The sequence below is a fragment of the Acinetobacter sp. D009 genome (assembly GCF_038562025.1).
Lineage (GTDB): Bacteria > Pseudomonadota > Gammaproteobacteria > Pseudomonadales > Moraxellaceae > Acinetobacter > Acinetobacter pittii.
This window is the reverse complement of the sequence record NZ_CP151886.1, coordinates 3,052,803-3,168,145: the sequence shown is the minus strand read 5'-3', so window position 1 is coordinate 3,168,145 and position 115,343 is coordinate 3,052,803. Positions and strand designations below refer to the sequence as shown.

The following is a 115,343-nucleotide window of genomic DNA, read 5'->3' as shown; positions in this document are numbered from 1 at the left end:
GCTTATCTGATACCTGTTCAAGCGTATCTTGTTCTTTCTGTAACTGCTTCACAAGTGGCTCAAACATATTCTGGTTGTTTGCATTGAGTTTCATCAATGTCTTATGTGCATCCAGAACTGTTCTTAGCATTGCATTATGAGTGATCTGTTCATCAGTTAGCGTTAATGTGCAAACGTTAGGATCGCCACAGTAATTCAAAATGACAAAAACCTGCCCTAGCCCCATACTGTTGGCTAAGGTTGTGATATCTGGATTGGTAGATAGCATCACAGCTTGAATATGATGAGTTTGTTTAAGCTTTAAACCTAGCTTAGCCAGGATGCCTAACACCGTACTATCAATAAATGTTGTTTGGGTTAAATCAACGATTGCACCAACAACATTCTCTTGCTGTTCAATTCTGTTTAAAAGTTTGTCTAGACTTATACAAGAATGGGCTCGCACTTCACCAATAAGTTTGAAAATATGCGTTCCATTTAAACTTGCATATTCAACATGACCTGTTGACATATAAATGCCATTTTCAGAGAAGGATAGAAAAATTATCACATAGTGCCATCGCAGACTCAAGAGTCCTTAAGTCGTATATTATGTAATTAATTGATTCGTAAATTAATTCATTCGACAGAGACTGAAGATGGCAATGTCATCAGCCACATGATCGGGTGCTTGGAATGATTGATTTTGCAAATGATGAACCAATTGTTGGAATTGATCATTTAACCCACCATCAAAAGGTTCAAGGGCTCCATCTGAGCAAACAATGAAGCGTGCTTGGTGATTTAATGTGCAAACATGCTCTTCAACTTCGAGTTCATCAGTCAAGCCTAATGGGAAGCTACTTGTTGTTAGAATTTTGGGAGCTTGATTAGGTTCAAAAATGATAGGAGGAGGGTAGTGTCCAGCACTTGACCAGCGAAGCGTATGTGTTTCAAGGTTTAAAATACCCACCACAATTGTAATGTGTTTTTCAATATTTTCTTGAACCAACATTCCATTTAATTTTTTTATTAATTGTCTTGGTGTTTTAGAGCGGCCATGGAAAGCTGCCATCCAAGATGTTAATAAGCTGCTAGTTACGCCATGCCCTGAAACATCGGCAAGATAGAATAAAACTTCCTTATCATTTAATTTCCAGTAGTCATACCAATCACCAGAAAGATAAGCTGAAGGCTGAAAGAAAGTTTCGACTTGATAATTTAATAAATCAATTGGATTAGGCAATAGTCTTTTTTGTAGTTCAGCAGCTGAAGGTAAATCACGACTATCTTGGTTGCGTTTATATTGAGCATCGATTCTTGATAATGCTTTATTTAAATCATTAGGTAGTTGATTCCATACCCAACCTGCAAGAGCACCCGCTTCCCAAGCTTGAGCTAAAGCGCTACCTTCATGTTCAAAAGCAATGACAATCGTTGGTAAATTCCATTTATATGTCAGGAAATCTTGTACATCTGCTATTGCAATGATGGTTGGATCATATAAATCTAAATCATCTATGTTAATGACTTGTAAGCCTGGCAGTTTATCCAAAGCTTGCTCTAAATAAGGGATAGAGCGTGTCGGTTTAATAAAATACATAGAAGAGATGGTAGTCCTTTTATATGATCACTTTATTCATCATAGAGTATGTATGATCAAAATCAAGGTATTGCCGAACTCTTAATCTAAGCAATACCTTGATTTCATCTTTTAAGGGTTTTGATTCTCATCTGGTGTGTCTTCTGAATCATCATCAATGAAAGATACATCAGCTGAGTCGCCCTTTTTCTCTGCAATTTGGAATGCTTTACGTTGCAGATATAAATCTCGAATCATGGCGTATTGATCACCTTGTAAGGTCTGATCTAGATCCAGATATTGAGCGCGTGTATCAACTGCTTGTAACATATTACTTGACCAATAAAGACCATCTTGATCATCCATAACATATTTCTGTGGACGTGCTTGGGCGTCTACTGCTAAACCAAAACCATCACGTAAGGTACTTGGACCGAAAAAAGGCAACATCAGGAATGGGCCAGAAGGAACACCATAGTAACCGAGAGTTACACCAAAATTCTCTTCTTCAGTCGGTAAACCTAAACGGCTGGCAGGGTCAGCTAAACCAAGAGTGGTTAACGTATTAATTGTAAAGCGACCTAGGGTTTTTGCCGCACGGCCAGGGCGGCCTTGAATAAGCTGGTTAACAGCATTCCAAGGTTCTCCAAGATTTTTGCGGAACTGACGATAAGAACCACGTACATCTTCTGGAGTCTTTTCTCTATATTGCACAGCAACTGGACGTAAAAAATTTCGGTCCAACATGTCGTTAAATGAGTAAATTGGACGATTTAATGACTGTAATGGATCTTTTACAGGATCTGGTTGTGCTGCATTCGCATTAATTTTTAAATCTTTAACTTTAATATTTTTTAAATCTTTAATAATTTGTGAGCGCGTATGAGTCGGTGCTGTTTCTTCTAATGAGCTAGCATCAGAAGATTCGCTTATAGTATTTTCTTGAGCATATAAAGAGGTACAAACACCTACAGATAATAAGCTTAGTAAAATTAAATTAGAATAATTCATATAATTCCTTAACCGCCAGCCAGGCTAATACTTAAATGTGCAGTTGGGTGGAGATATGTTTTAATACAAAATTGATAACCTATTATCAATGTAAAATTGATCAAATAATATAGATAAAATGCTAAAAAGCTTAAAAAGTATCCAGTTGATGATATTGATTTAAAAAAAGGGTTGCAAAGGGATCTTAATCATCTATAATGCACATCCATCGGCGGTGATGCAGATAGAAACTTGTTGAAAAACAGTTACTTGTGATTAAGTTGATTGCTTTAAGTGATGAATTTGATGGTAAGTTGGTTTTGAGAATGAGTTTTAAAAATATCGAAATTACCTGTTGACTTTTAAGAGATTAAGAGTAATATAGCCGACCTAGCTTGCTGGTGACGAACCAGGAAGAAGATCATTAAGAGAATTGAAGAACAACTTGTGTGGATTTTTACTGGTTGATTAATCGAAATAATTTTCATTGATTGATTGGTTTAAATTACTCGAAGTTTATTTGAGCGAAATTTAAGTCAGTAATTGATGAGCCAGAATTGGTACCTTGTCTTTAAATAAGGTACAAAATGATTTTAACTGAAGAGTTTGATCATGGCTCAGATTGAACGCTGGCGGCAGGCTTAACACATGCAAGTCGAGCGGAGAGAGGTAGCTTGCTACTGATCTTAGCGGCGGACGGGTGAGTAATGCTTAGGAATCTGCCTATTAGTGGGGGACAACATTTCGAAAGGAATGCTAATACCGCATACGTCCTACGGGAGAAAGCAGGGGATCTTCGGACCTTGCGCTAATAGATGAGCCTAAGTCGGATTAGCTAGTTGGTGGGGTAAAGGCCTACCAAGGCGACGATCTGTAGCGGGTCTGAGAGGATGATCCGCCACACTGGGACTGAGACACGGCCCAGACTCCTACGGGAGGCAGCAGTGGGGAATATTGGACAATGGGCGCAAGCCTGATCCAGCCATGCCGCGTGTGTGAAGAAGGCCTTATGGTTGTAAAGCACTTTAAGCGAGGAGGAGGCTACTTTAGTTAATACCTAGAGATAGTGGACGTTACTCGCAGAATAAGCACCGGCTAACTCTGTGCCAGCAGCCGCGGTAATACAGAGGGTGCAAGCGTTAATCGGATTTACTGGGCGTAAAGCGCGCGTAGGCGGCTAATTAAGTCAAATGTGAAATCCCCGAGCTTAACTTGGGAATTGCATTCGATACTGGTTAGCTAGAGTGTGGGAGAGGATGGTAGAATTCCAGGTGTAGCGGTGAAATGCGTAGAGATCTGGAGGAATACCGATGGCGAAGGCAGCCATCTGGCCTAACACTGACGCTGAGGTGCGAAAGCATGGGGAGCAAACAGGATTAGATACCCTGGTAGTCCATGCCGTAAACGATGTCTACTAGCCGTTGGGGCCTTTGAGGCTTTAGTGGCGCAGCTAACGCGATAAGTAGACCGCCTGGGGAGTACGGTCGCAAGACTAAAACTCAAATGAATTGACGGGGGCCCGCACAAGCGGTGGAGCATGTGGTTTAATTCGATGCAACGCGAAGAACCTTACCTGGCCTTGACATAGTAAGAACTTTCCAGAGATGGATTGGTGCCTTCGGGAACTTACATACAGGTGCTGCATGGCTGTCGTCAGCTCGTGTCGTGAGATGTTGGGTTAAGTCCCGCAACGAGCGCAACCCTTTTCCTTATTTGCCAGCGAGTAATGTCGGGAACTTTAAGGATACTGCCAGTGACAAACTGGAGGAAGGCGGGGACGACGTCAAGTCATCATGGCCCTTACGGCCAGGGCTACACACGTGCTACAATGGTCGGTACAAAGGGTTGCTACCTAGCGATAGGATGCTAATCTCAAAAAGCCGATCGTAGTCCGGATTGGAGTCTGCAACTCGACTCCATGAAGTCGGAATCGCTAGTAATCGCGGATCAGAATGCCGCGGTGAATACGTTCCCGGGCCTTGTACACACCGCCCGTCACACCATGGGAGTTTGTTGCACCAGAAGTAGCTAGCCTAACTGCAAAGAGGGCGGTTACCACGGTGTGGCCGATGACTGGGGTGAAGTCGTAACAAGGTAGCCGTAGGGGAACCTGCGGCTGGATCACCTCCTTAACGAAAGATTGACGATTGGTAAGAATCCACAACAAGTTGTTCTTCATAGATGTATCTGAGGGTCTGTAGCTCAGTTGGTTAGAGCACACGCTTGATAAGCGTGGGGTCACAAGTTCAAGTCTTGTCAGACCCACCATGACTTTGACTGGTTGAAGTTATAGATAAAAGATACATGACTGATGATGTAAGCTGGGGACTTAGCTTAGTTGGTAGAGCGCCTGCTTTGCACGCAGGAGGTCAGGAGTTCGACTCTCCTAGTCTCCACCAGAACTTAAGAGAAGTTCGGATTACAGAAATTAGTAAATAGAGATTTCGGTCTTGGTTTATTAACTTCTGTGATTTAAGTATCACGGTATTAAGCATGACCTGACGAAGGCGTGTTTATTCATTAACAGATTGGCAAAATTGAGTCTGAAATAAATTGTTCACTCAAGAGTTTAGATTAAGCAATTAATCTAGATGAATTGAGAACTAGCAAATTAACTGAATCAAGCGTTTTGGTATATGAATTTAGATTGAAGCTGTACAGTGTTTAAGTACACAGACAACAGATAGTAGCGATGAAGAATCGCACGGACAACACTCACTTGTAGGTGTTGACGACTGTTTGGGGTTGTATAGTCAAGTAATTAAGTGCATGTGGTGGATGCCTTGGCAGTCAGAGGCGATGAAAGACGTGATAGCCTGCGAAAAGCTCCGGGGAGGCGGCAAATATCCTTTGATCCGGAGATTTCTGAATGGGGGAACCCACCTACTTTAAGGTAGGTATTGCAACATGAATACATAGTGTTGCAAGGCGAACGAGGGGAAGTGAAACATCTCAGTACCCTTAGGAAAAGAAATCAATTGAGATTCCCTCAGTAGCGGCGAGCGAACGGGGATCAGCCCATTAAGTTATGTGTGTTTTAGTGGAACGCTCTGGGAAGTGCGAACGTAGAGGGTGATATTCCCGTACACGAAAGGGCACACATAATGATGACGAGTAGGGCGAGGCACGTGAAACCTTGTCTGAATATGGGGGGACCATCCTCCAAGGCTAAATACTCCTGACTGACCGATAGTGAACCAGTACCGTGAGGGAAAGGCGAAAAGAACCCCTGTGAGGGGAGTGAAATAGATCCTGAAACCGCATGCATACAAGCAGTGGGAGCACCTTCGTGGTGTGACTGCGTACCTTTTGTATAATGGGTCAGCGACTTATATTCAGTAGCGAGGTTAACCGTATAGGGGAGCCGTAGAGAAATCGAGTCTTAATAGGGCGTTTAGTTGCTGGGTATAGACCCGAAACCAGGCGATCTATCCATGAGCAGGTTGAAGGTTGGGTAACACTAACTGGAGGACCGAACCCACTGTCGTTGAAAAGCCAGGGGATGACTTGTGGATAGGGGTGAAAGGCTAATCAAGCCTGGTGATAGCTGGTTCTCCCCGAAAGCTATTTAGGTAGCGCCTCGGACGAATACCATAGGGGGTAGAGCACTGTTTCGGCTAGGGGGTCATCCCGACTTACCAAACCGATGCAAACTCCGAATACCTATGAGTACTATCCGGGAGACAGACTGCGGGTGCTAACGTCCGTAGTCAAGAGGAAAACAATCCAGACCGCCAGCTAAGGCCCCAAAATCATAGTTAAGTGGGAAACGATGTGGGAAGGCATAGACAGCTAGGAGGTTGGCTTAGAAGCAGCCACCCTTTAAAGAAAGCGTAATAGCTCACTAGTCGAGTCGGCCTGCGCGGAAGATGTAACGGGGCTAAAACTATGTGCCGAAGCTGCGGATTTGACATTAGTCAAGTGGTAGGGGAGCGTTCTGTAAGCCGATGAAGGTGTATTGAGAAGTATGCTGGAGGTATCAGAAGTGCGAATGCTGACGTGAGTAACGACAAAACGGGTGAAAAACCCGTTCGCCGAAAGACCAAGGGTTCCAGTCCAACGTTAATCGGGGCTGGGTGAGTCGACCCCTAAGGCGAGGCCGAAAGGCGTAGTCGATGGGAAATTGGTTAATATTCCAATACTTCTGTGTAATGCGATGAGAGGACGGAGAAGGTTAAGTCAGCCTGGCGTTGGTTGTCCAGGTGGAAGGATGTAGGTATGTATCTTAGGCAAATCCGGGGTACTCTATACTGAGATCCGATAGCAAGCTGTACTTGTACAGTGAAGTGGCTGATACCATGCTTCCAGGAAAAGTCTCTAAGCTTCAGTTACACAGGAATCGTACCCGAAACCGACACAGGTGGTCAGGTCGAGTAGACCAAGGCGCTTGAGAGAACTCTGCTGAAGGAACTAGGCAAAATGGTACCGTAACTTCGGGAGAAGGTACGCTGTTGTTGGTGATGGAACTTGCTTCCTGAGCTGACGACAGCCGCAGAAACCAGGCCGCTGCAACTGTTTATTAAAAACATAGCACTCTGCAAACACGAAAGTGGACGTATAGGGTGTGATGCCTGCCCGGTGCTGGAAGGTTAATTGATGGGGTTAGCGTAAGCGAAGCTCTTGATCGAAGCCCCAGTAAACGGCGGCCGTAACTATAACGGTCCTAAGGTAGCGAAATTCCTTGTCGGGTAAGTTCCGACCTGCACGAATGGCATAATGATGGCGGCGCTGTCTCCAGCAGAGGCTCAGTGAAATCGAAATCGCTGTGAAGATGCAGTGTACCCGCGGCTAGACGGAAAGACCCCGTGAACCTTTACTGCAGCTTGACACTGAACTTTGACCTTACTTGTGTAGGATAGGTGGGAGGCTTTGAAGTTGGAACGCTAGTTCCAATGGAGCCGTCCTTGAAATACCACCCTGGTAATGTTGAGGTTCTAACTCTGTCCCGTTATCCGGGACGAGGACCGTGTCTGGTGGGTAGTTTGACTGGGGCGGTCTCCTCCTAAAGAGTAACGGAGGAGTACGAAGGTGCGCTCAGCGTGGTCGGAAATCACGCGTAGAGTATAAAGGCAAAAGCGCGCTTAACTGCGAGACCCACAAGTCGAGCAGGTACGAAAGTAGGTCTTAGTGATCCGGTGGTTCTGTATGGAAGGGCCATCGCTCAACGGATAAAAGGTACTCTGGGGATAACAGGCTGATACCGCCCAAGAGTTCATATCGACGGCGGTGTTTGGCACCTCGATGTCGGCTCATCTCATCCTGGGGCTGAAGCAGGTCCCAAGGGTATGGCTGTTCGCCATTTAAAGAGGTACGCGAGCTGGGTTTAGAACGTCGTGAGACAGTTCGGTCCCTATCTACCGTGGGCGCTGGAAATTTGAGAGGATCTGCTCCTAGTACGAGAGGACCAGAGTGGACGAACCTCTGGTGTACCGGTTGTGACGCCAGTCGCATCGCCGGGTAGCTATGTTCGGAAGGGATAACCGCTGAAAGCATCTAAGCGGGAAGCCTACCTCAAGATAAGATTTCCCTAGGAATTTATTCCTCTAAAGAGCCGTTCGAGACTAGGACGTTGATAGGTTGGATGTGGAAGCATAGTGATATGTGAAGCTGACCAATACTAATTGCTCGTGAGGCTTGACTATACAACACCCAAGCAGTTGTATATGAAGCATCAATCGATTCATAAACATGCAAAGCAACTTGATTTAGTTAAACACTTAGCTAAAATGAACAACGAAAAATCAGACCAATCAGCCCATCTGTAAAGATTTGGAAAACGCAACGTATCACACAGTGAATAAAACGAAGCAAGTATCCATACCAGTTGTGCTGGCGACCATAGCAAGAGTGAACCACCTGATCCCTTCCCGAACTCAGAAGTGAAACCTCTTAGCGCTGATGGTAGTGTGGGGTTACCCATGTGAGAGTAAGTCATCGCCAGCTCATTATTCTAAACACCCCCATTCTAATGAATGGGGGTGTTTTTTATTGTGATAAAAAATATATATGGGGGGAATAAATATAAAATAGTAAGCTATGAGTTGAAATCTTAAAATTTAATAGAAAAAAACTATACAATCGAAGAGTAATCAATTAGACAAAATTAAAAGAGGGCTAGTTCCTCCTAATTAACTTTTTATAACAAGATTTCGTGTCTGACTTTGTATGAGAACCATGTTTGATAGAATTAATTTAATAAGATTATTTTTATAATTGGAAAAATCTCTTTTTTCTTCTGCAAATTTCAGTTGGATATGTATGACAAATGGAGACTATATGTTATAAATATTGAATAGGCATGATTTTTGCTTGTTTTATGGAAAATGAAATATATGAAATTATCTGTTGGATTGAAAGTAGCGAATTCTCTATCGTTAACACCTCAATTGCAGCAGGCGATTCGTTTGTTACAACTCTCTAGTTTAGAGCTTGAACAGGAAATTCAGATTCAACTAGATAGTAATCCTTTACTTGAAAAAATAGAAGAAGAATCACTAACGGAGAGTCTGGCTGCATTAGAAAATAAAGAATCAGATGACTTAACGACTGAGCTAAATGCAGACCATTTGCCTGATGATTTACCCGTTGATACTGAGTGGGATGATGTTTATACCCATCAATCAACAGCTTTGGCTACTCCAGAATTTGAAGAACGAGAGGATAATCGCCAAGTTCAATTATCGCTAAAGGAACATATTCTAGAACAAGTTAATCTTTTGCATTTTTCTAAAATAGATCAATTAATTGCTTATTGTATTGTTGATGCATTAGATGATAAAGGGTTTTTAGATGCTGAAATTGAAGAAATAATTTTAGCGGCACAACAATTATTGAATGAAATGGATATTGAGGAAGAGATCGAAGAAGATGAGGTTTTAGTTGTCTTAAAACACATTCAACGACTTGATCCTTTAGGGATCGGTTCGCGTAATTTAGCGGAATGTTTAAAAATACAGCTAGAGTTTCTGCCCAAAGATGTTGAATATCTAAATGAGGCAAAAAATCTATTACAGTATTATGAGCTTTTGATAGCCAATGATCTTAATAAATTACTCAAACAAACTGGTTTAACGAAAGACCAATTAAAGTTTGCAATCAATCTTTTAAAAACGTTAAAACCTTATCCTGGTATGGATTTTGATAAGCAAGAATCTGATTATCAAATTCCCGATGTAGTAGTTTCAAAAAAAGATTTACATTGGCAGGTTCAGCTAAACCCAGATGTACTTCCTAAATTAAGAATTAATTCTTTTTACTCTAGTATGATTCGTAGAGCAGATCAGAGTGAGGATAATTTATATTTACGTAACCAGATGCTTGAGGCGAAAAACTTTATTAAAAGTATTGATGAAAGGCATAAAACGTTATTAAAAGTAGCTTCTTGTATCGTAGAGCATCAAAAAGCTTTTTTGGAAATAGGCCCGGAAGCGATGAAGCCGCTAGTTCTTCGAGACGTGGCAGAAGAAGTCGAATTGCATGAATCTACAGTTTCTCGTGTAACTACAAATAAATATATGCTTACGCCTCGTGGTCTATTTGAGTTGAAATATTTTTTCTCTAGCCATGTAGGAACAACAGCAGGGGGAGAGGCATCTTCCACCGCAATTCGGGCAATGATTAAGAAACTAGTCGCCAACGAAAATCCACGTAAGCCTTTGTCAGATAATGTAATTGCTACATTGTTAAAGGATGAGGGAATTGAAGTGGCTCGAAGAACGGTCGCAAAATATCGAGAATCGTTACATATTCCTTCGTCGTCTGAAAGAAAAGTCTTGATCTGAATTTTGAAGTATGGCTATTCTAGAGATTCATTATGACGAAATAATGAAATTTCATTTTCACCAAGAGAGTAACTAAAATGGTTTAATTGTTCTAAGTTTTCTTTTTGATAGCATTAAATCGTTTTAGTTCTTCTTTAGATAACCTAAAAAAGGTGAGGGATAGAATTATGCAAATAACGATTCGTGGACATCATTTAGCAATTACACCAGCTATAGAAGAAAATATTAAATCAAAATTTAATCAGTTAACAAAACACTTAGATCAGGTGAATAGTATGCAGATTAAATTAACAAAAGATCATCAAATTGATAAGCGCTCTCATAAAGGTAGTTCGAACCATGTTGCAGAGGCTATTGTAAGATTGCCGGGAATTGAGTTATTTGCTCAGGCAACTGCTGATGATATGTATACTTCAATTAAAAAACTAACTGAAAAATTAAAAAAACAATTATTAAAATATCGGAAAATGCAGTGCACTTATTCGCAAGTTGCTGTTTCTATTTAATAAGTTTTATATAATTGAAAGAGGCTTGAAACATAGCCTCTTTTTTATTGATAAAATATAAACACGTACTGAATTCTTTGAAAAAGTTATAGTAAAATACTTCGTTTTACACCTTAGGTTGTGTCAGAGGTCTTTGCAATGAATAGTGAACAGCTCACTCAAATTTTAAAAGAAGCTTTCCCTGAAGCGGAAGTAGCGGTGAGCGGACAGGCTGGAAAATTTGACCTCCGTATTGTGGATGATCAATTTGACGGTAAGCGTACTGTTGCTCGCCAACAATTAGTTTATGCACCATTAAATACTTATATTGCAAGTGGCGAAGTTCATGCGGTAACAATTCGTGCAATGACCAAAGATGAATGGCGTAAAGCAAGCCTTTTCGGAGCTTAAATATTAATGGATAAATTTTTAATTACGGGTGGTGTTAAGCTCGACGGGGAAGTGCGCATTTCTGGTGCTAAAAATGCAGCTTTACCATTACTTGCTGCAACTATTCTTGCAGACTCTCCAATTACGATCACTAATGTTCCAAATCTTAAAGACGTAAATACTTTGGTCAAGTTGATTGGTGGTTTGGGGGTTACAATCGGCTATGAAAATGACACAGTAAAAGCTGATACCTCTACTTTAGATAATCAGTTTGCTCCATATGAACTAGTAAAAACAATGCGCGCCTCAATTTTGGTTTTAGGACCATTATTAGCGCGTTACGGTAATGCGAAAGTTTCTTTACCAGGTGGTTGTGCAATTGGATCACGTCCAGTTGATCAGCATTTAAAAGCCTTAGAGGCTTTAGGTGCACATATTGAAGTTGAAAATGGTTATGTCCATGCTTCAGTTGAAGGTCGTTTAAAAGGCGGCGAAGTTGTTTTTGATATGGTTACCGTTGGTGGTACTGAAAACATCTTGATGGCTGCTGCACTGGCTGATGGTGTTACGACTATTCGTAATGCAGCTCGTGAGCCTGAGATCACTGACCTTGCTCAAATGCTCATTAAAATGGGCGCTAAGATTGAAGGACTTGATACTGATACTCTTGTTGTAACTGGAGTAGAAAGTTTGCATGGCTGTGAATATGCTGTGGTAGCTGATCGTATCGAAACGGGATCTTATTTGGCAGCTGCGGCAATTACGGGCGGTCGTGTCAAAACTACACATACCGACCCTGCATTACTTGAATCTGTTTTGGATAAGTTTGAAGAAATGGGTGCTGAAGTCACTCGTGGTGATGACTGGATCGAACTTGATATGTTAGGCAAACGCCCTAAAGCTGTAAGTTTTAGAACTTTGCCACATCCAGAGTTTCCAACAGATATGCAAGCTCAGCTTATGGCTGTAAATGCTATTGGTCGTGGATTTGCAACTATCTCTGAAACGATTTTTGAAAATCGTTTTATGCATGTTCCTGAATTGTCACGCATGGGTGCTAATATTCAGGTTGAAGGTCATGATGCTGTCGTGACTGGAGTAGAAACTTTACAGGCTGCACCTGTAATGGCAACAGATTTGCGTGCTTCGTTCTCTCTAGTTTTGGCAGCTTTAGTGGCAGAAGGAGATACCTTAATTGACCGTATCTACCATATTGACCGTGGTTATGAGCATGTCGAAGAGAAACTTCAAGGTTTAGGTGCCAAAATTAAGCGAGTAAGTTAATGAATGATGTAAGAAACGATGATCCTAATTTTGATGTGATGGGCAATTTTGATCATGGTTTGACCTTGGCACTCAGTAAAGGACGTATCTTAAAAGAGACGTTACCTTTACTAGCTACAGCGGGTATTAATTTGCTCGAAGATCCGGAAAAGTCCCGCAAACTGATTTTTCCTACTACGCATAAGCAAGTACGTATTTTGATTTTACGTGCATCTGATGTGCCTACCTATGTAGAAAATGGCGCAGCAGATTTAGGTGTAGCAGGCAAAGATGTGTTGATGGAACATGGCGCTCAGCATGTATATGAGCTACTTGACCTGAAAATCGCTAAGTGTAAATTAATGACTGCTGGTAAAGTGGGAATGGAACGTCCAGAAGGCCGTTTAAAAATTGCCACGAAATACGTCAATCTTACGCGTCAGTATTATGCAAGCTTAGGTGAGCAAGTCGATGTGATCAAACTCTATGGTTCTATGGAGTTAGCGCCTTTAGTAGGTTTGGGTGATTACATTGTGGATGTGGTTGATACTGGTAATACGCTAAGAGCGAATGGTCTTGAGCCATTAGAGGAGATTTGCAAAGTCTCTTCACGTTTAATTGTAAATAAAGCTAGTTTTAAACGTAAGCAAACTCTATTAAACCCAATCATTTCACAGCTCGAGCAAGCTGTTCAATCACGTTAAAAGCAATTTCCCATCATGCTTTTGTGATAGTTGCTTCAGATGATGCCCACAAGCGCCTAGAAAAAGAGTAAACTTGGTTTTTCTTTTTCGCCTTGTGGGTAAATTGATGCGACGTTTATCGACTCAAGATCAGAACTTCAAACAGGTTTTTGCTGAGCTTTTAGCATTTGAAACTGTAAATGATCTTAATTTAGTGCAAACAGTAGATCAAATTATTGCTGATGTTCGTCAGCATGGTGATGATCATGTTTTGAAGCTTACTCAACAGTTCGATCGACATCCTGCGCATCAATTTTCAGATTTAGAATTATCTCAACAACAACTTAAAACTGCTTTTGATAATTTAAGCCCAGAAATCCGTGATGCTCTAGAGTTAGCAGCAAAGCGTATTCGTTCATTTCATGAAGCTCAGAAACAAGAGAGCTGGACTTATATAGATGATTTGGGTAATACATTAGGACAAAAAGTTACACCTCTAGACCGTGTGGGTATTTATGTACCAGGTGGTTTAGCCTCTTATCCGTCTTCAGTTTTAATGAATGCAGTGCCAGCCCATGTTGCTGGTGTACCTGAAATTATTATGGCTGTTCCTGCACCAAACGGTGAACTAAATCCATTGGTTCTAGCTGCGGCTTACCTTGCAGGAGTGAGTCGAGTATTCACTATTGGGGGAGCTCAAGCTGTAGCAGCTCTTGCTTATGGTACTCAGACTATTCCACCTGTAGATAAAATTACTGGCCCTGGAAATCGTTTTGTGGCGGCTGCCAAACGCGCTGTATTTGGTCAGGTTGGTATTGATATGATTGCTGGACCTTCTGAAATTTTAGTATATGCAGAAGGTGAAAATAATGCAGATTGGTTAGCTATGGATGTTTTATCTCAGGCTGAACATGACACAGTTGCTCAAGCTATTTTCATTACTCCTGATGAAGCTTTGCTTAATGCGGTAGAGTTGGCAATTGAAAACCATTTAAATGAATTGCCAAAGGCAGACATTGCGAGAACTTCGATTGAAAACCGTGGTGCTTTGGTATTAGTTAAAGACCGTGCAGAAGCAATTGATTTGATTAATCAAGTTGCACCAGAACATTTGGAACTTTGCTTAGATGATGCCGAGGCTATGAGTGAAGATATTCGCCATGCTGGAGCAATTTTCATGGGGCGCTATACACCTGAAGCAATTGGTGACTATTGTGCAGGTCCAAACCATGTATTGCCGACTTCCGGAACTGCTCGTTTTTCTTCTCCATTAGGTGTTTATGATTTCCAAAAACGTTCGAGCTTAATCATGTGTTCGAAAGATGGAGTCAAATCGTTAGCCAAAACAGCCGACATCTTAGCTGTCCAAGAGAACTTAGATGCCCATGCACGCTCAGCTCGCTATCGTTACCAATAAGCTTATAAACCTTGTAGTTTTTTAATTATTACTCAGGGCTGGTTTTCAGCCCTTTTTTGAGATAAGACCATGACTTTATCTACAGCACAAATGCGCTTCTGGAGTCCAGAAGTTCGTGAGTTAGAGCCGTACGTTCCTGGTGAACAGCCTAAAATTCAGAATTTATTGAAGCTCAATACAAATGAAAATCCATATCCGCCATCACCAAAAGTAGTTGAAGCAGTTCAAGCTGTTTTAACTCATCAGGCTGATGCATTGCGTTTATATCCAGACCCAGATGCTACGGCATTAAAACATGCGATTGCTAAGCAACAGAATATTGACGTTTCACAAGTTTTTGTTGGTAATGGCTCAGATGAAGTGCTTGCTCATATTTTTAAAGCATTTTTTCTTCAAGATGAACCAATTCTTTATCCAGATATCACTTATAGCTTTTACCCAGTTTATAGTCAGTTTTTTGGTACAAAGACTAAAGAAATCCCACTCAATGATAATTTTGAGATAGAAGTTAAAGATTATGTGCAACCAAATGGTGGGATTATTATTACAAACCCTAATGCTCCAACAAGTATTGCACTAGGTTTACCAGAAATCGAACAAATTTTAAAAGCGAATCCAGATCGGGTGGTTGTCATTGATGAGGCTTATGTTGATTTCGGTGCAGAATCAGCAGTGAGTTTAGTAAATCGCTATGAGAATCTGGTTGTGTGTCAAACAACTTCAAAATCTCGCTCTCTTGCAGGTTTACGCGTTGGCTTCGCGATTGCTCAGTCTCATTTAATTGCTGCACTTGAAGCTGTCAAAAATAGTTTTAACTCATATCCTATTGACCGTTTTGCAATTGCAGCAGCGGTAGCCTCTTTTGAAGATCAAACTTATTTTGAAGAACAATGTCAAAAAGTTATTTCTAGTCGTGAAAAGCTAGTAGATGAATTAACTGCTTTGGGCTTTAAAGTTTTACCTTCTAAAGCAAACTTTATTTTTGCTTCACATCCATCGCATGATGCAGGTCAGCTTGCACAGCAATTACGTGAGCAGGGCATTATTGTGCGTTATTTCAATAAGCCTCGTATTAATCAATTCTTGCGAATTACTGTAGGAACTGATGAGCAAAATGAGCGTTTAGTACAGACATTAAAAGAAGGTATTCTCTAAATTTTACTCTGCTGTGCTGTTCATCAAGTTCAGCATAGCAGAGACTTTATCAAGACTTTCTTGATATTCTGCTTCTGCATTTGATGCAATCGTAATACCACCACCTGCCCATAAAGAAAGCTGATTCTGATATTGTTGAAAACTACGGATAAGAATATTCCAGCGGCCAGTTCCATCAAAATTGAAGTAACCCAATGTTCCGCAATATGCGCCTCTTGCTGATTCTTCTAACTCTTCAATGATCTGCATTGCCCGAATTTTGGGAGCACCTGTGATTGAGCCTCCGGGTAAGGCTGAAAGCAACATTTGCATAGGATTAATATCATCTTTAAGGGTCGCAACGATCTCGCTTACCATGTGATGTACTTGATTAAAACTTTCAATTTCGAATAATTTTGTTGTTTTTACAGATCCTGTATTGGCATAAATGCTCAAATCATTACGTAATAAATCGACAATCATCACATTTTCTGCTTGGTCTTTTTGAGAGTTTTTTAAGGTGTGTTTAGAAATAAAATCTTTTTCTGCATTCTCATAGCGAGGCATTGTGCCTTTAATAGGTCTAGTTTTAATTTGTTTATTTTGATTGAATTCGATGAAAAGTTCGGGAGAGCAACTTAATAATTCAAAATCATCTAATTTTAAATAACCTGCATATGGAGCATTTGTAAGTTGCCATAGGTCTTTAGCTTTATTTAATAAGGATCCTGAAAATTTAGCTTTAAACTCTTGGGTTAAATTAATTTGATAGCAGTCGCCAGCTTTAATGTATTCTTGTATTTTATAGAAAGCATCGAAATATTGTTTTTTAGACCATCTTGGTTGAATAGTGGTTTTTAATTTAAATGTATTTTTAGAATTGCTGGAGGTATAATTCTCTATTTTATTTTCAATATATGAGAATAGATCAATAGCACTTTCTTCATCACTAAGAAAATACCAATCATTATCTATATATTTTAAAAAAGATCGATATTGGCCTAGGAATAGAGAAGGTTGTATATGATTTTGCCCATTAATAAATTGATGCGCACTGAAATCATAACTAATAAAACCAATATAACCACCCATAAAACTTGTTGTTGATTTAATATCTTTGTGTAAATTGTTTTCTTTAAATTGAATGAAATTTAAGAGTTGATTTAATTTTGATCTATTTTTATATTCGTTGAAATTTTGGCGCTCAAATTCTAAATAATTTTCATTTTGAATAATAATATAATCTTGCGGAAGAAATCCGATAGTTGGATTGTTATTGTCATTTAAATAAATAAGCCCAGTTAAACCATCTAATTTTTTTAAAATATCGGCAGCATTTTTACTATATAAAGAGATTTTTTTCTTTAACTGAGACATTTTTAAATAAAAGAGTGTTTAATGAGAGAGTGGTTAGTTTACTATAAGTTGTACTTCATCAGGAGAAAGTCTTTTAAGTACTAAACTTTTTGCTGATAAAATGAACGAAATTTTAACTGAGAATTTATTGTTTTTAGCAAGGTTTGTGTAGAAAAACTTGAGTGTACCGTTTGTCGGGTAGTTGGCAAAAAATGCACAACACTAGTTGAACAAAAATTAACGTAGATGTAATTTAGTAATTGCTAAGCAAAACTACTCAAGGATTGGAAGTTTCGGTTGCCATATAAAGAAAAATGCGACTTGAGACAATAGAGTGGTTAAGTCAAAAAATAAATGCTCTTGGGAGAGTGCTCAATGAAAATGTTTACTAAACTTGCTTTAGTTTCTTCTTTAGCTATCAGCGCAAATGCAATGGCAATGCAGTCAATGGACGATGCTGCGCTTAGTGCTGCTACTGGTCAAGATGGTATTAACATCGGTATTGCTTTAGGTTCTAGCGGTGTTTCTATTGATAAACTATACCTACACGATAATGATGGTTTGGCTTCATCAACAGGTATTACTGGTGCGTCAGGTACTGCTGGTGCAATTGCAATTAGTGGTGTTACTCTTACTCAAACAGGTACAGGTAATCTTTTAGATTTGGCAATTGATACAAATGGTGCTTCGGGCTCAAATGGTGCTTTCTTAAATGTTGCTGCTACAGTAGGAGCGGTTGATATTCATGTCGGTTCAATTGGTGTTGGTACTTCAGGTACTTTAAATCAAACAACTGCTGTACGTGGCATTACAGAAACAGCTCCAACTGAAATTATCTCTGGTTTGGATTTGTCTTTAGGTCAGATTTCAGCGAATGTTCAGTTAGGTGCTACTCCACAAGGTGCGATGATCAAAGTAAATTCAAGTTTAAAAGGTGGTTTAACGCTATCTAACTTTGGTATTAATGACGCTGCTGGTGGCGGTAAAATTGTCCTAGATAAAGTAATGGTACGTGGTGCTGGTAATACTACTGGTGATTTAGACGTGAATGCGAATATTTCAGTTGTACCAACTGGTTTAAAAATCCAAAATAATAGTGCTCAAGGCATGAATGTGTATGCGCAAGGTATTCATCTAGGTGCTGCTGCTAACGCTTCAATTGGTGATTTAGAAATCCAAGGTTTAAATGTTGGTACTTCTACAATTACAATTTCTGGTCACTAATTTAAAAGTTTAAAATTAAAAAAGCGCGTATTCAACGCGCTTTTTTAATTGGGTTTTAATTAAAATTTTCATAAGAATTAATAATATTGTTATATGTATACTAAATATATTAAAAGTATTGATTTTTAAAAATGAGAGTTAATTAACACTTTAATTAAAGTAGAACTATACATTCATCAAAAAGATTAAAAAAAAGCTGTTTTTTACAAAAAAAAAAGGTATCTTCAACACACAGGGATGTAGAGCTATTGCTCTAAGAATAAAATGAATAAGGCCGGTTAGGCCACCATTTAGACCAAGTGCTTATGTTAGAGATAGTTTTAGGCTCAGCATTGATGTATTACTTTGCGACAGAAGCCTTCGAAATAGAAAAAAAGCCACCGGGAACTGTTTATTATACAGAGACTGCCGATTCACGTAATTTATCATTTCATCGAAATCACATTGAACCCGTCAAGATCAAACCTGCTGTAGAAGATCAGTTCCGTGGAATTGTTCGACAAGCCTATGACTATAGTTGTGGTTCCGCTGCTCTTACAACCTTATTAAATGGATATGTTGGAACCAGTTTGACTGAACAACAGACGATGAGTGGCCTATTACAGTATGGCGAATATCAACGCATTATTGAACGTCGTAGCTTTTCACTGCTTGATATGAAGCGTTTTGTAACCGCTATAGGTTTAGAAAGTGGTGGCTATCGTGGTGAATTCTCTGATTTAGTTAAGCTTGGACAGCCTGCAATTGTTCCGATTTCTTATGCAGGTTTTAAACATTTTGTCGTATATAAAGCTTATAAAGATGGACGAGTTTATGTAGCTGATCCTGCGTTAGGGAATATCAGCTTTGACGAAAATCGTTTTAAAGAGATTTGGGATAATAATACTTTATTTGTTATTTCAGTCCCTGAATCTCAGCGTAAAGATCTATTGGCTTTAAAAGATGCAGATATGCGTCATGTAGAGGATGCAACCGTTAATAGATATGCTTTTGTTGACGTGCAATATCCGACATTTAATTATGATCGTTTAGCAAATAAAGCCTCAACCATGAGACGCGTGTTAGATAACGATAATCACTCTGCAACCTATGGACTACCAATAGAAACCTATATGCGTCTTTATTACAAACGTAAATAGTCAAATTTTAATTTAGTAAAATAAATAAATTGGGTGGGAAAAAACATGAATAATCGATGGATAAAGATGAGTGTATTGGCCTTAAGTATAAGTGCTATTACAGGGACAATTTATGCTGAGGATCAAGTACAACAAGGACAAGTAGGTGGATCGAGCCAAGATGTAAATACAAGTAGCACAGAAAGTTCTACACCTGTAGATACAACAAATTCGAATACAGCTATAGCAGAAAGCACAGTACAGTCGTCTGATACATCTGCAACGGATAATAGCCCGGTACCCGCGAATGAGGGCGGTGCACATCAAGCTGCAACTGCATTACAGAAAAAAGAAGGTGACGCAAGTCAAGAGACGAATTTACAAGAAGTATTTACTTCAAATGAGCGACAATATTCGTTAATTAAAAAAGGTGTCATCTCCTCTTATTATGACCTTGATTACACTTATTATCGTGATACGCGAATTGACTTAGCTTTATCAGATAATTCATCTCAACTTAACCGTTTACGTGTCGAAGAAGATGCTAACCATACTTTGACAAATAGTTTTACGGTCCAGTATGGGGTTTTGGACAACTTAACTTTATCAGCAACGCTTCCTTTTGTTGCAAAGTCTGAAATTATTCGCGATGCGACTACTGCAGGGTTGGGGGACATTTCCCTTGGTGCTCGCTGGGAACCCTTCCCATTAAAACAAGGCCGATTGCCATTGGTACTTTTTGGTAGTTTATCTTCTAAGACAGGGGATAGCCCATATGAAATTGGTTTAGATGAGCTATCAACAGGTAAAGGTTACTACTCAGCTGGTGTAGGCGCCAGTACTCGTAAATATATTGATCCAGTTGTTTTATTTGCTTCCGCATCTGCTAACTATGGTTTTAAAGAGTCTGGGTTAAATCAAGCCCGTGGTACACGTACATTAACCTCATTTGACCCTGGAATCAGTGGTGGGTTTTCTTTCGGTTTTGCTTACTCATTTAACTACGATGTATCTCTAACCATGTCATATCAGCAAAGCTTCAATATGAATGCTGAATTCCAGTTTGACAATGGTGACTCATATACGTCTCCAGACCAAAGTAGTGCAATGTTGTCTTTTGCTTTAGGTGTGCGTGTTTCACCTGAAACAATTGTTAATGGTACGGTAGGTATTGGTTTAACCGAAGATGCACCGGATATTTCACTTGGTTTATCGTTCCCGTTAGATATTTTAGGTTTTACTAAAAAACAAAAATAAGGAGATATGCAGGTGAAATATCCTAAATTATGTCCTTTAACGGCGGCAATTGTTATCTCCGGTTTTTCTAGCTTTGCCAATGCTCAATTAGGACAAAACCTAGCTGTTGATATCCGTTCACTATCGATGGGGAATGCTGTAACGGCAGATCCTCCAGGGATTAGTGCAGTTCATTTTAACCCAGCAGCACTAGCGAAAATTGATGGGTTACAAACAGATGTACAAGGTATTCTTGCTAACTTTGATATCCAGAGAGAGTTTTCAGCTCCTCCTGGGTATAACATTTTTGGTTATTCAGACGATCCTTTAGTTTGTAATGATGGACCAGAAATTTCTGCCAATATTTGTACAGATTTTAAAGATTCTGTACATGGTGATGTCGAGTATGCAAGCTTATATATACCCATTCTTAAAAAAATGGTTGACTTAGGAGCAGGCTACCCATTAGTTGCCCCTACAGCAGGTATAGCTTATAAGCCACCAGGCTCGAAAGTCACCTATGCAACAGCCATGTATGCGCCTTTGGTAGCTGGTTTTGGAGCGGAAAATGGCAATCCGGGTAACTATATGGGGCAACAGGTTGCTGTAGAGCGTATTACGTATCTATCCCCATCTTTTGGTTTTCAAGTAAATGATCATTTATCAATTGGTGCTTCGATTGGTATGTCGTATAACGCGATTGCTTTAAATACCGACTTACGTTTTCCTAATGAAATGATTGGTGTACTGCGTATGGTTGATGAAGTGGTATGTGCGCCATTCAAAGACAATAACGATATGATTACTGATCTGCTGTTATTGGGAATTTGTAATACGAAAGAAGGAATGAATCCATTTAATAAAATGGGGGCATTACAAGTTTCATTAGAACAATCATTAAGCCCTAGCTATAACTTGGGATTGCTTTGGGAGCCAACAGATGATTTTGGCTTTGGTATGGTATATCAAAGTGCTGCCAAGATGCGTCTCAAAGGCAAATACATGATTAATAATGCTAAAGCTCCTCAACAGTTGGTTCAGGGATTAAACTCATCGGCAACTGGGCAAATTTTAGCGGCCATTCTTGGATTACCTGGATATGTTCCTGACACTGAGTCTGGTTTAGTCGCGATGGATTTAGAATATCCTGCACATTTTCAAGCAGGTATTAAATACAAAATATTTCCAGATTTACAATTAAACTTTGATGTTGGATGGACTGATTATTCTGCTTGGGATAAGTTTAAATTTGAATTTGATAGACAGATTACCTTACTCAAAGTTGCCAAACTTCTATCGAATGATGTGACTGATAACTCTTTAGCATTACCATTAAAGTTTACTTCACCTTGGAGTTGGGGTATTGGTTTAGAGTATTCAGCAACTGATCGTTTGAAGTTACGAGCAGGTTATGAGCCGCGTGCTAGTGCTATTCCTAATGATAAGCGTAATACCATGGTTCCGATCAATAATGCGCAATTATTCGGTTTAGGGGTAGGTTATCGTTTTGATGCTGATACAGATTTAGATCTTTCTGTCGGCTTCCTACGTAGTCGTGACAATATTCCAGCTTGTAGTAGTACTCTATCGAATAAGTGTGGTGTCGATAATATTTTATTAAACCCTTATTCAGGTTTAGATGTAAAAACGAATACAAAAGTCACAGTACTTGGTTTGAGTTATAGAACAAAATGGTAAAACAGTATAAACGGATGTTTAACCCTAATTTCGCTATTTTGACCTTATGTGTTGCGATAGCGAATGTTTCTGTTTCTTATGCAGACGGATTTTATACGATTATAGGTCCGGATGGCCGTCCTATGATTGTGCCTAGTAAAAGAGTTGACCAGAAAAAACAAACCTCCTCTAAAATAGAAGAAACACAACACCAAAATCCAACAACTAATACGATAGTTGTTCCCGCTCAAAAAGTGTTTAAAGAGGAAGCGCGCAATACAGATTCACCAAAAAGAGTAGAACAACAACCACAAAAGAAATTAAATTCTGCACCGACTGCACCGACTGCACCGACTGCACCGACTGCACCGACTGCACCGACTGCACCGACTGCACCGACTGCACCGACTGCACCGACTGCACCGACTGCACCACAAAAAGCTCAAACTGCTATTGTTGCTGACAAAGAATTAAAAACATCTACTGAGAAAACTAAACCTCTCGAAAGTGAAAAGGTTAAATCAGTTGCTAATAATGAGTGGAAGAAAAAGCTTATTTTAGTTCCGCCGCCAATAAAAAGCATATCACAGGCAGCCCCATCAGCTGTCTCTTCACAAGATAAGTCTAAATTTACAACGATTGATAATATTGAATATGTAAATAATGAGTATCTTGAAGATCAGGAATTTAATCTTGAAGGTAAAAAGCGTTTTTATCTTATGCCTGACGGCTTAGGACGAACTGAATCAATAGAGCGTAAAAAAGGTGTGAGTCGGTCAACTTTAGATCAGCTTTTTAATCGGCAGGCTAAAGATGAAGACTCTACTGTTGTATTGGCTCCAACATATATGCGTTTATCTTCGCAAGAGTTAGAAGCAGCTTTTGAACAAGATAAATGTTTTATTAAAGGTTATAACAAACAAATTAAGACACTTAGTATAAATAAAGAAGTAAGTGTATGGCCTCGTAAGCCGTTGAAAGAAAAATTTGAATATGAGGTTGTACAGTTAAACCCTTCTGTTCAGTATTTAAAACTTATGTCATTTGCTGCTAGTAATGAGAAACCTCTTTATTACTGGCCTTTAGTCATCTTTTTAGATAATAAGGGTTGCATTTTAGAAGGAGTTAGTGGGTTTAAGAGTAAATCTTATCCTTCTACGATGTTACAACATTCATCAATTCAAGGTGTTTTGAAAGTACCACCTTCAGCACATTACATGATGATGACACCTTTATCTTCTGCAGTGGATGTTGCAGAAAAAGAGTTAACAAATCAGGGACAAATTCAAATTTCCGTATTACGTTAAAAATAAGCAGGGTATCTAATGAATAAAAAAGTTTTATGGCCTTTTGCACTAACCACATTAGCGATTATGCTAAATGGTTGTGGTGGCGGTAGTTCCAATATTAGTGAAGATCCGAATTCTGGTACTAATAACGGAAATTTATCTTCAGGTAGTTGTACGCCAACAACGAGCGACACTGGTGCAGAAGATACAACTTGTTTGCAATTCGCTTTAGATTATCCGATAGCTGGTATTAATTTCGATTGTAGTTCGGCAACAAATTTTCATTATGCGACTAAACTTTCAGGAAATGCGGTAATTGGGTCGTGCAAAGTAGGAGATACAGCACGTTTTTATGTTCAAAGTAAAGATAATAAAAAGGTTTTCTTAGGAAACGTTAATCTGGATACGATTGGGAAGTTTACTGCCGTTAATGGTAGGACTAAAGTGATCAATCCGATATATCTAAGAGTGCTGGATTTAGCAAGTGGTATTACAGGTAAAACTCCAGCAACATTAGATAAAAATGATGAAACAATTAAAGTAGCGATTGCTTTAATAAAAATCTTTCAAAGCATTGGTGTGGAAAATGGTGATAACCTGATTGGGGATATACAACCCACCCAACTTACAGATACAAAGAAAGATCAGCTTACTAAAATTTCTCAGAGTATAACAGCTACAGAATTCAAAAATGGTGCGTATGCAAATATTTTAAAACCTTGGTTAGATGTAGGACAAATCTCTGATGATGAAGCTTATAAGTTAGTTGTACAAACGACTAACTTAAGTAATGCTGGCATTTTTGAGTCATTCAATTTATTTACTAGTTCAAGTCCCATATTTCAAAACTATCAAGTTTTTTATGGGTGTAATAGAGCTATACAGGAAGAATGTTTTAATAACACAATTAACTTAAGACATTCAGCAGATGAGTTTTATTTATTATCAGACCGACAAGGTTATACATTAGGATATGGTTTGCAGTGGAAGGGTAATGCTATTGTAATAAACAATCAAATACAAAACCCTTATTTGTTAACCTCAAAAGTTAAACCAGCTAGATTAAATGCAAATGCACAGAATGCTTGGTTAAATCCTATTAGCCGTGAGATTCAGCCAACGAGTCCACTTCGTTTAAGCGCCTCTGATAATCCGAATGAAGATTTACAGATTTATCAAGGTAAATTCTTTAATGATTATGGAGTGGCAGGCACAGAACCTTTCTATAAATACTTAACAAAACTCAGTACAGGTAATCCGCAACATTATGGCCTCTGGCGTCAAAATGTTGATGGTGATAGCTACAATGGGATATTGAGTATTGTTAAAAGCAGTCCTATTAGTTATCTAGAGAGAAGGGTTTTCAAAACTTCTGGTAACGTAAAGGTGGGAGAGAATTATATTTTTCCTCTTTATGCGACACTGACATTTAATTTTTCAGATAAGACAATTCAACCTGTAAATTTAGGTATTGTTATTGATGAAAATGGGGATATTCGTACTGATATCAAACCTAATTCAACAACAAATGATATGTCAGGCCAATGTGCGACTGTGTCTGAAAATAGTTTAGTGGATAGTAATGGCGTACAACAATATCGAATTGGTACTACAGCGGCGACAGTTGATGATCCTTCAAATAGCCAACAGTCTGTTTACGTTCGTATGATTTTATCTAATCCGAAATTTGAGAATATTGATGGTGTGATGGTTGGGGTAACTTTTGTAGGCGTTTCTCCGGGGCCTGCGAAATTGAATCTATTTAATTTATTGGCAAATAAGGTAGATAGTACGAGCATTGATTTCGATACTAATACTGCTTGGTTTAATGCGCATGCGGCAGCTCAAGAAAGCTATAATACGCTTAAGGATGTGCCTGCTCCAACCGCTGCGGATAAAGCTTTGGCTCAACGTAAATTTGGTACAGTAACAATCAAACTAGCGGATCAATCTATTCCAGCTTGTAAAGCAATTAAAACTAAGTCTTAACATATTAAACAAATAAAAAAGACCGCTTAGCGGTCTTTTTTTATTATCTAATTGATTAACCCGTATGATCTAAACGCGTACCCAAAGTTTCAAGATGTGTTGGGAAAACTTGTTTTTTACGGTCTTCAAAATAATGTCTTAGTGTATGTTCAACACTAGGGAACGCAAGTTCACCCCATGGAATTTCATGTTCTTCAAACAGGCGACTCTCGATGCTTTCTTCACCTGCACCAAAAATGCCATCTTTCAGCTGTGCTTTGAACAGTACATAAATTTGGCCAATACGCGGAATATTGTACATGCAATAAAGTTGTTCTATTTCTATCTCGGCTTCTGCTTCTTCACGGGTTTCACGTGCTGCACCTTGTTCCATGGTTTCGAACAATTCCATATAACCAGCAGGTAATGTCCACAAACCATAACGAGGTTCAATCGCACGACGACAAAGTAATACTTTGTCTTCCCATAACGCTAAGGCACCGCAGATTACTTTGGGGTTTTCATAATGAATATTTCCACAATGAGTACAAACACGGCGTACTTTATGATCACCTAAAGGAATTTTTTGTTCGGTTTTATGCCCACACGCTACACAGAAACTCATAATTATCATCGAGTATAGAGATGCCTCAGCATAACTGAATTTTTAGACTTACGCATCAACTCTATTCCCTAACTTTGATTTTCAGATATGATGCAAAGAGAGATAGAATAATAGGTGAATGGTATGGAAGAGCACTTGCTAACACAAAAGTTACAGCAAAGATTGCGCTTTTCCACCCGCATACAAGAAGCACAAGCAGCAGTACTGATTGCAATTACGAATGAGAATGATCCAAAGGTACTGCTTACACGCCGTTCAATACATATGAACAACCATGCGGGGGAAGTTTCTTTTCCGGGTGGAAAGCGTGATCCTAGTGATACTAGCAATATTGTTGTAGCCTTAAGAGAAGCTCAGGAAGAGACAGCTTTAAATCCGTTTGATGTACAGTTGTTAGGTGATTTGCCGATGCAGCGTGCAAGAAGCGGTTTGTCTGTAAAACCGATCGTTGGGCTTATTCCTCCTGAGGTCACTTTAATACCTCAGCCTACCGAAATTGATCGAATTTTCTTTGTCCCATTACAGCAACTTATCGAGACGCGTCCAACACCCTATGAAGTTCGATATGCTCATCAATCTTTATATTTTCCAAGCTTACAGATTGATAATGAAATTATTTGGGGCTTAACTGCTCGTATGTTAGTTGCTCTGTTTAAATATGGATTGGGTTATCAAAAAGATTGGCCATTTTTACTCAACTCACCAACCTTTGGAATGCCAAAGTTTTCTCATAAAAAATAAAGATCAGGATTGATAAATTATGATGTATAGCTATCAAGGACAGCACCCAAAAGCATTACATGAGCCATGGGATGGCTGGGTTGCTCCAACTGCAACGCTTATTGGGCAGGTAGAACTAGGCCGTCAGGTCAGTATTTGGTTTGGTGCAGTAGTTCGTGCTGATAACTGTATAGTTCGAATTGGTGATTTTTCTAATATTCAAGAAAATTCTGTCTTACATACTGATGCTGGACTTGAGTTAAATATTGGTGAATATGTCACAGTCGGTCATAAAGTCATGCTGCATGGTTGTACGATTGGTGATAATAGTTTGATTGGTATGAACGCCGTAATTTTAAATCGGGCGGTGATTGGTAAAAATTGTATTATCGGTGCTAATGCTTTAATTCCTGAAGGGAAGGTGATTCCAGATAATTCAGTGGTGATGGGTTCACCAGGCAAAATTGTCAAAACTTTAGATGAAGATGGGGCAGCGAAAATACGCTTGAGCGCATTACATTATGCTGAACACTTTAAGAGCTATGCAGATTTAAAAGAGTTTCACTTTTAAAATCTTTTAATAAGTTATTTTCTATGCCAAGCACAAGCTTGGCATTTTTATTTAGAGATAGAACAACTCGCCTATCAGAGCCGAGTGGGGTATCATAACCCTCGTTTTTAATCTGATTTAATACTAAGGTTGTGCATGAAATTGCTGGCGTTGGAAACTGCAAATGAGCAGTGTTCTATTTCATTAGTCGATGAAACCCAAGAACTGTTTTTTCAACTCGATACGCGGGCGAAAGCACAAACCCAGACCATTTTGCCTATGATTGAGCAGGGGCTACAACAAACAGGTCTTGAATTTGCTGGTTTGGATGCGATTGCCTTTAGCCGTGGGCCAGGTTCTTTTAGTGGTGTTCGAATTAATGCTGCTGTTGCCCAAGCTTTAGCTTGGTCACAAGATTTACCTGTGGTTCCAGTTTCTACATTGCAAGCTTTAGCACAAGCGGCATACCGACTTGAAGGTTTGGAGCAGGTGACTGCGGTGCTCGATGCACGTATGAACGAAGTTTACATTGCAAGTTATGTTTTAGATGAACAAGGAATTATGCAGTGTATTGATGAAGAAAAATTAATGAGCTATGAGCCAGCAGCTGCTTATGCAAAACATTGCTTAATTGGTTCGGGGGCAAAGTTACTTCAAGTTGATGCAGAGCATCAAACAATCACTGCAACTGCACAGGATATTGCTTCTATTGCACGTGTCTATGCTGCACAAAAGCAGTGGGTTGATGCCGAACATGCTTTGCCAGTTTATTTACGTGATGATGCATGGAAAAAAATAGCGGATCAGGGTAAAGCAAAATAAAGGCTAATCATGCACATATATTTTGAAGTAGATTTTCAAGAACAAGCACAGCACTACCAAGCTGTGCTTTGTTCTAGAGGTGTGACTGTCGATTTACAGCCAATTGAAAAGTTGAATGCACGGTTTTTACGCTTCAATCCTGAAATTGCCCTTTGTGTAGATGAAAACGGACTTTGGTTATCTGCTAATGGCATGAAAATGCAGCCCGACTGGAAAGCAGAAATTCCACGTTTAAAACGTGCAAGTCTTAAATCGGAAATGATTGCCCGTGCTTGTCAGTTAGGTGAAAAGCCGGTACTGGTTGATGCAACAGCGGGTTTAGGCCATGACAGCTTACTTATGGCTTATCTAGGTGCCCAAATCCAGCTCGTTGAGCGCCATCCGATTTTATTTACTTTACTTGAAGATTCAAAAGCTCAGGCGGAACATGATCCATTTTTAAGTCAATTTATGGATCGTATTCAACTGATCTTTGCTGACTCTGGAAGCTATTTACAGCAATTACTTCAAGAAGCAAAAAAGATTGATGTAGTCTATCTTGACCCGATGTTCCCACAGCGCGACCAGCATCAACAAGCAATTAAAAAACAAGCTCAAGTCAAAAAACAAATGCAGCTTTTACATCTTCTTTTACCTGAAGATGGTGAGATGGATTTGGGGGATAATTTGCTAGTTTTGGCACAGAGAGTTGCTAAACGTGTAGTCGTTAAGCGGCCACGCCATGCTATTTTCTTGGCAAATCAAGAGCCAGCTCATCAATGGCAAGGGGATGCTTGTCGTTTTGATGCGTATTTTCAGTAGGCTTATGTAAGGTTAGGTTTTATTGCTTGAATAATGCACAAATATATGTGATATAGTTCAAAAGCATGATTGCTAAAATTCTTAGCAGGCATACACTTAAGATGCCTGTCAAAAACGAAATTTTTGAAAACCTTTTATGATTGATCTTAAACCCTCCATTAACTTTTGGCATGATTTTAAAAGCAACCAAATTGCCGGAATGTGGCTGTTTTTGGGGTCAAGACGTTCTTTACAGATTGTACATCCATCTATTCTTCAACTTATTGTTTGGGGAATTTTAGGGGGGTGTACTAACTCTCTTTACAGCTGGCTTGTAGCTGGTCAAATCGGTGATTTTAATTCACAAGGTTTAATTGGTTATGCACTTTGGCCATTCATTGCTTTAATTGTTGGTATTTTCTTATCTCAGCGAACCAACCAACCTCGCTTAATGCTAGTTCCTGCTTTACTTTGGCTGGTTCTAGATACAAATATCTTATTAATTCAATGTTTAATCCAGTATTTGGGGTCTAACGGTTATCTCAACTTTATTCCCGATGCTATTTATAACGGAATTTTACCGAGTTTATTTGTAGCTTTATTCGTGTGGCAAAGTTTAGCCGTAATTTGGGTTTTCTCACGTGAGCTTAAGTGGCCATGGTGGGAACGTGCACTGGTTATGGTTGCGACCATTGCAACGATGGTGGTTTGGCAACTTTCTGTAAAAGATCAACCGATTTGGAAGGTCGAAGATTCGGCTCCAACGTTTGCTGAAGATGCTTTTTATGCGCAAAGTAAACTGTTAAATGATTCTTTAGAGCAAGTTCAATATGGTGAGCTCGCCAAAAGCCATTGGTACTTTTTAGGTGTTGCTGGTGATAGTTATCAAGATGTTTTTAAATCGGAAGTGGTCCGTATTAAAGAACAGTTTGATACACGTTTCGGAACGATTGGCCGTTCGATGATGTTAGTCAATAATCCAGATACCCGTACAGAGATCCCAATTGCCTCTAAAACCAGTATCGAGTTAGCCCTACGCCGTATGGGGCAGCAGATGAACCGTGATAGTGATGTCTTATTTCTATATATGACTTCACACGGTGAACAAAATCACTTTGAAATTGAAAATGCACCATTAGATTTAGGGCAAGTGGACCCGAAATGGTTGCGAGAAACACTGGACAAGTCTGGTATTCGCTGGCGTGTGATTGTTATCTCAGCCTGTTATTCAGGAAGCTTTATTCCTGCTTTACAGTCTCCTGATACCTTAATCATTACCGCATCTGCTGCTGATAAAACTTCTTTTGGATGTAATAACGAAGCTGACTATACCTATTTTGGACGAGCTTTCTTTGATTTGGCTATGCGAGAGCAATCGTCGATGAAAGATTCGTTTAACACAGCTAAGCAAACGGTAACCAAATGGGAAGTGGCTCAAGGTGTTGAACCTTCAGAACCTCAGTGGATGATCGGTAAAAATATGGAACTTATGCTACCTCAATTGGAAAAGTATCTATTTCCTCAGCAAAATATGGGTAGTGTAGATATTGCTCAAACAAAAACAGAGGCTAAAAACGATGCAACTCCTGCAAAAAAACCGCTGCTTTGAGGGCGAGCAGCGTATATACCAATTTGAATCTTCTTATTTAAAAGGACCAGCGAAGTTTGGTGTTTATTTACCACCAGCAGCTTTAGAGGGTAAAGCTTGCTCAACTTTGTTTTACTTAGCTGGGTTAACGTGTACTGAAGAAACTTTTGCCATTAAAGCCCATGCACAGCATATGGCAGCACAACTTAGTCTTATCTTGATTACACCTGATACTTCTCCTCGTGGCGAACAGGTTGCGGCAGGGGATCATTGGGATATAGGTCAAGGTGCGGGCTTTTATATTAATGCTACAGAAGCACCTTGGTCTGAGCATTATCAAATGGAAAGTTATTTAATTGATGAGCTATATCCACTCATTTTAAAAAGCTTTCCTGTAAACGATCAACAAGTTGGTATCTTTGGGCACTCAATGGGTGGCCACGGCGCATTGACTTTGGCTTTTAAATATCCTGAGAAATTTAAGTCGGTATCTGCTTTTGCTCCGATCTGTGCACCAACAGAGTGTGCATGGGGAAACAAAGCGTTTAGCCATTATTTAGGTGCAGATCGCAATAGCTGGTTAGCTCATGATGCTACAGCTTTAGTCTCAAAGAATGGTGCAATATTTAGCGAAATTTTGGTGGATCAGGGATTGGATGACCAATTTTATGAACAACTTCACCCTGAAAAATTTAAGCAAGCATGTTTAAAAGCAGGACAGCCTTTAACTTTAAGACAACATGCTGGCTATGACCATGGTTATTATTTCATTCAAACCTTTATGGATGAGCACTTACAGTTTCATGCAATCCAGTTAGAAAAAGTATTTGGCTAATTAGTTTAGTGTTGCCATTCAACTTGAAATTCTTGTTGAGCCATACGGTTTAGATGATCAAGAACAACTTTTTCTAAGTGGTTGTGGTCATCTAACTGACTATCAATAGCAACGTTTAACTGCTCTGTTTCTGGTGCAAGCGTGATCGTTGCTGTAGGCATTAAGATTTTAAAATCCTGTTCAGTTTCTTGTACTTCAAATTTGTGTTTCCAATGATTAACTAAACGTTTTGCAATGCGTTTTCCATCGTTTGTTAATAGATGAGTTGTGCTTTTCATTATCAATCCTCACATTGGTTTAATGTACCTTAACAAATTCGTTTCGCCATTAGCATTCTATTGTTGCAACGTTACGTTTCAAGTTTGAAATGTTGTCATTTAAGCAAGGAAGGGCGGGCCAATTAGGTTCTTTTTTGTTATAATTTTTAGCCTCTCCTTAAACTTCTAGCCAGGTCATCCACCTATGTCCAAGCCTTATTTGATTGCTCCTTCTATTTTATCTGCCGATTTTGCTCGTTTAGGCGAAGATGTAGACAAAGTGTTAGCCGCAGGTGCAGATGTAGTGCATTTTGACGTTATGGATAATCACTATGTTCCAAATTTAACTTTTGGTGCAGGTGTATGTAAGGCTTTAAAAAACTATGGGATTACAGCTCCTGTTGATGTGCATCTAATGGTATCTCCAGTTGATCGTATTATTGGAGACTTTTTGGAAGCAGGCGCAGATATTATTACATTCCACCCAGAAGCATCTCACCACATTGACCGTTCATTACAGCTGATTAAATCTGGTGGTGCTAAAGCAGGTTTAGTTTTCAACCCAGCAACACCATTGCATTATCTAGATTATGTACTTGATAAAGTTGACCAAATTTTATTAATGAGTGTAAACCCGGGTTTTGGTGGACAAAAGTTCATTCCAATGACTTTAGAAAAATTACGTGAAGCTCGTAAAATTATTGATGCAAGTGGCCGTGATATCCGTTTAGAAGTTGATGGTGGTGTTGGCCCTGCAAATATCCGTGAAATTGCAGAAGCTGGTGCAGATATGTTTGTTGCGGGTTCCGCAATTTTTGGTCAACCCGATTATAAAGTTGTGATTGACCAAATGCGTGCAGAGCTTGCGAAAGTAGGCAGTGTTGATGCTTAAAAAGATAGAGTTAATCTAAAATAGACTTGTGGATAACTTTGTTTATAACTGTATGGATAACTGTGTTGATAACCGTATGGATAAGATGTTGGTAAAATAAACAAAATTAGATCAACCGTTTATTCTATAGACAAAAACTATGAAAAAAGAACGTTTTGGCGTTCTTTTTTTATGCGTGTTGAATAATTTATTAGCTGGTTTTTTATTAAGCTTTGCTAAAAAATAACCTGTGCAAAAAACGATGCAGCTTTGTGTAAAACTTTTTGTGCATAGATACGTATAAAACTGTAAAAGTGTCATGAAAAATAAAGCTAAATTTGGTTTAATAAGTTTTTAGTAAGAGACCTTGATCATTAATGACAGTAAAAATTTTAGCGGTAGATATGGATGGGACTTTTCTTAATTCCAAAAAGCAGTACAACAAAGCACGTTTTTTAAAACAATACGAACAACTAAAACAAAATAATATTCATTTTGTGGTAGCCAGTGGTAATCAACTTGCAAAACTTGTTACCTATTTTCCAGAGATTAATCATGAGATTGCATTTATTGCAGAAAATGGCGCACATGTTGTAGATGCTGGGCAAGAAATAGCTTTTGCTCATTTAAGTCAGCAACAATACGTTGAGATTTTAAAAGCGATTGACCCAGCGTATACCTCAACAATGGTGATCTGTGGAAAACAAAGTGCTTACGTGCATAGAAGTATGAACGCAGAAGACTATGCCAAAGTTGCCCGATATTTTGAAAAACTGACAGTTGTAGATGACTTTTATGCACTAGATGACTTAGTGTGCAAAATTACTTTTACCGCTCAGGAAAACGAAAGCTTTGCGATTTTTGAACATTTTCAGAAGCAAAGTTTTGTAGCAGATAAAGTTTTGGTACCTGTTTCAAGTGGTTTTAATTTTATCGATTTGATTCTTCCCGACCAGCATAAAGCACATGGTTTGAAGCTGTTACTACAAAAATGGCAGGTTGAACCTAATCAAGTGGTTGCGATTGGTGATAACAACAATGATATGCAGATGATTAAAGCTGTGGGTTATGGGTTTGCAGTTGAAAATGCAGTAGAAGCATTAAAAGCGGTGGCGCCTTATACCACTGTAAGTAATGAACAAGAAGGTGCATTAGAGGTGATTGATTTAGTCCTTCAGCATCAACCTCCATTTGCTTAATTGCTCTATAACAAGCATTTAAGATAGAAAATTGTATCTCTTTTAAAACTTCGTTATGCTAATGGCATTAAGATCACTCATCGGCTCTAGGTGATAAATCACAATGGCTCTACAACACTTACGCAAGTATGCTTGGTTTGTGTTCCTAATGGCTTTCGTCATTGGGTGGAGTGGTGTGTCTATTGCACAGACGCCTATGCAACATGATCTTCATACTATGCCGTGTCATAGTGAAAAATCTTCGCATAACAATATGCATACTCAAGCAAATGATCAGACCGTATGTCATCAAAAGATGACTCAGTCTCTTCATTCGCATGGTGAGCATTGTCAGGACTGTAACCCAGTTCATTGCCAAATGGTGAATTTAGCTCTGCAGCAAGCTGTACCTGACGTTGAATCCCCACTTATTCCTATTTCATATCAATTTAGCAGTATTTATCAGGCTCAACATTTAGCTGGATACTGGCAAGAGATTTTACGTCCTCCTAAAGCTTGATCCTTATTTACTTATTTTTTTAATTAAAAAGGATCACAGCAATGTCTCATAAAACAATTAGCAGTTTAGTCGCTGTATTTGGGCTATTGGTTTCACCATGGTCACTCGCAGCAATTAAGGAATATCACCTTAATATTAATGAACAACAGGTCAATGTTACGGGCCAACTTTTAAAACGAATTACCGTAAATGGCAAGTTTACAGCACCACTCCTTGAGTTTGAGGAGGGGGATGACGCTGTTATTCATGTTCATAATCAGTTAAAGAATCAAGATACTTCTTTGCACTGGCATGGGTTATTACTGCCAGGGTTAATGGATGGCGTACCGGGTTTCAATGGTTTTAAAGGAATCGCTCCAAATGGAGATTTTGTTTACCGCTTTAAGGTGAAACAAAACGGCACCTATTGGTATCACGCGCATAGTAAAGGCCAAGAGCAAGATGGTTTATATGGACCACTCGTGATTTACCCAAAAGGCAAGATACCTGTTGCTGCTCATGAGAAAACAGACCGTGATTACGTGGTAATGCTTTCAGATTTTCATAATTCTTCTAGCGATAGCATTATGAAGAATTTGAAGAAATCTGCTGAGTATTATCAAAACCGCCGTGAAACTGTATCTGATGTTTTGAAGCAAGTTAAAACACAAGGCTTAAAAGCAACTTGGCAAGATCGTTCGATGTGGAATCAGATGCGGATGTTAAAAACCGATATGTCTGATGTGACGGGCTATACCTTCTTAGTCAACGGTAAAACACCGCAGCAAAACTGGACAGCTAACTTTAAAGCTGGTGATAAGGTTCGATTACGATTTATTAATGCATCAGCGATGTCATTTTTTGATGTCAGAATTCCAAATTTGAAAATGACTGTTGTGAGTGCAGACGGGCAGCCAGTTAAGCCAGTTGCAATTGACGAGTTCCGTATTGGTACAGCCGAAACCTACGATGTCATTGTAGAACCTACGCAATCAAATTATCAGATTGAAGCAGAGTCTATTGACCGCAGTGGTTTTGCCATTGGGACTTTGCATAATGAAAATGCGCAGGCTGTAGGGCCAATTCAAATGCCGCAGCCACGTCCACGTGCTTTGTTAACTATGGAAGATATGGGCATGAGTCATGGCAATGGGGCAAGTGATGAACATGTTGGCCATCAAATGAACACGCAACATGACATGTCGGCGATGCCCGAAATGAAAAAAGAGGCGAGCCATGCTAATCATGATTCTACAATGATGAATATGGATCATGACATGAAAAATAAGTCATCTGGCGAACATGATCATTCCATGGTGCAAATGAAGCATGACATGTCAGCGATGCCTGAAATGAAGCATGATATGCAGGCAATGTCAGCTAGCGAGCATGACCACGCTATGATGAATATGAATCATGAGATGCCTGCGCAATCTGAGAATAAGCCTAAAAAGGATGAACCCGTTTATGGCTGGGCAAATGCTTCAACACCAGCGGGTATGAAAGCACTGCAATATAGTGATTTGCAATCTTTAACACCTCAGTCAGACACGCGTGCACCAGAACGTGAATTAGTTATTCGTTTAGGTGGCAACATGGAGCGTTATATCTGGACCATTAATGGCAAAAAATTTAGCGAAGCTGAGCCATTACAAGTTAAGTATGGCGAACGTATTCGCTTGAAGTTTGTGAATGACAGCATGATGGCCCACCCAATGCATTTACATGGCATGTTCATGCAATTAGAAAATGGCCAAAAAGCTGAAAACTTACCAAATAAACATACTCTTATTGTTCCACCTGGAAAAACCGTTACTGCGTTATTGACAGCCGATGCATTAGGCGAATGGGCGATTCATTGCCATTTGCTCTACCACATGAGTGCGGGAATGATGAATAAGTTGATTGTTGCTCAAGTGAATGATGGACAACAACCTGCTCAAGCTCAACCATCTGTTCAATCTGAAAATGAGAAAGGAGCTAGTCATGCGCATCACTAAGTTATTTTCTCAAATGATATATTGTGGTGCTTTCTCGAGCATATCAGTATTTACTTTTGCTCAAGAGCCTTTAACTCATGATCATTTACGCGAACACGGTGGTCAGATCTATCAAGCAACCACGATTGATACGGGATGGACTCAAGACGAAGAGGGAGAAGGTAGTTTTTCTTCGGAATTAGAAACTTGGGTGGGAACGGATGAAAATAAATTGTTCATTAAAGCCCACGTTGAAAAAGCAGAGTCAGAAGATGCCAATTATGGCGGTTCAGTACTTTATAGTCGAAATGTAGCTGACTATTGGGATGTACAGGCCGGTGTAAACTACGAACGTTTGCAACGAGAAGATGAAAAGCAAGATCGTTGGGCTGGTGTTGTGGGTTTACATGGCATGGCACCATACTTTTTTGAAACCGATGCATATCTTTATGCAGGTGAAGACCAGCTATGGAAGTTAAGTTTAGAAACGGAAAGGGACTTGCTCTTTACCCAAAAGTTAATTGGTAAACCTTATTTAAAAGCAGATGTTGTTTTGCAAGATGAATCTCGCTATGCCAATAAAACAGGGCTATCTAGTTTACAAGTTGGCTTTCAAACCCGTTATGAAATCAACAAAAAGGTCATGCCATTTGTTGATGTCGGTTATGGTTATGAAAAAGGTTTAAAACAAACTGCTTGGCAAACTGGAACCGACTCCGAACATGGTTGGTATTATGGAGCTGGGTTAACACTAAAATTCTAATTGCCGAACAAAAAGTAAGCTTAAACATATGCCATTGGTTTATACTAATGGCATTGTTTTTTGTGTCAGTTATGGTGCAAAGATGGCTTTAGAAAAACAAGAGAATCAAATACATTTAAGTAAAAATAGCTCTAACTGCGGATGCTCAAGCATGTCATCTCAGGAGTGTTTCACGCCTAGTGAACCTGTGACTAAAAAGAGTCAATGGGTAAGTTATTACCATATTCCCCGCATGGATTGTGCAGCCGAAGAGCAAATGGTGCGGATGGCTTTAGCCTCTTACACTGACGATATTCAAGAACTTCATTTTGATTTGCCTGCACGCCATTTAGCGATTTATCACAGTCTTCAAGCTGAAAGGATTACTCAAAGTTTACAGCGTTTAGGATTAGGAGCCGAGTTACAACAAACACAGCCACATTATGAACCTGTTGAAAAACCTAAAAAGGTTCGACCAAGTACTTCAACGAATGCAGCACAAAAACAAGTTTTACAATGGTTGTTACTGATTAATGGGGTCATGTTTGTTATTGAGTTAATGGCAGGCATCATTGCTTCCTCTACAGGATTAATCGCTGATTCACTCGATATGTTTGCCGATGCTGCAATTTATGGCATTGCTTTATTTGTGGTGGGTAAAAATCTAAATGCACAATTAAAGGCTGCGCATCTTTCGGGTTGGTTGCAGTTTGGCTTAGCCATGATTGTGTTAATCGATGTATTGCGCCGTTTTATTTATGGCAGTGAACCTGTTTCAATTCTCATGATTTTAATTGGCGGATTAGCTCTTGCGGCCAACATTAGTTGTCTTTATTTAATGAGAGACCATAAGGAGAGCGGGGCACACATGAAGGCGAGTTATATCTTTTCTGCAAATGATGTCATCGTCAACTTGGGTGTCATTGTCGCGGGAATATTGGTTGCCATTACAGGTTCGCGTTATCCTGATTTAATGATTGGATTGATTATTGTTTTGTTTGTTTTAAATGGTGCACGAAAAATTTTACAGTTAAAAAATGAATAATATTTTCTGATAGAGACAAGCCTGTGTCAGGGTTTGCCTTCATTTTTTATTTTAAAGTAAACTGAGTCCTCACATAAAGGAGGAACGACCTCCCCCATAATGGGACATCATGTCGGGACGACCTGACGCTATAAAAATTAGTGAATGTTATGGCTTGGGCTATTTTAATTTTAGCAGGTGTATTTGAAATCATTTGGGCATATTCTATGAAAATGTCCGAAGGTTTTACACGTTTAACCCCTAGTGTTATTACCGTAGTTTTTATGATTTTGAGTGTAGTTCTGCTTTCAATATCAATGAAAACTTTACCGCTTGGCACTGCCTATACGGTTTGGACAGGCATTGGCGCAATTGGGTCATTTCTTGTAGGTATATTTTTTCTTCATGAACCTATTGGAGCTATGCGAATGATTGCCGCTGTATTAATTGTGTCAGGTTTGGTTTTAATGAAAATTTCATCGCCGTCTTAAGAGAATAAAACTATGTTGCTGTCTTATAAGTATATCAATTCGCCTGTTGGGCAATTAAAGCTAGTTGCGAATGAAAATGCTTTAGTGGCAGTACTCTGGGACAATGAAAATCCAAAACGTGTTCGATTGGCTGAGCTGGTCGAACAACTTGAGCATCCAGTTTTATTAAAGACCGAACAACAATTAGTAGAATATTTTGAAGGTAAACGCCGTGAGTTCACCTTGCCATTAGATTTCGAAGGGACCGCATTTCAAAAGCAGGTCTGGGCTGCTTTACTGACCATCCCTTATGGGGAAACAAGAAGTTATAAAGATATTGCACTTCAAATTGGCAATGAAAAAGCGGTGAGAGCAGTGGGCGCGGCAAATGGCAAAAATCCGATTTCAATTATTGCACCTTGTCACCGAGTCATTGGTGCGGGTGGAGCTTTAGTTGGTTTTGCTGGTGGTCTTGATAAGAAAGATATTTTATTAAAACTAGAGCAACAATGAGCCGTTTTTGCGCTCGATTTTTTTAGTCTTTTCTACTAAGCTGTCCACAATGATATTTCATAAGGTCGGTGCTTTATTGCATCGCTTTTTTTGAAATATTGATCTTATTCAACAAACTTTGGATGTTCTAAAAATGGCTGTCGGTGACGTAACAATGCCACAAATGCATGTGGTAAAAGGTGTAAAAATTGGCTCAACAGAAGCATATGTACGTTACCAAAACCGACGAGATTTAGTCATTTTTGAGTTTGCAGAAGGCTCAAATGTTGCTGGTGTATTTACTCAAAATGCATTTTGTGCAGCACCTGTTCATGTCTCTAAAGCTCATCTTACCGAAGGTAATCCGCGCTATTTAGTGATTAACACAGGTAATGCCAATGCGGGTACCGGACCTACAGGTTTGAAAAACGCTCAGGATACTTGTGCAAAGTTAGCGGAGCTTGCTGGCGTTAATAGTTTTGAAGTGCTTCCATTTTCTACAGGTGTGATTGGTGAGCAGCTTCCGATGGAGCGCTTACTTGCTGGTCTTCAGCCTGCATTAAATAGCGTACAAGATGCTGCTTGGAATGATGCTGCAACTGGCATTATGACAACAGATACTGTGCCTAAAGGCGCATCTGAACAATTTGAACTTGATGGCATTACTTATACCATGACAGGTATTAGTAAAGGCGCCGGAATGATCCGCCCGAACATGGCAACCATGTTAAGTTTCGTGGCAACAGATGCACCTATTAGCCGTGATTTAGTACAAAAGCTACTAAAAACCACGGTTGAGCATTCATTTAACCGTATTACGATTGATGGCGATACTTCGACTAATGACTCTTGTATTTTCGTAGCAACAGGTCAGGCGGGAGGCGCTGAAATTACATCGGACAGTGATGTACGCTACGCTAAAGTGTTAGAAGTTCTTGCTCGTGTAATGAATCGTTTAGCACAGTTAATTGTCCGTGATGGTGAAGGTGCGACGAAATTTATTACTGTTGCTGTAGAAGGTGGCGCAAATACTCAAGAATGTTGTGACATTGCATATAGCATTGCGCATTCACCACTTGTCAAAACTGCACTTTTTGCATCGGACCCGAACTGGGGACGTATTTTAGCTGCGATTGGCTATGCAGGCGTTAAAGACTTAGATGTTTCTAAAATTCAAGTGTGGTTAGACGACGTGCAAATCTGTAAAGATGGCGGCGCAGCTGAGGACTATACCGAAGAAGCGGGCGCGCGTGTTATGGCACAAACCGAAATTACCATTCGTGTTGATTTAGGACGTGGTCAGGCCAAAGACACGGTATATACGTGTGACTTATCTTACGACTATGTCAAAATTAATGCTGATTACCGTTCTTAAATATCAGTTATAATCAAGCCTCGACAAAGAGGCTTTTTTATTAGCCCCATCTTTTGATATTAAATGATTCAATCCGTAAATCATTTAAGCAGTAACGTTATATGCGAGCAGGTATGCCAGCATGAAGGATAGAGAAGACGTTTTATGAGTGATGCGACTTTAATTGCCAACGATGCAAAAAACATTGTACAAGCGCATTTAGACCGTTTAGGTGAGCCAAAAGACAATCGCTTAAGTGAAGAAGCAAAACAACAAAAGTTTGCGCAGATCGAAGCAGAGCTCAAAAAACGTGATGCTGTCCTTGTTGCTCATTACTATTGCGACCCTGAAGTACAAGAACTTGCCGAAAAAACAGGTGGATGCGTTTCTGACTCTTTAGAAATGGCCCGTTTTGGACGAGATCATGCAGCCTCTACACTGGTTGTGGCTGGTGTTAAGTTTATGGGAGAAACAGCAAAAATCCTGTCTCCTGAAAAAACAATTTTAATGCCGACACTTGAAGCAACCTGCTCACTCGACTTGGGTTGCCCAGTTGATGAGTTCACAGCATTTTGTGATCAGCACCCTGACCACACTGTAGTTGTTTATGCTAATACATCGGCTGCTGTTAAAGCACGTGCAGATTGGGTCGTGACTTCAAGTTGTGCGGTCGAAATTGTTGAGCATCTAGATAGCCTAGGTGAAAAAATTATTTGGGCACCAGATCAGCACTTAGGTCGCTATATTCAAAAGAAAACTGGTGCAGATATGTTGCTTTGGGATGGCGCATGTATTGTGCATGAAGAATTCCGTGCACGTGGCATTGCCAACATGAAAGCACTGTACCCAGACGCTGCTGTATTGGTACATCCTGAGTCACCAGAGTCAGTTGTAGAAATTGCAGACGCGGTAGGTAGTACTTCTCAACTCATTAAAGCTGCGCAGACTTTGCCAAACGAAAGACTCATTGTGGCAACTGACCGTGGCATTTTCTACAAAATGCAGCAAGCGGTACCCAATAAGATTTTAGTTGAAGCGCCAACAGCGGGTGAGGGGGCAACTTGTCGTTCCTGTGCGCACTGTCCGTGGATGGCAATGAATGAACTCGACGGAATTTTAGAAGTTTTACAAAAAGGTGATCAGGAAATACACGTCGATCCAGCGCTTGCTGAACGTGCCAAAATGCCTTTAGATCGAATGTTAGCCTTTAGTGCATCGTTAAAACGTTAAAAAACCTCAAAATGCTTGTTAAATATACATTTGATAAGGATTTTTAACTTTTTTTGAGAATAGGTGTTGACGTCTGAGGGCGTCGCGCCTAGAATGCACACCGTACCGCACGATGTGCGATACAGCAAAAGCTGAGATAGATCGGAGCATAGCACAGCCTGGTAGTGCACCTGGTTTGGGACCAGGGGGTCGTAGGTTCGAATCCTACTGCTCCGACCACTTAAAATAATATTTTAAGATCGGCGAAGTATCGCATGATAAGCATCATCGGTTAAGCGCCTGTAGCTCAGTTGGATAGAGCATCCGCCTTCTAAGCGGATGGTCACAGGTTCGAATCCTGTCAGGCGCGCCATTCGGTAGCTTGGTACATAGAACTTATTTGATGGTGGATGTAGCTCAGTTGGTAGAGCCCTGGATTGTGATTCCAGTTGTCGCGGGTTCGAATCCCGTCATTCACCCCAATTTCGGAGCATAGCACAGCCTGGTAGTGCACCTGGTTTGGGACCAGGGGGTCGTAGGTTCGAATCCTACTGCTCCGACCATATTTAAAAGCGTTCAAGCTTTATAAAATATCCCAAATATTAAAAATAATTTCTTCTTGTCTTATTGATAGAAGGAATTTTTTTGTTTTATATATCTAAATTTTAATTCAAACGCTTCCAATATTTGAATTCGTCTCCTTATATACATATAAGCTCTGTTCTCTGTTCTCTGTTCTCTGTTCTCTGTTCTCTGTTCTCTGTTCTCTGTTCTCTGTTCTCTGTTCTCTGTTCTCTGTTCTCTGTTCTCTGTTATTGATATTTCTGCCTTAACTCATCTTTTTCTTGATCTGATAAAAATGCGATTTTAAGTCCATTTTCTTGGGCTGTATAAATTTGCTCAGGGCTTAAACCTGCTAATGGAGCGGCACTTAAATATTCATGTTGTATCTCAATGCCTTCTACTGCTGGGTCATCTGTATTAATAGTGGCAAGTACACCATGTTCTAAAAAAGTCTTTAATGGGTGCTCTGCTAAAGAGGGAACTGTATTGGTTTGAATATTTGAGGTGAGGCAAGATTCAATACCAATCTGGTGTTTAGCCAAATAATCTAAAAGTTTTAAATCTTGAACTGCTTTAACACCATGTCCAATTCGTTCAGCACCTAATTCTTCAATGGCTTGCCAAATACTTTCTGGGCCAGCAGCTTCACCTGCATGTACCGTAATGTGCCAACCTGCATTACGTGCTTTTTTGAAGTGGTCAATAAATAAATTGCCCGGAAAACCAAGCTCATCTCCAGCGAGATCCAATGCTTTAATATCATTTTTATGGGCAAGTAGGGCATTTAATTCTTTTTCGCAGGCTTCTTGACCAAAAGTACGACTCATAATGCCGATTAAATTCGCTTTTACTCCGTAAGCTTGACTACCTTCTTTTACTCCAGCAATCACAGCTTCAACAACGCCCTCAAGGGGGAGTTGATGTGTCATGCCCATATAACCCGGTGAAAAACGCAGTTCTACATAGTCTAGGCCTTGCTGTGCTGCATCTTGCATGTTTTCAAAAGCAATGCGTTTGCAGGCATCTAGGCTCGCTAATACTTTTACGCCCCAATCGAGCTTAGATAAAAAACTTAATAAGTCTGGTTGGTTATCCATTACTTGTACGTGTGGTCGTAAAGATTCAATGTCATAAGCTGGCAAATCTAAATTGTATTGTTGCCCCAATTCTAAAATGGTTTGAATGCGGATGTTGCCATCAAGATGGCGGTGTATATCTGTAAGTGGAAGCGTTTTAGTAATCATAAATTTCTTCTTATCTGTTCGTATCAATTCATCATGCCTGTTTAAGACTGCTGATAAAAGTTTGGATTTGCTATGTTTTTGTGAAAAGCGTTGAGTTGAGTTTTTTGAACTTACTATATTTGTATAAGTTTTAATTTTGATGACATTGTTCTGGCCTAAGAAGATAACGCAGTCTGTGTAAGATACAAGCACCAAGATTTTTATTGTTTTTAATTTCGCTGCGCCTGTTTTTGTTGACTCTTCAAGAGTGGATTGGCTGAAGAATGGTCATTGGTATTTTGCCTTTTACTTGTAAAGTTGAATAAAGGCTTGCTAAAGACCAAACTGATAAGGCGATTAATTTATCTGTAGAAATCTATTTCTGGCAAGTAAATGAAAAAGAAGAAATAGGAAGCACTCAAATGAAGTCGGTACTTTGTCATCAAGCAACGTTGCAAGTCGTGGAGCAACCGAACTTAATGCCTGCAAAAGGGCAGGTTTTATTGGAAGTGGTGCGATGCGGGATCTGTGGTTCAGATTTACATATGCAGCATCACTGCGACCACATGCATGATTTAGCGGCACGTGTCGGGTTTAATGGTTTAGCCAAGTCTACAGATCCGTTTGTATTGGGACATGAGTTCTGTGGCAAGGTTTTGGATTATGGTCCAAAAACACGTCATAAATTTAAAGCAGATACACTTGTTTGTGCAATGCCGCTTTTAAATGTAGATCAGCATGGTTACTTGTCTACAGGACTTTCTCCAAATGCTTCAGGTGGTTATGCCGAGCAAGTATTGGCTCAGTCGAGTTTGATGTTTGAAGTACCCAATGGTCTAGATGCAGATAGTGCTGCCATGACTGAACCTATGGCTGTTGCATTGCATGCTGTTCGCCGTAGCCGTGTGAAAACTGGTGAACCCGCTATTGTGATTGGTTGCGGTCCTGTTGGGCTAGGTGTCATATTAATGCTTAAAGCGGCTGGGGTTAAAACTGTAGTTGCCAGTGACTTTTCACCAAACCGCCGTAAGCTTGCCGAGCAATGTGGTGCGGATATTGTGGTAGACCCTAAAGAGACATCGCCATTTGCCAACTGGAAAGAGTTTGGTTTGCTTGGCAATGTTTCTGATGCAATTAACATGGGCATGGGACTATTTGATAAGTTGCAAGCGACACGCTTACCGTGGTGGCATGGATGGCGCATGATTGATAAGTTAGGTGCTCTGCCAAAACGTCCTGTTATTTTTGAATGTGTGGGCGTACCGGGTGTTTTGCAGCAAATTATTGAAGGTGCACCTTTGTTTTCCCGAATTGTTGGGGTGGGCGTGTGCATGCAAAGTGACAAAATAGAACCCGCACTTGCGATTAATAAAGAGCTAGAAATTCAGTTTGTGTTGGGCTATACACCGCTTGAGTTTAGAGATGCGCTACACATGATTGCAGAAGGGAAAGTGAACTGTTCACCACTGATTACGGGTGTTGTTGGCCTAGAAGGTGTAACTAATGCATTTGAAGCGTTACGTGATCCTGAACAGCATGCCAAAATCTTGATTGACCCAAAACGTAGCGGTTCAGATATTCAATTAATGAGTCATTAATTTCAAAGTCATTTATGCTCAACTAAAAAGGTTGTGATCTCACTAATCACAATCTTTTTTTATTTTTATAGATCGCAATATGTGGCACAAATCAAAGTTGCTGAGCTAATGCGTATTGGTCTTTAGTTGTTCTAGTTCTTGGTAAATCCACTCAACAAATTTTTGAATAGTCGGTGAGATGTCTTGGCTCGAATGAATAAGGTAATACTTTCGGCTACCTTTTAATTTTTTATTGGAAACAATCACCAGTTCCTTTTTTTGTAGTTCAGACTCAATCAACATTTGCGGAATTAGAGCCATTCCCATGTCATGACTGGCAGCAACCGCAAGCATTGAAAATAACTCATGGCGTTGTCCATCAAAAGGCTTCGGGTGTTGCATCTGATGGGTTAGAAACCATTCTTGCCAAATGCTAGGCCGAGTGGTTTGTTGAAGTAGGGGGATTTTCAGTAAATCTTCAGAGCTTAAATCATAGGTATTTTCATTGATCATGACTGCATCTGGAAAATACTTTTCGATGAGTCTCGGCGAGCACACGGGTACAATTTCTTCATCCATTAAATAATGTGCTTGTATGCCGGGCCAGTGATCAATTTGCTGCTGCGTACCTGCAAAAATAGCAGCGTCAAAAATATTGTCATTAAATAGAAAGGGTTTGGTACTGGTTTCTAAGTGAACCGTAATTTCAGGGTGTTTTTGATTTAAAAGATGGAGCTTGGGTAACAACCAGCGCGTTGCAAAGGTAGGTACTACACCTAACTTTAGTGTGCCACCTAAACCTTTATGAGAAATCACATCGGCTGTACATTTCTCTAGTCCTAACAAGTAAGGTTTAATGCTTTTAAAATACTGCTGACCTGCAATGGTGAGTTCAACGCCATGCCGAGTACGTATAAAGAGTTCAACGCCTAGGAAATCTTCTAACTGCTGAATTTGGCGAGAGACAGCGCTTTGAGTAATACATAGCTCTTGCGCAGCATAGGTATAACTTAGATGTTTTGCTGCACTTTCAAAGCAAATCAGGCCCTGAATAGACGGGATACTTCTTCGCATAAATAAATCCTTTTATTTGTCGTCATATTTCAAAACAGCATATGACATACATGCAGATATCAGAGTTTAGTATAAAAATAAGCCATTTTTAATGAAATACAACGAATTAAATATCAAAATTTAAACCTTCTTATTTTAAATATGCGTAAGTCGCATATCTGCATGAACATTTATCGTTTGATTACTGCATTTTTCACGCATAACATCGAGTTAAATAAAGAAGATCAAATCAAGCAGAGGATGCGATGAATCACATGGTGACAACAAAAAAAGCAAAAGTTCAATTTAACTGGCAAGACCCATTTTTAATTGAGCAACAGCTTACCGAAGATGAGCGCATGATTCGTGATGCGGCTCATGCCTATTGCCAAGAACGTTTGCAACCCCGTGTACTTGAACAATTTCGTCATGAAACAACAGATCCATCTATTTTCCGTGAAATGGGAGAGCTCGGCTTACTGGGTCCAACCATTCCTGAGCAATATGGCGGCGCGGGTTTGAACTATGTGAGTTACGGTTTGGTTGCACGTGAAATTGAATATGTCGATTCGGGTTACCGCTCTATGGCGAGCGTGCAAAGCTCATTGGTCATGGTTCCGATTCATGAATTTGGTACCGAAGAGCAAAAGCAAAAGTATTTACCTAAACTAGCTACGGGTGAATACATTGGTTGTTTTGGTTTGACCGAACCTGACCATGGTTCAGATCCGGGTAGTATGATTACCCGTGCTAAAAAAGTTGAAGGTGGTTACCGTTTAACTGGCGCAAAAATGTGGATTACCAATAGCCCGATTGCCGATGTATTTGTCGTCTGGGCAAAAGAAGTTTCTGCTGAAGGCAATGTCGGTGATATTCGCGGCTTCATTTTAGAAAAGGGCTGGGAAGGTCTATCTGCGCCAGCTATTCATGGCAAGGTCGGTTTACGTGCCTCGATTACGGGTGAAATCGTGATGGATAACGTTTTTGTACCTGAAGAAAATGCATTCCCTGAAATTCGAGGCTTAAAAGGCCCATTTACCTGTCTAAACAGTGCTCGTTATGGCATTGCATGGGGTGCAATGGGTGCTGCCGAGTTCTGTTGGCATACAGCACATCAATACACCATGGACCGTAAACAATTTGGTCGTCCGTTGGCTGCAAATCAGTTAATTCAAAAGAAACTGGCAGATATGCAAACTGAAATTGCATTAGGCTTGCAAGTAGCTTTACGTTTTGGTCGTATGAAAGATGAAGGCATTGCATCAGTTGAAGGGACATCTTTAATTAAGCGTAATAACTGTGGAAAGGCGCTTGATATCGCTCGTATGGCGCGCGACATGATGGGTGGAAATGGTATTAGTGACGAGTTTGGTGTGGCACGTCATTTGGTTAATCTTGAAGTTGTAAATACCTATGAAGGTACACATGACGTTCATGCCTTGATTTTAGGTCGTGCACAAACAGGCATAGCCGCATTTAGTAACTAACTCATTCATTTTTAACAGATCGAGGTGTTCTTTCGAGAGCACCTTTAGGGATTTTTACGCAAAAATTTATGGAAAATGACAAGATTCATCGTAAGGATACTCATGTAAAGATGTGCCTCTGTGTACTTAAAACTAAACGTAAGATGATGAAAATATAGAAGATTAAGTCATACAGAAAACATAAGTAAGCTACCGATGACTCATTTGGGAAAATGAGGAACTAAAGATGAACAATGACGTTCAAGTAATATCGAAAGAATTAAGGACTACATTTCCAAGTAACCTTGGAACATATGAAAAGATTGGCCCTCATACATGGAAATGGGCGTTGTTATTTGCCTATTTTGCAATGGTGGTCGATGGCATAGATATTATGCTGCTGTCTTATAGCTTGACCAGTTTAAAGGCAGAGTTTGGTTTAAGTACCTTTCAAGCGGGTGCCTTAGGCAGTGCCTCTTTGGCGGGTATGGGTATTGGCGGTATTTTGGGTGGTTGGGCATGTGACAAGTTTGGCCGTGTAAGAACCATTGCGAACTCGGTAACCTTCTTTTCGGTAGCGACTTGTTTGTTAGGCTTTACGCAAAGCTTTGAGCAATTTATGGCTTTACGTTTTATTGGTGCTTTGGGAATCGGAGCACTTTATATGGCCTGTAATACTCTTATGGCTGAATATGTGCCAACCACTTACCGTACAACGGTCTTGGGCACACTACAGACGGGTCAAACCGTAGGTTATATTGCTGCGACGTTATTAGCTGGCGCAATTATTCCAGATCATGGCTGGCGTGTTTTGTTCTTCCTGACCGTAGTGCCTGCTTTTGTTAATATTTTCCTACAACGATTTGTGCCAGAGCCAAAATCTTGGCAGCTCACCAAAATTGAAAGCTTACAAGGCAACAGACAACCTAAAGAAATGGTCGTGGCTGAAAAGCCGAAAAGTAACAGCATTTATAAGCAAATTTTTAATAACTTTAAGCACCGTAAAATGTTTTTGTTGTGGATGACCACAGCATTCTTCTTGCAGTTCGGTTATTACGGCATTAACAACTGGATGCCAAGTTATTTAGAAACAGAAGTGCATATGAACTTTAAAAACTTAACCAGTTATATGGTGGGTTCATATACAGCAATGATTTTAGGCAAAATTTTAGCGGGTTATCTTGCTGACAAATTTAATCGCCGTGCTGTTTTTGTGTTTGGAACAATTGCCAGCGCCGTGTTCTTGCCAATCATTATTTTCTTCAATACCCCTGACAATATTTTGTATTTATTGATCACTTTTGGCTTCTTATATGGCATTCCATATGGTGTAAATGCGACTTATATGGCTGAAAGTTTTTCAACCGATGTACGCGGAACAGCCATTGGCGGTGCTTATAACATTGGTCGTGTCGGGGCCGCTATTGCACCAGCTACCATTGGTTTCTTGGCATCGGGCGGTACGTTTACCATGGCCTTTATTGTGATGGGCGCTGCGTATTTTGTTGCGGGTGTATTGCCAGGCTTATTTATTAAAGATCGTCAATACGATCCACAAAGACAATCATAAACAATGACAGGAAGGTACGTTGAGTACCTTCTAAAAAGATAAGGGTATCGTTATGGGTGCATTACAAGGAATTCGGGTTTTAGATTTAAGTCGTGTGCTTGCAGGGCCTTGGTGTGGGCAAATCTTGGCAGACCTTGGCGCGGAAGTGATTAAAATTGAACGTCCTCGAGTCGGTGATGACACCCGTATGTGGGGCCCACCATGGATGCCCGACCAAGATGGAAACATGACCCGTGAATCTGGTTATTTCCAGTGTACCAACCGCAATAAATATTCTGTTGCTGTAGACATTACCACACCCGAAGGTCAGGCCTTAATTTATGAAATTGCCAAGACCGCCGATGTAGTCATTGAAAATTATAAGACAGGGTCTTTGTCTAAATATGGTTTGGACTACGCGTCATTAAGTGAGTTAAACCCAAATATTGTTTATTGCTCGATTACTGGTTTTGGACAAGATGGCCCACGTGCAGAAGAACCCGGTTATGATTTTATTATTCAGGGTATGTCAGGCTTAATGAGCATTACTGGCGAGCCTGATGATGTGGCAGGCGGTGGTGCACAAAAAGTTGGTGTGGCTGTGGTAGATATTCAAACTGGATTGTATTCCACCATTGCCATTCAAGCGGCACTGATTGCACGCTCACACACGGGACGCGGTCAGTATATTGATATGTCACTCCTTGATGTACAGGTCGCGGCACTGGCAAATCAGGGAATGAACTATTTAGCCTCAGGTAAAGCACCGCAGCGCATGGGTAATCAACACCCGAGTATTGTGCCGTATCAAACTTTTAAGGCTAAAGATAAAGAGTTTATTATTGCTTGTGGCAACGACAAACAGTTTAAAGATTTGTGTATTGCGATTGGTTATCTAGAGTTACTCGAAAATGAAAAGTTTGTGCGTAATCAAGATCGCGTAAAATACCGAGATGAACTGATTCCTTTATTGTCGGAGCACTTTTTGCAAAAAACTGCCAAAGAATGGGTCGACATGATTCATGCACTTAAAGTACCTGTAGGTGTTATCAACTCTATTGAAGATGCTTTGGCTGAACCACAAATCGTGCATCGTAATTTGGTGGTGAATATTCCTCATCGTTTAAATGAAAACTTCCAAACGATTGGCTCACCAATCAAAATGTCTGATACTCCAGTTGAATATCATCATGCACCGCCAGAGTTGGGTGAACACACTGCTCAAATCTTATCGAGATTTAAAACAGCAGAAGAGCTTGCTGCATTAAAGGAGAAAGGCATTATTGATGGGAAAATTGCTTAATCAAAATCTCATCTATTCAATTGCAGCTCTAGGGCTGCAATTATAAATTTTGGTTAATATTAAATAATTGATTAATCGAATTTTTCATATTTATCGCAAGTGTTTCATCGAAACCATCGACTAAAAAGCGGCTAATTAAGCCTTCAATCACCGTATAGATCAGCTCAGATAAAGCTTCACCATTCGGTATATTGCAGTTTTGTGCAATCAACACTTTAATCCATTGTTTATGGGCTTTAGAAATAGAAATAATGTCTTGGTCATCTTGATTAGATTCAGCAACTGCTCTTACAAATAAACATCCTTTAAAAAAATCTTGCCTAAACCAGTTGGTGTGCCAATCCAGAATCTTATTGATGGCTTCTAACCCTGTTGCATCTCCAACATAACCTAGAAGGCTTTGCTTAAACCGTTCATCACGTGCAACGAGCACAGACTTAACCAGTTGATTTTTATTTTTATAGTACGTGTACATGGTGGTTTTAGAGCAGCCAGATTCATCGCGAATCAGGTCAACGCCAACTCCGACAAAACTATTTTCATTAAATAACTTCTCGGCTGTATCTAATATTTTTAAGGCAGATTTTGACATAAAACTTTTCCAAAAAATAAAATAGTACAGATCTGTACTATTTGGAATTTTATCTATATGCTTTTTAAAAAGCAAATTTTTGTTTGAGGAAAAAACCATGTTCTCGATCTTTTATGGCAAAGAAAAACTGGCTCCATCGCCCAATAAAATTGATATTTTAAGAAGCCTTGTTGGGGGGACGGTCAGTATTTTTATACTTCTGTGGCTGAGTAAGCTCACACATAATATCTTTATCATGGCGCCGTTTGGTGCGACCTGTGTATTGCTCTATACCGTGTCGCAGTCACCTTTGGCACAGCCGAGAAATATTATATTTGGACATCTTATTTCAGCTTTTGTAGGTTTGTTTTTTCTAAAATTTGTCGGCGTTTCCATTTTTACAATTGCTTTTTCCGTGGGCTGTGCCATTGCGCTCATGCAGGTTTTTAAATGTGTTCATCCACCTGCTGGAGCTAATCCTTTGGTTATTTTGCTCACCGCAAGCAGCATACATTACGAGTGGAGTTTCTTAATTTTCCCTGTTTTGGTTGGTGCAGTGTCTTTAGTTTTAGTGGCGATGCTCATTAATAATATTAAAGCAAGTACGAAGTGGCCGATGTATGGCTTGGGAATTTTAAACAGTAAAAAGTAGGGATGGCATGAAGTGTTTTGAGCTTAAAATAATGAAAGTATTCACTACGCCAAGATAGTGAATACTTTTGAATGAAATTATGATTTCTTGGAAATACGTTCTTCGATGGCAAATTTGAGTAAAGAAGCACTGCGGTAAAAACCGTGTGCGAACTTACCAAATGGCATGGTAATAAAGAAAGTCATGACAGTGGCTAAATGGAAAATCAGTAAAAGTGCCATGTAAGGGGTATTGCGAAATGCCATAAGTGCTAGCCCTGAAGCACTAACGATAAGTAGAAGGAAAATAAAGCCTCGATCTACAGGTTTTTGCTCACGGTCACCATGCAACGGATGACGTTTAAGATTTAAATAGAGTAAGCCAGCAGGCCCGACAACTAAGCCAATTCCACCTAAAGTGCCTAAAATCACAGGCAAGCTTAGGTAAGGATAAGGTGCATGTAGGTCAAGAAAATAGTGATATAAAGTCGCTACACCTGTAGCTGCAAAGCAGAGCATAAAGCCATAAAAAGTTAGGTGATGGAACACACGGCGGATTTGTGTGTAACGGTCATCTTGCTCATTACAGCCTTTACCATGACCGCCATCTAAATATTTAAGTGTTAATACATTTTGAGTGGCTTGAACCAGATCGGGTTTCTCAACTTTGCCATAAATGACTTTAGAGGTTTGTCGCCAGAATTTGCTAATTCCAATACCGAGTAAAACAATCGCAACTGTAAAGGTCGCTCCAAACAATAGTGCTAAAAAGTTATGCGGGAAAATCGCATAGAAATTACCTTGGTAGCCTGCAAATAAGTCAGTGCCTTTGTACCACACCACAGCTAACATGCAAAAAAAGAAAATAAGTGTTAAAGCCGAGACAAAAGGAATACCTACAGACTTATAAAGTCGACCTAAAGGCTGAGGGGTCGCAAATTCTTGATAAGTTTCTAAACGTACTTGTGCCATCGCTTTAGGAATGTTTACCCCAAACTCATGAGGTGGGGCATACTGGCAAGCATGTAAACACGCACCACAGTTATGGCAGAGGTTTGCGAGGTAATGAATATCGGCTTGGTTAAACTCAAGACGTTTGGTCATGGCCGCAAATACAGCGCAAAAAGACTCACAGTAGCGACAAGCATTACAAATCTGTAGGGCTCTTTGGACTTCTTGCTCATGGTCAGAGAGCTGAACAACTGGAATTAGGGCTTTGCTATTAGCATTCATGTTCAACTCCTTGTGAAAGTGCATAGTGGGCGGCATTTTTTCCGGCAATTCGCCCAAACGTCGTTCCGATCGACATACCAACGCCTGCGGTATAACCCTGACCAAGTACGTTACCTGCCATCATTTCACCTGCGACAAACAGGTTGCTGCTTGGCTTATTGTTAAAACGCACAGCAGCATCGTCTTCTACTTTTAAACCTAAATAGGTAAAGGTAATGCCGGGTTTAAGGGCATAGGCATAGAAGGGTGGCTGGTCAAGAGGAACGGCCCAATGAGTTTTATTGGGAACAATATTTTCGGTGGTACAGTCATCTAAAACAGTATGGTTAAAGGTGCCTTGCACACAGGCTTGATTAAATTCTTCTACGGTATGGCACAAGGTTTTGGCATCTAGCCCGATTTTTTCGGCTAACTCTTGAATGCTATTTGCTTTTACACCAGCAAATACAGGGGGCATAAAGCGACCAATGGCTTTTGAATCAATAATCGAATAAGCAATTTGCTGGGGTTGTTTAGCAACAAGACGGCCCCAAATCGCATAACGTTTTGGCCAGAAGTCTTCGCCTTCATCATAAAAACGTTCGGCTTTGTTATTGACCACAATTCCCAAGGAAACGCAGTCAATACGAGTACAAATACCACCGTCATATAACGGTGCGCGTGCATCTACGGCGACACAGTGCGATTGCGATGGGTCACCAATAATATCGGCACCTTGATCTATCATAAATTTAAGCAAGTTGCCTTGATTAAAGCGGGTACCACGAATAATGAAATTATCGGCAGGCCATTCGCCGTTTTCATTTTGTCCCCATGCTTCTCTTAGCCACTCCAAATTTGATTCAAAACCACCTGCGGCCAATACACAGCTTTTTGCTTTAAACACACGGCCATCTTCAGCAATTGCAGCTTCAAAATGTCCTTGATTTAACTTTAGATCTTTAATTTTTGTGTTGTATAAAATTTCGATACCAAGCTCTTGGGCACTACGGTAATACGCATTAATGAGGGCTTTACCACCACCCATAAAAAAGGCATTGGTACGTGCAACATGTAAAGCACCCGATAACGGCGGCTGAAAATTCACACCATGTTTACGCATCCAGTCGCGGCAGGTCGCCGTGCTACGAATGACCAGACGGGCTAAGTGCTCATTGGTTTTGCCTGCAGTCACTTTAAGTAGGTCTTGCCAATATTCTTCTTCAGGATAGGCATCAACCAATACATCTTGAGGAGCATCATGCATGCAGCGAAGGTTACGAGTGTGTTGTGAGTTACCACCACGCCATTCTTTAGGTGCTGCTTCTAGCACAAGCACAGAAGCGCCACTTTCTTTTGCCGTGAGCGCGGCACACAGTGCGGCATTCCCACCACCAATTACAATCACATCATGCATGGATTTCTCCCTTTCTCAGCTAGGGCTAATGTAGCTTTAAAAGGAAAGGTGAAGTGAGAGGCTAAGCTTGAATGGGTGTTTAGTAAAAATAAACACTAAGCGCTTAAGTATTTATGAGTTCCGCACCGGGCCAGCGTTTTTCATTAATCAAGTTGCTTACACAGGCGCGAATCACTACTTTGGTGGCTAAAGTAGCAGGTGAGATTTCTTCTTCAGAAAGACTAATTAAATAGTTAATACGCTCAATTGCAGGTTCTACAATGCGCAGTAAACATAAGTCTTGCCGCGAGTTTAACGATGCACCCGCAGGTTGAATGGTTGCCATTTCGAGTTGGCTAATGCTTTCCATTAACAAATGCAGCCCATCAATTTCATAGGTCACTTTAAGTTGATGAATTTTCTGTTCGAGCAACAAGCGCAGCCCATGTCGTTGACTCGGTAAAATCAGGGGAAGTTCTTTAAGCTGCGAATGAGTAATGGTCTGAGTATCGATACAGCTTTCAAGGTGGTACTGACTCAACACTTCTTTAGGCGAGATTAAAAACATCTGTTCTTTGACTAAAGGCTGTATGGCCCACTGTGGGTCGACATCGTCACTAAAGATGATGGCAACATCGAGTTGCCTTGCATTCACTAAGGCCTTGAGGTCCCCCGATAACCCTTCAATTAAACGGACTTTAATGTCTGGGTAGCGATTTCTCATGAGTTTTAAAAAATGTGTGCCAATAACAGCCGCAACACTCGGTGAAAAACCGACGGTGACGTGACCACTTAAACGTGAAGAGTGTGCAGAATCTACAGCATGGTCTAGGTGTCTAAGTGCCAGTTGCACCTGTTGAAAAAAAGCTAAACCCGCAGGGGTGGGAACCGTACCCAAAGCGGTACGTTGTAAAAGGCGAATAGAAAGCTCGCTTTCTAATTTTGAGATTTGCTGGCTTAATGCAGAAGTTCCAATATCGAGATTTTTTGCAGCTTTACCCAAGCTTCCTGACTCGATCACTGCAATAAAATACTTTAATTGTTTAAGTTCCACGGCAAATACTACATTAACCTTTATGGATTAATTCTACACTGGTTTATCGCTATAGATTTTGTTCTATTGCTTTGAGTAAACCACTAAAAGAGAAAAGGCAACATCACCTCAAGATGTTGCCTTTTAGAGCTTTTATTCTTTAACCTGCTCAAGACCCTGTTCTTCAATAATTTGTGTTGCTTGTGGCGATTTCACAAATTTAATTAACTCTTTTGCGACTTTTGCATGTTCCGAGTTTTTACCAATGCCTGCCGCAAATACCGTCACTTTTTGATAAGGTGCAGGGATTGGGCCGACTAATTCAACTTGACCATATTTGCCAGTAAAAGGTTTGATTTCACTAATTTGCTGGAAACCAATATCAAACTGGCCTTCGGCGATACGTTTTGCAACGCGGTCACCAACTACTTTTTCTGCCTTACTCGAAATTACTTTGTACTCGACAGGCGGGAAGCTTGGGAAAACATCTTTTTCAAGATGCGTACCACTCGCACTTGCTGAATAGCCTATGTGCTTGGCATTTAATAAAACTTTTTCAAATTTTTCTGCAGAGCTGATATCTGGCTTTGGTGCACCTTTAGGTACAGCCATGCCAATGCTTGAATTCACTAAAGCACTTTGTGAATTGGGGTCTACATAACCCTTTTCTGCGAGCTTGTTGAGTTCAGGTGCAGCCAAGACCACCACATCAAAACGTTCACCACGATCGAGTCGATTTGGAATTGCAGTTGGTGATGCACCCATTGATGAACCAGACGAGAGATGCACAGTATGACCTGTTTGTTTTTCAAATAATGGAATGAGTTTTTCCATAGATGAATAAAAACCACCTGAGCTAATCACTTCGATTGTATCTGCGTTAGCAAGAGTTGAGCCTAAGCCAGCACCAGCTAGGCAAATGGTCATGAAGATAGGGGACTTTTTCATAGTATCTCGCTTTAATGACAGGAGAACACAGTACGGAGATTTAAGATCTGCCGTACTGTTCATTAAAATTTCAGGTTAAGTAGTAGTTGTTTTAAGCGCTAATTTTTGCAGGTTCAGCAATCGCGTCAGTATTTTTCTGTTTAGAACCGCGGCATAGATACAAGCTTGAGATAAGGCTACAGACTGCAGCAAGCATGAGCCAGAAAGCAGGGGTACTTGGGTTGCCTGTGTTTTCGACAAGGAAGGTACAAGCCATTGGTGTCATACCACCAAAAATAGCGGCTGCAAGGCTGAATGCTAAAGAGAAACCAACTGTACGCACACGTTTCGGCATCACTTCTGCAAGGGTTGCGACCATGGTTCCGTTGTACATACCAAAGAAGAACGAGAAGTAAGCAAGCGTAATTAGAAGGTTTGAGAAGCTAATGTTGCTCACTAACCAACTTAAAACCGGATAACTTGTAAAGAGAGCAAGTGTGGTAATGCCGACTAGTACTGGACGACGGCCAATTTTGTCTGAAAGCAAACCACCCATTGGTAACCAGAAGAAATTAGACAAACCAACAAACACTGTTGCTAAAAGGCTATCTGTTACTGACATTTCTAAAGTACGTTTTGCATACACTGTGGTGTAAACCGTAATAAAGTAGAAAGTGGTCGTCGTCATGGCACTCATCATCATGCCTGCAAGGACGATGCGCCAGTTGCTCGCCAGTGTGCTGAAAATTTCTTTTGTTGAAGGATGGGTCTTTTGCGATTTAAAGTCTTCAGTTTCCTCTAACGTACGACGGAACAAGAAGATTAAAGGAATAATCAAACAACCGATTAAGAACGGAATACGCCAGCCCCATTCACCCACTTGAGCCGTAGTTAAGATGGTGTTGAGCCAGTAGCCAAGTAGTGCGGCAAACACAACAGCAACTTGTTGGCTGCCAGACTGCCAGCTTGTGATAAATCCGCGATTTTTATCCGTTGCAATCTCTGCGAGATAAATAGAAACACCGCCAGATTCAACACCTGCCGAGAAGCCTTGTAATAGACGTCCAATCACCACCAAAATCGGCGCAATAATACCTATGGTTTCATAACCTGGTACAAAGGTAATTAAGATGGTTCCGATGGCCATAAGACTTAAAGTAACAATAAGACCCTTACGTCGACCAACTCTGTCGACATAAGCGCCCAAGAAAATAGCGCCGAGAGGACGCATAAGAAAACCCGCAGCAAATACGGTAAATGTCATCATTAAAGAGACATATTCATTTTCAGAGTGGAAAAATTTTGCCGCGATATAAGTGGCATAGAAACCAAAAAGAAAAAAGTCGTACTGCTCTAAAAAGTTGCCACTCGTTACATTTAATATTTTTTTAAAAGTAGCCCTACGGTTATTCACGACATCCATTGGAGACCTCCTTGGCCTGACAAAATGGAAACATTCACGATTTTCGAGGCTGGACCTAAATTGATTCAATCAATAAATCTAAAGAGCAAATGGGTTAGAGATGAGATTTAGCGAGGTCCTTTGCAGAAAATGTGATGCCTTGTTTCCAGTTCAAACTACACATCTATATTTCGATAAGCAGAAAACCACTTATCATTCGGACGAAAATGTAATCTCAAAAAGCAGGAGGGAGTGAGAGGGCAAAATTAATTAGGTATTTAATAAAATTAATGACTCTTTATAAAATAATTTCAGAACATGGCCAAATCTGGTTTTGAATCAAATCTTTCACACAGGCTTTAATGGCTGACTTTGCGGCAAGTGCGGCAGGTGATAATTCTTCTTCGGCAAGGCTTACCAAGTAATTGATTCGTTCAACTTCAGGGTCTACTAACTTGAGTAATTGAAGCTTATGTTTGTACTCTTGCAGACAAGCGCTACCTGGGCGGACGCTGGCAAGGTCGAGGTGAATTAGACTGTCCATGAGTAAGTGTAGGCCATCAATTTCATAGACGACATTAAGCTGACCAATCTTGTGCTCAAGCAACTTTCTTAAGCTATGGCGCTGACGTGGTAATACTAAAGGAAGGTCTCCAATTTGTTGAGACTGAATCACACCACTTTTGATGCAATCGGCAAGACCATATTCTTCTAGCACTTCCTTTCGTGCCATTAAATACATTTGCTCGCGTACCAAGGGTTGAATTGACCACTGTTTATCAATTTCATTGGTAAAAATAATGGCGATATCGAGCTGACGCGAGTTAATGGATTGAATTAGATTCCCCGATAGCGTTTCCACAATCTCTAAACGAATATCTGGGTAACGTTCAGACATTAGTTTCATTAAAGGGATGCCAATCAAAGCAGTAATGGTCGGTGGAAAGCCAAGGCTGACATGTCCAGACAGTCGTGCAGAATGAGCAGCATCTACCGCGAAGTTCACTTGACGTAAAATAAGTTGAGAATGTTTTAAAAAGGCGAGACCTGCTGGAGTAGGGGTTACACCAAAGGCATTACGCTGTAATAGGCGAATGCTTAGCTCTTGTTCTAATTTACTAATTTGCTGGCTAATAGCAGAAGCACCCACATCGAGTTTTTGGGCAGCTTTACCAATACTACCTGCTTCAACCACAGTCAAAAAATACTTTATTTGTTTGATTTCCATAATAAATGTGTTCGCTCATCATCCTTGATTTAATTTGTACAGATATGAAGGATTGGGAAATCTATCATGCACTTTAATATTAACAGCAATCCATAAAAAAGATCTTTAATTTGATATTCTAAAAACAATAAAAACGATCTTTTTCAACTTTAATATAAAAATTTCTCCTCTAACTTTTATTTATTATTACGATAAATTTACCCTTAAATTTTCAGTCTCTCCCATGCTCTTTTCTTAGAGTTTTAACCTATTTAATTTTACTAATGCCCCCTTTAATTTATTGGTATCACGATGTTTTCTTGATCTGTGCTTTAATCTTTTCAAATGAGAAAAGGAGAGCATTAAATGCATGAAGCATTAAAAAATATGATGGATTTTCAAATTATGAAGAAGAGTAACTGATTCAATAACTATTGGAAAAATATATGAGGATTTCGCTCATTTGATCAGAAGGGAAGATTGGGTAAACAGGGTTATTGATTTGAACATTAAACGTTACCCATAGCATGGATATGCAAAAGACAACACAATGGATTATTTTTTACTATCTTATTGTTATTCATCAGTATTATTTAACCGTAGCATTTCAGGATATTTTTGCAAAGGTTTTAATTCTCATTATAGATCTGGTGATTGTCCTAACTTTCCCTCTCCTTAGCTATTTCTTTCAGTCGATTGATTCGTAATTTTTATAGTAACGCTGCATTACAGAAGTTCGCTGTGAAAAGCGCATTTCAAACATAAGACCAAAACTAAAAACCGATAAGCATGATCGTGCCAAGGAGGTCGATTATGGAGATTGGTAAAAATCAAAATATGAATAGAGCAAACGTTATAAGGATGTATGTAACATGAAAAATTTAACTTTACTCGCATTAACATGCGTCAGTGTGACAATGGCTGGGTGTGGTTCAGGAAATGCTTCTAAAGAGGCGGGTCAGCCAAAACGTCCGGAATGTATAGCCCCAGCCAAGCCGGGTGGCGGGTTTGATATGACCTGTAAATTGATTCAATCTGGCTTTAAACAAACAGACCAGCTCAAAGATCCAATACGCGTAACCTATATGCCGGGTGGGGTAGGTGCCGTAGCCTATAACAAAATCGTAAACAGTGATCCTGCGAATAATAATGCCGTGGTTGCATTTTCCACTGGTTCACTCTTGAACTTAGCACAAGGAAAATTCGGACACTTCACTGAAAAAGATGTGAAATGGTTGTCTGGCGTCGCCGTCGATTATGGTCTGGTTTCGGTACATAAAGACTCACCATTGAAAAACCTTGATGACTTGATGAAAGCACTCAGAGAAAACCCAAAAGCACTTAGCTTTGGTGGTGCCGGAAGTGTGGGCGGTCAAGACTGGATGCAAACAGCAATGTTGGCAAAAAAAGCAGGTATTAGTCCTGCCGATTTAAGATTTGTTGCACTTGAAGGCGGTGGGGAAGTGCTGACTTCATTACTGGGACAGCATATTCAAGTTGGGGTAGGCAATATTAGTGAAGTCAGTTCATACCTAGAGTCTGGTGATATTCGGGTATTGGCAGTTTTTGCTAACAAGCGTTTAGACGGGAAGTTCTCAAAATTACCTACTGCAAAAGAGCAAGGCTATGACATTGAGTGGCCGGTGATCCGTGGTTTCTATATGGGGCCAAAGGTCAGTGATGAAGCTTATGGTTGGTGGAAAAATGCCTTCGATAAAATGATGGCTAACCAGAAATTTGACGCAGTCCGTGAAAATCAGGATCTACTCCCATTTCAGCTGACAGGTGAAGAACTCACTGCTTATGTTTATAAACAGACCGCGGAAATGCGGCAGTTATCGCAAGAATATAAATTATCACAATAACAAATCGGCTGGGTTGAGAAACTATTTTCAGCTCAGTTTTTTTCTGAGGATAGATGATGAAATCTGAACGGATTCTTACCGCCATTATTACGGTTTGTGGGTTATTTTTGTTGATTTATGCGAGCAATTTTGAAGCCCCAATTTCCTACGATCCAGTGGGCCCTAAAGCTTTTCCTATTTTATTAATGGGCTTAATTACCGCGAGTGCAGCGTATCTCACTATTCGACCGGCCATTATGTTTGAACCCGTGGAATTGGGATGGACAAAACATCTAGTCGTTAAGTTAGTGTTGTGTGTGGTGGCTTTAACGCTATATGCATTAGTTTTTGAATGGCTCGGCTTTATTGTTGCGACCCTGTTGATGACCATTGCAGTGGGCAAACTTTTCCATGGCAAAACCATACCGGTTTTGGTGACAGGTTTGGTACTTAGTATGAGTACCTACTATATGTTTGACCGTTTCTTGGATGTGCCGTTACCACTTGGATTTTTTGGTTAAGGATGACCCGCTATGGATGTATTAAGTTTTTTAATGATGGGGTTTGAGGTTGCTTTACAACCACAGAATCTTTTAATTGCTTTGATTGGCGCATTTATTGGAACGATTGTTGGCTTATTACCGGGGTTAGGTCCAATTAATGGTGTGGCAATTTTATTGCCGTTTGCTTACGCTTTGGGTTTACCCGTAGATAGTGCCTTGATTTTATTGGCAGCAGTTTATTTGGGCTGTGAATATGGCGGACGTATTTCAGCGATTCTGTTAAACGTACCCGGAGATGCTGGAGCCATTATGACCACGTTAGATGGTTATCCATTGGCACAGCAAGGTAAGGCAGGAATTGCATTGTCTTTGTCATCGGTTAGTTCCTTTGTTGGGAGTACTGTCGCCTTTATTGGGATTGTGTTGTTTGCTCCTATATTGGCGAAATGGGCAATTGCGTTTGGACCTGCTGAATATTTTGCTTTGATGGTCTTTGCAATTGTTTGTTTAACTGGTCTGGTCAGTACGCAGCCTTTTAAAACTTTAATTATGGCACTCATGGGCCTAGCACTTTCAACTGTGGGAATGGATGCAATTACAGGTGTATATCGCTTTACCTTTAACAGTGTGGGTTTAAGTGACGGTATTGCTTTTACTACTTTGGTTATTGGCCTATTTAGTGTAAGCGAAATCCTATTAATGCTCGAACGTACGACAATTGGTCAAGTTGCCTTAAAACAAGGAAAGCGTTCTCTTTTTAATCTTAAAGAGTTCTTTTTCTCGTTGGTTGCTATTATCCGTAGTTCAGTGATTGGTTTCTTCTTGGGCATTCTTCCAGGAGCAGGTGCAACCGTTGCAAGTGCGATGGCCTATACCACTGAACGTAAAATGGCAAAGGATAGTAGCAAGTTTGGTAAAGGTGATTTACGTGGGCTTGCTGCACCAGAAAGTGCGAATAACGCAGCCGCTTGTGGTTCATTTGTACCTATGTTGACACTAGGTGTGCCGGGCTCGGGGACGACTGCGGTCATGATGGGCGCATTGCTTATGTACAACATCGCACCAGGTCCGCAGTTATTTGTTCAGCAACCTGTATTGGTGTGGTCGCTGATTGCATCGCTTATGGTGGGTAATATCATTCTGTTGGTATTGAACTTGCCATTGGTCGGCTTCTTTGCCCGCATGCTGAGTATTCCTAATTACATTCTGATCCCGATCATCGCAAGTGTGAGTTTTGTTGGTGTGTATGCTATTCATAGCAATATCTTTGACTTGCTGTTATGTATGGGCTTAGGTGTATGTGGATATATTCTCAGAAAATTTGATTTTCCCTTAGCTCCACTGATTCTTGGTTTTGTACTTGGCGAATTAATGGAATCGAATCTGCGCCGTGCACTCTCAATTTCTCAAGGGGAACTTGATGTCTTATGGAGCAGTAACATTAGTATAGGACTTTGGATCATGTCAGGATTATTATTGATCTTGCCAATCGTTCGTAAATACTTGTTTATCAAAAAGCAACAAGCTTAAAAGGACAGCAATAATAGTCAGCATTGGTTGACTATTATTGCTCTGAATTATGGAAAAAATAAGCTCAAATCTCAAAGGATTAGCAATTGCTCTGGTCGGAGCTTTAATTGCCAAATATTTGCATATTCCCTTGCCTTGGTTGCTTGGACCTTTATTGACGGCTTTATTGTTCGGTAGTGTTGGTCATCCACTTGCCTGTGATCCCCAGTGGCGACGCATAGGGCAGGTCATTATTGGTATGGCTTTAGGCCTATACTTTTCACCAGCTTTGGTACAGGCAGTGGCAGCATATTGGGGCTTTATCCTCATAGGTTTGGCATGGTCACTTGTGTTGGGTACGTTGCTGGCTGGATTGCAATATCGAGTTAATGCCTTGGATTGGGCAACTGCATGGTTTTCTTCTGCGATTGGTAGCGCCAGTGAAATGGTGAATATTGCAGAACGATATCAAGCTCAAGTCGATAAAGTCGTTGCTGCCCATAGTTTGAGAATTGTGATTTTGGTTGTGCTGGTTCCAATTTTTATGGAGCTTTATTTTCATGTCGAATGGACTGGTTTAAAGATACCAGTATCGGATCAATTTAGCTTTTTTCAGGTTGTATTGCTGTTTTGTCTGGCTCTGTTTGTGGGTAAGGTTTTTCAATTTTTTAATCTTTTGAATGCTTGGATTTTGGGGCCACTCGCCATTATTGGGTTATTGTCATTTTGTGGAATACTTCAGATGAAATTGCCTGAATGGTTTACTGCCTTTGGTCAAGTCTGTATTGGCTGGTCATTAGGTAGCAAATTTCCATTTAGCTTTTTAAGGAAAAATAAAAAATTTATTGGAATCACACTGATATTCAATTTACTGGCTTTAGCGCTATCGATCAGCGTTGCTTTATTACTGGTTAATTTAAGTCATACAGAAAAACAAATCTTGATTTTAGGGCTTTCACCCGGAGGCATCGCAGAAATGTCACTGATGGCTAAAGCTCTTGGACTCGCAGTACCCATCGTCGTTTCCTTTCAACTCTCAAGATTAATTTTCGTAATTCTCACTACACGCTTTTTTTATCAATACAGTCTGCAATTGTTTTTTAAATCTAAAAAGTAAGTAAGACATTTTTAAAGAGCTGAAAAAGCGATTTAAGGGGAGACTATATCTACAATTTTTGTAAATGGATGAACAGCACGCTTTTTTGAAATAAAACAAAGGAATGCAAAATGAAATTTAACTCACCTAAGACAGTACTAATCGTTAGCTTGACCACAATTACTACATTTACCCATGCCAATCAGAGCAGTGAACTTGAACAGTTACGTGCTGAAGTGAATGAACTCCGACAAATGCTTCAGGCTCAGCAAGCAATACCTACAAATAGTGTACAGGTCCCACACGTACCTACGGCAAGTGCTATCACGTCGCCTGAAAAAATACTCAAGCTATATTCAAATGGCAAACAAAATCCGGTGCCGATGTTAATTTGTATGGCTTTGTTCGTGCTGATACTGCCTATCAGTTTGAAGGTGCGAAAGGTATGTTTAACCGCATTAATGGTGTGTTACTAGAAGATGATCCTGATAAAAAATCGACTGAAGATCGCTTGGATTCGACCGTCAATGCCTCTCGTATTGGTTTAGATTTTAATACTGCTGTAGGGGAAAAGACGTTAAAAGGGAAAATTGAAATAGATTTTCGTGGTGGGGCAAATAAAGACAATGCCCGTCTGCGACATGTTTATTTAAACTATGATCGGTGGTTGATTGGACAAACGACGTCTACTTTTCTTTCAACTGAAACAGCACCAGAAATGCTAGATTCAAATACCGCATTAGGTGGAGGTACCAACCGTAATCCAATGGTGCGTTATTCAGGGCCACTCAATGCATCAACCTCTTATTTCTTGAGCTTAGAAAAAGGAAATGACGAGAACCGTCTGCCTTTACTGGCAAGTAAATTGAAATATGAATTTGCTACGGACAAAGGTGTAATGACCGCACGTGGTTTGATCCAAGAAGTACGTCTACGCAATGAAAATGATGAAACTAAAATGGGATGGGGTGCAGCATTAGGTCTTCGCTATAAAATCACGCCATCCTTATTATTTAATAGCAACTATTCGCATGTTTCTGGAGATAATAAGTTATTACTGGCAACTTCAGATAATGTCCGTCATATCCAAAATGGAGATGATGTCGAATTAATTGATTTTGATGCATTTCAATTGGGCCTTACTTATCAATTTAATGAAAAGTTAAGGGGCACAATAGGTCATGGTGCATTGATGTATGAAGATAAAGACGTAATAACAAAAGATGCCAATAAAAAGTTACAACAGAGTTGGGCTAATCTGATGTTTAAACCCAATAAACCACTAACTTTTGGGGTTGAATATGTCTATGGTGAACGTAACACTGTAAGCCAGCAAGTAGGGAAAGATAAGCGTATAGAAATGATGGCGAAATATGAATTTTAGATGAAGATTTAGATTACTGATGTCTGTACTATCTTAATCTACAGACTGTATATCCGATAAATTTATAAGCTAAAGCAAAGGTATATAAATATCATCGCTTTAGCTTTTCTAGTTTGGTGCGCCGTGATTTATAGAGATATGAAGGATTGGGAAATCTATCATGCGCTTTAATATTAACAGCAATAAATACAAAAGTTTCTTAAAAAATTATCTGAAAGTTTTAAATCTTTGTCGTCTTTAATCTTGAGTTAAAAGCGAATTATCTCATTTCAGAGAGGCAATCGTATAATTTTTAAATATGGCATCCACAGTCAACGAATTGGCGTTTGGGGCTAAGCACACCACTCAAAATCTAAATAAAGTTAACAATCAAAATAAAAAAATCCAGGATGGATCCATGATTTTTGTAGTAAGAAATAGAACATTAGTATTGGGAATCGCTTCAATTTGTACAAGTGCATTACATGCTGCTGCATTTGATAAAACAGGCCAATCCGTATCAGCATTTTTACAACCGGGAAATTATTTTGAAGCCAGTTTAGGTGTGACAGATACTGATTTAAAAGGAGTGGAATCTGGTACTAACCCTTCACATCAGTCAATTTCCGATATTGCCAATACAGATTATCGGCCGACTGCAGCTTTAAAATTTCAGCTTGCACCGCAGTATTCATTTGGATTGCTTTACGATCAGCCTTTTGGGGCTGACACCGAATATTCAGGTGTAAATGGCTTTGTCGCAACCCCGAAAGACACAGTTATGCTTCCCGGTATTACGACTACAAGCCTTGCAAATGCTACTTCTGGCCAAGTTCCCACAGGAAATGCTAAATCGGAATTTGATATTCAAAGTTTCAGCCTCATTGCGGGATATCAGCCTAATAAAAACTGGAATATTTTTGCAGGGCCGGTTTATCAAACTTTCAAAAGTCAGGTCAATTTAAGAGGCAATGTATTTAGTCTTTATAATGGCTATGACTTTCAAACTAAAACTGTGGGCGATTGGGGTTGGTTAGCTGGACTGGCTTATCAAATTCCTGAAAAGGCCGTTAAAGTTTCGCTTACCTATCGTTCAGCTATTACCCACAAAGTAAACGCAACTGAAAATGCGCCGTTAATTGATATGTTAACGACTCAGCAAGGACGCGATTTAGTTAGCCAACATCTCGACTATATGATTTCTATCGGGCAGATGACCGAGCAAAAGAAAAACTATTTAAATCACATTATTTCAGAGTTACCTAATGGCGAAGGTTCTGGCACAACCAAATTTAAATCTCCAGACTCAGTGAATTTGGAGTTTCAAACGGGTTTACGTCAGGGAACTTTATTGTTCGGTAGCTTGCGTTGGGTAAATTGGAGTGATTTGGCGCTACAACCTTACCGTTTTGGTGAAATTTCAAAAGTTGTCGGGGTGCTATCAACACCGAGCCGTCCAGAAGGGTTTAATTTGGTTCGTTATGACGATGACCAATGGACTTTAAATTTGGGAGTAGGGCAACGTTTTTCACCTAAATGGTTAGGCTCTGTGTCAGTGGGTTGGGACTCTGGTGCAGGTGATAAAGTCTCAACGGGTGGCCCAACCAAGGGATATTACAATTTAGGAATCGGTGCTCAATATAGCCCAACATCCCAATACTTTATTTCTGGTGGTGTGAAATATTACTGGTTAGGCGATGCAAAAGGTCAGCTTGGCGCACAGGCGGGTAGTGACTATTACGTGGGTGAGTTTAAGGACAACCACTCGATTGGGTATGGACTCAAGATTGGTTATAAATTCTAAATAATACAAAAAATTAAAAAGGAAGAAACGAATGGACTCATTGGTAATTACCGTATTCTTACCCATAGCTTTGGCCATTATTATGGCCGGCATGGGACTCGAATTAACCCTCAATGATTTTAAACGTGTTCGTCAGCATCCTAAGGCGGTGTTTGTCGCACTGTTTTGCCAGCTAATCGTTTTGGTGAGCATCGCTTTCCTCATTTGTAAGGTCTTTGTTTTACCTCCAATGATTGCGGTGGGCCTGATATTACTCGCCGCTTCGCCAGGTGGTCCAACTGCAAATTTATATAGCTATTTATATAAAGGTGATATTGCCCTCAACATTACTTTAACTGCCATCAACTCGGTGATTGCCGCTTTTACCTTGCCATTGATTGTTAACTTTGCCTTACAACATTTTGTCGCGAGTGAACAAAATGTTGGGCTACAGTTTTCTAAAATTATTCAGGTATTCGTGATTATTTTAGTTCCCGTCGTGATTGGGATGTTGATCAGACATTTTTCGCCTCATTTAGCAGAGAAGCTAAATAAGCCTGTTCGTGTTTTCGCGATCATATTTCTACTTTTTATTGTTTCACTTGCGATTGCCAAAGATTACCAAAAACTTCTCAATTACATTGGGCTAGTGGGTGGAGCCACCTTACTTTTCTCTATTTGTAGTCTTGCGATTGGTTATTTGGTGCCTCGTTTATTTGGTATTAATAGCTTTCAAGCTAAAGCCTGTGCTTTTGAAATAGGAATTCATAACAGTACCTTAGCTTTAACGATTGCTTTAACTGTTATGGCGAGTTCAGACGCAGCTATGCCGGCAGCCGTGTATTCAATCTTAATGTATGTAATGGCAACTCTATTTGGTACATTGTTGAATCGATTAGAAAAGAAAGAATTAGTTAAAAGAAAAGTACTTATTAATTAGATATGAACATTATTCAAAGAAGGAGCTTAAAGCATGGTAAATAAAGTTCAACTCTATCGTTTTTTAGGTTTGTCAGCTTGTGTGCTCTTGAGCAGTACGTTGAATGCTCAACCTGCGGAAGTAAACTCATCTAATTTACCTGCCGTCTCACAAAAAGCGATAACCATTATTGACGGCCAAACAGAATGGTTAAGTAAGGTTTATAAAGATATTCATGAGCACCCAGAATTGGGATTTATGGAAACCCGCACTTCTGCCATTGTTGCCAAAGAGCTTAAGTCATTAGGGTTTGATGTTAAAACTGGAATAGCCAAGACAGGCGTGGTCGGCATTTTAAAAAATGGTGAAGGGCCAACAGTCATGTACCGTGCCGATATGGATGCCAACACTGTTGAAGAAGCGACTGGTTTACCATACGCGAGTAAAGTGCGTGTAAAACTTGATGATGGAACTGAAACACCTGTAGCACATATGTGCGGTCATGATGCACATGTGACATGGATGCTCAGCATGGCAAAAACATTAGTCGCTTTAAAAAAGGAATGGAGCGGAACCATTATTTTAGTCGCACAACCTGCTGAAGAGCCTGTAACGGGTGCTAAAGCTATGGTGACGGATGGTTTATGGACAAAATATAATTTACCAAAACCCGATTATTTCTTTGCAGTGCATACCACACCTGCACCAGTTGGAACGGTAATCAATGCACCGGGTCCGCGAATGGCAGGAACCGATCAACTTGATATTTTATTTAAAGGGGTTGGTGGGCATGGTTCACTCCCATATTTAACCAAGAACCCGATTAGCATGGCTGCAAATGCCATTACTCAATATCAAACTATTATGGGCAATGCAGTTAACACCCAGCAACCTGCGGCATTGTCTATTGGTTCAATTCAAGCCGGGAATTCGAATAACGTGATCCCTTCAACCGCGTTGGTCAAAATGAATATGCGCTGGTTTGATCCAAAAGTACGCGAAACGATGTTAAATAACATTAAGCTCATGAGTGAAGGCGCGGCTGAAATGCAGGGTATGAGTCAAGATCAATTGCCTACTTTAACGCTCAAAGGTTCGACTATGCCTGTAGTCAACGATAAAGAATTCTCTGCGCGTCTAAATGGACCATTAAAAGCATTATTAGGCGATAAACAAGTCTTAACCAATTTCCCACCGTTTATGGGCTCGGAAGATGTTCACCATTTGTTAGGTGACCAAAAAGACATTCCGTTTAACTTTATGTTCATTGGCGTGGCAGATCCGGTTGTGTTTGCAAATGCAGTAAAGCAAGGCAAACCCGCACCTTACATTCCGCATAGTCCGAACTATGTTGTAGATTTAAAAGCCTTGCCTGTCGGGGCTAAAGTCACCACAGTGTCTATGCTCGAACTGTTAAATAAAAAATAAGATATTCATAAAAAAAGATGCACATCGAGGCATCTTTTTTTATCTAAAATTTTTAGAAATTTAAGAACAAGACAGATGTTTTTCCCGATAGTGTAGTGGTGATAAATCTGTCCAACGTCGAAAAGCACGAGTAAAACTACTGACATCGGTAAAGCCAAGAATATAGGCAATTTCGGTAATATTGTGGCTTGAGTTTTTGATATACGATAAAGCCAGTTCGTGGCGTGTATTGTCGAGTAGCTCGCTATAAGAGGTATTTTCTGCCGAAAGCTTGCGTTGCAGACTGCGTATACTTAAGCCTAAACTTTTCGCAACGTCTTGCTGTTGAAAGTCACCTGTAGATAATTTTTCAATGAGTTTTACTTTCACACGAGCCAATATATTTTCTTTATCAAACCGTGCGAGATAACGATTAATAATCTCATCATATTCTTGGGTGAGGGACGGATTCCCACCGTCTAAAGGCTGCTCTATGGTGGCTGTGTCAAACACAATCATGTCTTTGGGCGCATTAAACACAATCGGGGCTTTTAAAATGCTTTTAAAATTTTCCAGATCTTCTGGTTCCGAGCGTCTTAATTCAATGCGTAAGGGCGAAAAAACAGAACCTTGTAACGCACGACTTGAACGAATAAAAACAGAGATAAAAGCATCGATAGATTCGGGTTGAACTTCGTCGGGAACATGAATAACGAAATAATGATTTTTTCCCTCGCCATAAAACTCGAGTTCAGGAATGTCGGTTACTATACGAAAGTAACGAATAATTCTTAAAAACATTTCTTTTAGTGTGGTGCTGGTAATGAGTGAATGGCCCAACACATGAAATGTATTTTGATTGACTTGGCTGGCAACTTTAAGGCCAAAGCAAGAGTCTTCAGTCGCTTGAACGGCTAATTTCCATAAATTCGCAGTTTGTTTTAATGAATAGCGTGCATCTGGATCATTTAGGGCCTGAACATCTAAACCTGCTTGTTTTAATAAAGGTTGACTATCCACACCTGCTTTCTCAAGCGCTTTTTGAATCGCTTTAACCCAGCTAGCCAGTGCCGTTGCTGTCTGTGGCATGTTATATCCTATAACTTGTGACTCATATTCCTGTGAGCAGTATAAAAGATTTCAAAAATAAAAGATGTTTTGTTTGCCTCTACTTCTGACATTTTGGCATCCATAGCCAATAGATTGGCGTTTCGAGCTAAGCGTACAAAGGTAGATATAAATAAAGTAGGGACATGAGAAAACTGAGGAATAACGGATGACCTACATATATAAAAATCCTGCTGGAATGAGTGATAGCGAAAAAACGGAACACATTAAAAAAGTAGTCACAGCGGAAGGCGTGGCTTTACGCAAGCGCCATCCCATTTTGAACCATCAAAACGCAATAGGGGCGATGATTTTATTTGTTTCCCTTGTTGGAATGATTGCTACAGCCGTACTCTATATCAATCATCAGCTTTCAGCGTGGTTCGCAATTCCAATTATTGCGTTTTTTGCATCTCTTACCCATGAGTTAGAACACGACCTCATTCACTGGATGTATTTTAGAAAAAAACCATGGGCACATCACCTTATGATGGGCTTAGTGTGGTTAGCTCGTCCAAGTACCATTAACCCGTGGAAACGCCGTGAGCTGCATTTTAATCATCATAAAAATTCAGGCACTGAAGTCGATTTAGAAGAAAGAGCGCTCACCAATGGAGAGCAGTGGAGCATACGCCGACTCGTCGCCATCGGTGACAATGGCTTTGCAGTTTTGCTACGCGTTATTGCTGCAAGCAATTGGACTGTTAGAAAAGTTATTTTTAAACGTGCGTTCTTAGCTTATTTTCCACTTGGAATTATTCATTGGTCTCTTTGGTATATCTTCTTAGGATTCCATGCAGTTGATATGGTTTCAAGCTTGGCAAATGCACCGATTGCGTGGTCAGCTACAACCCTAAATGTTATGCATGTGATTAATATTCTGACTGTGGTGTGGATTGCGCCAAATGTGCTGCGTACTTTCTGCCTGCACTTTGTGACAAGCAATATGCATTACTACGGTGATGTTGAATTGGGCAATGTCATTCAACAAACTCAGGTGTTAACACCGTGGTGGATGATGCCGTTCCAACTCTTTTGCTTTAACTTTGGTTCGACGCATGCCATTCATCATTTTGTGGTGAAAGAACCATTCTACATTCGACAAATGACTGCGCCTATTGCCCATAAAGTCATGCGTGATATGGGTGTCCGATTTAACGATGTCGGAACATTTAAAAGAGCAAATCGTTGGAATGTAAATGATTTATCTGAATCGAATACTTAAAAAATAGATTCTTAGCTCGCTTGAATGGACTGAATTCTGCACGAAGGACTCAGTCCACACTCTACAGTTTCTTAAAATTCATTGGTTCTACTGAAACTTAGTAAAAAGCAGAATCACGCCTAAGACACATAAGATTGAGCCAATCACCTTATTAATCTGTACTTGCTTGGCTAACATTTTCTGTCTCAGTAGCATGGATGAGAACAGCACCGCCACCAGTGAAAACCATACAAAATGGGCAAAAGACATAAAAAAGCCATAAGCCAAAAGAATCGATTTAGGCGTGGTTAAACTCACAATTTGCGTATAGGTGCTAATCACAAATAGCGTAGTTTTAGGGTTGAGGGCGTTGGTAAAAAAGCCGTATTTTATGGCTTGCAAAGTACCGATAGAATTTAAGGCAGCAGTGTCTAAAACTGGTTTTTGAGTAAAAGTTTTATAGCCAATATAGATCAAGTAAATCGCACCAATATACTTAACAATATTCAAAATTTGCGGCGTATAAGTCATCACAAATGCAACAGCCACAAGGGTATAGGTCACATGCACCAACACGCCAAGCGATATTCCCAGTGAAGTGAACACACCTATTTTTCTGCCGTACAAGTAACTATTTTTCGTAACGATCGCGAAGTCAGCGCCGGGGCTAACCACTGCCAAAATCGTAATGAGAATAACCGCAATAAACTCTGCCATTATCTTGCACCCTCACTGAAAACGAGGGGATTAATCTGTACTTTTTGGAATGTATTTGAGAGGAGAACTGTTTTGCTTAAAGCAGTTATTTTTTCCACGTAATAAGCTGTATCTATACGCCTGTGAAAATAGATATAGATATTCAATATGTTTTTCATCATCTAAAATGGGGTTTAATAAAGATGATTTTTATTTTGAACAGAAACCTAAAAATAAAAATCGATAAAAACGACTACACATTTATGAGTTTTTGGAATGATTGAAAGAATATCGCTGAATTCACTAAAATTTTTCTATTTTGTGGCGAAGTATGGCAGTGTGACTTTAGCTGCAAAGAAATTATTTGTGACGCAAAGTGCGGTCAGTAAACAGATTTATAATTTAGAAGAAGCTTTAAATACGGTTTTATTCGAGCGAAAAAATAAAACACTCGTGATGACCGAGCAGGGTGAAACTTTATTGAGTTGTTGCCATCAGGTTTTTGGTCAACTCGATGAATGTTTAATAGAGCTAAGCCAGACTAAAACTCATAACAAGCAACTGGTCTTGTCGTGTGAACCGACGCTTTCCATGAAATGGCTCATTCCACGGTTATCAAAATTTAAAAAGCTCGGTCATGATTTTGAGGTTGTGTTACTCACTGCAGGCGGTGTGGTCGACTTTGAAAAAGATAATATTGATATCGCAATTCGCCGAAATGACTTTGATTGGGGAGAACATATTTATAGCGAAAAGATTGCCGATGAATATATCGCTCTAGTTCAAGCAACTAAGCCATCGGAAACAACCGACCTACTGATCTCGACCTCTAGACCCAATTTTTTCAAAAATATCACTCGCATTGCTGAGTTAAAGCAGAGTTTAAAAGGCTACACCAAAGTTGAACTCGAACATTTTTATCTATGTTTAGAAGGTTGTTTGGCTGGACTCGGCGCAACTGTGATCTCAATTTATATGATTGAAAAAGAGCTTGAGTGGAACTTACTGAAAAAAATTTCATCTGTTGTGCAAGATAATTCAGCCTATTTTTTACTTTCTCATAGCGCTTTTGAGGAAGATTCACGTAAAACCATATTTTTAGAATGGCTAAAAGCAGAGATGAATGAAAGTCAGCACACATTACTTTAGGTTGATTCTTTTTAACTTGAATTTTACTTGTTAAATATTTGAAAATAATAATAAATATTTAAAATGATTAAGGTGCCGTGTGAGCGCCGTATCTTGAATTTCTGTTGTCTAAAATTCCCTAACATGAAAAATATTTAACTTCATACTTATTTATTAAATCCTAAACATGAATTTCACTCAGTTTGTAATGAGACTAAATCATTTTTATTCATGTTGTGATTGCGGTATAAATCTATTCATGCTCTGAAGCGCTCCAGTAATTCGCTTTGATAAGACCATAAGGCACAAATCTGACAAGTCTGGAAAGTTTAAAAAGAGCAAAAAGTTTTTATTTAGGTTTTATCTCAGAAATTAGGGTACTGATCACAATGAGTAAAGAATTTACATTTACGATTAAGAGTATTTGTTTCGATGAGAACTATCGTCCAGCAGACAATACACGTATTACCACCAACTTTGCTAACTTAGCAAGAGGGATGAGCCGCGAAGAGAATTTGCGCAATACATTGCAGATGATCGACAATCGTTTCAATGCCTTAGCTCATTGGGACAACCCTAAAGGTGACCGCTATGGCGTTGAACTTGAAATCATTTCAGTTGAAATGAATATTGATGCCGAAAACCGTACTAGCGGGCTTCCTTTAATCGAAATATTGAAAACCAATATTGTTGATAAGAAAACCAATGAGCGCATCGAAGGTATTGTAGGTAACAACTTCTCGTCTTATGTACGTGACTATGACTTTAGTGTGCTGTTGTTAGATCACAACAAAAACAAGTCGACTTTTAGCACGCCAGAAAAGTTTGGTGAATTGCACGGTAACTTGTTTAAGAGCTTTATTAACTCTGAAACTTACAAAGCCAACTTTAAAAAGGCACCTGTGATTTGCTTAAGCGTTTCGACGACTAAAGAGTACCACCGTACTGAAAACGAACATCCAGTTTTAGGTGTTGAATACAAGCAAGAAGACTATTCATTAACTGATGAATATTTCCAAAAAATGGGCTTAAAAGTTCGCTACTTCATGCCGCCAAATAGCGTTGCGCCGTTAGCGTTCTATTTTACAGGCGATTTGTTGAGTGATTACACCAACCTTGAGTTGATTAGTACGATTAGTACGATGGAAACATTCCAAAAGATTTACCGTCCTGAAATTTACAACGCAAATTCAGTGGCTGGAAAATCTTATCAACCAAGCTTGAAACACGAAGATTATTCACTTACTCGAATTGTGTATGACCGTGAAGAACGTAGCCGTTTGGCTATAGAGCAGGGGAAGTTTGTTGAAGAGCAATTTATCAAACCATACCAAGCGATTCTTGAGCAGTGGTCTGCTAATTACGCTCCTAATTAATCAACATACGGGTCATTGATCATGAAAAAATTATTACCAACTTCAACTGCTGGCAGCTTACCAAAACCGTCTTGGCTTGCAGAACCTGAAAAGCTTTGGTCACCTTGGAAACTTGAAAACGAAGGCTTAGCCGAAGGTAAAAAAGACGCGTTACGTTTAGCGTTGCACGAACAACAACTTGTTGGCATCGACATTGTGAGCGATGGCGAACAAACTCGCCAACACTTTGTGACCACGTTTATTGAACACTTAAATGGCGTAGATTTTGAGAAGCGCGAAACAGTTCGTATTCGTGACCGTTACGATGCAAGCGTACCGTCTGTTGTAGGGGCGGTGTCTCGTCAAAAGCCTGTGTTTGTTGAAGATGCGAAGTTTTTACGTCAGCAAACCAATCAACCAATTAAGTGGGCATTACCTGGCCCAATGACTATGATTGATACACTTTATGATGGTCACTACAAGAGCCGTGAAAAACTTGCTTGGGAATTTGCAAAAATCTTGAACCAAGAAGCACGTGAGCTAGAAGCTGCTGGTGTAGACATCATTCAGTTTGACGAACCTGCATTTAACGTATTCTTTGACGAAGTAAATGACTGGGGCATCGCGACTTTAGAGCGTGCAATTGAAGGTCTAAAATGTGAAACTGCGGTGCACATTTGCTACGGTTACGGCATTAAAGCCAACACTGACTGGAAAAAGACACTTGGTTCAGAATGGCGTCAATACGAAGAAGCTTTCCCGAAACTTCAAACGTCTAACATTGATATCATCTCGTTAGAATGTCACAACTCACATGTGCCTATCGATTTACTCGAACTCATTCGCGGTAAAAAAGTGATGGTCGGTGCAATTGATGTCGCATCTAACCAGATTGAAACACCAGAAGAAGTGGCTAACACACTACGTAAAGCGCTTCAGTTTGTAGATGCTGACAAGCTTTATCCTTGCACAAACTGCGGTATGGCACCTCTTTCTCGTGAAGTGGCACGTGGCAAGTTAAATGCTTTAAGTGCAGGTGCAGAAATCGTTCGCCGAGAACTGACGGGTTATGATCTTACTGCTTAATATTTCCCAATAAGTGGTATAAAGGGTTACTTTTTTGATGGCAGTTGATAATCAAATAAGTGACCCTCATTTTACTTACTACATGTCGCTCTAATCAGAACGCATGTCGATAGTACCTTCCTGATGGAGTTGGGCGGTATAGCAAACACACAGGACAAGGTACGGTTCAATTTAGGAATAATGTCATGGTTCAAGCAACAGACTTTAGAAATGCAATGTCTTTACTCACAAGTGCAGTTAGTGTTGTGACTACGGCAGGCATGTCTGGCCGTTTTGGATTTACTGCCTCTGCTGTTTGTAGTGTGACCGACACACCACCGACATTATTGGTGTGTATGAACCAATCTGCGAGTTCGCATGCACATTTCCTAGATAACAAAATCTTAACTGTGAATGTTTTAGGCGCACACCACGAACATATTTCAAAAGCATTTTCATCTAAACTCACGCCAGAAGAGCGCTTTAAACATGGCGCATGGATTGAGTTAGAAACAGGTTCACCTGTGTTAGATGATGCTTTGGTAAGTTTCGATTGTGAGATTGAGCAAATTCAACAAGTCGGCACACACACAATTTTTATATGTCCGATTGTGGCGATTAAACAAAGCGAGCATGACCAAAGTTTGGTTTATTTTAACCGTGCTTATCACCAAGTGGGGCAGACAGAGATTGTTTAAGTCCACTTTTTATAAAATTTAAAATAATAATTTAATAAATCTAAAAATTATAATAAATTTAATGACTTATGTTGTTTTTAATATTGACACAACTAGTCTCCCGAATTATTCTCGCCTGCTTACCGCTATGGTAGGACGAGAGGGAGACGCTTTATGCGTACTGGGTTCTTGGGACAGTCTGTCAACTTCCTTTCGTCCTACTGCCATTGTTTGAGAATGATTTGCTAGAACTTCTCTATTATGGCGAAATGAAAGAAGGACGCTTCGTGCGTGCTGGGTACTCAAAGCCAGTCTGTTAACCTTCTTTTCGTTTCGCCACCATTCTTTAAGAATAATTAGGTAAGTCTCTTACCATTATGATAGGACGAACGTGGGGACGCCTTTGTGCGTACTGGTTCTTACGCCAGTCTGCTACTCCACTTTTGTCCTGTCACCAAGTGATCAAATAAAATTTACTTAACTTACATCTGTTTCACATATAGTCATAATCACAATCACTTAAAAATACAATTAAATATAATATATAAAATAATAATTAAGTTAATCTAATGAAAAATAATAAGAAATTTAAATACTTGTCATAAAAGCTACATTGACACCACTAAACTCTCAGATTATGCTTTGCGTGCTGGCCACATTGCCAGCCGGCTTTGACAGGCTGTTTTTTCGAGTACATTGAAAAGACTTGTTTTTTTTGATGTATACCCACTCGTCTCCCTTTTTGTAGCGGTAGGACGGAAGGGGGACGCCTTTGTGCGTGCTGGGTTCTCGAAAACCAGTCTGTCAACCCTCTTTCGTTCTGCCACCATAATTCCAAATGAATGCTTTGGCAGAACTCCCAAAATCAGGAGTTGGCTATGCACATCCATCATTTTTTGGTACTCAGTGCCAAAAGCTATAACGACACAGCTTAAAAATTTACAGCAGCTTGAACGCCATAAGGTTTTCAGGCTTTAAGTCATTTTTACTTAAAACTTAGCAAAACAAAACTTGAGATGTGCCAAGCACCGTCTTACGGCTTTGCTGTGCCTTTTTTTCTCCCAAAAAGGCCACAGGCTTTTTATCTCATTTAGAAACAACAAGAATTTATAACGGTAAAACGATGCCAACTTTAGAAAGATCTTCCAAAAAATTACAGGTTGTTCAAACTGCCATCCAACTCTTTACCACGCATGGATTTCACAATGCAGGCGTAGACTTGATTATCAAAAAATCTAAGATTCAAAAAGCCACGTTTTATAACTACTTTCACTCGAAAGAACGCCTTGTTGAAATGTGCCTAATCTTTCAAAAAAGCCGACTGAAAGAAGAAGTACTAGCAATTGTCTACTCACATCGCTACCCAAGCGCAGCCGATAAACTCAAAGAAATTGTCCGTTTACATGTTGATGTGAATAGTCTTTACCATCTTTTGTTTAAAGCGATTTTTGAATTAAAACTGCTTTATCCAAGGGCTTACCGCATGGCAGTTGAATACCGTAAATGGCTACTGAAAGAAATTTTTGATCTGGTCTTTAGTTTAGAAACCAACAAACCCAAACCCGATGCCAACATGGTTTTAAACTTAATTGATGGCTTGATGCTACAGGTTTTAAGCTCTAATCGTTTGGATGAGCGGGATGTGGTGTTGGAGAGGTTTTGGGGGAGGGCTTAGAACCGATCTATATATGACCTCTTTACCTTATTGGTAGAAGTAGGTTGAAAAGCAAATTGAGCTAAACCTAATTCTGTTAGTCTAATTTTCATTGTTTCTTGGGAAACGTTAAAAATTTCAGTCAAAGGTAAAATGATTCTTCTATAATTTTCAAAATTACATGGTTGTGAATCAATGTAGAGTGGTGAGAATCCTCTATTTCTGATGCCATAATGTTGTAAATAATAGTTTAAAGTTGCTTTTAACCGATTTTCAGGCAGTAGTAAGCAACCTGCAAAATAATTTGCTTGAAATTCTAGCCGATCAATATTTTGGGTAATTTCTATATCTACAGAGTGAGATTCCATAGCTGGTGAAAAGTTCTCTGAAATTATATATTTGCTATGGTTAAGAAAAATATGTGCTATTTCATGTGCTTTTGCAAAATTAATTTGATGTTGAGAATAGAACTCTACTCCAAAAATAGTAATAGTTTTTAATTTAGTTTCTAGCTTACCAATAATATTGGGGTGTTCGGGAGTATCAATCTCAATAAGTTTATAACCTAGAGTATTTATTATTTCATTTAAATCTATCTCATCATTTTTATAAAATTTATCAAATAAGTTTTCTGCAAGGATGCTTAACTCTTTTTTAGATTTATAAGGGATAGTTTTAGAGTATGAATTTACACGGTGTTGTGTGAAGAATTCTTTTGGAGATACATCTTTCTGCAAAGAAAGGAAATCATAAATTAAATCTTTTGGAATGCTTGTAAAGCGTAGGGGTGTTTGAATAAAGATATTCGTAGCAGAAATATCTTGGAAATTTTCTGAAGTGAGTGCATTACTTATGATTTCATCGTTATTATTTATTCTATTAATTGTTCTATTAAAGATAACTTCATGATTATCATTAGTGGTGATTTTCCATAGTCCTATATTTCTATTTTTTGCAATTTTTAATGCTCCTTTTTGGAAGCCATTTTTAGTAATGCAGATAGCCTTAGTATTATGCTTTCCGACTTGACTAACTTTGGTTGAAAATTCCTCAATATCATCAACAGGTACTTTTTTACCATAATCTTTACATTCAATAAGAATAACCAGAAATGGATCTTCTTGTTCAAAGAAGGAAACTTCAATAGCTACATCAAAGATAATATAGCCCTCTCTATCCTTTGAATAGTACTTTTTCTGCTTGTAAATTTTAGCTTGATTAGGGTTAATGCCTAAGTAACCCTTTCTGAGTAGGATCGAGAAATAATCAAAAACAAAATTTTCAAAAGCGTCGCCTTTCTTTTTAGTATTCATATATGAAAAAAGAATTGAATTTTTTTAATCATATATAAAAATCAGTAGCTTGGCTATGTACATAGAACAACCTAAGACCTGATTAAGGGGAACCAAAACTTTTATAAAGAACTTCCATACTCCACATATCCATCTTCAATTGCTGGAATAATCTCTACAAACTCAAAGTAGGGCACAGTACAAAATTCAGAGTCTCGAATCGCATCAATCACAAAATAATAATCTTGCAGAGATGTTGTCTCAAACACAGCAATATCACTGGCTTTAGTGCTAAACGCTTCAACGTCATACCACCGAACTTTTACAGTCGGGTACTTGTCAAAGATAGGTCCAAGCTTTTGTGTACTAAACTCAGCCCGCTTTTCACGAGTTAAAGTCAACCAAGCAGGCAAAGCTCTTAAATGAATAAAAAAAGTATAGATTCAGGGCATAATTTAAGACTATTTTAGAGGTGACTGTTCGCATTAAAATATTTATGAAATAGCTCTGCTAATAATATTGTTTAGATTATTTTAATATTTAAAATAGCTAATTAAAAAATATTATTTTTAAATATTTTTGTTATTAAAATTGAATGGCTTTTAATTTAAATTTAATAATAATTTTATTGTTTTTTATTTGTAATTAATGTGGAAAAAATATTTACTTGTATGGTTGGTATGTTAATCTCATTGAGATTGTGATGGGAAAGTATTTTTATACTAATCATAATGGGAAAGTTTAAAAAATTTCTAATCATAATAAATATCTTGCTAATTATTAAAAAGTATTATGGGAATTATATATGACAAAGTTTGTTGATGTTCTAAAGGAAATGCGTGATCACTACCAGAATAATATTAATACTGGTGTGGCAATACCATATTATCCTAATTTAGTTGAGGATTCTTTAGATTTAATGGAGGCAACGAATAAGTATCTTGTCGCTGATGATAGTGAATTAGCAGATAATCCTGTTCAAAGTAAATTGAATGATTTACGAAATCAAGCAAAGGTTTTGGCTACTAATACTGCATCAACTATCGAAGAAAAATTAAAAAAATCTGCTAAAGAGCTGAAAGACAGTGATAATTCTGATAGTTTACACTCAAAATTTAAAGATGAACTGAATAAAATTAGAGAGGATGCTAAGAAGAAAGCAAGTGATAATATAGATAAAATGTTTGATGAAGCAGAAAAGATCGGTAACGATTTTCCAGCAGCTCAAAATCTTATCCTCGTTGCAGCACAAAAAATTAATGAGCTTATTAATGATTTATTGACTAAGATAGTTGACTATATTGTTGGTATTATTAAAAATATTGTTGAATGGATAAAAATGGCTTGGGATGCTATTACTAAAGTCTTTAATGATATTACTAAAGTCTTTAATGATATTATAATATGGATTTCGCACTGGTTTAAATAAAATAATTTATTCATAATAAGGCCATTACTATTTAAGTAATGGTCTTATTTATTTGGTAAATATTTATTCTTGTAAATTATAAAATTAATTAATTTTTGTTTTTGCGAAATTTATAAATTTAAAATTTCCATTGATTAGTATGAATTAATATCTACTGATTGTATGTAATCAACTAGATTAATAGAGTTTATAAAGAACTCTCATATTCTACATACCCATCTTCAATTGCAGGAATAATCTCTACAAACTCAAAGTAGGGAACTGTACAAAATTCAGAGTCTCGAATCGCATCAATCACAAAATAATAATCTTGTAGAGATGTGGTCTCAAACACAGCAATATCACTCGCTTTAGTACTAAACGCTTCAACGTCATACCACCGAACTTTTACAGTCGGGTACTTCTCAAAAATAGGTTTAAGCTTCTGTGCACTAAACTCAGCCCGCTTTTCACGAGCTAAAGCCAACCAAGCGGGCAATGCTCTTAAATGAATAAAAAAAGTATAGGTTCTAGACATAACCACTCCATGACTGAGCCGAGTTGTAGTTCAATTGAAAAGACAGGATTTTCTTGTCATATCAATATGACTCAGTCAGTATATGAGTGATTACTCACATTAAATACTCGCATTTCGGGCCATGTCAGAAACACTCCCAGATCCACGCAAACGCCCGCGTCAAGCACGTTCAGTGGCTACTTTTGAAGCAATATTAGAAGCGGCTGCTCGCATTTTAGAGTCTTTAGGCTTTGCTGGATTTAATACAAATGCCGTGGCCGAACTTGCTGGCGTAAGTATTGGTAGCCTATATCAGTACTTTCCATCTAAAGATGCTTTAATCGTTGAGTTAATTCGACGTGAGCGGGTTGAGCTTTCAAATCGTATTGTTGAAGCCATAGAGCAAAATGATGCCGTAGACTTAAAAGAAAAATTAAAACTCGTCATACATGCTGCTGTGCAACATCAATTAAGCCGTCCGCAGTTGGCACGAACCCTTGAATTTGCTTCTGAACTCATTGGAAAAGACATTGAGGAAAGTGAGCTTCAACACGAGCTTGAAACCATAATTTCTGACTTGTTTATACGTTCTGGCATTTCACATGCGCAGACAGTCGCACAAGATGTAATTGCTTTAAGCAAAGGAATGATTAACGCAGCAGGCATAGCAGGGGAAAGTGATTTAAATGGTTTACAGCAGCGAGTTGAAAAAGCTGTATTTGGGTATTTAGAGCTATATTAAAAATTATTAATTTTGCTATAAAATAACATTTTTTATTTTACTAAATAATTATTTTTTTATTGGGGGATTTATGAAAGATGAAATTATGAGTAAAGCAGATGTAAGAGCATTTACTTTAATTTTTTAGGTTTGGCGGGCTACTCTATTTTTATGTTTTATCTCCTTGCTAAAAGAAGTAAAGGAATAAACTATTTTGATGATTTATATTCAGTTAATAAATTTTTAATTTATTTTTTAGTTTTATTGCAGTTTTTTTGTTACGTCAAGCGAAAATATATGTGACAAAAAATAAAATACGTCTTGTAAATTTTCTTTGGGGAATTGGTGCCTTTATTGGTGGTGTTTTATTAGCCTCTGGCTTTTTTACTATTGTTTTATAATTAAATTAAGAAGTTGGTTGTTATTAATTTTAATATAAAGTGGAATTTATGTTTTTTGGGAATTTATGAAAGATGAAATTATGAGTAAAGCAGAGGTAAGTGCATTTACTTCGCTTTTTTTAGGTTTAGTAGGGTACTCTATTTTTATGTTTTATCTTCTTGCTAAAAGAAGTAAAGGAATAAATTACTTTGATGATTTATCATCTTTTAATTATAACGTGTCATATTTAATTTGTTTTCTCATTTTTATATTTAGCAAATTTTTTAAGGAAAATAAGTATATAGCTAATTTTATGCCACTTTTAATAGGGATTCTTTTATCTGTGATGTTCTTTATTGTTGTTTTATAGGGGGATAGATGTGATTTATGAACTTAAAATGTGGATCTCTGCTGAGGTGGTTGATCCATTTTTTTCATTATATTCGTATGTTTATAAAAATTTTGTTCTTGTCCTTTCCTTAAGTTTCTGTGTGATTGTACTGCTTTGTGCTCTTAACCCAAGTATAGTTTTCACTCCTAAAAAAGAGGGTTTTGTTGTTTATGAGCCTGAATTTCATATCAAACATGGACGTATGACATCACTGATAATAAAAAGAGGCAATAAAAAATTTTTTATTAATTGTGCATATTTTAAAAATGAGAATGGTTCATTTTGTGAATTATATAAGCCTAGAAAACTACTTAAAGTTGAGGGAGGTTTTTTTCCTAATTCATCATTGTTTTTTAAAAGTAAGTATATTGTAGTTAATAAAATTCGTTTTGAAGATGAAAAAGGTAGTGTAATTAATTTTTCAACAAGTGAAGAAAAAATTACTTCTTGGTGGAATTGGGTTGTGTTCCCCATCTTATTGATGAGGTATTTAATTTTAATCTGGCTAGTAGTGGTTGTTTTAATATTACTTTTAAAATTAATTAAGTATAAGAAAAAAATCTAATTTTATTTAAAAGTAGTTTTACCTTTATATTGAGTTGAAAGATAGATAGGAAAAAAGGGCTGCTATTAGCAACCCTTTTTTACAGCACTTATATCGTGCTGTTGAATAACTTAATAATTTTAATTTTTAATAATATATCAATAAGTTGTGTCGTTAATGATATTTTATATCATTAACGACACAATATTTGTCATTTTTATTGGAACCGACAAAACTTTTCTCATTTCAAACTATTAGAATTCAGAATATCTTTTAATAGCATTAGTATAATCATAGAAGCTCATGAAAGGTTGTAATGCTGAATAGATTTCTTCTTTTTGCTGATGAGTCAACCAATCATCTGTATCCTTAATTGCTTCAAGCATACTTCGAAATATTAGTTCAATTTCATTATTATTCATGAGGAAATTTTCAAATTCTATTTTTTTATTAAGATAATCAATTAATTCATTGATGTTGCTGCAATCCGTACTTCCGAAACATAATTTAGAATTAAGGTAAGGCAAATGGCCTCGACCATGACGAATTAAAGAAATAAGTGCACTATATAAATGCGATATTTCTTTTTTATCAAAATATGCGCGATTACTTTCTGAACTGATATAAAAAGACTGTAATCTAGAAATGATATCATTTAATTTCAATTCTCTAAAATGATTAAAGTCAAGAAGAGCTTTTTTCCTTATATCTCTAAAAGGTTTATATTTATCCCAATATGATTTTATTTTATTTTTAACAGATTTACCTCTAATAATTTTTGTGAAGGGATTACTTAGTTGCTTTTCAATTTGCCAATCGATGACTTTGGGAATTAGTTTTTCTGTAATCCATGTGTATGCCTTTTCACATGACCACCAATCCTTATCAGAGATAGTGTCATTATTATTGTAGGGTTTTTGCCAAACTAGAGTTATTTCATCAGAAAAGTTGATACCATCTATATTCTGAGCAAAAAAAGTTCCATGAAATCCAGTGTTTAATTCTTCTGTGTTTTTAGAGCTATGTACCTGTAAATAAGCATGATGGGCATAAAAAATATGCCACTCTGAATTACCTTTATCAATATCATGTGCATGTATAAATTCTTGGATTTGTTCCCACATCTCTGTATCAATAGCACATAGACCTATCTGTATTTCACTCTTATATTCAGATATAAAGGGAAAATATTTGGCATTCCATAGTTTTTCAATATTTTCAAAAGCAGTTATATAGTAATGTGTCAATATATCTGCTGCTTTTGAAATTTCTTCTACAGCTTCTAATGGTAAGTGAAATCTACAATTTTTAAAGTCAATAATATGTTGATCCCCTTTTTGATATACTCCACCTTGATAAAAAGGTCGATACTTGGAATTGATGGGTTGACCATTGTTACCTAAGAAGTTTTCAAGAAGCCATTTATTATCCAGTGTTATTATAGTTCCATGGGTATCATGTGCGGTAATTGTAATTGCTGCTGACCCAAAATAGTTTGGAGTAGGTAAAATTGCAGAAATTTCTACCCATTTATTCTTATATGTAAAATGATTTCCATGAATATATTTGCTTTCCAAACTTTCTGGATTAACAAATGAATGATCTAATAAACTTTCTCCTAGATCTCTGATCTTAGGATCTTGATTTAACAAAGCTTTATGTAGGTTTTCTATAAAGTTTACGTTAGCCATCCATTTACATTCGAACATGTCAGAAATAGCGGTAGGAAAGTACTTTTTCATAAGATCTGGATGCGATTGACATTTACGTGTAAGATCTATTCCTGTCCATGTTTCTAGTTCAATATTATAATTTTTTTTGAATATATCTTGGTAATCTCGAATTTTTTTCTCAAGGTTAATAGGTATTGAGTCTTGAGAAAATATTAATAGATAAGTTTTTATATTTCCTTTAATTTCATTTTCTTTTATGAATTTGTTAAGTGTTAATTTCAATTCTGTAGAATTGTAATTTTTCCAGCATTTACATTCTATTGCAATAAGTCCAAAAGATTCATCTTTATATTTTGCACAAATATCAATTCCATCTTGTTGCCTTCCTTTCCCTAAAATATGATGGACATCTATAAAGGTTGGATCTCTCTTTAGTATTTCGGTACATAATATTTCGAATTTTTGTGATTCAAGTTCCGAGAATGGCAGTGTTGGGGTTCCAATAGGTAGAATTTCTTTCATAGGTGCTTTCAGTAATTTTTAGTTAAGGGTTAAAATGAATTAAGATTAAAAAAGAGCGTTACTAAGAACATAGGCAAATGATCCTATTACGACAATAGATGTCGTTTTATTGATTTATATTTATTGTTAAAACGAGTTCAGATCTAAATGACCTCTGTAATAAAAAAGCCACTCGAGTAGAGCGGCTCTTTTGATTAGATAAGTTAGACTTACCAGCTTAACGCACCACCAGTTTGGTAGTCAGTTACGCGAGTTTCGAAGAAGTTCTTCTCTTTACGTAAGTCCATCATCTCAGACATCCACGCAAATGGATTCGTTACACCAGCAAATTGCTCTGGTAAACCTAACTGAGATAAACGGCGGTTACAGATGAATTTCAAATATTCTTCCATCATGCTTGCGTTCATACCCAATACACCGCGTGGCATCGTGTCACGTGCATATTCGATTTCAAGCATCGTACCTTCAACAATCATTTGAACCACTTCTTGTTGGAACTCAGCAGTCCAAAGGTGAGGGTTCTCAATCTTGATTTGGTTAATCATGTCGATACCAAAGTTCAAGTGCATAGATTCATCACGTAAGATGTATTGGAATTGCTCAGCAACACCGTTCATCTTGTTACGACGACCCATACTCAAAATTTGAGTAAAGCCACAGTAGAAGAAGATCCCTTCAAGAACACAGTAGAATGCGATCAAGTTACGAAGTAAGCGTTGGTCGTTTTCAGGCGTACCTGTGTGGAAATTAGGGTCAGTTAAAGATTGAGTATATTTCAAGCCCCAAGCTGCTTTACGTGCAACAGATGGAACTTCACGGTACATGTTGAAGACTTCGCCTTCGTCCATACCTAAAGATTCGATACAGTATTGGTAAGCGTGAGTGTGAATCGCTTCTTCAAACGCTTGACGCAAGATGTATTGACGGCATTCAGGGTTAGTAATGTGACGGTAAATCGCCAATACCAAGTTGTTTGCAACCAAAGAGTCCGCAGTCGAGAAGAAACCTAAAGAACGCATAACAATAGTACGCTCATCTTCGGTCAAGCCATTTTCAGACTTCCAAAGCGCGATGTCATGGTTCATGTTAACTTCTTGAGGCATCCAGTGGTTTGCACACCCGTCAAGATATTTCTGCCAAGCCCATTCATATTTAAATGGAACAAGTTGGTTCAAGTCCGCACGACAGTTAATCATGGCTTTGTCGTCAACTTGAACACGTTGAGCACCCATTTCTAGCTCTTCAAGGCCAGGGGCAACGTCTAAGTGTTCTAAGGCTTGAGCAGCTCTAGCCACTGTATCGGAGGCAACTGTTGGTCGCACGGAATGGGTTCCAGCGGATTGTGGAGCTGCCACGCTCGACGATGATGGCTGCGCAGTAGATACATTCTGCGAATCTGACGCTTTTTCCGATTGGACGGGCGCAGACTTGTGTTCAGGTGTAGTCGGTTTTTGCGAATCATCTTCAAAATCGTCCCAACTAAGGATAGACATTTTTGTTCTCTCTTCGTTGTATATATCTATATTTGACATCTCTTAAACGAAGATGTCCCTACTATACGCTTTTAATGTGTAAACAAAATTAAGTTTTATTGATGCATGACCAAATTTTGGGCCTTTGGTCTCTACTCACTACAACTTATTTTGTTTACGCTGCTGCTTACGTATTGTGATAAATGCGTAAACCATCGGCATATAAAAGAAAATAAAGGCAAAGATTAAAACTCCAACACCAAGCATATAGTTATGGCTGAGATGAGAAAGCATAATCTTTACCTCTTTTAAGGTTGCTCTTTAGTGAAAAAGAGCAATCTTATTGAATGTTATTGGCAAGCTTCACAATCAGGGTTGTCGATTGAACAAGCCATTGGTACAGGAGCTGCTTGAGTAAAGCCTTCTTCTTCAACTGCTGCTTCTGGCTTCTTCACTTCTACAACAGGGGCAGCAACCGCCGCTGCTTCAACAGTTGCAGGTTTAACTGCGTTTAAAGCACCTGTGTTGATTGTAGATTTTTCAGCAGAAGTTGCACCTAAAGCTCGGAGGTAATAAGTCGTCTTAAGACCACGTAACCATGCCATCTTGTAAGTGATGTCAAGTTTCTTGCCATTTGCACCAGAGATGTAAAGGTTAAGCGACTGAGCTTGATCAATCCATTTTTGACGACGTGATGCAGCATCAACGATCCAACGTGTATCCACTTCAAACGCAGTAGCAAAGATTGCTTTTAATTCTTCAGGAATACGAGCAATTTTTTGTACTGAACCTTCAAAGTGTTTAAGGTCGTTAACCATTACTGTGTCCCAAAGACCACGTTCTTTTAATGCACGAACAAGGTATGGGTTAATAACAGTGAACTCACCAGACAAGTTGGATTTCACATATAAGTTTTGGAATGTTGGCTCAATAGACTGAGAAACACCACAAATGTTAGAGATGGTTGCAGTTGGAGCAATCGCCATCACGTTTGAGTTACGCATACCGTCTTTTTGAACTTTGGCACGTAAAGTGTCCCAGTCTAAACGTTGAGTACGGTCAACTTCGAACATGCGCTCTGGACGAGATTTCGCAACAATTTCTAAAGAGTCGATTGGAAGGATACCTTGATCCCACAATGAACCTTTAAATGTTGAGTAAGCACCACGTTCAACAGCCAAGTTGCTTGAAGTTTCAATCGCGTAGTAGCTAATTACTTCCATTGATTCATCTGCAAAATCAACAGCAGCGTCTGAACCGTAAGCAATACCCATTTCATATAGAGCATCTTGGAAGCCCATGATACCCATACCCACAGGGCGGTGTTTCAGGTTAGAGTTTTTCGCTTGTGGTACAGCGTAGTAGTTAATGTCGATAACGTTATCGAGCATACGTACTGCTGTTTTAATAGTGCGAGCTAACTTCTCACGGTCTAACACACCACCTTGAACGTGTTGTACAAGGTTGATCGAACCTAAGTTACATACTGCAATTTCGTCTTGATTTGTGTTCAAGGTAATTTCAGTACATAGGTTAGATGAGTGAACTACACCAACGTGTTGTTGTGGTGAACGTAAGTTACATACATCTTTGAATGTGATCCACGGGTGACCAGTTTCAAACAACATAGAAAGCATTTTGCGCCATAAGTCTTTAGCACGTACTTTCTTGTGTAGCATGTTAGTTTCTTTCGCTACAGACTCATAGTAAGCATAACGCTCAGCAAATTCAGCACCAGTTAAGTCGTGCAAGTCTGGAGTTTCAGAAGGAGTAAATAATGTCCATTCACCATCTTCAAATACACGTTGCATAAACAAGTCTGGAACCCAGTTCGCAGTGTTCATGTCGTGAGTACGGCGACGGTCATCACCTGTGTTTTTACGAAGCTCTAAGAACTCTTCGATATCTAAGTGCCAAGTTTCTAGGTATGCACACACAGCACCTTTACGCTTACCACCTTGGTTTACTGCAACAGCTGTATCGTTCGCAACTTTCAAGAATGGAACAACACCCTGAGACTTACCGTTAGTACCTTTAATATAAGAGTTCAAGGCACGCACAGGTGTCCAGTCATTACCTAAACCGCCAGCCCATTTAGAAAGCATCGCGTTGTCACGCATTGCACCATAAATGTCATAAAGGTCATCACCAATCGTTGTTAAGTAACAACTTGAAAGCTGTGGACGTAATGTACCTGAGTTAAACAGGGTAGGCGTAGAAGCCATGTAGTCGAAGCTAGACAATAAGTTATAGAACTCAATTGCACGCTCTTCTTTATCTTGCTCATTGAGTGCAAGACCCATCGACACACGCATAAAGAATAATTGTGGTAATTCGAAGCGAACGCCGTTTGAGTGAATGAAGTAACGGTCAAATAAAGTCTGTAAGCCTAAATAGGTAAACTGATTAGAACGTTCTGGCTGAATTGCTGCTGATAATTTTTCTAAGTCGAAGTCAAGCAAGTCAGGTGAAAGCAAATCAAGCTCAACACCTTTTTTCAAGAATGCTTCAAGTGCATTGTTTTCAGGTGTGTCTGTTGATAAACCTAAGAATGCTAAACCTGTACCTACTAACTCGTTACAAAGCAAACGTGCAGTCACATAAGTGTAGTTAGGTTCTTGTTCAATACGGGTACGTGTTGCCATCATCATTGTAGTGGCAATATCACTTTCTTTTACGCCGTTATATAAGTTTTTAACGGTTTCATCCACAATGGCTTGAACGTCAATACCTTCCAAACCTTCAGCTGCCTTAGAAACAGTTGCTTGCAATGCACTTAAATCAAGTGGCTGAAGTTGACCGTTTTTGTCGGTAACTTGTAAAGTAGGGTGGTGGTTTGAGTTCGTTTGCTGACGAGCGCTAGCACGTTGTTCACGGTAAATCACATAAGCGCGGGCAACTTTTTGTTCCCCAGTACGCATTAAAGCAAGTTCTACTTGATCTTGAATTTCTTCAATATGGATCGTACCGCCCGATGGTAAACGGCGAGTAAAAGTATTTAAGACCATTTCCGTCAACTGGGTAATACGGTCATGAATACGGCTAGAATCCGAACTCTGTTGACCTTCCACAGCAAGAAAAGCTTTACCAATCGCAACTGAAATTTTCTCTGCATCAAATGCAGCAACATCTCCAGTGCGCTTAATCACCTGAATTTGACCGGGAGTCGAAGTAATTACGCTCATGCCAGCATAGCTCCATTGTCACTTTTGTTATGTTCATAGACCGTTTGAACCGAGCAAAAAACATGCCACGATATTTGAGGGATAAACACAAGACTTAGTAGTTAAAGTTTATTTTCAACACAAGATACGGGATTTTTCATAGCAGATCAATCTTGACTTTTTAGTAATTTTTTATCTGTATGATTTGATGGGAGATAGCATAGCAAAGCTGTTAAAAAACACTTATAGATAACTTTGTGGATAACTCAAAAAACAAACACTTAAATAAATTTAAACTAAACAGAGAAATAATTTGTTTAATATTCATACATTGGAAATATGAATAGAATATGAAATTTAATAACAATAAATAAATCTTAAAAACACGTGAAAATTCAAAGGCTAATAAAATGCAACAAAATACGATGGTCATGTATCAGTTTGGTGAACGCCTACTTGTTTACAATGTAAACGTGTGTATATTGCAAATGATAAACGAATGTATCTGCAAGATTTTTAAGATGCATGAAACGAGATTTATAGGGGCAATGATATGAGCCAAGAAGAAAAGTTACCAAAGATTCTGATCGTTGAAGATGACGAGCGCTTAGCGCGATTAACTCAAGAATATTTAATTCGCAACGGCTTGGAAGTTGGTGTAGAAACTGATGGTAACCGTGCAATTCGTCGTATTATTAGTGAACAACCAGATCTAGTGGTCTTGGATGTCATGTTGCCGGGTGCCGATGGCTTAACAGTTTGCCGTGAAGTTCGTCCACATTACCATCAACCGATTCTGATGTTGACTGCACGTACAGAAGACATGGATCAGGTACTTGGTTTGGAAATGGGCGCAGATGACTATGTTGCTAAACCGGTTCAACCACGTGTTCTTTTAGCGCGTATTCGTGCACTATTACGTCGCACAGATAAAACTGTAGAAGATGAAGTTGCACAGCGTATCGAGTTCGATGACCTTGTAATTGATAATGGCGGTCGTTCTGTCACGCTAAATGGTGAACTTGTTGACTTCACTAGTGCAGAATATGATCTATTATGGTTGCTTGCATCAAATGCTGGTCGTATCTTATCGCGTGAAGATATCTTCGAACGTTTACGTGGTATCGAATACGATGGTCAGGACCGTTCAATCGACGTCCGTATTTCACGTATTCGTCCAAAAATTGGTGATGATCCTGAAAATCCAAAACGTATTAAAACAGTACGTAGTAAAGGTTACTTGTTCGTTAAAGAAACCAATGGGTTATAAGATCTGAATAAACTTCCTATAAGGTTGGTCGAGTGTTTAAACACAGTATATTCCTGCGAATATATGCGGGACTGGTAATTCTTGTTGTTTTGGTTGCTGTCTTTGGTTATTTGCTTGTACAAATTATCAATTATCAACGGGCACAAGAATACCGAGAATCTTTAACCGATGGTATTTCTTATGTCATTAGTGAGGGAGTCGCTCGACAGCCTGGGAAGCAACAGAAAATAGACTGGGTTTCAGATGCATCAGATCTATTGGAACTTCCAATTTACTATACTGATGCAAGCAAGGTTGAGTTATCTCGTACCGAGAAAAAACGAATCGAAGCTCAAAAATCTGTTGTCCGTTACGATGCCAGTAATAGTATTGCCTATATCATTATTGGCTTACGTGATGATCCTCAGCACTTTTTATCTATAAAAGTCGACAAAATTACTGAGCGCCAAATGAAGGCTCTCCCTATTTTTGTACTGGATTATTTAATGTTTTATCCGGGGCAAGAACAAGAATATCTTGCCAAGATTCAAAAACATTTCTCTTACCCAATTAATATCTACAATATTCAAGATATTAATCTAGACTCCGAACAAATTGGTCGTTTACGCCAAGACCAAAGCGTCATGTTGTACAAAGACAGTGCGACAGTACGCGGTACAACCATTTCAATCGTCTCTCCAATTCCGAATCAGCCTACACGGGTTCTCGTGCTTGGACCAGTTCCGATGTTTAACTGGATGCCTTTGCAACTTTCAGCAGGGATTACTTTATTTAGCTTATTTTTGCTGAGTCTAGGTGTCTATGGGTTGATCTTGCCGCTAGAGCGTAAAATTCGCCAAGTACGTTATGCATTAAATCGTATGAAGTCTGGTGATTTGTCATTGCGTGTTCCTATTGAAGGAAGCGACGAAATGGCAAACTTGGCATCAAGTTATAACAACATGTCTGATCATATTCAGCGTTTAATCGAGGCTCAGCGTGAGTTAATGAGAGCGGTATCTCATGAGCTTAGAACGCCTGTTGCCCGTATTCGCTTTGGTACAGAGATGTTGGCGGAAGAAGATGATTACAATCATCGTATGCATCAGGTCGACATGATTGATAAAGATATTGAAGCACTCAATACTTTAATTGATGAAATCATGACTTATGCAAAACTAGAGCAGGGTACACCTTCACTAGATTTTGATGAAATTACTTTATTTGATGTGTTAGATCAGGTTGCGGTGGAAACCGAAGCCTTAAAAACGCAAAAAGAAATTGAACTTGTTGCTCCTCCACTTTATGTAAAAGTAGATGCTGAGCGTCGTTACTTACATCGTGTTGTTCAAAACTTGGTGGGTAATGCGGTTCGTTATTGCGATAATAAAGTTCGGATTACCGGTGGTATCCACAGCGATGGCATGGCCTTTGTTTGTGTTGAAGATGATGGTGCAGGTATTCCTGAACAAGACCGTAAAAGAGTATTTGAAGCTTTTGCCCGTCTAGACGATAGCCGTACACGTGCGTCGGGTGGTTATGGTTTAGGATTGTCTATCGTAAGCCGTATTGCCTATTGGTTTGGCGGTGAAATTAAAGTGGATGAAAGCCCAACCTTGGGTGGCGCTCGTTTTATCATGACATGGCCAGCAAAACGCTTTAAACAGCCTCCTTTAAAAGCCAATAAAAAAGCACCTTCATAAGGTGCTTTTTTATTGATCTATTTATAGTTGAGTCGCATCTGGTTCCAAAATAGGTTTTCCGCTTCTTAAGCTGGTTAACGCATCGGAATTAAAATCGATCAGTAACGAATTGTTTTTTGCATCAATCTGGTATTTTTGAATAAGAGGTTGATCTCCATTAAGTGTTTCTATTTTATATTCATCTGCAATATGCAAAATACCTTCTAGGTTTGTTGTCGTTGACGCAAAATCCTGTCTAAATATTTCATAGACATCCCGCAAGTCAAAAATTGCATTGTTGGCATCTGGATGTTTGTGAATATAGCTTTCTATATGTCGCACCAGTAATTGTGCAAACAAGTAGTAGTTTGGTTTATGCGTATATTCTAGGGTCATGCATTTTTCTCCTTATTATCTGTTATTAGCATACATGGCAAAACACAGGTTATTGTATAAAATTCATTACACTAGATGATGAAATGAAAATATTATAAAGAGATAAACACTCGATTACGTCCTTGGCGTTTTGCTTGATATAAAGCGTCATCTGCTTCTTTAAATAAACTTTCAATAGCTCGATGGGACGATGGGGAATATAAGCTTATCCCAATACTTACCTGTATAAAAATTGGTAATTTTCCATAAATATAAATCGGTTGCTGACTAATTTTAATTCGAATTTGTTCAGCCAGTTCAAATGCACTTTCCTTGGTGGTATCTGCAATAAAAATGGCAAACTCTTCACCTCCAAAGCGACCTAATAAATCATGAGGATGTAAAATATTTTGAATCGTGGTGACACAAGTTTGTAGCGCCCGATCACCGATTTGATGACCGTAGTTGTCGTTAACTTGCTTAAAGTGGTCGACATCAAGCATGAAAAAAGCTGAGGTCTTATTTTCTTTTTGTACTTTTTCTTGAAGTAATCTGACCGACTGTAAAAACTGGCGTCGAGTCAGACTTGAAGTTAGTTCATCATGTGCAATGGCATGTTGAAGTTTTTGAATTAACTCTGAATGCAAAACACTAATACTAGAAACCGTAAGTGGGGCAATCGTCATCATAATTAACCCAATTCGGATTGAGATCGTATTACTGAAATATTCGTTTGGATAGAGCAAAAGGTAATGTCCAGAGACATGATAAATAATATAAGCACTGGTAAAGCTAGTAATGAGTGCAACAACAATAGGTTTATAGCGAATAGCACACCAGATCAGGGCAGCAATCGGGTAGAGCAGCGAACCCGGACCAGAGTCATAATAGCTAGCAGCAATCGAAATAAGCACAGCGCCAAAAGGTAAAAGGTCGGTTGGTTGTAGGCCACGATTTCTTGAAAAGTAATGCTTAACCTGACTATATTGAGGAATGTTCAATATGATAGGTAAAAGAAGCAAGGCATTTTGCAGTTCTGAAGTAAACCAGTAACCAAACTCATCCAATAAGCCACCAATCATAAATTTGGTATTAAACATAGGCACGAAAGTTGCTGCAAACAATGCACCTACTACGCTACCTATTCCGCATAATCCAAATAAAAAAAGGTAGGAATAACCGCGATAGGCCGCCTTAATATGTTGATTAAAAAACATATAGAGCGCAAACGTAGTAACAACATAAAGAAAGTTTGATGTTGTTAAAACAAGTGTGAGAGCAAATGGAGTGCCCTGAAATAAGTCAGCAATCACATATCCTAGATAGGCACCTAAAAATGCGCTTGGTCGGCGTGTGATTGGGAAACGAATAAGCAACCCGAGCAAAACCGAATTGGCAGGCCAAAAGAATGCAAGAAAACTTAAAGGGCGGGATGCGATGCCAATGAAACAGCATGTCGCAATAATGAAGCTAAATAGGAGAAAAAATTTTAAAAAGGAGAGAAATGAAAATTCACGAAGTGAGTATGGCATCAGCTGCCCTTAATGATAAATACTCTTATCCAAGAGTAATAAAATATTATGCATGATTAAACATTCATCATAATTCAGAGGAGAAGCTGAATACAATAAAAAACAAACTAATATTATAAAAAAGTAAGTTATAAAAAGTTAATAAGCGCTTCAACTGTGTAAATATTCTAAAATTAAAAAATGAAAAAAATCATCATAAATAAAGAAACAATTAAATAAACCGATTATGTGCGGTGAAACCCCCCTTACAACACATAGAAGAATAGTTTTGTCTAGAAAATCATCCGAAAGACTAAGACGCTTCAACTAGCATGGGAAATTAGAAATCAGGTACAATTGGCGGGATTAATTTTGTGTTTGGTGTATTTGAAGGCCAATACATACATTCTTTGTTAAATAATAGGCCTGCCAGGAGTTATCCCCGCATGAGTGCCATTACTCCATACGACTGGGCGATTATCGCCTTCGTGATCGGCGTTACATTTCTTTGCGTCTTTATGCTCACAGTTCCCTTACTCCTCGGGGGAAAATCGTGGGGACGTGCTAAGCAAGAGCAGTTTGAATCAGGTGTCGTGAGTGCTGGTGGCGCTCGCATTCGCCTGTCTGCAAAGTTCTATTTAGTTGCAATTTTCTTTGTTGTCTTCGACTTAGAGGCACTTTACCTCTATGCATGGTCTACTTCTGTGCGTGAAGTAGGGTGGTTGGGATATACCACTGTAGTGATCTTTGTCGTTGATTTATTGATTGCGCTTGTTTATGCCTTCTCTGTAGGTGCTTTAAGTTGGTCACCAGCAGATCGCCGTAAATCAGCAGGTGAGGCGGTTAAAATCGGTTCACCAACAATGAACATTGCTGAAATTACACGCTTTAATTCTATTGAAGAGCTCGTAACTGACCCTACAGGCCAGATTCCAGCTCAATCATCAGGTCGTGTTAAGTCAAAAACTACACCTGCATTGTCATCTGAAAAGGAGTAAGTCGGGATGAAATATACTCTGACCCGCGCGAATCCGGATGCTGATCAATACCCATTGCAAGAACGTCAAATTGTGACGGATCCGCTTGAAGAGGAAGTGAATAAAAACGTATTCATGACTCGTTTAGAGGATGTCTTGCATACAGCAGTAAACTGGGGACGTAAAAACTCTTTGTGGCCATTTAACTTTGGTACCTCATGTTGTTACGTCGAATATGCAACGACCTTAACCGGTGTGCATGACTTGTCACGTTTCGGTGCAGAGGTTATCCGTGCTTCACCTCGTCAGGCTGACTTGATGATTGTTGCAGGTACCTGTTTCGTAAAAATGGCACCAGTTATTCAGCGTCTGTATGAACAGATGTTAGAGCCTAAATGGGTCATTTCGATGGGTGCTTGTGCAAACTCTGGAGGTATGTACGACATCTATTCAGTAGTACAAGGTGTAGACAAAATTATTCCTGTTGACGTGTACGTCCCAGGTTGTCCGCCTCGTCCTGAAGCATTAATTCAAGCTTTAATGCTTTTACAAGACCAGATTCAATTAGAGCGACGCCCGCTTTCTGCCGTGATCGGTGATGATCTTCAGCCAGTATATAAGCCAAAGATGATGCCAGAACGTGACCGTAAGAATGCTGAGCGTATTGCCGTTAAAAACTTACGCTCTATGGATGAGATTAAATAATTTTTTGACGGTGTTTTGACATATCTAACTGATATGTTCATCGAGAAAATTGACAGAATTTGTATTAAATAGGAAGCCAAGCCAATGGCTGAAACTGACATTGCTATGCCAGAGTCAACAGCAGTTGATTCACGCCCAGCATTTGCAATCGTAGAAGAGCTCAAAACCAAATTTGGTGAGAACTTTTACGTGCAGGCGACTTTTGAAGAGTTTCCAACAGTCTGGGTCGAGCGCGCACGCGTGCAAGAAGTCCTTATGTTCCTGCGTAAAGTGGAACGTCCGTATGTAATGCTGTTTGACTTATCTGCGATGGATGAACGTTTACGTGTTCATCGTGATGGTTTACCAGCATCTGACTTCACTGTGTTCTATCATTTATTATCGCTTGAGCGTAATAGTGACATTCGTATCAAGGTTGCCTTGAACGAAAATGATCTAAACATTCCAACAGCGACAAATATCTGGCCAAATGCCAACTGGTATGAACGTGAAGCTTACGATATGTTCGGTATCAATTTCGAAGGGCATCCAATGCTCCGTCGTATTTTGTTGCCAACCTATTGGGAAGGTCATCCGCTTCGTAAAGAATACTCAGCACGTGCGACAGAATATACGCCGTACATGCAAGACAAAGCGAAACAAGACTTTGAACAAGAGCACTTACGTTTTGTACCTGAAGACTGGGGTCTTAAGCGTGGTAACGCTGATGAAGACTTCATGTTCTTGAACTTGGGTCCTAACCATCCATCTGCACATGGTGCGTTCCGTGTTGTATTGCAGTTAGATGGCGAAGAAGTGAAGGACTGTGTACCTGATATCGGTTATCACCACCGTGGTGTGGAAAAGATGGCTGAACGTCAAACATGGCATTCTTTCATTCCTTATACTGACCGTGTTGACTACTTAGGTGGTTGTGCTCAAAACATGCCGTATGTGATGGCTGTAGAGCAAATGGCAGGCATTAAAGTTCCTGAGCGTGCGCAAGTGATTCGTGTCATGTTGAACGAGTTGTTCCGTATTAATAACCACTTGTTATTCTGTGGTACGGCAATTCAGGATGCCGGTGGTATGACACCAGTATTCTATATGTTCGCAGACCGTCAAAAAGTGTATGACATTGTTGAAGCAATCACGGGTTACCGTATGCATCCAGCATGGTTCCGTATTGGTGGTACAGCACACGATCTTCCAAACAACTGGCAAAAGCTTGTTAAAGAATTGCTAGAGTGGATGCCTAAACGCTTAAACGAATATTACACAGCGGCATTGAAAAACTCTGTGTTTATTGGACGTACGCGTAATGTTGCACAATACGATGCCAAATCTGCACTCGCATGGGGTGTAACTGGTACTGGTTTACGTGCAACAGGTATCGATTTTGACGTACGTAAATATCGTCCATACAGCGGCTATGAAAACTTCGATTTTGATGTGCCGGTTGAGTATGAAGGCGATGCATATGCACGTGTGCTTGTTCACTTCCGTGAAATTACCGAGTCGCTAAAAATTATTCAACAGTGCTTGGATAACATGCCTTCTGGTCCATACAAAGCGGATCATCCATTGGCTGTTCCACCACCGAAAGATAAGACATTACAAGATATTGAAACCTTGATTACGCACTTCTTGAGCGTTTCATGGGGTCCTGTCATGCCAGCGGGCGAGTCATCATTTATGACTGAAGTGGTTAAAGGTGCAAGTACTTATTACTTGACTTCAGATAAAGCGACCATGAGTTATCGTACTCGTATTCGTACACCGACGTTTACTCACTTACAGCAAATGCCTTCAGTGATTAACGGAAGTTTAGTATCTGACTTAATCATTTATCTGGCGACCATTGACGTGGTTATGGCTGACGTGGATCGCTAAGAGGTAACACATAATGATGATTTTGACTGATAAAAAACCACGTGTGAATGTCGAAGGGATTTTGACTGCGGAAGAAATTCACGAAATCGAACATCACATTGGTCACTATCCATACCCTCGTGCAGCCTCTTTGGATGCATTGAAGTGTGTACAACGCCGTAATGGTTGGGTAGATGACGCTCAAATGAATGCCATCGCACAGTTGTTGTCGATGAGTGTTGCTGATTTGGAAGGCGTTGCAACATTTTACAACCGTATCTATCGCCATCCGGTAGGTCGTCACGTAATTTTGCTTTGTGACTCAATTGCTTGCTTCTTAATGGGTGCAGAAACTCTTGCTGAAGCATTCCAGCGTGAATTAGGAATTCAGTATGGTCAAACGACACCAGATGGTCGTTTTACATTGCTTCCAATTTGCTGCCTAGGCAACTGCGACAAAGGCCCAACTTTAATGATTGATGAAGATACTCACGGTTTAGTCGAAGTGACATCAATTAAACAGTTATTGGAGAAGTATGTATGAATACTGAACCAAAACCAATTTATGGCGACGGTAATCCGGAAACTCATCCGCTCACTTGGCGTTTAAGCAAACAAGAAGCGGTACGTAGTGCTGATGATTACGAAGCACTAGAAGGCTATGCTGGCTTTAAAAAAGCTTTAGGCATGAAACCTGCTGAAGTGTTAGATGTCATTAAAGCTGCAACTGTAAAAGGTCGTGGTGGTGCGGGTTTCCCAGCGGGTATTAAATGGTCATTGATGGCACCAAATGATGGTGGTCCACGTTACTTGATCTGTAATGCAGACGAAATGGAACCGGGTACCTTTAAAGACCGTTTGTTGATGGAAAAACTTCCACATCAATTGATCGAAGGGATGTTAATTGCGGGTTATACCTTAGAAGCAACTCAAGGTTATATCTTTATCCGTGGTGAATACATCGAGGCTGCTCAATATCTAAATGAAGCGTTAGAACAGATTCGTGCTAAAGGTTATTTAGGCGAAAATATCTTAGGTTCTGGCTGGAATTTTGATCTGCATGTACATACGGGTGCAGGGCGTTATATCTGTGGTGAAGAAACTGCATTGATTAACTCACTTGAAGGCCGTCGTGCTAACCCACGTACTAAGCCACCGTTCCCGCAAGTTGCAGGAGCATGGGGCCGTCCGACGATTGTGAACAACGTTGAAACTTATAACAACTTGCCAGCAATCATGCTTCGTGGACCAGAGTGGTATATCGGCTTGTCCGCGGGTAAATCAAAAGATCCAGGCACTAAAATTTATGGTGCATCGGGTAAAGTTAAATTCCCAGGTCTTTGGGAATTGCCGTTTGGTACAACTGCACGTGAAGTAATTGAAGATCATGCAGGTGGTATGCGTGAGGGCTTAAAGCTCAAAGCATGGTTGCCAGGTGGTGCTTCAACTGACTTTTTACCAGCAGATACCATTGATTTACCAATGGATGCAGACACGATTATGAAAGCAGGTTCTCGTTTGGGAACATGTTTGTTAATGGTAGTAGACGAAACCCAATGTATGGTATCGCTCACTCGTAACTTAGAAGAATTCTTTGCGCGTGAATCATGTGGTTTCTGTACACCATGTCGTGATGGTTTGCCATGGGCTGTTAAAGCGCTTAAAGCACTTGAAGCAGGCGAAGGTAAGAAAGAAGATATCGACCATTTACAAGAACTAACTCGTAAATTATGGATTGGTAAAACTTTCTGTGCCCACGCACCAGGTGCGATGGAGCCGCTTATGGGCGCACTCAAACATTTCCGTGGTGAGTTTGAAGCGAAAGTGACGAATCGTCCTGTCGTGCAAACCAGCAACGTAGAACAAGCTTAAGGAATTCGACTATGGCTACAATTCATGTCGATGGAAAATCGTATGAAGTCAACGGCTCGGAAAACTTGCTACAAGCATGTTTGAGTCTGGGCATCGACATCCCATATTTTTGTTGGCATCCATCCTTAGGTTCGGTTGGTTCTTGCCGTCAATGTGCTGTTACGCAATATGCGAATCCAGAAGATACGCGTGGTCGTTTAGTCATGTCCTGCATGACACCAGCATCTGACAATACCTATATCTCAATTGAAGACAAAGAAGCAACGGATTTCCGTGCATCTATTGTTGAATTTTTGATGACCAACCACCCGCACGACTGTCCAGTTTGTGAAGAGGGTGGTCACTGTCATTTACAAGATATGACTGTAATGACAGGTCATGACCGTCGTCGCTACCGTTTTACAAAACGTACGCATTACAACCAAGAACTCGGCTCATTCATTGCGCATGAAATGAACCGCTGTATTGCTTGTTACCGTTGTGTTCGTTACTACAAAGACTATGCGGGCGGTACAGATTTTGGCGTATATGCCAATGCATCTCGTGTTTACTTTGGTCGTCCGGAATCAGGTACTTTAGAGTCTGAATTCTCTGGTAACTTGACTGAAGTATGTCCAACAGGTGTATTTACTGATAAGACTCATTCAGAGCGTTATAACCGTAAGTGGGACATGCAGTATGCACCAAGCGTGTGTCAAGGCTGTTCTTCTGGCTGTAACATTTCTCCGGGTGAACGTTATGGTGAAATCCGTCGCGTAGAAAACCGTTTTAATGGTTCGGTTAACCAGTACTTCCTTTGTGACAAAGGTCGTTTTGGCACAGGTTATGTGAACCGTGCAGACCGTCCACGTCAGCCTCAGTTCCGTAATGGTGAAACTGTTGCAACTGTTTCTGTCGATCAAGCTCTCGATCAAGCGATTGCTAAGCTTCAAGGCAAAAAAGTTTTGGGTATTGGTTCTCCTCGCGCAAGCTTGGAATCGAACTACGCATTACGTGAGCTTGTAGGTCAGGCAAATTACTCAACTGGTATTGCACAAAAAGAGCAAAAGCTTGTTGAACTTGCTGCATCTATCATGCAAACCGAGGGTATTTACAACCCGAATATGCGTGAAATTGAAAGCTATGATGCTGTTCTGATCTTAGGTGAAGACCTAACTCAAACTGCACCTCGCATGGCATTGTCTGTTCGCCAAGCTGCGAAAAACAAAGCGCGTGAAATGGCTGCAAAAACACGTACACCAGATTGGTTAGCTGAGCCTGTACAACGCATTGGCCAAGAAGCAAAATCTCCGGTTTACATTTTAGCTGCAACTCAAACTCGTCTTGCTGACGTTGCAACTGGTGAAGTGGTTGCTTCTCCAAATGACATCGCGCGTTTAGGCTTTGCCGTTGCTGCGGCAGTAAGTGGGGAAGTTGTAAGTGGTTTAGATGAAGATGCAAAAGCATTTGCTCAAACTATTGCCGACACTTTAAAAGCAGCAAACAAACCATTAATTATTGCGGGTACAAGTTTGCAAGACGCTTCTATTATGGAAGCTGCAGCACAGTTGACTCAGAACTTAGGTTCTAAAGCTGGTTTAAGTCTTGTAGTTCCTGAAGTGAACTCTATGGGCTTGGCATTGTTCGGTGGTTTAAGCCTTGAACAAGCATTTGCTCAAGACTACGACACACTTGTTATTGTTGAAAATGACTTGTTCCGTCGCTTACCAGCTGCACAAGTACAAGCTGCATTAGATAAAGCTGAAACAGTAATTGTACTTGATCACAGTGAAACTGAAACTGTGAAACAAGCTGATATCGTTCTTTCAGCAGCAAGCTTTGCAGAGGGTGATGGTACTGTTGTAAGCCAAGAAGGTCGTGCACAGCGTTTCTATCAAGTTTATGATCCAAGCTACTACAAACCTGAATATGCAATTAAAGAATCATGGCGTTGGTTACATGCCATTGAAACTGGCATTAAAGGTAAAGCTGTAGATTGGACATTGCTTGACGATGTAATTGAAAGCATCGTGAAAAATGTACCAGTACTTGAAGCTATCCAAGATGTTGCGCCTGATGCAGGTTATCGTGTACATGGCTTGAAAATCGCGCGTGAACCACGTCGTTATTCAGGTCGTACAGCAATGCGTGCGCCGTTATCGGTTCATGAGCCTAAACAGCCTACCGATCCAGATTCAGCATTAACATTCTCAATGGAAGGTTATGTTGGTCCGCAAAAAGCATCATCATTAGTACCATTTGCATGGGCTCCGGGTTGGAACTCTCCACAATCTTGGAATAAATACCAAGATGAAGTCGGTGGTCACTTAAAAGGTGGTGATTCTGGTGTTCGTTTATTCGATCGCTTGGCAAAACGTCCTGCACGTAGCTACGTTGCTCCAGTGCCAGTCGTTGCAAACCCTGAAAGTTTCCGCTTAGTACCAATGCATCATATTTTTGGTTCTGGTGAATTCACGATTAAAACACCTGCAATGGAAACTCGTATTCCTGAAGCTGTGTTTGCAGTGGGCGAACAAGATGCAACTCGTTTGAACCTTCAAGAAGGTCAACGCATTACAGTAAAAGCAGGCGAAACAACTGTAAGCTTGCCAGTACAAGTAATTGAATATTTACCTACAGGTTATATTGGTTACCCAGTTGGTTTAGCACCAATGGTGTCACTAGCTGAGCCTGTTTCAGTGGCTTTAGGAGTGTAATTCATGAATCAAGAAATTATACGTCAAACGCCACTTTGGGCTGAGAACTGGCCGATTGCCTATGCTGTCGTTCAAGCAGTTGTGATTTTGCTTGTTGTGGTTTTAGTTGCGGCGTTGATGTCTTTTATTGAGCGTCGTTTACTTGCTTGGTGGCAAGACCGTTATGGCCCAAACCGTGTTGGTCCTGGTGGTATGTTCCAGATCGTTGCCGACATGCTCAAGATCATGTTCAAAGAAGACTGGACACCAAAATTTGCTGACAAACTTACATTCCGTTTAGCACCAGCTGTTGCAATGGCAACAGCGGTTCTTTCGTTCATGGTAATCCCAGTGAGTCCTTCACTGGGTGTTGCCGACATGAGTATCGGTTTGTTGTTCTTCATGGCGATGGCTGGTATTGCAGTCTATGCAGTATTGTTTGGTGGTTGGGCTTCAAATAACAAATACTCGTTGCTTGGTGGTTTACGTTCAGCCGCTCAAACTATTTCTTATGAAGTGTTCTTGGGTATTTCATTGATGGGTGTGGTTGCAATTGCAGGCTCATTTAACCTTCGTGAAATTGTTGAAGCACAACGTGATGTTTGGTTTGTCATTCCGCAATTCTTAGGTTTCTTGATTTTCGTAGTTGCTGGTGTTGCGGTAACTCACCGTCATCCATTTGACCAACCAGAAGCAGAACAAGAATTGGCAGAAGGTTACCATGTTGAATATGGCGGTATGAAATGGGGTATGTTCTTCGTTGCTGAATATGTCAACGTAGTACTGATCTCTGCATTGATCGTGACTTTATTCTTTGGTGGCTGGTTAGCGCCATTCAATTTAGAAATTCCATTTGTTCCACCAGTATTCTGGTTTGTGATTAAAACAGCATTCTTTGTAATGATGTTTGTATTGGCACGTGGTTCTTTAATGCGTCCACGTTATGACCAAGTCATGAACTTTGGTTGGAAAATTTGTTTGCCATTGGCGTTGGTCAACTTGTTAGTGACTGGTGCTGTGATTCTGATGAATCAGGCCTAGGACAGCAGGGAGTACAAAATGTATAAATTTCTAGCTGGATTCGGATCAATTGTACGTACGTTACTCATGGTGTTTAGCCATGCAACGCGTAAACGTGACACGATTTTATATCCAGAAGTTCCGGCTGAACAGATTGTGCCGCCACGCTTTCGTGGTCGTATCGTATTAACGCGTGACCCTGATGGGGAAGAGCGTTGCGTAGCATGTAACCTATGTGCGGTTGCATGTCCGGTTGGCTGTATCTCACTACAAAAAGCAGAAACAGAAGATGGTCGTTGGTACCCGGAGTTTTTCCGTATCAACTTCTCACGTTGTATTTTCTGCGGTATGTGTGAAGAAGCATGTCCAACAACTGCGATTCAGCTCACACCAGACTTCGAGTTAGGCGAATATGTGCGTCAAGACCTTGTTTATGAGAAAGAAAACTTACTCATTTCAGGTCCAGGCAAATACCCAGACTACAACTTCTACCGTGTAACGGGTATGGCAATTAACGGTAAAGAGAAAGGTCAAGCACAAAAAGAAAGTGCACCAATCGATGTACGGAGTCTATTACCATGATGTGGCCGTTTTATTTGATGGCACTCGTGGCCATCGTTTCTACGGTTCGTGTAGTGACTAACACGAACCCTGTACACGCTCTACTTAGTCTAATTGTTTCATTGCTTGCTGTTGCTGGTATTTTCATGATCGTGGGGGCGCCTTTTGCAGGTGCTCTTGAAATCATCGTTTATGCCGGAGCAATTATGGTTCTGTTTGTCTTCGTGGTGATGATGCTTAACTTAGGTCAACACACCGTTGAACAAGAACGTAAATGGCTTTCTTCAGATGCTTGGGCATATCCAGCACTCATGAGTTTCTTACTCGGCTTGCTTTTAGTTTGGATGCTTGGTGGTGAATACACCACTATTTCAGCACCGCTTGGGGCACAAGTGATTGGACCAAAAGTAGTTGGTCAAGCACTCTTTACTCACTATTTATTATTGGTTGAAGTTGCCGCGATGTTATTGCTAGCAGCCCTTGTTGCAGCATACCACTTAGGTAAACGTGAACCAGGTGCAGAAGAGGAAAAAGAATAATGGGCCAGATTCCTTTAGAACATGGTTTGATTGTTGCAACCATCCTTTTTGCACTCGGTTTTTACGGTGTAATGGTGCGACGCAACCTATTATTTATGTTAATGAGCCTTGAAATCATGATGAATGCTGCAGCATTGGCATTTGTTCTAGCGGGTAGCGTATGGGCACAACCAGATGGGCAAGTGATGTTCATTCTGATTTTGACCCTTGCAGCAGCAGAGGCATGTATCGGTCTTGCGATTGTCCTTCAGTTCTATCATCGCTTCCATCATTTGGATGTGGATGCTGCTAGTGAGATGCGCGGATGAGTTATTTATATTTAACAGTATTATTTCCGCTAATCGGTTTTATTTTATTGGCGGCAGGACGAGACAAACTCTCTGAAAATGTTGCAGCAGTTATTGGTGTAGGTTCTGTAGGTTTATCTGCATTATTTGCACTCATTGCTGGAATGGCATTTACCACGAGTGGTCAGCAAGTTTTCGTTCAAAACTTGTGGACATGGTTCAATGTTGGTGGTTTTGCGCCGGGCATTAGCTTACATTTAGATGGCTTATCTTTACTCATGATGGGCATGATCACGGGTGTTGGTTTCTTAATCCACATCTTTGCATCATGGTACATGCGTGGTGAAGAGGGTTATGCGCGTTTCTTCTCTTATTTCAACCTGTTTGTTGCAAGCATGCTTGTGCTTGTATTGGGTGACAACTTGGCGTTGTTATTCTTGGGTTGGGAAGGCGTAGGTCTTTGCTCTTACTTGCTGATCGGTTTCTATTATGCAAACCCTGCAAATGGTTGGGCTGCGATCAAAGCGTTTACAGTGACCCGCGTTGGTGACGTATTCTTGCTTATTGCTTTATTCTTGCTTTACCAACAATTTGGTACGCTGAATACTCTGTACATCGTTGAACACGCAGCAGAAGTAATGACGAAGAGTTCGTCACTTACAATCTGGACTGCATTAATGTTGTTCTTGGGTGCTGCTGGTAAGTCTGCTCAAATTCCATTGCAAACATGGTTGGCAGATGCGATGGCAGGTCCAACACCTGTTTCTGCATTAATCCACGCTGCAACAATGGTAACGGCTGGTGTGTACTTATGCTGCCGTCTATTCAGCGTATTTGAACTTGCTCCTGAAGTGATGCAATTCATTTCGGTAACTGGCGCGGTAACTTTGTTAGTTGCAGGTTTTGCTGCACTTGTACAAACAGACATCAAACGTATCTTGGCTTACTCAACAATGAGTCAGCTTGGCTATATGTTTATGGCTGTAGGTGCGGAAGCGTATCAAGCTGGCTTGTTCCATATGTTGGCTCACGCATTCTTTAAGGCATTATTATTCTTGTCTTCTGGTGCGGTCATTCTGGCTTATCACCACGAGCAAAACATTTTCAAAATGGGTGGTTTGTTCAAACGTAACAAATTCCTGTTTGCTTGTTTCGCGATTGGTGGCGGTGCATTAGCAGCGATTCCATTCTTGACTATTGGTTTCTTCTCTAAAGATGCGATTCTTGGTGAAGTTTGGGTACAAGGTCAATCAGTTGCTTTATATCACACCTTATATTGGGTGGGTGTAGCAGGTGCATTCTTGACTTCAATCTATACATTCCGTTTAATCTGGGTTGTATTCTTTGGTCAAGAAAACACGCCTTACCATGAAATTAAAGGTGCAACTTATTGGGCTCCATTGGGTATTTTAGCTGTATTGTCTACTTTTGTTGGTGCGGTATTAAAAGCACCGGTAGCAGGTATTCTGAATACTGCAAAAATTCCTGAATTCCATGTCGCTGAACAATTTGTAGAAGGCATGCATGGGGCAGAGCACTTAGCTGTAGGTATTGCACTAGTTGGTCTAGTTGTTGGTATAGCATTATTTACATTTGCTTATGGTGCAGTGAAATCATTCGCTCAAACAAGTTTGGGTGCAGGTCTGGCACATATTTGCCGTACTGCTTTTGGTTTTGATGCATTGTATGACATCGTTTTTGTTAAACCTTATTTATTCTTCGCCAAAATCTTTGGCCGTGATCCGATTGACGGTTTGTGGTTAGTTCTTCCTGCACTCGTGAAAGGCGGAAATAGTTTTACAAGCTCACGTCAAACAGGTTCATTGCGTGAATACGCATCAAGCATGTCACTCGGTGTAGTGGTGTTATTGATGATCTTGATCGTTATTCAGGTAGTGGGGAAATAAAATGGAAAACAATTTAATTTTACCCGCGCTGATCCTTGTTCCGTTCATTGCCGGTTTTATTTGTTGGTTAGTCGATAAGCTCGACAAAACTTTGCCACGCTGGATTGCCTTAATTGGTATGCTCATTACTTTGGGCTTAGGTCTTGCACTTTGGCAAAGTGGAACTTATAGCTACGAGTTGGGTTCTAAAATCCCAACTTGGTCTGCTGAGTTCTATCTACCGTGGATTCAATCACTCGGTATTGGCATTCACTTAGCTGTGGATGGCTTATCTTTACTCATGGTGTTATTAACAGCGTTACTTGGTGTACTTGCTGTTGGTTGTTCATGGGGCGAGATTCAAAAGAACGTTGGTTTCTTCCACTTAAACCTATTATGGAGTTTAGGTGGCGTTATCGGTGTATTCTTAGCGATTGACTTGTTCTTGTTCTTCTTCTTCTGGGAGATGATGCTTGTACCAATCTACTTCTTGATTGCGTTATGGGGTCATAAAGGTTCAAACGGTCGTTCACGTGTTTACGCTGCTACTAAGTTCTTCCTTTACACGCAGATTGCCGGTCTAGTGATGTTAATCGGTATCCTAGGTCTTGTAGTTTATGGCTACATGATGACAGGCATGATCGGTTTTGATTACAACTATTTATTAGCTGTAGCTAACCATTTACCTGCAGGCTTAGCGTACGGTTTCATGATCTGTTTCTTCATCGGTTTTGCGGTGAAGTTACCAGTATTCCCATTACACGGTTGGTTGCCAGATGCGCATGCTCAAGCTCCTACAGCAGGTTCTGTAGACTTAGCAGGTATCTTGATTAAAACAGCTGCGTATGGCTTGCTTCGTTTTGTTATTCCATTCTTCCCGACAGCTTCTGCACAGTTTGCAGACATTGCGATTATTTTCGGTTTGATTGGTATTTTCTACGGCGCATGGTGTGCTTACCAGCAAACTGACATGAAACGTTTACTTGCGTATACGTCGATTTCACACATGGGCTTTATCTTACTTGCAATCTATGCAGGTAATATTTTGACCTTCCAAGGTCTAATGATCATGATGTTGGCACATGGTTTGTCATCAGCTGCATTGTTCATTATGTCTGGTCAAATCTATGAACGTTTACATACACGTGATTTACGTTTAATGGGTGGTCTTCGTGGCCAGCTTCAGTACTTGCCATTTTTCTTGATGTTCTTCGTTGCTGCTCTTGTAGGTGTACCAGGTTTAGGTAACTTTATTGGTGAATTCCTGATTTTGATGGGTTCATTTAATAAATATCCTGTCTTCACGATTCTTGCTTCTATCAGCCTTGTATTTGCAGGTTTATATGGCTTGATCTTGATTCACCGTGCTTTATTTGGTGAACCAAATCCTGAACAAAAGCAACATTACACTAGTCCATTGAAAGACTTATCTGCTCGTGAAGTTGGTATTTTGATGATTTGTGCGATTGGTCTCGTTTGGCTTGGTATCTACCCACAAACATTCTTGGATGTATCTTATTCAAGCATGCAGTGGTTGGTCAATAGTTATGTGCCAGTACAAGAAGTCGTTGAAACTGTTCAGCAAACAGCTACTCAACTTGACCATGTGGAGATCCAATAATCATGAACTTCACAGTATCATTCTCTACGCTTATGCCTTTAGCTCCGGTGATGATTGTTGCTTTGACAACAATCGTCGTCATGTTGTTAATTTCAATTAAGCGTAATCATAATTTAATCGCAACGACTTCTGTTGTTGGTTTAAACCTTGCTGCACTTTATATTTTATTTGCAGTATTTGGCGGTAAGTTTGTACCGGCAAATGTGATGGGCATGTTTATGGTTGATCCATTTACCATGTTCTATCAATTTATGATTTTGATTGCGGCATTGGCATGTTGTACTTTGTCTCATGCTTACATCGAAACTTATAAAGACAACCGCGAAGAGTTATATCTTTTGTTACTTGCTTCAGTAGCAGGTGCAATGTTGATGGTTGCAAGCTCTCACTATGCATCGTTCTTCATTAGCCTTGAGTTAATGTCGATTCCTGTATATGGCTTACTTGCTTATACTTATCAACGTAGTAACTCACTTGAAGCGGGTATTAAATACCTTGTACTTTCAGCGACAGCTTCTGCAATGTTGTTGATGGGTATGGCATATATCTATGCATATACAGGTTCGCTTTCATTCTATGATTCTGTACAGGCATTATTTGAAGCAATCAAACAGCCAATGGTGTTATTAGGTTTAGCACTTATTATCTTTGCTGTTGCATTTAAATTATCGCTTGCGCCGTTCCATAAATGGACACCGGATGTATATGCAGGTGCACCAGCGCCAATGGCAACTTTCTTAGCGACTGCTGCTAAAGTTGCAACAATTGGTTTGTTCGTACGCTATATGCTTGCTTCAGGCGCAATGATGGTGAACTCGTTAGTAACTATTTTGACGATCATTGCTGTATTGTCGATTTTAGTTGGTAACTTACTCGCTGTTCGTCAAGTTAACTTAAAACGTATTCTTGGTTATTCATCTATTGCTCACTTTGGTTATTTGTTAATTGCTTTAATTAGCATGACTTATGCGAGCTTGGGTAGCGTAACTGTATATGTGGTGTCTTATGTATTAACAACTATTGGTGCCTTTGGTGCGGTAGCGTTAATGTCTAGCCCATATAACAACGTAGATGAAGCACAAAGCCTTGCAGACTACCGTGGTTTGTTCTGGCGTCGTCCAGTACTTACAGCAACTTTAACAGTCATGATGTTGTCTTTGGCTGGTATTCCATTAACAGCAGGCTTCATTGGTAAGTTCTTGGTGGTAATGGCTGCTGTAACAACTCAACACTGGTTCTTAGCTGCAATGATTATTGTGGGTAGTGGTATCGGTTTGTACTATTACTTACGTGTGATGGTTGTAATGTACATGACACCACCGGAAACTCCTCGTATTGATGCAGATGCTCATTGGGGACAAAAAGTGGGTGGTTTAATGGTATTGGCTGCTGCTGCATTAGTTATTATTTTGGGTGTTTACCCAGATCCAATGATTAATTTGGCACTAAAAGCAGAAATTTTATCTCCATTACATTTCATGCTTTCACAACAGTAATTCTGGTGTACAAAAAAGCCTCCAAATCTGGAGGCTTTTTTTTATTGAGCGTTAAAAAAAGATTATAATAAATACGTTTTTATATTTTTAGGTAACATCTGTGGCCATTCAAGAAATTCGTCACCCACTTATTCGTCATAAATTAGGCTTGTTACGCCGTGCTGACATCAGTACTAAAAATTTCCGTGAGCTTGCTCAGGAAGTGACTATGTTGTTGACTTATGAAGCAACAAAAGATTTACCAGTTGTGGATTGTGAAATTGATGGATGGGCTGGAACTGTTACTACTCAGCGTATTGCTGGTAAAAAAATAACGATTGTACCGATTTTACGTGCCGGAATTGGTATGTTAGATGGCGTACTTAATCTAATTCCAAGCGCCAAAGTGAGTGTTTTAGGTCTTGAGCGTAATGAAGAAACACTAGAAGTTCGCACATATTATAAAAAATTAGTTCCGGATGTGGCTAATCGTCTTGCGATGATTATTGACCCAATGCTAGCAACGGGTAATTCGTTAGTTGCTGCTATTGATGTGTTAAAGGCAAGTGGTTGTAAAGATATCCGTGTTATGGTCTTGGTTGCTGCTCCTGAAGGTGTTGCTAAAGTTGAAGCAGCTCATCCGGATGTGCAAATTTATACGGCATCTATTGATAATGGCTTAAATGAACAAGGTTATATTGTTCCTGGCTTGGGTGATGCTGGCGATAAAATTTTTGGTAGTGTACAAAAAGATTAATTTTTTGAAATAGCATTAAAAAGAGACTTCATTCAACCGTATAATTTTAAAAACGGAATCGTGAGTCTCTTTTTTATTTACTGCAAAGACTGGATTGGAAAAGTAGGGGAAAGATCATGAAGCAAGAGTTTTATACTGGATGGGTAAAACAATATAACCCTGATAAAGGGTTTGGTTTTATTGAAACTACTGAAGGAGATATTTTCTTTCATATTTCTGATTTCCCTGCATCAGAGGGCGAACCGAAAAGAAATGAAAAAGTGAGATTTCTTGCCGCAGATAATCAGGGCAAATTTAAAGCGATCAAAATTGAGCGTGTTGACCCGAATCCTGCGAAAACCAAGAAAAATAAAATTGCAGATCACAATAAAGCGATCACAAGCGAATTGCTATCAAATTTTCGACGCTAATCAACGAAAAGATCAGGTTTTAAACCTGATCTTCACAGAATTGTAAGAATGCTTTGAGGCCTGGACCCTGATATTTTTGACGATGTACCAGCATATAAAGCGGACGGGTAAGCTGCCAGAATGGTGTATCTAAAATTACTAATTGTCCCTTTTCAATTAAAGGTTCAATGGCAAGTTTAGAAATACATGACATACCTAAACCACCAGCAACGATTTTTAAAATTGCTTCATTGTGACCTAGGGTTAAGCGAATATTCGCATCTGGCAGATCTTGCAATATAGCATTATCAAACACTTCACGAGTTCCTGAGCCTTCTTCACGTAAAATCCATTCGACTTGAAGAAAATCATGCGCTGTTAGAGGTCTATTTAAACGTGCTAACGGGTGATTTGGGGCGCAGCAAACTGCAAGCTCATCATCACGCCAATGAATACATTGGAGTTGAGGTAAGTGACATGAGCCTTCAATTAAAGCTAAATCAAGTTGGAATTGATTGACTGCTTCAATCATTTGGCGTGTATTGCCCACTTGTAATTGCAAATGCGCTTTAGGGTGATGCTGTAAAAAGTTTGCCATTAAATCTGGCATGAGGTAATCACTAATCGTTAAAGTGGCCCCAATACGTAAATCAATGCTTTGCAATTCACCTTTTGCAGCTTGCTCAAAAGCTTCACAGCGACCTAATATTTCTAATGCTTGAGGCAATAGAAAACGACCTAAATCATTAAGCTGTAATCGTTTACCTAAACGATCAAATAGAGGTGCACCAAGACCATCCTCTAAATCGGCTAAAGCCATACTTGCTGCACTTTGCGTCAGTCTGACCGCATCACTCGCTTTGGTGACAGTTCCTTCTTGAGCGACTGCTACAAAAACAGCCAACTGGCGTAATGTCATGCGCATGTTTAAAAAGCCTTAACGTTTAAAAGTATTCATTATTTCGGCTGTCATGCTAACATGAGCGCACTATTTCATGCCACGTTGAAATCATGTCAATTGAAAAATTTAGCGTAGAAAAAGTTTTATCTGTACACCGCTGGACTCCAACTCTTTTTAGTTTCACCATGACTCGCCCTGCACATTTTAAATTTACAGCTGGGCAATTCGCACGTATTGGGCTAAAAGTTGGAGAGGAACTCGTTGTTCGTGCTTATTCGGTAGTCTCATCACCATTTGATGAAACGCTTGAGTTTTTTTCGATTGTAGTACCAGACGGTGCATTTACGTCAAATCTTCAACATTTAAAGGTAGGAGATGAGCTTTATTTAGAAAAAATACCTTATGGTTATTTGACTTTAGCTCGCTATCAACAACCTTTACCGCATGATTTATGGTTATTAGCAACAGGTACGGGTTTAGCTCCATTTTTATCTATGCTACAAGACTTCGATACATGGTCTAAATATCAAAAAATTAATTTGGTCTACAGTGTCCGTACCGCAGCTGAGTTAGCTTATGTTGATCGTATTCAAGAGATTGCTGAAACTTTTGGGGAAGGACATAACGGATTTAAATTTATTCCGATTATTACTCGAGATCCATCTGCGCCATTGCATGATCGTTTGCCGATTCTAATTGAAAATGGTGAATTAGAAAAATCTGCTGGTATAGAGCTGAATCCTGCCACAAGCCACGTCATGCTTTGCGGAAATCCGCAAATGGTAGATGACACGAAAGAGGCTTTAAAACGCCGTGGTTTGACGATGAACCGTCGAGGTGAGGGAAATATTGCGGTAGAAAATTACTGGTAATAAATTGCGGTGAAAACAACTTTATAATTAATTTTATGGATATGTTTATTAGTGGACAAACATATCCATAAATTCGCGAATTTCTGAAATTGCGCTATCTACATCGGTTGAAAGCCAAGTTGGCTCAAAAAGACCTGCATAATGTTCCAAACGATCTTGTGGAACGACTAAGCGAACAGGACAGTCTTCTTCTAGTAAGCGCCAAGGCAAGATTGGAACATCATTGTCTAGAAAAATATTGATATTACGAATATCAACAATCATGGCATTAATGCAGTCAGGAAATGGCATGACCGAAAATTCTTCAGTACGGCGACGAAAATACTCTAAATCACCCCATTTGAGTTCATAACTTGGTTTATTAAATTCAATAATACCAATGAGATGTTCGTCTCTCGTCTGATGTATATAACATTGATGTGTGACGTCAGTGTCGAGATCAAGTGTTACGTTTTGCTGACGATACATCATAAAATAGAGCAGCTTTAAAACAAGGGGGCTTATTATAGCCTATTTTATAAAAAGTAAGCGCTAAAACATATTGTATTACAAATAGAACCTCAAAGAAGCTCGAGCATAACTTGTCATTATTTTTTAATGGCTAAATATTTTTGCCTAAATTTTATACTGTTTTTATTATTTTAATAGTAGAGTTTTGCAAACACAGACACCTTAGCATAATGCTTTTTCACACAATGCAACAAACCAAATTGCTATGATGATTATAAAGTTAATGATAAAAGAAGAGGGGAAAGAAGATGCATGATTTTTCAAAACCACCTCATGTGACGAGTCCTGAAGAAACTGCGAAAAAAAGAAGATTGCCAGTTTACATTTTAATTATTGTTGGGCTTTTTCTTATTGCACTCATCGTCTACATGGTTGCTGATCACAGCAAAACACCTAAAGAAGAAGCCGCTTTTCAACATGAGGTCACACCACATGTCATTAAGAGTACTTCAGATTTGAATATTTATAAAGGGTAATAAGCTAACCAGTATATCTTTATAGAAAGCCTTTGGGAGGTGACCTGAAGGCTTTTTTTGCAACCTTTTGCATCAATTTGTTGTATTTATGCAGAAGTGTGTTGATTAGAAAATATTCAAAACATAAGGTGAGATAGACCGCATTTATCGTCATTTTTAACAACGAAAAGTGTTTTTCATAATTGATGGCACTGAAAAGAACATAACAATTGAGGACATAACAATATGAATGAATTTTTTGATGGGCCTCGCGGCGCTCAGTTTGATGCGATGTATTACTGGGATCAGTTTCATCCTATTTTAGCTGCAATCGTCATCTTACTGGTCGGCTGGATAATCGCCTTATTAGTTGCGGCAGGTGTAAAAAAACTTCTGCAAAAAGTAAATACCAATGCAAAATTATCTTCAGCAACTGGGCGTGCTCCAAACATAGAAGGTCTTATTTCAAAAGTCGTATTCTGGTTTATTTTAATCTTAGCTGTTGTCGCAGCTCTCAATGTACTTAACATTAGTGGAGTAAGTGGCCCGTTCAGCAATATGGTTAATCAGGTACTCGTCTATATTCCAAATATTATTGCTGCTGTTGTGGTGGGTTTTATTGGTTGGATCGTTGCTCGACTGGTGCGAGCAGGGGTGACCAATGTTTTATCCCGAACTCAACTTGACGATAAGTTAAGCAGTGAAGTGGGTGTAGGTGGAATTAGCCAGAATATTGGTGAAATTCTTTACTGGCTTGTATTGTTACTTTTCCTTCCGATTGTTCTTTCAATATTAGGATTAACAGGCTTACTGATTCCAGTTCAAAATATGGTAAATGATGCTGTAGCATTCTTACCAAATATCTTTATTGCTGGTGTTATCGTTTTTGTTGGTTATATCTTGGCAAAAATTGTACGCGGTATTGTTGAAGGTTTAGTGAATAGCTTAGGTGTTCAGGCTCAAGCTGAAAAAATTGGTCTTTTCAAAAGCTCTAACGTAGGCAAATTCTTAGGGTCATTTGTTTTCGCAATCATCATTATTACAACATTGATTGTAGCGTTTGAAGCTTTAGGGATTGAGACAATTTCTCAGCCAGCA

At 39.5% G+C, this 115,343-nt stretch carries 99 protein-coding genes, 6 tRNA genes, 3 rRNA genes and 3 pseudogenes (2 of these 111 cut by a window edge); 83 read left to right on the top strand and 28 right to left on the bottom strand.

Features of this window, described 5'->3' with window-relative positions; genetic code table 11:
- The 3 genes from gigB to AAC388_RS15115 all read right to left on the bottom strand — a co-directional run.
- Window positions 1–511, bottom strand: partial view of an anti-anti-sigma factor GigB gene (gene gigB / locus AAC388_RS15125; protein WP_002117273.1) — the 5' portion only. 11 nt of this gene lie to the left of the window's left edge; the window shows 511 of its 522 coding nt (coding positions 1–511); it begins with the start codon at window positions 509–511; the stop codon falls past the left edge of the window.
- 102 nt (window positions 512–613) lie between these two features.
- Window positions 614–1,582, bottom strand: coding sequence for an RsbU family protein phosphatase GigA (gene gigA / locus AAC388_RS15120; protein WP_002117221.1), 969 nt, complete (start codon window positions 1,580–1,582; stop codon window positions 614–616).
- Window positions 1,583–1,693: 111 nt separating this feature from the next.
- Entirely contained in the window at window positions 1,694–2,572 is an 879-nt protein-coding gene (locus tag AAC388_RS15115) for a VacJ family lipoprotein (protein ID WP_017399935.1), read from the bottom strand.
- Between the two features lie 573 nt (window positions 2,573–3,145).
- Here AAC388_RS15115 and AAC388_RS15110 point away from each other — a divergent pair.
- The 12 genes from AAC388_RS15110 (at window position 3,146) to hisC (ending at window position 15,725) form a co-directional block, all read left to right on the top strand.
- Window positions 3,146–4,683, top strand: a 16S ribosomal RNA gene (locus AAC388_RS15110).
- Between the two features lie 59 nt (window positions 4,684–4,742).
- Window positions 4,743–4,819 (top strand) — tRNA-Ile (locus AAC388_RS15105).
- Window positions 4,820–4,874: 55 nt separating this feature from the next.
- A tRNA-Ala gene (locus AAC388_RS15100) sits at window positions 4,875–4,950 on the top strand.
- Window positions 4,951–5,302: 352 nt separating this feature from the next.
- Window positions 5,303–8,193, top strand: a 23S ribosomal RNA gene (locus tag AAC388_RS15095).
- 186 nt (window positions 8,194–8,379) lie between these two features.
- Window positions 8,380–8,494 (top strand): 5S ribosomal RNA (rrf, locus tag AAC388_RS15090).
- The 16S, 23S and 5S rRNA genes sit together here with 2 tRNA genes alongside, the layout of an rRNA operon.
- A 389-nt stretch (window positions 8,495–8,883) precedes the next feature.
- Complete coding sequence (locus tag AAC388_RS15085; RefSeq protein WP_016803219.1) at window positions 8,884–10,332, top strand: RNA polymerase factor sigma-54; 1,449 nt, start codon at window positions 8,884–8,886, stop codon at window positions 10,330–10,332.
- A 167-nt stretch (window positions 10,333–10,499) separates the two neighbouring features.
- Window positions 10,500–10,838, top strand: coding sequence for a ribosome-associated translation inhibitor RaiA (gene raiA / locus AAC388_RS15080; protein WP_005071251.1), 339 nt, complete (start codon window positions 10,500–10,502; stop codon window positions 10,836–10,838).
- 138 nt (window positions 10,839–10,976) lie between these two features.
- On the top strand, window positions 10,977–11,228 hold the full coding sequence (gene ibaG, locus AAC388_RS15075) for a BolA family iron metabolism protein IbaG (protein ID WP_002115399.1): 252 nt from the start codon (window positions 10,977–10,979) through the stop codon (window positions 11,226–11,228).
- Window positions 11,229–11,234: 6 nt separating this feature from the next.
- A complete protein-coding gene (murA, locus tag AAC388_RS15070; protein ID WP_002115380.1) occupies window positions 11,235–12,491 on the top strand; it encodes a UDP-N-acetylglucosamine 1-carboxyvinyltransferase in 1,257 nt (418 codons plus the stop codon).
- Window positions 12,491–13,174, top strand: coding sequence for an ATP phosphoribosyltransferase (hisG, locus tag AAC388_RS15065; RefSeq protein ID WP_342370877.1), 684 nt, complete (start codon window positions 12,491–12,493; stop codon window positions 13,172–13,174). The genes murA and hisG overlap by 1 nt, the downstream gene beginning before the upstream one ends.
- 106 nt (window positions 13,175–13,280) lie before the next feature.
- The gene (hisD, locus tag AAC388_RS15060) at window positions 13,281–14,570 is read left to right on the top strand and encodes a histidinol dehydrogenase (protein WP_342370876.1); all 1,290 of its coding nucleotides are present in this window, start codon (window positions 13,281–13,283) and stop codon (window positions 14,568–14,570) included.
- Between the two features lie 69 nt (window positions 14,571–14,639).
- Window positions 14,640–15,725, top strand: a complete 1,086-nt coding sequence (gene hisC, locus AAC388_RS15055; protein ID WP_068529114.1) for a histidinol-phosphate transaminase — start codon at window positions 14,640–14,642, stop codon at window positions 15,723–15,725.
- A 3-nt stretch (window positions 15,726–15,728) separates the two neighbouring features.
- On the opposite strand, the gene AAC388_RS15050 is transcribed toward hisC, so the two are convergent.
- A complete protein-coding gene (locus tag AAC388_RS15050; RefSeq protein WP_068529117.1) occupies window positions 15,729–17,081 on the bottom strand; it encodes an anthranilate synthase component I family protein in 1,353 nt (450 codons plus the stop codon).
- A gap of 354 nt (window positions 17,082–17,435) precedes the next feature.
- Here AAC388_RS15050 and AAC388_RS15045 point away from each other — a divergent pair, with 354 nt between their 5' ends.
- The 6 genes from AAC388_RS15045 (at window position 17,436) to AAC388_RS15020 (ending at window position 25,593) form a co-directional block, all read left to right on the top strand.
- The gene (locus tag AAC388_RS15045) at window positions 17,436–18,284 is read left to right on the top strand and encodes a DUF6160 family protein (protein WP_206236768.1); all 849 of its coding nucleotides are present in this window, start codon (window positions 17,436–17,438) and stop codon (window positions 18,282–18,284) included.
- 305 nt (window positions 18,285–18,589) lie between these two features.
- Window positions 18,590–19,423, top strand: coding sequence for a C39 family peptidase (locus AAC388_RS15040; protein ID WP_045437505.1), 834 nt, complete (start codon window positions 18,590–18,592; stop codon window positions 19,421–19,423).
- A gap of 45 nt (window positions 19,424–19,468) precedes the next feature.
- Window positions 19,469–20,659, top strand: a complete 1,191-nt coding sequence (locus AAC388_RS15035; protein ID WP_342370875.1) for a hypothetical protein — start codon at window positions 19,469–19,471, stop codon at window positions 20,657–20,659.
- Between the two features lie 12 nt (window positions 20,660–20,671).
- Entirely contained in the window at window positions 20,672–22,336 is a 1,665-nt protein-coding gene (locus AAC388_RS15030) for an outer membrane protein transport protein (protein ID WP_342370874.1), read from the top strand.
- The gene (gene filE / locus AAC388_RS15025) at window positions 22,330–23,622 is read left to right on the top strand and encodes a putative pilus assembly protein FilE (RefSeq protein WP_342370873.1); all 1,293 of its coding nucleotides are present in this window, start codon (window positions 22,330–22,332) and stop codon (window positions 23,620–23,622) included. Before AAC388_RS15030 ends, filE begins: the two co-directional genes overlap by 7 nt.
- 18 nt (window positions 23,623–23,640) lie before the next feature.
- The gene (locus tag AAC388_RS15020; RefSeq protein WP_342370872.1) at window positions 23,641–25,593 is read left to right on the top strand and encodes a protein FilF; all 1,953 of its coding nucleotides are present in this window, start codon (window positions 23,641–23,643) and stop codon (window positions 25,591–25,593) included.
- Between the two features lie 55 nt (window positions 25,594–25,648).
- Here the strand turns inward: AAC388_RS15020 and AAC388_RS15015 are convergent, their stop codons facing one another.
- Entirely contained in the window at window positions 25,649–26,197 is a 549-nt protein-coding gene (locus tag AAC388_RS15015) for an NUDIX hydrolase (protein ID WP_002115876.1), read from the bottom strand.
- A 114-nt stretch (window positions 26,198–26,311) separates the two neighbouring features.
- Here AAC388_RS15015 and AAC388_RS15010 point away from each other — a divergent pair, with 114 nt between their 5' ends.
- The 6 genes from AAC388_RS15010 (at window position 26,312) to fghA (ending at window position 31,492) form a co-directional block, all read left to right on the top strand.
- The gene (locus AAC388_RS15010) at window positions 26,312–26,938 is read left to right on the top strand and encodes a CoA pyrophosphatase (protein WP_014208431.1); all 627 of its coding nucleotides are present in this window, start codon (window positions 26,312–26,314) and stop codon (window positions 26,936–26,938) included.
- Between the two features lie 22 nt (window positions 26,939–26,960).
- The gene (locus AAC388_RS15005; protein WP_342371586.1) at window positions 26,961–27,488 is read left to right on the top strand and encodes a gamma carbonic anhydrase family protein; all 528 of its coding nucleotides are present in this window, start codon (window positions 26,961–26,963) and stop codon (window positions 27,486–27,488) included.
- A gap of 135 nt (window positions 27,489–27,623) precedes the next feature.
- The gene (gene tsaB / locus AAC388_RS15000; protein ID WP_342370871.1) at window positions 27,624–28,289 is read left to right on the top strand and encodes a tRNA (adenosine(37)-N6)-threonylcarbamoyltransferase complex dimerization subunit type 1 TsaB; all 666 of its coding nucleotides are present in this window, start codon (window positions 27,624–27,626) and stop codon (window positions 28,287–28,289) included.
- Between the two features lie 9 nt (window positions 28,290–28,298).
- Window positions 28,299–29,090 carry a class I SAM-dependent methyltransferase gene (locus AAC388_RS14995; protein WP_342370870.1) on the top strand — a complete coding sequence of 264 codons (792 nt, stop codon included), beginning with the start codon at window positions 28,299–28,301 and terminating at the stop codon, window positions 29,088–29,090.
- A 136-nt stretch (window positions 29,091–29,226) separates the two neighbouring features.
- Entirely contained in the window at window positions 29,227–30,678 is a 1,452-nt protein-coding gene (locus AAC388_RS14990) for a C13 family peptidase (RefSeq protein WP_167564090.1), read from the top strand.
- Window positions 30,647–31,492 (top strand): S-formylglutathione hydrolase, encoded by an 846-nt coding sequence (gene fghA, locus AAC388_RS14985; protein WP_032004343.1) that lies wholly within the window; start codon window positions 30,647–30,649, stop codon window positions 31,490–31,492. The genes AAC388_RS14990 and fghA overlap by 32 nt, the downstream gene beginning before the upstream one ends.
- A gap of 5 nt (window positions 31,493–31,497) precedes the next feature.
- On the opposite strand, the gene AAC388_RS14980 is transcribed toward fghA, so the two are convergent.
- Window positions 31,498–31,770: a DUF2218 domain-containing protein gene (locus tag AAC388_RS14980; protein ID WP_000843456.1), complete on the bottom strand. Its 273-nt coding sequence runs from the start codon at window positions 31,768–31,770 to the stop codon at window positions 31,498–31,500.
- Between the two features lie 184 nt (window positions 31,771–31,954).
- Here AAC388_RS14980 and rpe point away from each other — a divergent pair, with 184 nt between their 5' ends.
- From rpe to AAC388_RS14910, 14 genes are all read left to right on the top strand, one after another.
- A complete protein-coding gene (gene rpe / locus AAC388_RS14975) occupies window positions 31,955–32,641 on the top strand; it encodes a ribulose-phosphate 3-epimerase (RefSeq protein WP_000043044.1) in 687 nt (228 codons plus the stop codon).
- A 356-nt stretch (window positions 32,642–32,997) separates the two neighbouring features.
- The gene (locus AAC388_RS14970; protein ID WP_218660283.1) at window positions 32,998–33,819 is read left to right on the top strand and encodes a Cof-type HAD-IIB family hydrolase; all 822 of its coding nucleotides are present in this window, start codon (window positions 32,998–33,000) and stop codon (window positions 33,817–33,819) included.
- 103 nt (window positions 33,820–33,922) lie between these two features.
- Complete coding sequence (locus tag AAC388_RS14965) at window positions 33,923–34,318, top strand: hypothetical protein (protein ID WP_002115904.1); 396 nt, start codon at window positions 33,923–33,925, stop codon at window positions 34,316–34,318.
- A 41-nt stretch (window positions 34,319–34,359) separates the two neighbouring features.
- On the top strand, window positions 34,360–36,297 hold the full coding sequence (locus tag AAC388_RS14960) for a copper resistance system multicopper oxidase (RefSeq protein ID WP_342370869.1): 1,938 nt from the start codon (window positions 34,360–34,362) through the stop codon (window positions 36,295–36,297).
- Window positions 36,284–37,039 carry a copper resistance protein B gene (locus AAC388_RS14955; RefSeq protein ID WP_213073507.1) on the top strand — a complete coding sequence of 252 codons (756 nt, stop codon included), beginning with the start codon at window positions 36,284–36,286 and terminating at the stop codon, window positions 37,037–37,039. Before AAC388_RS14960 ends, AAC388_RS14955 begins: the two co-directional genes overlap by 14 nt.
- 28 nt (window positions 37,040–37,067) lie before the next feature.
- Window positions 37,068–38,063 (top strand): cation transporter, encoded by a 996-nt coding sequence (locus AAC388_RS14950; RefSeq protein ID WP_342370868.1) that lies wholly within the window; start codon window positions 37,068–37,070, stop codon window positions 38,061–38,063.
- Between the two features lie 149 nt (window positions 38,064–38,212).
- On the top strand, window positions 38,213–38,533 hold the full coding sequence (locus AAC388_RS14945) for a multidrug efflux SMR transporter (protein ID WP_002115842.1): 321 nt from the start codon (window positions 38,213–38,215) through the stop codon (window positions 38,531–38,533).
- Between the two features lie 12 nt (window positions 38,534–38,545).
- Window positions 38,546–39,025: a methylated-DNA--[protein]-cysteine S-methyltransferase gene (locus AAC388_RS14940; protein WP_032056955.1), complete on the top strand. Its 480-nt coding sequence runs from the start codon at window positions 38,546–38,548 to the stop codon at window positions 39,023–39,025.
- Between the two features lie 133 nt (window positions 39,026–39,158).
- Entirely contained in the window at window positions 39,159–40,379 is a 1,221-nt protein-coding gene (gene argJ, locus AAC388_RS14935; protein WP_342370867.1) for a bifunctional glutamate N-acetyltransferase/amino-acid acetyltransferase ArgJ, read from the top strand.
- A 144-nt stretch (window positions 40,380–40,523) separates the two neighbouring features.
- Window positions 40,524–41,588 (top strand): quinolinate synthase NadA, encoded by a 1,065-nt coding sequence (nadA, locus tag AAC388_RS14930; RefSeq protein WP_002115913.1) that lies wholly within the window; start codon window positions 40,524–40,526, stop codon window positions 41,586–41,588.
- A gap of 142 nt (window positions 41,589–41,730) precedes the next feature.
- A tRNA-Pro gene (locus tag AAC388_RS14925) sits at window positions 41,731–41,807 on the top strand.
- Window positions 41,808–41,863: 56 nt separating this feature from the next.
- Window positions 41,864–41,940: transfer RNA gene (locus AAC388_RS14920), tRNA-Arg, on the top strand.
- Between the two features lie 33 nt (window positions 41,941–41,973).
- Window positions 41,974–42,049 (top strand) — tRNA-His (locus tag AAC388_RS14915).
- A gap of 4 nt (window positions 42,050–42,053) precedes the next feature.
- A tRNA-Pro gene (locus tag AAC388_RS14910) sits at window positions 42,054–42,130 on the top strand.
- A 249-nt stretch (window positions 42,131–42,379) separates the two neighbouring features.
- On the opposite strand, the gene add is transcribed toward AAC388_RS14910, so the two are convergent.
- Window positions 42,380–43,375: an adenosine deaminase gene (gene add / locus AAC388_RS14905; RefSeq protein WP_342370866.1), complete on the bottom strand. Its 996-nt coding sequence runs from the start codon at window positions 43,373–43,375 to the stop codon at window positions 42,380–42,382.
- Between the two features lie 401 nt (window positions 43,376–43,776).
- Here add and AAC388_RS14900 point away from each other — a divergent pair, with 401 nt between their 5' ends.
- Window positions 43,777–44,952 carry a zinc-binding dehydrogenase gene (locus AAC388_RS14900; protein ID WP_342370865.1) on the top strand — a complete coding sequence of 392 codons (1,176 nt, stop codon included), beginning with the start codon at window positions 43,777–43,779 and terminating at the stop codon, window positions 44,950–44,952.
- Window positions 44,953–45,057: 105 nt separating this feature from the next.
- Here AAC388_RS14900 and AAC388_RS14895 read toward each other — a convergent pair whose 3' ends face one another.
- Window positions 45,058–46,005: a LysR substrate-binding domain-containing protein gene (locus AAC388_RS14895; RefSeq protein ID WP_032007294.1), complete on the bottom strand. Its 948-nt coding sequence runs from the start codon at window positions 46,003–46,005 to the stop codon at window positions 45,058–45,060.
- Window positions 46,006–46,250: 245 nt separating this feature from the next.
- Between AAC388_RS14895 and AAC388_RS14890 the strand changes: the two genes are divergently transcribed.
- The 3 genes from AAC388_RS14890 (at window position 46,251) to AAC388_RS14880 (ending at window position 50,302) form a co-directional block, all read left to right on the top strand.
- Window positions 46,251–47,471, top strand: coding sequence for an acyl-CoA dehydrogenase (locus tag AAC388_RS14890; RefSeq protein ID WP_198071602.1), 1,221 nt, complete (start codon window positions 46,251–46,253; stop codon window positions 47,469–47,471).
- 226 nt (window positions 47,472–47,697) lie between these two features.
- Window positions 47,698–49,020 carry an MFS transporter gene (locus AAC388_RS14885; RefSeq protein WP_334378870.1) on the top strand — a complete coding sequence of 441 codons (1,323 nt, stop codon included), beginning with the start codon at window positions 47,698–47,700 and terminating at the stop codon, window positions 49,018–49,020.
- 52 nt (window positions 49,021–49,072) lie between these two features.
- A complete protein-coding gene (locus AAC388_RS14880; RefSeq protein WP_342370864.1) occupies window positions 49,073–50,302 on the top strand; it encodes a CaiB/BaiF CoA-transferase family protein in 1,230 nt (409 codons plus the stop codon).
- 40 nt (window positions 50,303–50,342) lie between these two features.
- On the opposite strand, the gene AAC388_RS14875 is transcribed toward AAC388_RS14880, so the two are convergent.
- Window positions 50,343–50,894: a TetR/AcrR family transcriptional regulator gene (locus AAC388_RS14875; RefSeq protein ID WP_068526769.1), complete on the bottom strand. Its 552-nt coding sequence runs from the start codon at window positions 50,892–50,894 to the stop codon at window positions 50,343–50,345.
- Window positions 50,895–50,991: 97 nt separating this feature from the next.
- On the opposite strand from AAC388_RS14875, the gene AAC388_RS14870 reads away from it, so the two are divergent.
- Entirely contained in the window at window positions 50,992–51,525 is a 534-nt protein-coding gene (locus tag AAC388_RS14870; RefSeq protein ID WP_068557111.1) for an HPP family protein, read from the top strand.
- A 77-nt stretch (window positions 51,526–51,602) separates the two neighbouring features.
- On the opposite strand, the gene tcuB is transcribed toward AAC388_RS14870, so the two are convergent.
- The 6 genes from tcuB to AAC388_RS14840 all read right to left on the bottom strand — a co-directional run bounded on the left by tcuB (window position 51,603) and on the right by AAC388_RS14840 (window position 58,701).
- Window positions 51,603–52,736: a tricarballylate utilization 4Fe-4S protein TcuB gene (gene tcuB / locus AAC388_RS14865; protein ID WP_017481262.1), complete on the bottom strand. Its 1,134-nt coding sequence runs from the start codon at window positions 52,734–52,736 to the stop codon at window positions 51,603–51,605.
- Window positions 52,726–54,132 carry an FAD-dependent tricarballylate dehydrogenase TcuA gene (gene tcuA / locus AAC388_RS14860; RefSeq protein WP_068930807.1) on the bottom strand — a complete coding sequence of 469 codons (1,407 nt, stop codon included), beginning with the start codon at window positions 54,130–54,132 and terminating at the stop codon, window positions 52,726–52,728. Before tcuA ends, tcuB begins: the two co-directional genes overlap by 11 nt.
- Window positions 54,133–54,235: 103 nt before the next feature.
- Entirely contained in the window at window positions 54,236–55,165 is a 930-nt protein-coding gene (locus AAC388_RS14855; RefSeq protein ID WP_342370863.1) for a LysR substrate-binding domain-containing protein, read from the bottom strand.
- Window positions 55,166–55,297: 132 nt separating this feature from the next.
- Window positions 55,298–56,092: a substrate-binding domain-containing protein gene (locus AAC388_RS14850; RefSeq protein WP_032036850.1), complete on the bottom strand. Its 795-nt coding sequence runs from the start codon at window positions 56,090–56,092 to the stop codon at window positions 55,298–55,300.
- Window positions 56,093–56,183: 91 nt separating this feature from the next.
- On the bottom strand, window positions 56,184–57,494 hold the full coding sequence (locus AAC388_RS14845; protein WP_017387501.1) for an MFS transporter: 1,311 nt from the start codon (window positions 57,492–57,494) through the stop codon (window positions 56,184–56,186).
- Window positions 57,495–57,771: 277 nt separating this feature from the next.
- Entirely contained in the window at window positions 57,772–58,701 is a 930-nt protein-coding gene (locus AAC388_RS14840; RefSeq protein ID WP_005071169.1) for a LysR family transcriptional regulator, read from the bottom strand.
- Between the two features lie 792 nt (window positions 58,702–59,493).
- Here AAC388_RS14840 and AAC388_RS14835 point away from each other — a divergent pair.
- The 8 genes and pseudogenes from AAC388_RS14835 (at window position 59,494) to AAC388_RS14800 (ending at window position 69,125) form a co-directional block, all read left to right on the top strand.
- A pseudogene (locus AAC388_RS14835) lies at window positions 59,494–60,545 on the top strand (tripartite tricarboxylate transporter substrate binding protein).
- A gap of 53 nt (window positions 60,546–60,598) precedes the next feature.
- A complete protein-coding gene (locus tag AAC388_RS14830) occupies window positions 60,599–61,045 on the top strand; it encodes a tripartite tricarboxylate transporter TctB family protein (protein ID WP_078224226.1) in 447 nt (148 codons plus the stop codon).
- Between the two features lie 12 nt (window positions 61,046–61,057).
- Entirely contained in the window at window positions 61,058–62,557 is a 1,500-nt protein-coding gene (locus AAC388_RS14825) for a tripartite tricarboxylate transporter permease (protein WP_000382837.1), read from the top strand.
- A gap of 49 nt (window positions 62,558–62,606) precedes the next feature.
- Window positions 62,607–63,653, top strand: coding sequence for an AbrB family transcriptional regulator (locus AAC388_RS14820; protein WP_033848187.1), 1,047 nt, complete (start codon window positions 62,607–62,609; stop codon window positions 63,651–63,653).
- Between the two features lie 110 nt (window positions 63,654–63,763).
- Window positions 63,764–65,016 (top strand): annotated as a pseudogene (locus AAC388_RS14815) (DcaP family trimeric outer membrane transporter).
- A 397-nt stretch (window positions 65,017–65,413) separates the two neighbouring features.
- Window positions 65,414–66,799, top strand: a complete 1,386-nt coding sequence (locus AAC388_RS14810) for a long-chain fatty acid transporter (protein ID WP_342370862.1) — start codon at window positions 65,414–65,416, stop codon at window positions 66,797–66,799.
- A 31-nt stretch (window positions 66,800–66,830) separates the two neighbouring features.
- Entirely contained in the window at window positions 66,831–67,718 is an 888-nt protein-coding gene (locus AAC388_RS14805) for a bile acid:sodium symporter family protein (protein WP_284091539.1), read from the top strand.
- A 33-nt stretch (window positions 67,719–67,751) separates the two neighbouring features.
- Window positions 67,752–69,125 (top strand): amidohydrolase, encoded by a 1,374-nt coding sequence (locus tag AAC388_RS14800; RefSeq protein ID WP_342370861.1) that lies wholly within the window; start codon window positions 67,752–67,754, stop codon window positions 69,123–69,125.
- A gap of 60 nt (window positions 69,126–69,185) precedes the next feature.
- Here the strand turns inward: AAC388_RS14800 and AAC388_RS14795 are convergent, their stop codons facing one another.
- Entirely contained in the window at window positions 69,186–70,193 is a 1,008-nt protein-coding gene (locus tag AAC388_RS14795; RefSeq protein ID WP_086399065.1) for an AraC family transcriptional regulator, read from the bottom strand.
- A gap of 217 nt (window positions 70,194–70,410) precedes the next feature.
- Here AAC388_RS14795 and AAC388_RS14790 point away from each other — a divergent pair, with 217 nt between their 5' ends.
- Window positions 70,411–71,436 carry a fatty acid desaturase gene (locus AAC388_RS14790; protein ID WP_086399101.1) on the top strand — a complete coding sequence of 342 codons (1,026 nt, stop codon included), beginning with the start codon at window positions 70,411–70,413 and terminating at the stop codon, window positions 71,434–71,436.
- An 87-nt stretch (window positions 71,437–71,523) separates the two neighbouring features.
- Here the strand turns inward: AAC388_RS14790 and AAC388_RS14785 are convergent, their stop codons facing one another.
- Window positions 71,524–72,132 carry a LysE family translocator gene (locus tag AAC388_RS14785; protein WP_032063539.1) on the bottom strand — a complete coding sequence of 203 codons (609 nt, stop codon included), beginning with the start codon at window positions 72,130–72,132 and terminating at the stop codon, window positions 71,524–71,526.
- A 255-nt stretch (window positions 72,133–72,387) separates the two neighbouring features.
- On the opposite strand from AAC388_RS14785, the gene AAC388_RS14780 reads away from it, so the two are divergent.
- From AAC388_RS14780 to AAC388_RS14760, 5 genes are all read left to right on the top strand, one after another.
- Window positions 72,388–73,260 (top strand): LysR family transcriptional regulator, encoded by an 873-nt coding sequence (locus tag AAC388_RS14780; RefSeq protein ID WP_342370860.1) that lies wholly within the window; start codon window positions 72,388–72,390, stop codon window positions 73,258–73,260.
- 368 nt (window positions 73,261–73,628) lie between these two features.
- Window positions 73,629–74,615: a DUF1852 domain-containing protein gene (locus AAC388_RS14775; RefSeq protein WP_000031350.1), complete on the top strand. Its 987-nt coding sequence runs from the start codon at window positions 73,629–73,631 to the stop codon at window positions 74,613–74,615.
- Window positions 74,616–74,636: 21 nt separating this feature from the next.
- On the top strand, window positions 74,637–75,680 hold the full coding sequence (locus AAC388_RS14770) for a methionine synthase (RefSeq protein WP_342370859.1): 1,044 nt from the start codon (window positions 74,637–74,639) through the stop codon (window positions 75,678–75,680).
- A 185-nt stretch (window positions 75,681–75,865) separates the two neighbouring features.
- Window positions 75,866–76,357 carry a flavin reductase gene (locus AAC388_RS14765; protein WP_262448628.1) on the top strand — a complete coding sequence of 164 codons (492 nt, stop codon included), beginning with the start codon at window positions 75,866–75,868 and terminating at the stop codon, window positions 76,355–76,357.
- 1,102 nt (window positions 76,358–77,459) lie between these two features.
- Entirely contained in the window at window positions 77,460–78,011 is a 552-nt protein-coding gene (locus tag AAC388_RS14760; RefSeq protein WP_262448627.1) for a TetR/AcrR family transcriptional regulator, read from the top strand.
- Here AAC388_RS14760 and AAC388_RS14755 read toward each other — a convergent pair.
- Window positions 78,008–79,303 carry an ImmA/IrrE family metallo-endopeptidase gene (locus AAC388_RS14755; protein ID WP_130174096.1) on the bottom strand — a complete coding sequence of 432 codons (1,296 nt, stop codon included), beginning with the start codon at window positions 79,301–79,303 and terminating at the stop codon, window positions 78,008–78,010. The two genes, AAC388_RS14760 and AAC388_RS14755, sit on opposite strands and share 4 nt — an antisense overlap.
- 101 nt (window positions 79,304–79,404) lie before the next feature.
- A complete protein-coding gene (locus tag AAC388_RS14750) occupies window positions 79,405–79,725 on the bottom strand; it encodes a darcynin family protein (protein ID WP_262448652.1) in 321 nt (106 codons plus the stop codon).
- Between the two features lie 362 nt (window positions 79,726–80,087).
- Between AAC388_RS14750 and AAC388_RS14745 the strand changes: the two genes are divergently transcribed.
- A complete protein-coding gene (locus AAC388_RS14745) occupies window positions 80,088–80,711 on the top strand; it encodes a hypothetical protein (protein WP_130174098.1) in 624 nt (207 codons plus the stop codon).
- Window positions 80,712–80,898: 187 nt separating this feature from the next.
- Here the strand turns inward: AAC388_RS14745 and AAC388_RS14740 are convergent, their stop codons facing one another.
- A complete protein-coding gene (locus tag AAC388_RS14740; protein ID WP_068565978.1) occupies window positions 80,899–81,228 on the bottom strand; it encodes a darcynin family protein in 330 nt (109 codons plus the stop codon).
- 121 nt (window positions 81,229–81,349) lie between these two features.
- Between AAC388_RS14740 and AAC388_RS14735 the strand changes: the two genes are divergently transcribed.
- The 4 genes and pseudogenes from AAC388_RS14735 (at window position 81,350) to AAC388_RS14720 (ending at window position 83,265) form a co-directional block, all read left to right on the top strand.
- Window positions 81,350–81,949 carry a TetR/AcrR family transcriptional regulator gene (locus tag AAC388_RS14735; RefSeq protein WP_342370858.1) on the top strand — a complete coding sequence of 200 codons (600 nt, stop codon included), beginning with the start codon at window positions 81,350–81,352 and terminating at the stop codon, window positions 81,947–81,949.
- Window positions 81,950–82,019: 70 nt separating this feature from the next.
- Window positions 82,020–82,329, top strand: a pseudogene (locus AAC388_RS14730) (hypothetical protein).
- A gap of 65 nt (window positions 82,330–82,394) precedes the next feature.
- Window positions 82,395–82,679, top strand: a complete 285-nt coding sequence (locus AAC388_RS14725; RefSeq protein ID WP_342370857.1) for a hypothetical protein — start codon at window positions 82,395–82,397, stop codon at window positions 82,677–82,679.
- Window positions 82,680–82,689: 10 nt separating this feature from the next.
- Window positions 82,690–83,265, top strand: coding sequence for a hypothetical protein (locus AAC388_RS14720; protein WP_327742473.1), 576 nt, complete (start codon window positions 82,690–82,692; stop codon window positions 83,263–83,265).
- A gap of 233 nt (window positions 83,266–83,498) precedes the next feature.
- Here AAC388_RS14720 and AAC388_RS14715 read toward each other — a convergent pair whose 3' ends face one another.
- The 4 genes from AAC388_RS14715 to AAC388_RS14700 all read right to left on the bottom strand — a co-directional run bounded on the left by AAC388_RS14715 (window position 83,499) and on the right by AAC388_RS14700 (window position 90,096).
- On the bottom strand, window positions 83,499–85,439 hold the full coding sequence (locus AAC388_RS14715) for a restriction endonuclease (protein ID WP_068565972.1): 1,941 nt from the start codon (window positions 85,437–85,439) through the stop codon (window positions 83,499–83,501).
- A gap of 209 nt (window positions 85,440–85,648) precedes the next feature.
- Complete coding sequence (locus AAC388_RS14710; RefSeq protein ID WP_032042147.1) at window positions 85,649–86,932, bottom strand: ribonucleotide-diphosphate reductase subunit beta; 1,284 nt, start codon at window positions 86,930–86,932, stop codon at window positions 85,649–85,651.
- A gap of 138 nt (window positions 86,933–87,070) precedes the next feature.
- Entirely contained in the window at window positions 87,071–87,205 is a 135-nt protein-coding gene (locus tag AAC388_RS14705) for a hypothetical protein (protein ID WP_002120013.1), read from the bottom strand.
- Between the two features lie 56 nt (window positions 87,206–87,261).
- On the bottom strand, window positions 87,262–90,096 hold the full coding sequence (locus AAC388_RS14700; RefSeq protein ID WP_342370856.1) for a ribonucleoside-diphosphate reductase subunit alpha: 2,835 nt from the start codon (window positions 90,094–90,096) through the stop codon (window positions 87,262–87,264).
- A 353-nt stretch (window positions 90,097–90,449) separates the two neighbouring features.
- Here AAC388_RS14700 and AAC388_RS14695 point away from each other — a divergent pair, with 353 nt between their 5' ends.
- Genes AAC388_RS14695 through bfmS form a run of 3 tightly spaced genes read left to right on the top strand, consistent with a single transcriptional unit; the run spans window position 90,450 to window position 93,027 of the window.
- The gene (locus AAC388_RS14695; protein WP_031944149.1) at window positions 90,450–90,632 is read left to right on the top strand and encodes a hypothetical protein; all 183 of its coding nucleotides are present in this window, start codon (window positions 90,450–90,452) and stop codon (window positions 90,630–90,632) included.
- Entirely contained in the window at window positions 90,629–91,345 is a 717-nt protein-coding gene (gene bfmR, locus AAC388_RS14690; RefSeq protein WP_000076440.1) for a response regulator transcription factor BfmR, read from the top strand. The genes AAC388_RS14695 and bfmR overlap by 4 nt, the downstream gene beginning before the upstream one ends.
- Window positions 91,346–91,377: 32 nt before the next feature.
- On the top strand, window positions 91,378–93,027 hold the full coding sequence (gene bfmS / locus AAC388_RS14685) for a sensor histidine kinase BfmS (RefSeq protein WP_002120020.1): 1,650 nt from the start codon (window positions 91,378–91,380) through the stop codon (window positions 93,025–93,027).
- Between the two features lie 21 nt (window positions 93,028–93,048).
- Here the strand turns inward: bfmS and AAC388_RS14680 are convergent, their stop codons facing one another.
- Both AAC388_RS14680 and AAC388_RS14675 read right to left on the bottom strand, forming a co-directional pair.
- Window positions 93,049–93,402 carry a hypothetical protein gene (locus AAC388_RS14680; protein ID WP_002120022.1) on the bottom strand — a complete coding sequence of 118 codons (354 nt, stop codon included), beginning with the start codon at window positions 93,400–93,402 and terminating at the stop codon, window positions 93,049–93,051.
- Window positions 93,403–93,494: 92 nt separating this feature from the next.
- A complete protein-coding gene (locus tag AAC388_RS14675) occupies window positions 93,495–94,913 on the bottom strand; it encodes a sensor domain-containing diguanylate cyclase (RefSeq protein WP_104075500.1) in 1,419 nt (472 codons plus the stop codon).
- Window positions 94,914–95,338: 425 nt separating this feature from the next.
- On the opposite strand from AAC388_RS14675, the gene ndhC reads away from it, so the two are divergent.
- The 15 genes from ndhC to AAC388_RS14600 all read left to right on the top strand — a co-directional run bounded on the left by ndhC (window position 95,339) and on the right by AAC388_RS14600 (window position 111,528).
- Window positions 95,339–95,890 (top strand): NADH-quinone oxidoreductase subunit A, encoded by a 552-nt coding sequence (gene ndhC / locus AAC388_RS14670; protein ID WP_002120061.1) that lies wholly within the window; start codon window positions 95,339–95,341, stop codon window positions 95,888–95,890.
- 6 nt (window positions 95,891–95,896) lie between these two features.
- Entirely contained in the window at window positions 95,897–96,574 is a 678-nt protein-coding gene (locus AAC388_RS14665) for an NADH-quinone oxidoreductase subunit B (RefSeq protein WP_002120034.1), read from the top strand.
- Between the two features lie 84 nt (window positions 96,575–96,658).
- Window positions 96,659–98,446, top strand: coding sequence for an NADH-quinone oxidoreductase subunit C/D (gene nuoC / locus AAC388_RS14660; protein ID WP_002120052.1), 1,788 nt, complete (start codon window positions 96,659–96,661; stop codon window positions 98,444–98,446).
- 13 nt (window positions 98,447–98,459) lie between these two features.
- Window positions 98,460–98,969: an NADH-quinone oxidoreductase subunit NuoE gene (nuoE, locus tag AAC388_RS14655; RefSeq protein ID WP_002120040.1), complete on the top strand. Its 510-nt coding sequence runs from the start codon at window positions 98,460–98,462 to the stop codon at window positions 98,967–98,969.
- Complete coding sequence (gene nuoF, locus AAC388_RS14650; RefSeq protein WP_002120030.1) at window positions 98,966–100,297, top strand: NADH-quinone oxidoreductase subunit NuoF; 1,332 nt, start codon at window positions 98,966–98,968, stop codon at window positions 100,295–100,297. Before nuoE ends, nuoF begins: the two co-directional genes overlap by 4 nt.
- An 11-nt stretch (window positions 100,298–100,308) precedes the next feature.
- Window positions 100,309–102,993: an NADH-quinone oxidoreductase subunit NuoG gene (gene nuoG / locus AAC388_RS14645; RefSeq protein ID WP_125698923.1), complete on the top strand. Its 2,685-nt coding sequence runs from the start codon at window positions 100,309–100,311 to the stop codon at window positions 102,991–102,993.
- A 3-nt stretch (window positions 102,994–102,996) separates the two neighbouring features.
- Window positions 102,997–104,013, top strand: coding sequence for an NADH-quinone oxidoreductase subunit NuoH (nuoH, locus tag AAC388_RS14640; protein WP_004703499.1), 1,017 nt, complete (start codon window positions 102,997–102,999; stop codon window positions 104,011–104,013).
- An 18-nt stretch (window positions 104,014–104,031) separates the two neighbouring features.
- Entirely contained in the window at window positions 104,032–104,574 is a 543-nt protein-coding gene (gene nuoI / locus AAC388_RS14635) for an NADH-quinone oxidoreductase subunit NuoI (RefSeq protein ID WP_002120012.1), read from the top strand.
- Window positions 104,574–105,092 carry an NADH-quinone oxidoreductase subunit J gene (gene nuoJ, locus AAC388_RS14630; protein WP_014205902.1) on the top strand — a complete coding sequence of 173 codons (519 nt, stop codon included), beginning with the start codon at window positions 104,574–104,576 and terminating at the stop codon, window positions 105,090–105,092. The genes nuoI and nuoJ overlap by 1 nt, the downstream gene beginning before the upstream one ends.
- On the top strand, window positions 105,092–105,400 hold the full coding sequence (nuoK, locus tag AAC388_RS14625; protein WP_000529822.1) for an NADH-quinone oxidoreductase subunit NuoK: 309 nt from the start codon (window positions 105,092–105,094) through the stop codon (window positions 105,398–105,400). Before nuoJ ends, nuoK begins: the two co-directional genes overlap by 1 nt.
- Window positions 105,397–107,286 carry an NADH-quinone oxidoreductase subunit L gene (gene nuoL / locus AAC388_RS14620; RefSeq protein WP_342370855.1) on the top strand — a complete coding sequence of 630 codons (1,890 nt, stop codon included), beginning with the start codon at window positions 105,397–105,399 and terminating at the stop codon, window positions 107,284–107,286. Before nuoK ends, nuoL begins: the two co-directional genes overlap by 4 nt.
- A 1-nt stretch (window position 107,287) precedes the next feature.
- Window positions 107,288–108,886 carry an NADH-quinone oxidoreductase subunit M gene (gene nuoM / locus AAC388_RS14615; protein ID WP_342370854.1) on the top strand — a complete coding sequence of 533 codons (1,599 nt, stop codon included), beginning with the start codon at window positions 107,288–107,290 and terminating at the stop codon, window positions 108,884–108,886.
- Between the two features lie 2 nt (window positions 108,887–108,888).
- Window positions 108,889–110,382, top strand: coding sequence for an NADH-quinone oxidoreductase subunit NuoN (gene nuoN / locus AAC388_RS14610; RefSeq protein ID WP_017386603.1), 1,494 nt, complete (start codon window positions 108,889–108,891; stop codon window positions 110,380–110,382).
- A 100-nt stretch (window positions 110,383–110,482) separates the two neighbouring features.
- Window positions 110,483–111,118, top strand: coding sequence for a uracil phosphoribosyltransferase (gene upp, locus AAC388_RS14605; RefSeq protein ID WP_002120045.1), 636 nt, complete (start codon window positions 110,483–110,485; stop codon window positions 111,116–111,118).
- A 116-nt stretch (window positions 111,119–111,234) separates the two neighbouring features.
- Window positions 111,235–111,528 carry a cold shock domain-containing protein gene (locus AAC388_RS14600; RefSeq protein ID WP_005803269.1) on the top strand — a complete coding sequence of 98 codons (294 nt, stop codon included), beginning with the start codon at window positions 111,235–111,237 and terminating at the stop codon, window positions 111,526–111,528.
- 19 nt (window positions 111,529–111,547) lie between these two features.
- Here the strand turns inward: AAC388_RS14600 and gigC are convergent, their stop codons facing one another.
- Complete coding sequence (gigC, locus tag AAC388_RS14595; protein ID WP_002120024.1) at window positions 111,548–112,432, bottom strand: LysR family transcriptional regulator GigC; 885 nt, start codon at window positions 112,430–112,432, stop codon at window positions 111,548–111,550.
- Between the two features lie 86 nt (window positions 112,433–112,518).
- Here gigC and AAC388_RS14590 point away from each other — a divergent pair, with 86 nt between their 5' ends.
- Window positions 112,519–113,280 (top strand): ferredoxin--NADP reductase, encoded by a 762-nt coding sequence (locus tag AAC388_RS14590; RefSeq protein WP_002120057.1) that lies wholly within the window; start codon window positions 112,519–112,521, stop codon window positions 113,278–113,280.
- A gap of 48 nt (window positions 113,281–113,328) precedes the next feature.
- Here AAC388_RS14590 and AAC388_RS14585 read toward each other — a convergent pair whose 3' ends face one another.
- On the bottom strand, window positions 113,329–113,748 hold the full coding sequence (locus AAC388_RS14585; RefSeq protein ID WP_014205905.1) for a hypothetical protein: 420 nt from the start codon (window positions 113,746–113,748) through the stop codon (window positions 113,329–113,331).
- Window positions 113,749–114,038: 290 nt separating this feature from the next.
- Between AAC388_RS14585 and AAC388_RS14580 the strand changes: the two genes are divergently transcribed.
- Window positions 114,039–114,266 carry a hypothetical protein gene (locus AAC388_RS14580; RefSeq protein WP_002120072.1) on the top strand — a complete coding sequence of 76 codons (228 nt, stop codon included), beginning with the start codon at window positions 114,039–114,041 and terminating at the stop codon, window positions 114,264–114,266.
- A 225-nt stretch (window positions 114,267–114,491) separates the two neighbouring features.
- Window positions 114,492–115,343 carry the 5' portion of a mechanosensitive ion channel gene (locus AAC388_RS14575; protein WP_342370853.1) on the top strand. Its footprint extends 834 nt past the window's final position, so 852 of the gene's 1,686 nt are visible here — the first part of the coding sequence; the start codon lies at window positions 114,492–114,494; its stop codon lies beyond the right edge, outside the window.

Bases quoted from the DNA above. Each gene is read 5' to 3' on its own strand.
- gigA (WP_002117221.1), bottom strand. From the start codon at position 1,582: ATGTATTTTATTAAACCGACACGCTCTATCCCTTATTTAGAGCAAGCT.
- AAC388_RS15115 (WP_017399935.1), bottom strand. From the start codon at position 2,572: ATGAATTATTCTAATTTAATTTTACTAAGCTTATTATCTGTAGGTGTT.
- AAC388_RS15085 (WP_016803219.1), top strand. From the start codon at position 8,884: ATGAAATTATCTGTTGGATTGAAAGTAGCGAATTCTCTATCGTTAACA.
- raiA (WP_005071251.1), top strand. From the start codon at position 10,500: ATGCAAATAACGATTCGTGGACATCATTTAGCAATTACACCAGCTATA.
- ibaG (WP_002115399.1), top strand. From the start codon at position 10,977: ATGAATAGTGAACAGCTCACTCAAATTTTAAAAGAAGCTTTCCCTGAA.
- murA (WP_002115380.1), top strand. From the start codon at position 11,235: ATGGATAAATTTTTAATTACGGGTGGTGTTAAGCTCGACGGGGAAGTG.
- hisG (WP_342370877.1), top strand. From the start codon at position 12,491: ATGAATGATGTAAGAAACGATGATCCTAATTTTGATGTGATGGGCAAT.
- hisD (WP_342370876.1), top strand. From the start codon at position 13,281: ATGCGACGTTTATCGACTCAAGATCAGAACTTCAAACAGGTTTTTGCT.
- hisC (WP_068529114.1), top strand. From the start codon at position 14,640: ATGACTTTATCTACAGCACAAATGCGCTTCTGGAGTCCAGAAGTTCGT.
- AAC388_RS15050 (WP_068529117.1), bottom strand. From the start codon at position 17,081: ATGTCTCAGTTAAAGAAAAAAATCTCTTTATATAGTAAAAATGCTGCC.
- AAC388_RS15045 (WP_206236768.1), top strand. From the start codon at position 17,436: ATGAAAATGTTTACTAAACTTGCTTTAGTTTCTTCTTTAGCTATCAGC.
- AAC388_RS15040 (WP_045437505.1), top strand. From the start codon at position 18,590: ATGTTAGAGATAGTTTTAGGCTCAGCATTGATGTATTACTTTGCGACA.
- AAC388_RS15035 (WP_342370875.1), top strand. From the start codon at position 19,469: ATGAATAATCGATGGATAAAGATGAGTGTATTGGCCTTAAGTATAAGT.
- filE (WP_342370873.1), top strand. From the start codon at position 22,330: ATGGTAAAACAGTATAAACGGATGTTTAACCCTAATTTCGCTATTTTG.
- AAC388_RS15020 (WP_342370872.1), top strand. From the start codon at position 23,641: ATGAATAAAAAAGTTTTATGGCCTTTTGCACTAACCACATTAGCGATT.
- AAC388_RS15015 (WP_002115876.1), bottom strand. From the start codon at position 26,197: ATGAGTTTCTGTGTAGCGTGTGGGCATAAAACCGAACAAAAAATTCCT.
- AAC388_RS15005 (WP_342371586.1), top strand. From the start codon at position 26,961: ATGTATAGCTATCAAGGACAGCACCCAAAAGCATTACATGAGCCATGG.
- tsaB (WP_342370871.1), top strand. From the start codon at position 27,624: ATGAAATTGCTGGCGTTGGAAACTGCAAATGAGCAGTGTTCTATTTCA.
- AAC388_RS14995 (WP_342370870.1), top strand. From the start codon at position 28,299: ATGCACATATATTTTGAAGTAGATTTTCAAGAACAAGCACAGCACTAC.
- AAC388_RS14990 (WP_167564090.1), top strand. From the start codon at position 29,227: ATGATTGATCTTAAACCCTCCATTAACTTTTGGCATGATTTTAAAAGC.
- fghA (WP_032004343.1), top strand. From the start codon at position 30,647: ATGCAACTCCTGCAAAAAAACCGCTGCTTTGAGGGCGAGCAGCGTATA.
- AAC388_RS14980 (WP_000843456.1), bottom strand. From the start codon at position 31,770: ATGAAAAGCACAACTCATCTATTAACAAACGATGGAAAACGCATTGCA.
- rpe (WP_000043044.1), top strand. From the start codon at position 31,955: ATGTCCAAGCCTTATTTGATTGCTCCTTCTATTTTATCTGCCGATTTT.
- AAC388_RS14970 (WP_218660283.1), top strand. From the start codon at position 32,998: ATGACAGTAAAAATTTTAGCGGTAGATATGGATGGGACTTTTCTTAAT.
- AAC388_RS14965 (WP_002115904.1), top strand. From the start codon at position 33,923: ATGGCTCTACAACACTTACGCAAGTATGCTTGGTTTGTGTTCCTAATG.
- AAC388_RS14960 (WP_342370869.1), top strand. From the start codon at position 34,360: ATGTCTCATAAAACAATTAGCAGTTTAGTCGCTGTATTTGGGCTATTG.
- AAC388_RS14955 (WP_213073507.1), top strand. From the start codon at position 36,284: ATGCGCATCACTAAGTTATTTTCTCAAATGATATATTGTGGTGCTTTC.
- AAC388_RS14950 (WP_342370868.1), top strand. From the start codon at position 37,068: ATGCCATTGGTTTATACTAATGGCATTGTTTTTTGTGTCAGTTATGGT.
- AAC388_RS14945 (WP_002115842.1), top strand. From the start codon at position 38,213: ATGGCTTGGGCTATTTTAATTTTAGCAGGTGTATTTGAAATCATTTGG.
- AAC388_RS14940 (WP_032056955.1), top strand. From the start codon at position 38,546: ATGTTGCTGTCTTATAAGTATATCAATTCGCCTGTTGGGCAATTAAAG.
- argJ (WP_342370867.1), top strand. From the start codon at position 39,159: ATGGCTGTCGGTGACGTAACAATGCCACAAATGCATGTGGTAAAAGGT.
- nadA (WP_002115913.1), top strand. From the start codon at position 40,524: ATGAGTGATGCGACTTTAATTGCCAACGATGCAAAAAACATTGTACAA.
- add (WP_342370866.1), bottom strand. From the start codon at position 43,375: ATGATTACTAAAACGCTTCCACTTACAGATATACACCGCCATCTTGAT.
- AAC388_RS14900 (WP_342370865.1), top strand. From the start codon at position 43,777: ATGAAGTCGGTACTTTGTCATCAAGCAACGTTGCAAGTCGTGGAGCAA.
- AAC388_RS14895 (WP_032007294.1), bottom strand. From the start codon at position 46,005: ATGCGAAGAAGTATCCCGTCTATTCAGGGCCTGATTTGCTTTGAAAGT.
- AAC388_RS14890 (WP_198071602.1), top strand. From the start codon at position 46,251: ATGAATCACATGGTGACAACAAAAAAAGCAAAAGTTCAATTTAACTGG.
- AAC388_RS14885 (WP_334378870.1), top strand. From the start codon at position 47,698: ATGAACAATGACGTTCAAGTAATATCGAAAGAATTAAGGACTACATTT.
- AAC388_RS14880 (WP_342370864.1), top strand. From the start codon at position 49,073: ATGGGTGCATTACAAGGAATTCGGGTTTTAGATTTAAGTCGTGTGCTT.
- AAC388_RS14875 (WP_068526769.1), bottom strand. From the start codon at position 50,894: ATGTCAAAATCTGCCTTAAAAATATTAGATACAGCCGAGAAGTTATTT.
- AAC388_RS14870 (WP_068557111.1), top strand. From the start codon at position 50,992: ATGTTCTCGATCTTTTATGGCAAAGAAAAACTGGCTCCATCGCCCAAT.
- tcuB (WP_017481262.1), bottom strand. From the start codon at position 52,736: ATGAATGCTAATAGCAAAGCCCTAATTCCAGTTGTTCAGCTCTCTGAC.
- tcuA (WP_068930807.1), bottom strand. From the start codon at position 54,132: ATGCATGATGTGATTGTAATTGGTGGTGGGAATGCCGCACTGTGTGCC.
- AAC388_RS14850 (WP_032036850.1), bottom strand. From the start codon at position 56,092: ATGAAAAAGTCCCCTATCTTCATGACCATTTGCCTAGCTGGTGCTGGC.
- AAC388_RS14845 (WP_017387501.1), bottom strand. From the start codon at position 57,494: ATGGATGTCGTGAATAACCGTAGGGCTACTTTTAAAAAAATATTAAAT.
- AAC388_RS14840 (WP_005071169.1), bottom strand. From the start codon at position 58,701: ATGGAAATCAAACAAATAAAGTATTTTTTGACTGTGGTTGAAGCAGGT.
- AAC388_RS14830 (WP_078224226.1), top strand. From the start codon at position 60,599: ATGATGAAATCTGAACGGATTCTTACCGCCATTATTACGGTTTGTGGG.
- AAC388_RS14825 (WP_000382837.1), top strand. From the start codon at position 61,058: ATGGATGTATTAAGTTTTTTAATGATGGGGTTTGAGGTTGCTTTACAA.
- AAC388_RS14820 (WP_033848187.1), top strand. From the start codon at position 62,607: ATGGAAAAAATAAGCTCAAATCTCAAAGGATTAGCAATTGCTCTGGTC.
- AAC388_RS14810 (WP_342370862.1), top strand. From the start codon at position 65,414: ATGATTTTTGTAGTAAGAAATAGAACATTAGTATTGGGAATCGCTTCA.
- AAC388_RS14805 (WP_284091539.1), top strand. From the start codon at position 66,831: ATGGACTCATTGGTAATTACCGTATTCTTACCCATAGCTTTGGCCATT.
- AAC388_RS14800 (WP_342370861.1), top strand. From the start codon at position 67,752: ATGGTAAATAAAGTTCAACTCTATCGTTTTTTAGGTTTGTCAGCTTGT.
- AAC388_RS14795 (WP_086399065.1), bottom strand. From the start codon at position 70,193: ATGCCACAGACAGCAACGGCACTGGCTAGCTGGGTTAAAGCGATTCAA.
- AAC388_RS14790 (WP_086399101.1), top strand. From the start codon at position 70,411: ATGAGTGATAGCGAAAAAACGGAACACATTAAAAAAGTAGTCACAGCG.
- AAC388_RS14785 (WP_032063539.1), bottom strand. From the start codon at position 72,132: ATGGCAGAGTTTATTGCGGTTATTCTCATTACGATTTTGGCAGTGGTT.
- AAC388_RS14780 (WP_342370860.1), top strand. From the start codon at position 72,388: ATGATTGAAAGAATATCGCTGAATTCACTAAAATTTTTCTATTTTGTG.
- AAC388_RS14775 (WP_000031350.1), top strand. From the start codon at position 73,629: ATGAGTAAAGAATTTACATTTACGATTAAGAGTATTTGTTTCGATGAG.
- AAC388_RS14770 (WP_342370859.1), top strand. From the start codon at position 74,637: ATGAAAAAATTATTACCAACTTCAACTGCTGGCAGCTTACCAAAACCG.
- AAC388_RS14765 (WP_262448628.1), top strand. From the start codon at position 75,866: ATGGTTCAAGCAACAGACTTTAGAAATGCAATGTCTTTACTCACAAGT.
- AAC388_RS14760 (WP_262448627.1), top strand. From the start codon at position 77,460: ATGCCAACTTTAGAAAGATCTTCCAAAAAATTACAGGTTGTTCAAACT.
- AAC388_RS14755 (WP_130174096.1), bottom strand. From the start codon at position 79,303: ATGAATACTAAAAAGAAAGGCGACGCTTTTGAAAATTTTGTTTTTGAT.
- AAC388_RS14745 (WP_130174098.1), top strand. From the start codon at position 80,088: ATGACAAAGTTTGTTGATGTTCTAAAGGAAATGCGTGATCACTACCAG.
- AAC388_RS14740 (WP_068565978.1), bottom strand. From the start codon at position 81,228: ATGTCTAGAACCTATACTTTTTTTATTCATTTAAGAGCATTGCCCGCT.
- AAC388_RS14735 (WP_342370858.1), top strand. From the start codon at position 81,350: ATGTCAGAAACACTCCCAGATCCACGCAAACGCCCGCGTCAAGCACGT.
- AAC388_RS14725 (WP_342370857.1), top strand. From the start codon at position 82,395: ATGAAAGATGAAATTATGAGTAAAGCAGAGGTAAGTGCATTTACTTCG.
- AAC388_RS14715 (WP_068565972.1), bottom strand. From the start codon at position 85,439: ATGAAAGAAATTCTACCTATTGGAACCCCAACACTGCCATTCTCGGAA.
- AAC388_RS14710 (WP_032042147.1), bottom strand. From the start codon at position 86,932: ATGTCTATCCTTAGTTGGGACGATTTTGAAGATGATTCGCAAAAACCG.
- AAC388_RS14705 (WP_002120013.1), bottom strand. From the start codon at position 87,205: ATGCTTTCTCATCTCAGCCATAACTATATGCTTGGTGTTGGAGTTTTA.
- AAC388_RS14700 (WP_342370856.1), bottom strand. From the start codon at position 90,096: ATGAGCGTAATTACTTCGACTCCCGGTCAAATTCAGGTGATTAAGCGC.
- bfmR (WP_000076440.1), top strand. From the start codon at position 90,629: ATGAGCCAAGAAGAAAAGTTACCAAAGATTCTGATCGTTGAAGATGAC.
- AAC388_RS14680 (WP_002120022.1), bottom strand. From the start codon at position 93,402: ATGACCCTAGAATATACGCATAAACCAAACTACTACTTGTTTGCACAA.
- AAC388_RS14675 (WP_104075500.1), bottom strand. From the start codon at position 94,913: ATGCCATACTCACTTCGTGAATTTTCATTTCTCTCCTTTTTAAAATTT.
- ndhC (WP_002120061.1), top strand. From the start codon at position 95,339: ATGAGTGCCATTACTCCATACGACTGGGCGATTATCGCCTTCGTGATC.
- AAC388_RS14665 (WP_002120034.1), top strand. From the start codon at position 95,897: ATGAAATATACTCTGACCCGCGCGAATCCGGATGCTGATCAATACCCA.
- nuoC (WP_002120052.1), top strand. From the start codon at position 96,659: ATGGCTGAAACTGACATTGCTATGCCAGAGTCAACAGCAGTTGATTCA.
- nuoE (WP_002120040.1), top strand. From the start codon at position 98,460: ATGATGATTTTGACTGATAAAAAACCACGTGTGAATGTCGAAGGGATT.
- nuoF (WP_002120030.1), top strand. From the start codon at position 98,966: ATGAATACTGAACCAAAACCAATTTATGGCGACGGTAATCCGGAAACT.
- nuoG (WP_125698923.1), top strand. From the start codon at position 100,309: ATGGCTACAATTCATGTCGATGGAAAATCGTATGAAGTCAACGGCTCG.
- nuoH (WP_004703499.1), top strand. From the start codon at position 102,997: ATGAATCAAGAAATTATACGTCAAACGCCACTTTGGGCTGAGAACTGG.
- nuoI (WP_002120012.1), top strand. From the start codon at position 104,032: ATGTATAAATTTCTAGCTGGATTCGGATCAATTGTACGTACGTTACTC.
- nuoJ (WP_014205902.1), top strand. From the start codon at position 104,574: ATGTGGCCGTTTTATTTGATGGCACTCGTGGCCATCGTTTCTACGGTT.
- nuoK (WP_000529822.1), top strand. From the start codon at position 105,092: ATGGGCCAGATTCCTTTAGAACATGGTTTGATTGTTGCAACCATCCTT.
- nuoL (WP_342370855.1), top strand. From the start codon at position 105,397: ATGAGTTATTTATATTTAACAGTATTATTTCCGCTAATCGGTTTTATT.
- nuoM (WP_342370854.1), top strand. From the start codon at position 107,288: ATGGAAAACAATTTAATTTTACCCGCGCTGATCCTTGTTCCGTTCATT.
- nuoN (WP_017386603.1), top strand. From the start codon at position 108,889: ATGAACTTCACAGTATCATTCTCTACGCTTATGCCTTTAGCTCCGGTG.
- AAC388_RS14600 (WP_005803269.1), top strand. From the start codon at position 111,235: ATGAAGCAAGAGTTTTATACTGGATGGGTAAAACAATATAACCCTGAT.
- gigC (WP_002120024.1), bottom strand. From the start codon at position 112,432: ATGCGCATGACATTACGCCAGTTGGCTGTTTTTGTAGCAGTCGCTCAA.
- AAC388_RS14590 (WP_002120057.1), top strand. From the start codon at position 112,519: ATGTCAATTGAAAAATTTAGCGTAGAAAAAGTTTTATCTGTACACCGC.
- AAC388_RS14585 (WP_014205905.1), bottom strand. From the start codon at position 113,748: ATGTATCGTCAGCAAAACGTAACACTTGATCTCGACACTGACGTCACA.
- AAC388_RS14580 (WP_002120072.1), top strand. From the start codon at position 114,039: ATGCATGATTTTTCAAAACCACCTCATGTGACGAGTCCTGAAGAAACT.